Here is a 113,511-nt window from a genome sequence, read left to right on the forward strand (position 1 = left end):
TGTTGGAATAGACCATCTTTTCAGTGACTTCGCGGATCAAACCCATGTCGGCAAGACGACCTGCGAAGTGTTGTGTCAGCGCGTGGTTCTGCGGGCTGGAGGAGCGGCCGTAGTGGTCAAAGCTCAGGCGGAAGCCGTCGGCAATCCTGGCCTGAACCTCGTGCAGTTCGGCACAGTAATCGGCGACGTCTTTGCCGGCCTTTGCGGCGGCGAGTTCGGCAGGTGTGCCGTGCTCATCGGTGGCGCACAGGAACAAAACCTCATGGCCGCGCGCGCGCATGTAGCGGGCGAAAAGATCAGCGGGAAGCTGACTGCCGACAAGGTTTCCGAGGTGTTTGATGCCGTTGATGTAAGGCAATGCCGAGGTGATCAGGTGACGCGCCATGTGGGTATCCAAGCTATGTGTTGGCACTCGTCTAGCCCAAAGCGCGGGGCGGTTCCAGTGCCTGAAATCGCTGTCGGCATAACGTCGGTATTACGTCGGTTTTTCGTCGGTGTCGTTTTCCGCCTCTTCGACGCGGGTGGGTTTCTCCCGCTGGCGGCGGGTCAGACGGCCGATGGTGAAGGAGGTGCGCGGCGCATAGACATAGCGGGTGCGGTGTTCGACGGTTGGACGGGCAAGCATGCGTGAGAGACCGAACACGATCAACAGGGCGTGGCCGGTGGCGATCAGAACAAAGAGCGCAGCGGGGCCGAACGTTTCGATCAGGCGCGAGGCAAAGAGCGGCGCGCCGATGGCACCGACGGCGAAAAAGAACATGAGCGCGGCGGAGAGTTCGACGCGTTCCTCGGAGGTGGCAAAGTCGTTGGCGTGGGCGGCGGCGACGGAATAGATCGGGAAGGCGGTGAAGCCGAAGAAGGCGGCGTTGAGCATGATCATCGCGGTGGAGCCGCCACCAAGCATGACGGTGGTGGCGCAAGAGACAACGGCAGCGGCCGACAGCCAGATCAGAACCCAACGGCGGTCAAATTTGTCCGCCAGCCAGCCGACAGGATATTGCGCCAACGCGCCGCCAAGGACAAAGGCCGCAAGGAACCAAGCGATCTGGCTGGTGGCGAGGCCGACCTCAGAGCCGTAGACAGGCCCGACCATCCGAAAGCTGGCGGAGCTGAGCGCGGCGACAATCACGCCCGCCACCGCAAGAGGGGAGCGCGACCATGCCAGCGACGGGCGCAGGCGCGGGGCGTCGGGCGTTTTGGGTTGCTGCGAGGTGGTCAGCGTCAGGGGCAGAATGGCAGCGCAGCAGATCAGGGCGAGGATGTTGTAGGAGACATATTCGGCGGGAGACAGGACGGAGATCACCAACTGCGCGGCGAGCGAGGCGACCATATCGACCACGCGATAGGTGCCCATGGCGCGGCCACGGGTTTCGTTGGTGACCTTGGATTGCAGCCATGCCTCGACCACGGTGAAACAGCCCGCAACACAAAGGCCGGAGGCGATGCGCATTGCGGCCCATGCTGTCGGATCGACGATGATGAAGTGGCCGATGATGCCGATGGCGCCTGTGGCGGTGAACACGGCAAAGGCGCGGGAGTGGCCGACCGAGCCCATCAGGCGCGGCGCCCACCAGCAGCCGATGAAGAAGCCGAGGAAGTGGGCCGAGCCCAAGAGGCCGATCTGGCCGGTAGAAAAGCCAAGGGTGAGACCGGAGAGCGCGTCCATCGGCCCCAAGCCGCCAGAGCTGAGTTGCAGCAGGATGACGGAGAGAAAGAGGGCCGAGAAGGAAATGATCATGCGCATGGGAGCAGCATGGCGGATTTTTGGGCGGGTACTAGTGGGGAATCGACAAAGAGGGAGTCGTTTTTTTGGATTGGGGGCGGCTCGGGCGCTGCCAAATTGGAGATTTGACAATAGGAAGCTCTAGAATGATCTGGACGTATCGATTGTCAGCTGCGTGGAACGAACTTGCCGTAGGTGCAGATGCAACGAAAGGCCGCTTCGCTAAACTTTGTTTGAGTTTCTGAAAACAATGATGAAGCTCATCGGCAGGCCAATTCCAGAGTGTTCGACATTCCACCATGCGTGGGAGATATGTTTCGGCAGCTCCTCGAAGTATTCAAGTGTTAGACGAGCGTTGATGCCAGCCATTACAATGTCGGATGTCTTGTGGCTGAAAGAGACGTTTGGAGTGGCGTCATAATGTTCCCCGCCATAGTAATCCAAACCACCTTCATCAATGTAGGGTTCTTCTCGAAAATACGATAATTCCCAAATGAGAGGATCATCAGATTGCCCGGGCTCGAGCATCAATAGGATTGGGTGATGCTCGTAGATGAAGATCGATCCATCTGGCGTGAGCAGCTTTCCGATTGCTGAGAAAAACCTGTCAACGTCGGGCATCCAGCTCAACACGCCGATGGTGATCACGACAATGTCGAAACTCGCAAGGTACTCGCTTGGTATCGCATGCATTTCACAGCAGACGAATTCCACCTCTTGACCGGCAGACGTCGCCAATTCGACCCCTTGATCGACAAACCCTTGCGCACCATCAAATCCGACGCAACGGGCCGCTCCTAGCCTCTTGCAGGAAAGCAACTCGATACCATTGTTGCAGCAAACCTGAGCGACGCTTTTTCCTTCAACACCGAGCCGTTTCAGGTGCGTGGTCGCAGTGTCATCCAAACTGGAAAAACCAGGGTCAGAAACACGCTCCAGGAGACTTGCTTGATTGTGGCGTGCGTGGATCGGCGCGGCCTCGTTCCAGGCGGTCAGATTGGCCTGAATGTACGCTTCCTCGGATTGACGTTCTTTCATTGGAAATCTCCCGTCCAATTCAAGTCAATGTAACTCTGAGAAAAGCAAGTCTGCTAGGCCAAGTTTCGAAATATGCAGGCATCCCCAACAAAAAAAACGGCGCGAGGGGATCGCGCCGTTTTTTATTTTTGCATTGCCTTACAGGCCGCTGAGTGTGGTCAGGATGCCTTCTTCCCAGTTGAAGAACGAGGAGTAGGACCCGTAGTTGTCGTCCAGATTGGGCGTGCCTTGCAGGATGTAGACGTAGCCGTCGCCGGTTTCGGTATCAAAGTAGAGACCGGAGAGGAGGCCGTAGGCTTCGCCCGCGTGGCCCGACAAGCCACCGGTGTAGCCTTGCCATGTGATGTCAGAGCCTTCGTCGGTGGCGTTGCCCAGCAGGTTCTGCACCGAGAGGCCGTATTCCTGCATCAAGCCCCAATAGGTGTGGCCGTTGTTGCCATCAAAGGTCCAGACCGGCTTTTGCATCAGTTTGACGGTGTCGGGTTTTAGAAGGCGCACGCCGTCCAGTTCTCCGCCTTTGAGGAAGAATTGACCGATGCGGGCGAGGTCATGTGCAGAGATGCGCAGCCCACCTTGGGGAGAGAAGAGCGTGCCGTTGGTGCCGATTTCATAGGTCGACAGTGGGATTTCGGCGACGTCTTGTGTGTCGTCCCCGTCAGGGTTTTCCACGCGCAGCACGTCATCAGGGCGTTTGCCGATGTAGTCGTCCACCTGAGCCACCCAAGCGCCGTCAACGGGGCGATAGAGCGGCACGAGGTTTGCGAAGGCGTCGTCCGAGAGTGTGCGCGGGTTGTAGGAGGCGTCGATGCCCAGCGGCATCAGGACATTGTCACGCATGAAGTGGTCAAAACGCTCGCCGGTGATGCGTTCCACCACGGTCGCCAGAACGCCGAAGTTGAGGTTGGTGTATTTGAAGTAGTCACCGGGTTTCAGGCCGTGGGTTTCTTCAGGCGTGGCGAAATGCGCGCCGTCCTCATAAAAGGCGCCGCCTTCGGTGAAGAAGGCGTCGAGTTTGTGGGGGAGTGGAATGGAGTAGACCGAGCCATCACGGAGAGAAGATGTGTGCGCCAGAAGCATGCGCGCGGTGATCGGGGTTTCGGGGAAATGCGGATTGCGCAGGGAAAACCCGAGATAGTCCGAGACATCCGCGTCGAGGTCGAGCTTGCCGGATTCCACAAGGTCCATGACGCCGATGGCGAAGACCATCTTGGAGATCGATGCCACGCGGTAAAGCGCGTTTTCATCCGCTGCCACGACGCCATCGGGGGTCAGGCCGTCGAGGGTGCCGGAATGGTATTCATAGGCGATGTCGCCGTTCTTGATGCGGATGGCGGCGAGACCTGCAAGCGCTTTGTCGGGGTTGCCCCACCCGTTGACGATTTCGGTGAGTTTCGCGTCGGCCTGAGCCGGGGTCATCGCTGGCTCGGCGGCAAAGGTGCTGGTGCCGGAGAGGGCGACGCAGGAGGCTGCTGTCATGGCAAGCAGAGTGCGGCGGGTGAGAGATGGCAACATGGCAATGTTCCTGGAATTTCTGTCTGGGGATGGCGGACGCTCTGGAAGGCGGAGCCGCGTAGGCGATGTCGTAGGAACGGATTGCGGAAGGAGTGTGGGGGAATGGTTAAGGGTTTGCTAAGGAAGCGGATTTCGGCGGAAACTGGCCTGTGGCCGGAGCCGGTTGGGGGTCAGGCCAGCGCGGTTTCTGCGATGTCGCTGTGCAGGGCGGGGCTGTCGGGCAGGTTTGTGACCCGCCAGCTTGCAGGGGGCGCGTTGCGGGCGCGCAGGCGACTGAGGCGCCATGCGTCACCCTCGGGGGAATGCGCGGGGGCCATGTGCCAGCGGCTTTCGATGCCTTGAGCGCCGCCGTCACCGGGGGTGAGGATCAGGCCGAGGGGGCGTTGTCCGGTCTCGGATGCGCCGGTTTCGGCCGCCAGATGCAGGCGGCGCACGGGCGTCAGTCCGGGCAGGCCGGGGATGTCGGCGATCACAAGCGGCACGATGCCCGCGCGCAGCACTTCTTCCATGCACCACAAGAGTTCTTCGGGCCGACGCGGGGCAACAAAGGTGAAGCGGCCAGGATGCACAAAGGGCAACATGCCCTCGGGGTTCAAAGGTGCGGTGCCCCAATCAGGGGCGATCCAGAACACGGGCCCTTGGGTATGGCGCGCCAGCCAGAGCGCGAAGGTGTGACGCGCCGCGCCGCAGGCTTCGTGCAGGCGGCAATAGGTCAGGGAGACCTCGGGCACTGGCGAGAGCGCGGGGCGGGGACGTTCGGGGCGGCGGCCTAGCAGATGAGTCGACATGCGAGCAATGTAGTATGTTCTTGATTTGTTCTCAATATTGATGATGCACTTTACCGGCGCAGGGAATTCGGTCAGGGTCGGGGCAAACGTGGGAGAAAGACATGAGCGCACATGGCTATGAGAGCGGACGGTTGAACCTGCCGTTTGTGGGAATTTCGACCTTTGGCAAGAGGCCCTATGTCGAAGATTGGTCCGCCCTTGAGGCGGATGTGGCCGTGTTGGGCGCGCCGTTTGATTTTGGCACGCAATGGCGCAGCGGCGCGCGGTTCGGACCGCGGGCGGTGCGCGAGGCGAGCACGCTTTTCAGTTTTGGCCATGCGGGGGCGTATGATCACGAGGATGACGCAACCTATCTGCCGGCCAGTGTGCGGATCGTGGATATGGGCGATGCGGATATTGTTCACACCGACACGCTCAAGAGCCATGCCAACATCGAGGCAGGCGTGCGGGCGGCACTGGCGGCAGGCGCGATGCCGGTGACAATCGGTGGTGATCACTCGATCAATATTCCGGCAATCAATGCCTTTGAGGGGCAGGGGGACATTCACATCCTGCAAATCGATGCGCATCTGGATTTTGTCGACGAGCGCCACGGTGTGCGGTTCGGCCATGGCAACCCGATGCGGCGGGCGGCGGAGAAGGACTATGTCACCGGATTGACGCAGGTTGGCATTCGCAATGTGAGCTCGACCGCCAAGGAAGGCTATGCGGACGCGCGGGCGATGGGCAGCGAGATCCTGAGTGTGCGGCAGGCGCGCAAGCTGGGGCCAGAGGGCGTGATCGGACGTATTCCCGAGGGCGCGCGGGTGTATGTGACGATTGATATTGATGCGTTCTGCCCATCGATTGCGCCGGGCACGGGCACGCCGAGCCATGGCGGGTTTCTGTATTACGATGTGCTGGAGATGTTGCAGACGGTTGCCAAGCGGCATGAGGTTGTGGGCGTCGATCTGGTGGAGGTCGCGCCGGACTATGACCAGAGCGGGTCCACCGCCATTCTGGCAGCGCAGGTCTTGATGAACTTTGTCGGGTTTATTTTCCACGCACGGGGCTATCGCTGAGGGGCTTGCGCTTGCGCCCATCGCGTCAGTGCGTAAAGTCGCGCGCGACAACAGGAGCGCGATGATGAAAACCATTCCCCTCGGGCAAAGCGGCATTGACGTGCCGGAGTTTTGCCTTGGCACAATGACGTTTGGCACGCAGACCAGCGAGACCGAATCCCATAAGCAAATCGAGATGAGCATCGAGGCCGGTGTGAATTTCATTGATGCCGCCGAAATGTATCCGGTGAACCCGATCACGCCAGAAACACAGGGGCGTACCGAGGAAATCATCGGCAACTGGATCGAAAAGACAGGCCGGCGGGATGAGATCATCGTGGCGACCAAACATTCCGGCGCGGGGTTGAAACACATTCGCGACGGCGCACCGATCACCGGTGATCGGGTTGCCGAGGTGGTTGAAGGCAACCTGCGGCGGCTGAAAACCGATGTGATCGATCTGTATCAACTGCATTGGCCCAACCGCGGCAGCTATATGTTCCGGCAGAACTGGACCTATGATCCGTCCTCGCAGAACAAGGCCGAGACGCTGGCCAATATGGCAGAGGTGCTTGAGGCGCTTCAGGCGCAGGTCGCAAAAGGCAACATCCGTGCCTTTGGGCTGAGCAACGAAAGCGCGTGGGGCACGGCTCAGTGGTTGCGGGTGGCGGATGAGGTTGGCGGGCCAAGGGTGGCGTCGATCCAGAATGAGTATTCGCTGCTGTGCCGGATGTTTGACACCGATCTGGCGGAACTGTGCGTCAACGAAGATGTGACGCTGATGGCGTTCTCGCCGCTGGCGACGGGGTTGCTGACAGGCAAATACCAGGACGGTGCCGAGCCGGATGGATCACGCAAGGCGATCAACGGCAACCTTGGCGGGCGGGTCACGCCGCGGGTGTTTGATGCTGTGGACGCCTATCTGGCGATTGCTGAAAAGTACGGAGTTGATCCGGTGCATATGGCAATGGCCTTTACTGTGCAGCGGCCTTTCGGCTGTAGCTCGATTTTTGGCGCAACCACGGTGGCGCAGCTGGAGCATATTCTTGCGGGGCGCGATGTGCGTCTGGATGACGAGATGCTGGCGGATATAAACGAGGCGCATCGGGCGCATCCAATGCCATATTGATTTTGGGACGAACGCAATGACTGACAACAACGAAGTTCTAAGCACGGTGGCCGCTAGCGGCCCGCGGCGCTGGATGGGTGTGGGCACGATGGGGCTGCTGGGTGCGATCCTGATCTATGTGGCTTTCACCACGGCGCCGGCGCTGGGCTGGCAACTTTTTCTGGTGGTGACAGGGGTGGCGGCCTTGGTGCTGGCGGATGCCGCGCGGCGGGCGACGGCGCATGTGATCGAGCTGACGGAGACCGAACTGCGGGTGTCCAACGGCGAGGTGATCACCACGGTGGACAATATCGAGCTGGTGCGTCGGGCGATGTTTGACATGAAGCCGTCCAACGGATTTGCACTGAAGCTCAAGACCCCGCGCGCGCGTCGGTGGCAGCCCGGTCTGTGGTGGGCGCAGGGCCGGCGTGTGGGCATCGGTGGCGTGACACCGGGCGCGCAAGGCAAGGAAATGGCGCAGTTCATTGAAGCGCTGATGGCACAAAAACAAACAGGGCGCGATTAACGCGCCCTGTTTGTTTGTTTGGGGCGTGAGGGATTGGGTGTCAGGCGTCGTCCCACGCGAGTTGCGGTGCAAAACGCGGACGAGTGAAGACAAACGTACCCATCGAAATTGTGCCAACACCCACGTCGATCGGCGGGGTGTAGTCGCCAAAGGTTTCCACAACGATCAGCCGTTCTCCTTCGACCAAAATGGGCAGATGATCTTCGAGGGCGATCAGATCGGCGTCAGTCAGGCCGTGGTCTTGAAGGCCGGTCATATGCGACCAGTCCAGAAAATATGAGTTGTCGTCAGGGTCCATGGCGACCACCGACACGCGCAGTTCGCCGACGCTGTCCAGCGAGGACATGCTGTCATAAAGATCATGCGTCGAGTTCAGGTAGTCCATGTCGACCGCCGCGGTTTCGCGCGACAGAATGTCGGAGATGGTGAAAGCGGCTTTCTCTGTGGTGGAGCGGGCGCGGTACATGTCAAAGAAGACAGCCATCGCCATGAACGCCCAGAACAGAATGGGCATCATGATCACCGCCTCAACAGCAACCACGCCTCGGGTGTCGTCGCGGAACTTTTTGACGGTCGAGAAAAGTTTGTTCAATGCCATGGGGTTACCTCGGTTCCTGTACGAAGGCGTTCATAACGACCAGAGCAAAGTCGCCGGCGGCGTCGGTTTCGAATTGCGCGCCCAGACCGGTGGTTGGGAACAACGGAGTCACCTTGGCGCAGGCGCGCAGGATCATCAGCTGGTTTTCCTGACCGGTCACAAAGCTGGTGACGGGTTCAACCTCTTCGGATTGGTCCGTGCAAACAGTGTTTTGCGGGATGCCCGACCAGTTGCGCGGATCCAGCGTCACCATTTCCAGCATCAGGTTTTGTTCACAGCTCGGGATCATCGCCGCCGTGTCGCAAATGCGGGTCACAAGCTCGTCGTGATCCGGCGTGTAGCCGGTGGACAGGCGGATGTCGCGCACCACGATGTCCAGCGAACGTTCCAACATGGAATAGCGCAGGGTCATCACGCCAAGCTCAACCGCAGACACCAGAGAGACCAGCAACAGAGGCACCATGATGGCAAACTCGGTTGAGACATGGCCTTCGTCCTGCTTGCGGAAGCGGCGAAAGAGTGAGGTCATACGAGTGATCATTGGGTCAACCTCAGCTGGCGGATGGATGTCGCAATCGCTGCAAAGGCATCCTGGATTTCCAAGCCGTCCACATCGAAGTAGTGGCTGTCCGAGCTGGCGCAATCCTTCAGAACAACGCGGGCCGAGTCGGGTGCCTCAAAGCCGATGGCAAAGATGATGGTGCCTTCCAGCTTGGCGGCGTCACAGATTTGTTTGGTGCGGTCGTCTTTGTCGCCATAGCTCACTTCGTCGATGACGTCATAATACCAAGCGTCCATCGCGGTGTTGTATCCCAGAAGCGGCTCGAAGATTTCTTCGGCCACGTATTTGGGGGAGGTGTAAGCCCACAGGTCGGGGTAGGTCACTACCTCGGCAGAGCCAGGCTCGTCCACAGTCACTTCTACGGTTTGGGCAATCTTCTTATATTTCTTGCAGTTACCGTTTTTGCGGTAAGACGTACATTCCCATTCGTATGTTGTTTCAGTCGTCGTATAGACACCCTCACCATACGCGTGGTCGATGAACTCTTCTTCGCTGGGCCAGTAATAGATGGGTTCATCCGTGTCGCCGTCATTGTCATCATCGTCAACGTCCTGACCCAGATAGATCGAATAGAAGTCTTCTTGTTCGTTGTACCAGACGGGGCTGTCGCCGTCGCGGTTGCCGTCGGTGATGTGGTGCTGACGGGTGTTTTGACCGTCCGACATCACAACGATGATTTTCAGCGAGTCGTTGGTGCCATAGTCATACGGACGATCGGCAAAGACCTTTTTCACCATACCGCTGTCGGTGTTTTCGTCCTGATCAACCAGCTTTTCGATCACAGGGCGGAAGTCGGGGTCGATCAGCGCGGTGCCCCATTTCATGCCCATATCAATCGACGTGTTGCCCGAGGCGAACATGTCGTCGATGTAGTCTTTGAGCTCCTGCGTGTCGTTTTGCAGAATGGCGACTTCGCGGCTGCTTTCGGTGTAGCAATCCTGATAGCCGTCATCGACTTCTTCGCGGGGGTTGTTGTCGCGGTTGTCGTATTTTGAACTGGACCATGTGAAGTGCATGTTGCGGTCGTAAGACGTGGTGTGCGAAATGCCGGTGTCATCGAAGTCACTGGTGGAGAAGTTCAGACAGTTGGCAAAATCGTTGGTGCCTTGGACATTCATATGGTCAAACACACCGTCGGGCAGGGCCACCTGCGCGGAGTAGGGCACAATCGAGATCGACAAAGTGTCGTCTTCGGTGTTGTCGTCCATTGTTTGGACAAATTCTTTGGCGGCCACTTTGAGGTTGGACAGACGGCTGTTGCTGCCCATGGAGCCGGACACGTCGAGCACCAGAGAGATTTCCAGATTACCAATGCGCTCTTCGGCGGTGCCGGCGGCCGGAACTTCGAGCGTATCAACGCCCACCAGTCTCATGAAGGCAGTCGCGTGTGTCGTCGAGGCGGAGGCGGACACTTCGCGAAAGTTGAGACCCTGGTTCACGGTGACGTCGGCGAGATAGTCGGTCATCTGCGCCTTTTCGAAATAGTCGTTCACAACCGCCTGAGGGTCGCGGGTCTGGTCAAGGTCTGCGGCGGCCAGAATGGCGCGGTCAAGCGTGTGTTGAAGGCGGGTGCGTTTCATTTCCGAGTGCATGACGTCGACGCCGATGCCGCCGACCATAAGGATCATCAGGAACAGGAAAATACCGAAAGCCACAAGCGCTCCGTCTTCCTCGCGCGCGAATGCACGCGAAGCGTTCCGGACCTTTGCCAGAACAGAATTGGAAGCGTTCGCGGGCCGGTTGGCCTCGAACTGTGTCATCATAATTTACCTCGCCTCGGCGCGTGAAAATGTTCCCGTCTCAGGGCATAATGCGCCACGATCCTTATCCTTAATGAATGCGGCCAAATTGGGGCGCAAAGGGGGGTAAAATGCGACTTGAACTCACTTTTTTTCGTTTACTGTCAGAGTCTTGTGGACAATACCTGACGTAGTGGTCTTTTGTTTCCTGCTCCGGTTTTTGACACGGTGCGCAGAACAACCTTTGCAAAGGGCGCAATCATTGCTCGTATCCGACAGCAAAATGGTCCTAGTGTGGCGGCAGGCCTAGCTGCGGCGGTGAGTCGCAGCTGGTGAATGTGCGAGGAGCAAAGAAATGAGCGCAATCAAAGAGCCCAGTTTCAGAGAATCTGTTGACCTGATGTTCAATCGCGCGGTGGCGCTGATGGACCTGCCGCCCGGACTGGAAGAGAAAATCCGCGTGTGCAACGCGACCTATACGGTCCGGTTTGGTGTGCGCCTGCGTGGTGAGATCAAGACGTTCACCGGATACCGGTCGGTACATTCCGAACATATGGAGCCCGTGAAGGGCGGCATCCGGTTTGCGACCTCGGTCAATCAGGATGAGGTCGAAGCGCTGGCCGCTTTGATGACGTACAAATGCGCCTTGGTCGAAGCGCCGTTCGGGGGCTCCAAGGGCGGGTTGTGCATTGATCCGCGCGAATATGAAGAACACGAGTTGGAACGGGTGACGCGCCGCTTTGCCTATGAATTGGCCAAGCGCGACCTGATCCATCCCTCTCAGAACGTTCCGGCGCCTGATATGGGCACGGGAGAGCGCGAGATGGCGTGGATCGCGGACCAATACGCGCGGATGAACACCACTGACATCAACGCGCGGGCCTGTGTCACGGGCAAGCCGCTGAATGCGGGCGGGATTTCGGGGCGTGTGGAGGCCACCGGGCGCGGGGTGCAATATGCGCTGCGCGAGTTTTTCCGTGATCCCCGCGACGTGGAGAAGGCGGGCCTTACCGGTTCGTTGGACGGCAAGCGCGTGGTTGTGCAGGGGCTTGGCAACGTGGGGTATCACGCGGCCAAATTCCTCAGCAGCGAGGATGGCGCGGTGATCGTCGGGATCATCGAGCGGGACGGTGCGCTGGTCAATCCGGCGGGTCTGGATGTGGATGCCGTGCAGCAGTGGCTGTTTGCCAATGGCGGCGTCAAAGGTTTCCCTGATGGCACTTATATCGAGAACGGCGCTCTGGTGCTGGAAGAAGAGTGTGACATTCTGGTGCCTGCGGCGCTGGAAGGGGTGATCAATCTGGGCAATGCCGAGCGCGTAAAGGCGCCTTTGATCATCGAGGCCGCGAACGGGCCGATCACAGCGGGCGCGGACGAGATCCTGCGCAACAGGGGTACGGTGATCATTCCGGATATGTATGCCAACGCCGGTGGTGTGACGGTGTCCTATTTTGAATGGGTGAAGAACCTCAGCCACATTCGGTTTGGCCGGATGCAGCGGCGGCAGGAAGAAAGCCGACATCAGCTGGTGGTGGACGAGCTTGAGAAGATCAGCCAAGCGATGGGCAACCAGTACAGCCTGACCGAAAACTTCAAGCAGAGATACCTGCGTGGGGCGGACGAGTTGGAGCTTGTTCGGTCGGGGCTCGACGACACCATGCGCATTGCCTATCAGTCGATGCGGGACGTCTGGCATGAACGCGCGGACGTCGGGGATTTGCGAACCGCGGCCTATCTGGTGTCGATTGACAAGGTGGCGGCCAGCTACAGGGCGAAAGGGCTTTGATTTATGGCCGGAACAGATATTGCGATCGCTTGCCGCTGCGGTGAGTTTGGCGCGGTTCTGAAACATGCGAGCCCGAAAACGGGCTCGCATGTGCAATGTTATTGCAAGGATTGTCAGGCGGGAGCCAAGGCTTTGGGCGCGGAAGACACCCTTATGCCGCGCGGCGGTACGGATATTTTCCAGACGCTGCCGGCAAGTGTCGAGATCACCAAAGGGGAGGCGCATCTTGCCGCCTTGAGGTTGTCGCCGCGTGGCTTGATCCGCTGGTATGCCAGCTGTTGCGACACGCCGGTGTTCAACACGCTTGGCACGCAGAAGCTGTCCTTTGTCGGGTTGTTTGTGAACACGATGCAAGGGGATGCGGTCGACAAAACTGTTGGCAAGGTGATTGCCGTGAATTCAGCTGAAACCGCCGCGCCGGGCGTGGGGGTGCTGAAATCTTACGGGTTCAACAAGGCCGGTTTCCATGTTCTGGCGCGCCATTTCGGGGCGATGTTGCGAGGCGATGCCAAGACGGGGCCGTTTTTTGATGCCGAGGGCGCCCCGACAGTGACACCTCGGGTTTTGACCAAAGATGAGCGCCGCGTTGCCACTCCGTAGCGAACGTTAACGCTTTCGCTGTGGCATTCGGCTAAGATGCGGGACGTTCTTAAGTTAGCTTGGCGGTGGATTGATCTCGCGAAGGTCGAGGAAGGTGGACCGATGACGCTGAGATTGATTTGGTTTTTGGCCTGCGCCCTGACGGCGATGCCTCTTGCGGCGCAGGATGGAAAGCCACAGGTGCCGGAGTTGCGCCTGGATGACGTAGGGACGATGTCTCTCGGCCTTGATGCGTCGGCTTACGACGGCGGCTGGAGCGGATTTGACATGGGGTCGGGCGAGGACTGGCGCCTGCCGGTGGGGGTCAACCTGCGGTATGGCCTTGGACGCAACGGGCGGCTGACGTTTTTTGCCGGTGCCGATGTCGGGTCTTTTTTTGACGCGATGACGGACGGCACTGCGCGGAACGCTCTTGGAAGCGCTGAGCCCGATCCGATGGCCGGGGTGTCGTTCCGATTTGATTTCTGAACTGCCATTTGCACGGAGCGGTCGCAGGGCGCCTGATTGACGTCAGGTCGCGGGACTTATCTTGATCCCAAAGCAACTTCCGAGCGTATGGTCTTCAGGACCAGCACAAAAGGATGAGACCTTTGAACAAACTATTCTCGGCTGCCGTGGCGTCTATTGCCCTGTCATCGCCTGCTTTTGCCCAATCCGCCGCGCCGGATGGCTGGGTGTTTCGCTTTGAGGGCGCGTATTTCCATCAGCAAGACACGGATCTGAGCGCGGGTGGCAGTTTCGGTGTGGAGCGCACTTTTGGGCAGTTCACGGCTGTGAACCGCAATCCGGATGGCATCAGCGTCGGTGTTTCCGCGAGCCTGGGGCAGTCAGACTACGACTTTGTCGGAGGGGGGCCTTGGAACCGCGTGCAGGAACAGTCCGTGTCGGTGTCGTTTGGCGGACAATTTGGCAATGGCGGGCGCTGGTTTGTCGCGCCGTCGGTGCGCAGCCGGTATGACAGCGCGGCCTCCGCGAGTGACGGGCAAAGCGCCGGTTTGTTTGCGGGCGCAAGCTGGCAAGTGAACGAGTCCCTTGTGATCGGTCCGGCCTTTGGCGCATTTAGCGGGCTTGGCGCGGATGACTACGACATTTTTCCCGCGCTGTTGCTGGATTGGCAAATTTCAGACCGCTTGAGCCTATCCACGGGTCCGACGATCGGGGCGAGTCAGGGGCCGGGTCTGTCGCTGCGTTATGAAATGGCGGATTCCTGGGGGCTGACGTTGTCGGCACGCAGCGAAAAGACACGGTTTGCGTTGGCAGGCGGCGGCGTGGGGCAGGACAGCGCGATTCCTGTGGTACTGAGCCTGAGCTATGATCCTAACCCCGGTATGCGATTTGCCGTTTTTGCAGGGGCCGAGTTTGATGGCCTTCTGGAAGTGGAAAACGCAGCTGGAGTGACCACGGGCCGGACCCGATATGACACCGCGCCCCTGATGGGTTTGGCCTTCGCTCTCAGCTTCTAAGATTGCAAAAGATCCCTTCGCGACGCAGTCTGTCGCGGAGGGGCTATTCTTTGTCGAAAAACCGCAGAAATGCGCGACGGGATCGTCCTAGCTTTTTGGGAGGGCGGGGATGTTTCCCCGCGAGGAGCAAAGGATAGCAGATGCGGTTTTCCGGCCTGAAGGTTCTGGCGGAGGGGTTGACCGGCAATAAGGGATGGGGTGCGCATTGGCGCGACGCCCAACCCAAGCCGGAATACGATATGGTTATCATTGGCGGCGGCGGGCATGGGTTGTCCACGGCCTATTACCTCGCCAAGAACCACGGCATGACCAACATTGCGGTGCTGGAAAAAGGCTATCTGGGCGGCGGCAATGTGGGCCGAAACACAACGATTGTGCGGGCCAACTATTTCTTGCAGGGCAATTCGGAGTTCTATTCCCATTCGCTCAAGCTCTGGGAAGGGCTGGAAGAAGACCTGAACTATAACGTGATGCATTCCCAGCGCGGGTTGATCAATCTGTTCCATTCCGACGGGCAGCGTGATGCCTTTGCACGGCGCGGCAATATGATGATCAACCAAGGTGACGACGCGGTTTTGCTGGACCGTGAAGGGGTGCGCAAGCATTTGCCTTATCTTGATTTTGATCAGGTGCGGTTCCCGATTTACGGCGGGTTGCTGCACCCGCGTGGCGGTACAGCGCGTCATGATGCGGTGGCTTGGGGCTACGCGCGGGGCGCGTCGGATCGCGGGGTTGATCTGGTTCAGAATTGCGAGGTCACCGGCATCGACATCGAGGGCGGTGTTGTCAAAGGCGTGCAGACCTCGCGCGGGCCGATCAGGGCCAAGAAAGTGGCCATCATTGTCGCGGGTCGATCAGGGCAGGTTGCGGCGATGGCAGGGCGGCGGTTGCCGATTGAGAGCCATGTCTTGCAGGCCTTTGTCACCGAGGGCGTGAAGCCGGTGATTGATCATGTGATCAGTTTTGGCATGGGGCATTTTTATATCAGCCAGTCCGACAAGGGCGGTCTGGTCTTTGGCGGGGATCTCGATTTCTACGCTTCGTATGCGCAACGCGGCAACCTTCCGATGAAGGAGCACGTGATGGAGGCGGGCATGACGTTGATGCCGATGATTGGCAAAGCGAAGGTGCTGCGCTCTTGGGGCGGGATTATGGATATGACGCCAGACGGCTCGCCCATCATCGATAAGATGGAGGGCATCGACGGGCTTTATATCGACTGTGGCTGGAACTATGGCGGGTTCAAAGCCGTGCCAGCGTCGGGCTGGTGCATGGCGCATCTGATGGCGACCGATCAACACCATGAGGTGGCCGCGAAATATCGGCTGGACCGGTTCCGCACCGGAGTCGGGATCATGGATGAAGAGGGCACCGGCTCTCAACATAACCTGCATTGAGGGGCGTTGAGATGTTGGGATTTGAGTATTTTTGCAAGAGAGAAGCGCTGGTGGCGGTGGTCGCCACCGGTGTGGCGTTTGGCGCGGGAGTGGCTTTGGCGGAGGGGCCGCAGTATGGGTGTTACATGCGCGACTATTCCGAGGCGCATTTGGCCAAACACCCGACGCAGATTGTCGATTGGATGACGCTCTGGGTCTATGAGGATGAAAACCGCGACACCATGGCGAATATGACGGTGGGTTTCGCTCGTCAGGGCCATGTGCGTGGCACAGTATTTGCCGGAGAAACCGTGAGCCAGTCTCTCGTGTGTTTTGACATGGATGGCGTGCCGGGGTGCGGGGTGGAATGTGATGGTGGTTATTTCACAGTAGCGCGCGATCAAGCGGACAGCATGACCATTGAGACCCGCCATTTGCTGGTGGGGGACACCGACGGATGTGGTGGCGCTGTGGATCTGGCAGAGGTCGAGGGTCAGGCGGTGCGCTATAGGTTGAACCGTGTGGATAGCGGCCAGTGCGTGTCCGGTGAGGACAGTGCGGGTCTTGTGGGCGACGAGATGTCGGACGAGGGAGAGAGCTAATGAGGATCACTTGTCCGGTGTGCGGCGAACGGGATCGTCGCGAGTTTTATTATGTCGGGGATGCGGTGGCTTTGCAGCGCCCTGATCCTGATGCGAGTGATGTGGTTTGGGACGACTATGTCCACAACCGCGACAACCCAGCAGGTGTGACGCGGGATCTTTGGTATCACGAAGGCGGTTGCGGCGCATGGATTGTGGTGACCCGCAACACCATCACGCATGAGGTGTTGGGTACCGAATTGGCCTCTGATGTGAAGGAGGCAAGCGCATGAGAATTGATGGCAAGGGGCTTGTGGATCGCAGCAAGCGTGTGATCTTCAGCTTTGACGGGCAATCTGTGGAAGGGTTTGCGGGAGACACGGTGGCGTCGGCATTGCTGGCCAATGACGTGAAACTTGTGGCGCGGTCCTTCAAGTACCACCGCCCGCGGGGCGTTATGGGGGCCGGATCGGAAGAGGCCAACGCTTTGGTTACGGTGGGGCGCGGAGCGGCGCAGGATCCCAACGTGCGGGCGACCGTGCAGGAGGTTTTTGACGGGCTTGAGGTGCACAGCCAGAACCGCTGGCCGTCGCTTGAGTTTGATATACTGGCGGCAAACGATTTTGTGTCGCCGTTTTTGGGGGCGGGGTTTTACTACAAGACCTTCATGTGGCCCAAGGCGTTTTGGGAAAAGATATATGAGCCGGTGATCCGGCGGGCCGCAGGGCTTGGCGCGTTGAGCAAGCAGCACAATCCTGACAGTTATGAGAGGGCCTTTGCCTTTTGTGACCTGTTGGTGATTGGCGCGGGGCCGTCCGGCTTGATGGCGGCGCTGACCGCCGGACGTGCCGGCGCGGATGTGATTTTGGCCGATGAAGACGCGCTTATGGGCGGGCGGCTGAATGGCGATGGCGGTGAAGTTGACGGCATGAGCGGGGCCGCATGGGCCGCGCAGGCCGTGGCGGAGTTGGCGTCGTTGCCCAATGTGCGGCTGATGCCGCGCACGGCTGTGACGGGGGCCTATGATCAGGGCACATATGGCGCACTGGAGCGGGTGAGCCATCACCTTGGCAATGCTGGCGGTCGGCCGAAGGAATGTTTCTGGCGCATTGTGGCCAAGCGGTCGATCCTTTGTGCCGGTGCAATTGAACGCCCGATTGCGTTTGAGAACAACGACCGTCCGGGCATCATGACGGCGAGTGCGGTTCGGACCTATGTGAACCGCTATGGCGTGGCGCCAGGTAAGGCGGTCACGGTGTTCACCAACAACGACAGCGGACATCAGACGGCGCGCGAGTTGATTGCCGCCGGTGTGCATGTGGCGATGGTGGTAGACAGCCGTCGGGACGCGCCCGAGAGCGGGGATTACCCGTTGGTCAAAGGCGCGGAGGTTTGCAACGCCGGAGGGCGTAAAGCGCTGGAGAGCATCACCTATCGCGCGATGAGCGGCGAAGAGAAGGTGGCGACGGATTGTCTGGCGGTGTCCGGCGGGTGGAACCCCACGGTGCATCTGACCTGTCATATGAACGGGCGGCCGGTGTGGCGTGAGGACATCCAGAGCTTTGTGCCGGTGGCGGGGATGATCCCCGGCATGGATACCGCCGGGGCCTGTCAGGGCACTTTCTCGACCCATGGGGCGCTGAGCGAAGGTGCAGCCGCGGCCGGAACGGCGCTTGCTGCGCTGGGCTTGGCGGCGGGCGCTGCTGAGGTGCCTGTGGCCGAAGATACGCCGTATCGTCTGTCGCCCTTGTGGGCGGTGGGTGGTCATGGGCGTGCGTGGCTGGATTTTCAGAACGACGTGACCGTGAAGGATGTGAAGCAGGCGGCGAAGGAGAACTTCCGCTCTGTGGAGCACATGAAGCGCTATACCACGCAGGGTATGTCGCCGGATCAGGGCAAGAATTCCAACATTGGTGCTTTGGCTGTGCTCGCGGATGCGACGGGGCGGGGGATACCGGAGACCGGCACCACCACGTACCGCCCGCCGTTTGTGCCAGTGAGCATCGCGGCGATGGGGGCCGGTGCGCAGGGCGCGGGGTTCGCACCGCAGCGGTTCACCACGAGCCACACCGCCAGCGTCGCCGCAGGCGCGCCGATGATCGAAGCGGGACTTTGGTACCGGCCGAGCTATTTTCCGGCGGCGGGGGAAACCACCTGGCGTCAAAGCTGTGATCGTGAGGTCAATATGGTGCGGCAGGCGGTGGGGATTTGCGATGTCTCCACGCTGGGCAAGATTGACATTCAGGGCCCAGATGCGGCGGAATTTCTGGATTTTGTTTACACGAATATGTTCAGCACGCTGAAGGTCGGGCGGGTGCGCTATGGTTTGATGCTGCGCGAGGATGGCACGGTGATGGATGACGGCACCACAGCGCGCTGGGGGCAGGATCATTTTGTGATGACCACCACCACGGCTGCGGCAGGGCCGGTGATGCGGCATCTGGAGTATGTGGCGCAATGTCTGCGGCCCGAGCTGGATGTGTCGCTGATGTCGACAACCGAGCAATGGGCGCAGTTTGCGGTGACAGGGCCGAAATCGCGGGAGTTGCTGAACACGCTGGTAGATCAAGAGATTGATGGCGAGAGCTTTCCGTTCATGGCCTGTGGTGAGATTTCGGTGTCGGGCGTCAAAGGGCGCTTGTTCCGGATTTCCTTCTCGGGCGAGCATGCCTATGAGATTGCGGTGCCGGCCCGTTATGGCGAAAGCCTCTATCGTCAGATGGTGGCCAAGGCCGAAGCCCTGGGCGGCGGGGCCTACGGGATGGAAGCGCTGAACGTTTTGCGGATTGAGAAAGGGTTTATCACCCACTCCGAAATTCACGGACGCACCACGGCCTTTGACATTGGCATGGGCCGGATGGTGAGCGCGAAGAAAGATTGCGTGGGCAAGACCATGAGTGAGCGGCCCGGACTGAACGGCGATGAGCGCGAGCAGTTGGTCGGCCTGAAGCCGTTGGGGCCAGTGAAACAGCTGACGGCGGGGGCGCATTTGTTTGAAGCCGGCGCCGATCCAACGCGGGAAAACGCACAGGGCTACACGACCTCGGTGGGGTTCTCACCAACTTTGGAAAGCTTCCTTGGGCTGGCGTTTTTGCGCAATGGGCGCGCGCGCCATGGTGAGGAAGTGATGATGGTGGATCATCTGCGCGGCGTGAGTACGCGGTGCGAGGTATGCGATCCGGTGTTTTTTGATCCCGAAGGAGGGCGTGTGCGTGGCTGAGTTGAGTGCAAAAACCCCCTGCGCGGGGCTGTTGCCGGTGAGCGCTGGCGGCGTGACGCTGTCTGAAGTGGATGCCGGTGTGTTGACCTCTCTGTCGCCCCGTCGCGGACGGGCCGAGGCGCTGGGCAAAGCGCTTGATGCGTCGGTTGGGGCCAAACTGCCCGAGGTTAACCGTGCAACGGGCGAGGCGGGCAGCCGTGTGATCTGGTTCGGGCAGGGGCAATACCTTTTGATGGGGCCGGACCCTGCCGCCGCGCTGGGCGCGGAGGCAGCTGTGACCGACCAGAGCGATGCCTGGGCGGTGGTGCGGCTGGACGGGGTGGCCGCGGAAGATGTGTTGGCGCGGCTGGTGCCACTGGATTTGCGGGCGCAGTCATTTGCCGTGGGTCACACCGCGCGCTCGATGCTTGGGCATATGTCGGTTTCTATTACCCGAACGGACCCGGATACGTTCCAGATCATGGCGTTTCGGTCGATGGCCAAGACATTGGTTCACGAAATCGAGACTGCGATGAAAGGGGTTGCAGCGCGGGGCGCGGGCTGACATTTTTGCTGGTGAACTGACCTGAGAGGATCCCAATGACTGTTTCTGTTATTCTGCGTGGCATGGCTGCTTTGGCTTTGGGAGCGGGCATGGCGATGCCTGTTATGGCGGGCGAGAAAGAAGACACCTGTAAATTGCAGGGCGATATCATGGGCGCGGTGCAACAGGCGCGGCTTGATCGGGTGGGCAAAAACAAGGTGGTTGAAACCGTGATTGCTGCCAATCCCGAGTGGCCCGCTGGAATTGAGGGTGCGATGCCGCAGGTTGTGGATTTTGTTTACAGCCAGAAGCGCAAGGATCTGAAGAACGTTGATCTTGGGGAGTCCACAGAGGCGCAATGTCTTGAGAGCTGGGACCAGATCAAGAAGCTTCAGGGCGGCTGAGGCACAGCGAATTATCCACAGTTTTCTGAATTAAGACGCGGTCAGGTCGTATGGACTTTGGCCGCGTCGGCTATCTATACTGAGCGCCATGAGCCTGCCCCCCGGATTTCTTGATGAGCTTCGCAGCCGCACCAGCCTGACACAGGTGGTTGGGCGCAAGGTGATGTGGGATCAGCGGAAGTCCAATCAAGGCAAAGGCGACATGTGGTCTCCTTGCCCCTTTCATCATGAAAAAACGGCGTCTTTTCATGTGGATGACCGAAAGGGGTTTTATTATTGCTTTGGCTGTCACGCCAAGGGCGACGCGATTTCCTTTGTGAAGGAAACCGAGAACGTCGAGTTCATGGAAGCGGTGCGTATTCTGGCCGAGGAGGCGGGCATGCAGATGCCGGAGCGCGATCCGCGCGCCCAGCAGAAGGCCGACAAGCGCACTCAGCTGGCCGAGGTCATGGAAATGGCGGTGCAGCACTATCGCCTGATGCTGAACACGGGTGCAGGCGGCGCGGCGCGGGATTATCTGGACCGACGCGGCCTGAAACAGGAAACCCGTGAGCGGTTTGAGATCGGTTTTGCGCCCGATGGTTGGCAAGGGCTGTGGGATCATCTGACGGGCAAAGGTGTCGCCGAGGAATTGATCATCGGCGCGGGATTGGCAAAACCGTCAAGCAAAGGCGGCAAGCCCTATGACGTCTTTCGCAATCGCATTATGTTCCCGATCCGCGACGGGCGCGGCAAATGCGTGGCATTTGGCGGCCGTGCGATGGACCCCAACGACAATGCAAAATACCTGAACTCACCGGAAACCGAGCTGTTTGATAAGGGGCGCAACCTGTATCATCACGGGCCTGCACGCGAAGCGGCGGGCAAGGGGCAGCCGTTGATCGTGGCCGAGGGCTATATGGATGTGATCGCACTGGCAGAAGCGGGATTTGGCGCGTCAGTGGCCCCGCTGGGTACTGCGGTGACAGACAACCAGTTGCAGCTTTTGTGGCGCATTTCGGATGAGCCGATCATTGCGCTTGATGGAGACAAGGCCGGTATTCGCGCTGCGATGCGGGTGATTGATCTGGCCTTGCCCTTGATCGAGGCGGGAAAATCCCTGCGGTTTGCCGTGATGCCGGAAGGGCAGGACCCAGACGACTTGATCCGTGCCAAGGGGCCAAGCGCGGTGCAAACCGTGCTTGATCAGGCCATGCCGATGGTGAACCTGCTTTGGCAGCGCGAGATCGAGGGTAAGAATTTTGACAGCCCCGAGCGCAAAGCTGCCTTGGACAAGGCGTTGCGCGAGAAAATCAAGTTGATACAGGATCCGTCGATCCGGCAGCACTATGGCGACGCGATCAAGGATTTGCGGTGGCAGTTGTTTCGCGGCAACCGTGGCGGCACAGGCGGTGGGCGCACGTTCAAGCGCGATGGCGGGCGGTGGAAAACCGGCCCTGTTGTGCAGGCGCATACCAAGGCCTCGATGCTGGCAGGCGGGCAGGGTCCGGTTGAACACCGGGTGCGCGAAGCGGTGGTTTTGGCGGTGGCTTTGGTGACGCCCGAGGTGCTGGACGATTTTGATTATGCGATCGAAACCATGGAGTGCATGGACGACAGCAACGCGCGGTTGCGCGATGTTTTGATGCGCAATGCCAACACACCGGATCCAAGATCCGCAGTAGAGACCGCTTTGGGGCCAGAGGCTGTTGAAAACCTTCTGCGCCAACCCTATGTCGCGATTGCCCCGGCCGTGAGAAATCCCGGTGATATGGAGCTTGCGCGTCTAACGCTGACCGAGGAGTTGGCCAAGCTCAAGACCGAACGGGGCCTGACAGCGGAGATCGCGGAAGCCGAAGAAGATTTGCAAGGCGTGGCGGATGAGGCCACGACCTGGCGGTTGGGACAGGCGGCCGAGGCCCGCAACAACGCGTTGATCAGCCGTCAGGAAGAAGGCGGGGACTATGCGGTCGGGGCCAATGGCGCTCCGATAGATAAGGACGAACGCGCAGCGCTGGACGCGCTGCGGGACACCATTGATTTCTCTCGCGGTGGACGTCCGCGTCGCACATAAGCCGCACTGAGAGAGGCACATCAAACGACTCGGTTGAATCGGGGTTGCGAATCACCTCGGGGCGGGTTTGATTCGGTGCAAACGAATCATCTTCGCCCGATTGCTTAGGAGCACTACATGGCCGCCAAAGACACCGACGACCAGAAGCCTGCCGATCAGGACGCCGAAATCTCGCTCGATATGAGCCAGACCGCCGTCAAGAAAATGATCGCGGAGGCCCGGGAGAAGGGCTACATCACCTACGATCAGCTGAACCAGGTTCTGCCGCCCGATCAGGTGAGTTCCGAACAAATCGAAGACGTGATGTCGATGCTGTCGGAAATGGGCATCAACATCATCGAAGACGAAGAAGCCGAAGACGAAGAACAGAAATCCACCGCCGTTGTGGATACGTCCTCTGCGAACCGCGGTGTGGCGCTGTCGTCGGGTGGCGCGGAGAAACTGGATCGCACCGACGATCCGGTGCGCATGTACCTGCGCGAAATGGGCTCGGTTGAGCTGTTGTCGCGTGAAGGCGAGATCGCAATTGCGAAACGCATCGAAGCGGGCCGCAACACAATGATCGCCGGCCTGTGCGAAAGTCCTCTGACCTTCCAGGCGATCACGATCTGGCGCGACGAACTTCTTTCCGAGGAAATCCTTCTGCGCGATGTGATCGATCTTGAGACCACATTTGGCAACCAGATGGGGGACGACGAGGAAGAAACGGCAACACCGGTTGCAGAAGCGGCCAACGTGACCTCGGCGCCCAAGAAGGAAGAGGACGCTCAGGAACTCGACGCCGACGGCAATCCGATTGCCAAGGACGACGACGACGATGAAGACGAGCAGGCCAACATGTCGCTTGCGGCAATGGAAGCGGCCCTGAAGCCGCGAGTTCTTGAAACCCTCGACATCATCGCCCGCGACTTTGCCATGCTTAGCGATATGCAGGATGCCCGTATTTCTGCAACGCTGAATGAGGATGATAGCTTTTCTGATAAGGCCGAAGCGACCTATCAGAAGTTGCGCTCGGAGATCGTTGAACTGGTGAACGAGCTTCACCTGCACAACAACCGTATCGAAGCGCTGATTGATCAGCTTTATGGTATCAACCGCCGTGTGATGCAGATCGACAGCGCAATGGTGAAGCTGGCCGATCAGGCCCGCATCAACCGTCGCGAGTTCATTGAGGCCTATCGTGGCCGCGAACTGGATCCGACCTGGCTGGACGACATGAGCCAGAAATCCGGCCGTGGCTGGCAGATGTTCATGGAGCGCTCTGTCGAAAAAGTCGAAGAACTGCGCAACGACATGGCGCAAGTCGGTCAGTATGTGGGGCTGGATATTTCTGAATTCCGCCGCATCGTGCAGCAGGTTCAGAAGGGTGAGAAAGAAGCCCGTCAGGCCAAGAAAGAGATGGTTGAGGCCAACCTGCGCCTCGTGATCTCGATCGCCAAGAAATACACCAACCGCGGCCTGCAATTCCTTGATCTTATTCAGGAAGGCAACATCGGCCTGATGAAGGCGGTGGACAAATTCGAATACCGTCGCGGCTATAAGTTCTCGACCTATGCGACATGGTGGATCCGTCAGGCAATCACCCGCTCGATCGCCGATCAGGCGCGCACGATCCGTATTCCGGTTCACATGATCGAAACGATCAACAAGCTGGTGCGGACCGGTCGTCAGATGCTGCACGAGATTGGCCGCGAGCCGACACCTGAGGAACTTGCAGAAAAGCTGCAAATGCCTTTGGAGAAGGTGCGCAAGGTGATGAAAATCGCCAAGGAGCCGATCTCTCTGGAAACGCCGATTGGCGACGAGGAAGACAGCCAGCTGGGTGATTTCATCGAGGACAAGAATGCCGTGCTGCCTTTGGACAGCGCCATTCAGGAGAACCTCAAGGAAACCACAACCCGCGTATTGGCCAGCCTCACCCCGCGTGAAGAGCGTGTTCTGCGAATGCGTTTTGGCATCGGCATGAACACCGACCACACGCTTGAGGAAGTGGGGCAGCAGTTCAGCGTGACCCGCGAACGGATCCGTCAGATCGAAGCGAAAGCGCTGCGGAAACTGAAGCATCCGAGCCGGAGCCGTAAGCTGCGCAGCTTCCTTGACCAGTAAGCGGGCGACAAAGTGTTAAGGATCAGGGGGCTGCGGCCCCCTTTTTCGTGCGCGCGTCTTCGTCACAGTCACGGAATTCTGAAGCACGTCGCATGGTGAATGTGCCCATCGGCGCGTAGACTGGCTCTGATCACAGATTTGTGGGTCACACATCCGGCTGCGACGTCGGTGCGTAACCATTCAAAGGAGCACAGAAATGAATTTCGCGCGTTTGATTGTTTTGACAGCAGTGGTGGGCATGGCGTCTCCGGTTTTGGCGCAGCGCTCGACTAGCAAAAATCCGGTTGTTGATTTGTCCGGCAGCAATTTTGCCATCGTGAACAAATGGAACCAACGGGATGATGATATCTGGTGCGGGGCGGCCAAAGCGGCGCGTGATCGGGGGGCGGCGTGGACGGACCGTTTGTATATCATCGGCTATGAGGATGCGCAGGCCTCGCAATATGGGGCGGTGACGGTGTCATACACCTTCCGCCCGACGCAGGAACAGTTGGCTCAGGCAAAGTCGGGCCGTAGCTCCATTCGGGGCATTGGCAACAACATGACGATCAATTCCGCCAATCGCCGGTGTGTTCGAGAGTTGGACTTTTTCTGACTAGGTCTTTGAACAAAAAATATCTTTTTTGGAGGGTAGTGAAAATGTGGAAATCACTTGGTTGCGCCTTGACGCTGAGCATTGTGTGGGCTGGTCCATCTTTGGCCCAGCGATTGCAGGCCCAGAACAGTCCGACAGTGGACGTCGGGCAGGGGACGTTTGCGGTCATCAACAAATGGGCAGCCCGCGATGACGATATCTGGTGCGCGGCGGCGAAGGGCGCGTTGCGCCGGGGCGCGGAGTGGCGTGAACGGCTTTATGTTGTGGGCGTGACCGGCGCGCGGCAATCGCAATATGGCTCGGAGACCATCACTTTTACCTTCCGCCCATCGCAGGAGCAGTTGGCACAATCCAAAACCGGCAGCAGTTCAGTACGCGGGATTGGCAACAACCTGTCTTTGAATTCCGCCAATCGTCGGTGTCAGCGCGAGCCGGATTTCTATTGATGCGCCGGCTTTTGAATTCAGGCGCTTTTGAAATTTGACCAAGGCCTGTTCAGGGCCAGGAGGCATTGCGATGATACGAGAAATGGCAGCTGCGGCGGGAATGTTGGCGCTTTTGGGCGGACCAATAGCTGCGCAGCAAAACACCAGTAAACGCAATCCGGTGGCCGACGCAGGGTCGGCGACCTTTGAGGTTGTGAACAAATGGGGCTCGGGCGACCAGAGTATCTGGTGCGCGGCGGCGCAAGCTGCGTTGAGTCGGGGCGCCGCTTGGAAAGACCGCCTTTATGTGGTGGACGTTAAGAGTGCGGCGCAATCACCATATGGCGCGGAAACAATTACGTTCACCTTCCGGCCAACACAGGAACAGTTGGCTCAGGCGACGTCCGGCAGCAGTTCGACGCGCGGGATTGGCAACAACATTTCGGTGAATTCAGCGAACCGCCGATGCCAGCGGGATATGGGCGCCACCTAAAGTCATCTGTGTCTCTACGGCTTTCGTAATCGCTCAAAAGGAGTTGCTCATGAAGCTTATTTTGACATTCGCGACGGTGCTGGGTTTTGGCTCGGCGGCTTGGGGCAATACCAATGCGCTGAAAAACCCTGTGAACAGCCTGCCAGAGGCGGGCACCTTCGAAGTGGTCAATAAGTGGTCGCCCAAAGCCGACTATTTTTGGTGCGCGGCGTCGCAGGCGGCTTTGGCGCGGGGGGCGTCGCACCGTGACAGGCTTTACGTCAGTGCCGGTATGGGGCCAAGCCGGACGGTGTCAGGGGCGCAGGCCGTGGCCTTTACCTTTCGTCCCGGCCAGGAGTTGTTGGCGCGGGCGTCAAACGGCAGCGATCTGAGCCGCGTTGGCAGCAACATGTCTGTGCAGCAGGGCAAACGCCGTTGTGTGCGCGAACTTGACGGGTAACGGCGGGATGGTTGCGTAAATCCGAGTGGCGGATAATGTGCGCCTATGAAGACGGTTTTTGACATCCCAACCCGCGGTACGGGACTTTATGAATTCACCCCAGATGTCGCCCGCTGGCTTGCGGAAAGTGACGCGCAGGACGGGCTGTTGACGCTGTTTGTAAGGCACACCAGTTGTAGCCTTTTGATACAGGAAAACGCTGATCCTGACGTGCAGCGCGACCTGCGTGAATTTTTCCATCGGCTTGTGCCGCCAACCTCCGATCCTGCGATGTCCTATCTGGTGCATTCCTATGAAGGGCCGGATGACATGCCGGCGCATATCAAGGCTGCGATGATGCCCGTGAGCCTGTCGATCCCTGTGCAAGCGGGACGGATGATGTTAGGCACGTGGCAGGGGATATACCTATTTGAACACAGAACTGCGCCGCATGTTCGTCATGTGGTGGCTGCGATGACGGGGAGCGCTGGCTGAGATGAGCTTTTTGAAACGGTTGTTCGGGGGCGGGAGCGCGGAAGCGCCAACGCCCGAGGTGGAAAGCCTAGAATATGAGGGGTTTACGATCACACCAACGCCCATCAACGAAGGCGGTCAGTATCGCGTTTCGGCACGGATCGAGGCGATCGTGGATGGCGAGCCGAAGACACATGACTTGATCCGCGCGGATGTGATCCGTGACTTTGGCGAGGCCAGCGAGATGTCGGTGCGCAAAGCCAAGCAGTTGATCGACCAGATGGGGAAGGCGCTGTTCTGAACGCCTTTGCATTTTTACATCAAAAAACGCCGTCACATCGCGAATGTGACGGCGTTTTTGCATGAATTGGAGGCTTGGAAGGGCCTTTGATAAAGATATAGGGACGCATGTGAAAATTGTAACAGGGGAATAGGGCCCCAATTTTCCCCCTATTCAACTTAACTTGTCCTATATTGCGGTTCGTTTTTGCCTCTACCCAAAGAATTGTAGCTGCCCTATAGTGGCTGTGGATAACTTGGGGAAAAACCCAACTCAGGCGGTACTTGGCGGTATCAATAAAAAAGAGCAGACGAACGAAGGGAAGGCCCATGCGCTGTCCGTTTTGCGGAAATATAGACACACAGGTAAAAGACTCCCGTCCGGCAGAAGATCACGTGTCCATCAGGCGACGCCGGTTCTGTCCGGCCTGTGGCGGACGGTTTACAACCTATGAGCGGGTGCAGTTGCGCGATTTGGTCGTGGTGAAATCCAACGGACGTCGCGAAGATTTTGACCGTGACAAGCTGGAACGCTCGATCAGGATTTCTATGCAGAAACGTCCGGTTGAGCCGGAACGGATTGATCAGATGATCTCGGGTATTGTGCGCCGGCTGGAAAGCATGGGAGAAACGGATATCCAGTCCAGCAAGATCGGTGAGATCGTGATGGAAGCACTCGCGCGGATCGACACGGTGGCTTACGTGCGGTTTGCCAGCGTCTACAAGAACTTTCAGGCGGCGGATGATTTTGATAAATTCGTCTCGGAGTTGCGTCCGGAATCTGCGCCTGAGGAGTGATCTTGTCCGACAATCGTTTTATGGCGCTTGCGCTGTCCCTTGGGCGGCGCGGGCAGGGGAGTTGCTGGCCCAATCCGGCGGTTGGTTGTGTGATCGTCAAAGACGGGCGCGTGGTTGGCCGTGGCTGGACCCAACCGGGCGGACGACCCCATGCGGAGCCTGTGGCGCTGGCGCAGGCCGGTGAGGCGGCGCGCGGGGCGACGGCTTATGTGACATTGGAGCCTTGCGCCCATCACGGGCAGACGCCGCCCTGTGCCGAGGCGCTGATTGCGGCGCGGGTGGCGCGGGTTGTGGTGGCTGTGGAAGACAGTGATGCGCGGGTGTCGGGCCGTGGGCTGGCGATGCTGCGTGGCGCGGGCATCGACGTAGAAACCGGCGTACTCGCGGATGAGGCCGCGCGGGATTTGCAGGGGTTTTTCCTGAAGACCGATCTGGGACGGCCGTTTCTGACATTGAAACTGGCGAGCACGCTGGATGGCTGCATTGCCACGGCAACGGGCGAAAGCAAATGGATCACCGGCCCCGAGGCGCGTCGAGAGGTGCACGCGATGCGTATGCGCCACGATGCGGTGATGGTGGGCGGTGGCACCGCACGGGTGGATGATCCGTCATTGACGGTGCGCGATTTGGGCGTGGATCGGCAACCTGTGCGGGTTGTGGTGTCGCGCCGGCTTGATCTGCCGCTGATGAGTACGCTGGCGCGGACGGCCAAAGAGGTGCCGGTGTGGATTGCGCACGGCGCTGATGCCGATCCGAACCTTTTGAAAACATGGGAAGACCTCGGTGCGGAGCTGTTGCCGTGCGAGGCACATGGCACGCAGATTTCGCCGGTTTCCCTGATGCAGGCTTTGGGCGCGAAAGGGCTGACGCGGGTGTTTTGCGAAGGCGGAGGCGCACTGGCTGCGTCGTTGTTGTCTGCGGATATGGTCGACGAGTTGATCACGTTCAATGCAGGTCTGGTACTGGGGGCCGAAGGGTATCCGTCGATTGGCGCGATGGGCGTTGAGCGGCTTGGTGAGGCGCCGCGGTTTGATCTGGTGTCTCAGAGTGCCGTGGGGCGCGATGTCAAATGCGTCTGGCATCGCGTGGAGCCACACTAGCGACATGGACACCCTACGGGGGTTATCGCCAGACCCAGTTGTAGCTGGCCAATGCACCTTGCAGCTTTGACAGCATGCGGTTTGACCAATCGGGGTGCGGAATGTCGCCCGTGGCGAGGCGGTCAACGGCGATTTCAACAGGACAGGGCAGGCCGGTTACGGGATCGCGGTAACGCGGGTAGTCGATCAGTGTCGCATGCACCAGACCATGTAGTGATGGTTGCGCGCGGCGGCGGGCGGGAACGTCGCCAAGGTCCGTCGTAAGCCCCCAGCCCGCATAGAACGGTGCGCCAAGAGTGGTGACAGACTTGCCCCGCAACAAAGCCTCAAAGCCGGTCAGTGAGGTCATTGTCCAAACCTCGTCGATCTCTTCCAGCAGCGCAGCCATGTCGGCGTGCGGCAGGGTGAGGTCTGCGATGTCCTGATCAATCGCGCCCGCGCGCAATCCGGCCTCAACGTCGGGGTGGGGTTTGTAAAGGATCACGGCATCGGGGTTGGCCTCGCGTGTGGCCTGAAGCAGCGCGAGGTTGGTGGACACTGTGCCTGTGCCGGTCTTGATAGACGCGTCATCCTCAACCTGTCCGGGGACAAGGATGCGGCGGCCTTGGGGAAGGTCAAAGGCCGCGCCGCCGAGGTTATATTTGCTCAGGCCAAGGGTGCGCAGCGACTGGATCGTGCGATCGGCACGCAGATCCTGATCAGGACGCAAGGTGGCGCGCTCCGCAATCAGGCGCTCAAGGCGGCTTTCGTGGGTCGGGTCGTAGTAGATGCCGAGGTCATCACACACCAGCGACAAAGGCGGGACCAATTCCGCGCCAAGCCCACGCGAGCGCAGAAAGCCGTCCTCGACACGGGTCGCGCCTTCGGGGCCCTGTTTGCTGGCCCAGACCATCGCGGGGCGGTCGTCACGGGGACGGTCAAACATCAGAGGTTTTTCGACGCCAAAAAAGCCCTGCAGCGGTTTGCGTTTCCAAAGCCGCATGCCGTGGGCTGTCCAGCCGTGGCGATCTTCGCGCCATGCGCGGGTTCGGGCGGCGAGGTGTTCAATGACGTCTTCCAGCTCGCATAGCTGATCGCCAAAGGGGTCGTACCAAGTGGGGTAGAGGATCATCGCGGCGGCAAAAAGCTGCGCGCGGGTCAATTGGCGGTGGCGACGGGGGACGGGGTATTCGTCTGAGGTCAGCCCCCATCCGGCATAAAAGGGCTGTCCGAAAACGCGGGGCTTGTGGCCGGCATAGATGGCTTCGAACCCGAGTTGTGAGGAAAAAGTGTAGACGCCAACCGCGCCTTCAAAAAGCTGCCACGGGCTGATTGGCTCGGCATAGAGCGACACGCGGTCTGTTTCGTCGTCCTCCCCGAAATAACCGGCGCGGGTGCCGTGTTGGGTTTCGGGGTGCGTCTTGATCAGGACGCGACAGCCAGGGTGTTCTTCCTGCGCCATGATCAGCATCTCGCGGAAGCGGCTTTCAGCAATGCCCTCACCCGGTGCAGAGGCAAGAACAGAGGCGTCGTTTCGGGTCTGGTCGATGACAAGAACGTAGCCGGGTGCAGGCAGGTCACGGTCGGTTTCGACGGCGGTGTATTTGGTCAGATGGGCTTCTTTGATGCGCTCGATCGCGCCGCGTGCGCGGTTCAAAAGGGCGGTGTCATCAAGGGGATGTGTTGCCAGAAGTGTTTCCAGATCCGACGGCGTGGAGGGGTCAAAATGCGGAGCCTTGCTGTCGATCATCAACCCGACAGACGGCTCTTTGGCGACCCGTCCGGGATGCAAGGAGCGCAGCAGTGCGTCCTCAAAATAAAGGCAATCCGCGCCAGTATGTTCGGACACGGCAGCGCCGCGATGGCTGGTCGGGCTTTGACCCCAGATCGCGATCAGGTCGTCATCGTTGGGTTTGCCGAACTTGAGCTCATAGCCTACAAGCGCGATCATACGGCGCAGGCGTTGTTGCTGAAAAAAGCCGCCGTTGAATGCGAAAAGCCGCCGGGGGTCTGAGGCCCCGGCGGCTTTGATGTCGTCCGTTTTGCTCACGTCACAGCACGGCGCTTAGAGGCTGCCGAGCCCGCTGAGCGTGTCAGCCGAGGTGAGCGTGCCGGTGATCGCGGCGATGGTTTTGTTCCAAGTGGTGATCGGTGCTTCGGTCACATAAAGCGTGTCGCCGTCGCGGATCACAAAGTCGCGGGCCATGAACATGCCGTTGGGCTTGGTCAGGTCCAGCACATAGACCATGCGCTGTGCCCCTACGAGATCGCTGCGACCCAAAACCTGATTGGAGATCGCATCAGCCTCGTTGCGGAACACAAAGACTCCGGTGGGGTCGCCGGTGGTCGCCATCAGGCCGCCGACCTGCGCGATGGCTTCGATGGCCGACAGGTCTTTGGTGAAGAAATTCACGCGGCTTTGGGTGCCAGTGGCCCCAAGCGCGGTGAAGGCACGGGTGTCTTCTTCGACCAGAATGCGATCACCACCACGCAGCGCGATGTCAAGTTGCGGGTTCTCGTAAAGGTCCTGGAACCAGATTTTGCCGGAGGTGTTGCCGCGCAGAACGGTGATCTGGGCGATTTCAGGCACAATGGTCACGCCGCCTGCATTGGCCAGCATGGTTGAAAGCGTGCGGGTGGGGCGCTCGATCGGGTAAACACCCTGTGCGCCAACTGTACCGACAAGCGACACGGTGGCACCGTCGCCAGCAGCGCGGCGGACTTCGACCTGCGGGTCGGGGGTCTGCTCTTCGAGCTTGGCGGAAATGATGCGGCGAATGCCTTCGGGCGTGTTGCCAGCGGCACGGATGCGGCCTGCGTATGGCACGAAGATGAAGCCTGCGCCGTCGACCTGAACTTCTTCCAGAATCGCTGCGACCTGACCTTCGGGCCCCAAAAGCGGTTTGTCGACGTTTTCCCAGATCGTCAGTGAGAGAATGTCACCAGGACGAATGGTGTCCGACCCAAGTTCTCCGGCGTTTTTGAAGCTGTCCGAAAAGCCGAGCGCAGGCACAACGGCCGTGGTGCGCGTAACGCGATCGTTCACCGCCACAACAAAGGCGTCGCCTTCTTTCTGGACCGAACCCGCGTAGATTTCACGCTTGCTCGGACCCGGGCGCGGGATAATGGAACACGACGCGATCAAGGCGGTAAGCGCCAAAAGCGCGACGGACTTCGCCCATCGGGTTTCTAAGGATTTCACTGCTCGGTCTCCTCGACCTGTTATTATTCTGCCTCAGGTTTTGTCCGCAAGATAGCGGAATCCAAACCAAAAATCCAGCGCTAGACCTAGTGCCTGCTAAGTGACCAAACGCAACTGTTGCCTCGGAGCCGCTGTGCCGGCCTCGAGTGCTTCGTAGGGATCATGCGGCGAGAGCATCATGTCAACCACTTGCCGAAGCAGTTGGCGGCGTCCCGCGGATGAGTAAAAGCCGCCGGGCACCTGACTGGTTTCCAGCAGGTAGCGGCGGTAGATTTTGTAGGCCTGATTGTCGGGCCGTGTGGCGGCCGCAAAGAAATCAGGCAGAGATTGCGTGCTGACAAACTCGGGCTGATTGTAAACCGCGTCGCCAAAGACCTTGAGCGGGATGCCACGCCACAGCACCTGTTGCGCGGCTGTGGAATTCACGGTCACAGCAGAGCGCGCGTCATTCAGGAGTTGCGCAAGCTTGCCGCCACGCACCCAATGAACGCGGTGCTGAACGCCGTGTTCGCGGGCCAGCCGTTTGATTTCGCGGCGCAAAGGTGCGCGGCCATCTTCAAGCGGGTGGGCTTTGAAAACGAGGTGGTGATGCTTGGGCGCGCCGGTGGCAAAGTTCTCAACCAACAGGGCGAGGAACTCTGTCATGCTGTCAAAAGGGGAATGCTTTTGAAAGCTGCTGTCATGTTCAAGTTGAAGCAACGCGAGGTGATACGGGAACCCGCCAAAGCGGATCCGCAACGTCGCGATGCGCCGGTCGATCGCCTGAAACGGCATCAGGAGCAGGCGTTTGATATATAGTGTGAATTCCTCGGCCACCGACAGGGTGCGGTGGGGGCGGAAATTGCGGTAACGCCAATTCGCGAACATCACAAAGAAATGGTATGCGGCGCCGTAGAATACGTGCTGGCGCATGTCGCCCCAATGCGCCGGGGGCATCGGCGTGTCCAGATCAGCACCCTCAAGCGCCTGTTCCATTTGCGGCAAGGACATCGTCATCAGGCGGGAATGGCCATTTGAGCCGCCGCGTTCGTATGTCACCCAATAGGGACGCAGGTAGCCCTCTTCGAACACGTGGATGCGAAGACCCATGTCGCGGGCGGCCTCGATGGCTTGGGCGTGAATCGGACGCACGTCGCCATAGAGAACCAGATCAGTCACATGCCGTTCGGCAACCAGCTGGCGGAAGTAGGCCTGCCAGCCGTCCAGCGCACCGCGGTAGGCCACATAGGTCGCGCGGTTTGGCCAAAAAACACTGTCACCGGCGTTGAACCCGACGCGCAGCACGTCGGCACCGGAGCGTTGCAGCATGCGGGCCAGCCTGCGGAAAAAGGGCCCGTGCGGCCCCTGCAGGAAAAGAAAAACGCGTGTCTGGTCGATCTTGTTGTCCATTGTGTTGCTCTTATAGACCAAGAATTTGTCGGAAGTTACCAACAACAAACGTCAAAATTGAGGCTAAAGGATGCCAAAGGCCAATGCGGGGCCGGCGGGTTGTGTTGGCATCAGGCTGGGGGTAGGTCTTTGGCCCAGACAATTGCATCTCAGGAGCCTGCGGAATGTTCACGGGAATCATCACAGATATCGGCGAAGTGCGCGCGTTGGAAAAACGCGGGGATTTGCGGGCGCGGATCGGCACCAGCTATGACACCGCGGGCATTGACCTTGGCGCGTCGATCGCCAGCGAAGGCGTCTGTCTGACCGTCGTTGAGTTGGGGCCGGACTGGTATGACGTGGAAATCAGCGCGGAAACAGTATCCAAGACAAACCTTGGCGATTGGGTTGTGGGCAAACGGGTCAATCTGGAACGCGCCCTGAAGGTGGGCGACGAGCTGGGCGGGCATATCGTTTCAGGCCATGTCGACGGGGTGGCGGAACTTGTGGCGATGCGGGACGAGGGCGACAGCACACGCTTCACCTTCCGCGCACCCGAGGCGCTGGCGAAGTTCATCGCGCCCAAGGGATCGGTGGCGCTGAACGGCACGTCCTTGACCGTGAACGAGGTGGACGGCTGCGAGTTTGGCATCAATATCATCCCCCACACCAAGGACGTCACCACATGGGGGCAGGCCAAGGTGGGGGATGCGATCAATCTGGAGATCGATACGCTGGCACGCTATGTCGCGCGTCTGGCGGAGATGCAGCAGTAAGCGGGGGCGCTGCCCCTGTCGCAGCAACCAGCGACTTCCGGAGAATATTGGGCCAGCGGGAGTGCGCGCGTGCGCGGTCTCGTCGTGCGTGGGTGCAAAGTTTCCTTGCGTTTTTGAACCAAATGTCGTCGCGCACGCTCTGGCAATCGGTCTGGGCTTGCGATATCCCGACCGCAACAGACGGAGACTGCTATGTCCTTTGAAAATCCTGGCCCCGTAGAACAAAGCCTGCGCGACGCCATCAGCCCGATTGAAGACATCATTGCCGACGCCCGCGCGGGCAAGATGTACATCCTTGTGGATCACGAAGATCGCGAGAACGAAGGTGATCTGATCATTCCGGCAGAATTTGCCGATGCGGATGCGGTGAACTTTATGGCCACCCACGGGCGGGGGTTGATTTGTCTGCCAATGACGGCAGAGCGGATTGACCGTTTGGGGTTGCCGATGATGGCGGTGAACAACTCTTCGCGCCACGAGACCGCGTTTACCGTGTCGATCGAAGCGCGCGAAGGTGTCAGCACCGGCATTTCAGCGGGCGACCGTGCCTTGACGATTGCCACCGCAATCAACGAGCAAAACACCATGGCCGCAATCGCAACGCCGGGCCATGTGTTCCCGCTGCGCGCCAAGCGTGGTGGTGTTTTGGTGCGGGCAGGGCATACCGAGGCCTCCGTGGACATTTCCCGATTGGCGGGCTGTCATCCAAGTGCCGTGATCTGTGAAATCATGAACGAGGACGGCACCATGTCGCGCCTGCCGGAACTGGTGGAATTTGCCAAAAAGCATGACATGAAGATCGGCACGATCAGCGATCTGATTTCCTATCGCACACGCAATGACAACGAGGTTGTGCAGACCAAGCAAGAGACTGTGCAGTCCGAGTTTGGCGGCGAGTGGGACATGCGTATCTTTACCGACCAGATCCACGACATCGAACATATCGTGATGATCAAAGGCGACATCACCACCGATGAGCCGGTTCTGGTGCGGACCCACGCCTTGCATGAAGCCAGCGACATTCTGGGTCTTGGGCCGAAATCCGCGCAGGAACTTCCGGCGGCGATGGAGAAAATTGCCGCGGAAGGGCGCGGGGCCGTGTGTCTGTTCCGTGAGCCGCGTCACAGCCTTTATGCCGAGGATGACGAAGGTCCGCGCACCGTGAAACGCACCGGTCTGGGCGCGCAGATCCTGTCCAACCTTGGCTGTTCCGAGCTCGTTTTGTTGACTGACAGCCCGCAGACCAAATATCTGGGTCTGGACGCGTACGGGTTGTCAATTGTGGGCACGCGCCCGATTTTGTCGGAGGGATAAAAGATGGCTGGCTCTGAGAAACATTACATCATGCCGCGCGCGGAATTTGACAAGCCGGTCAAGCTGGCGATTGTCATGTCGCCTTACTACAAAGACATCGCCGACAACATGTTGGCCGGTGCCGTGGCCGAAATCGAGGCCTGCGGTGGCACCTATGAGGTGGTTGAGGTGCCAGGTGCGTTGGAGATTCCGACCGCGATCGGGATTGCGGAGCGCATGTCCAATTTTGACGGCTATGTCGCGCTTGGTTGTGTGATCCGTGGCGAGACCACGCACTACGAAACCGTCTGCAACGACAGCAGCCGCGCGATCCAGCTTTTGGGTTTGCAAGGGCTGTGCATCGGCAACGGGATTTTGACCGTTGAGAACCGCAAGCAGGCCGAAGTGCGCGCAGATCCTGCCGATCAGAACAAAGGCGGCGGTGCGGCTGCTGCGGCCTTGCATCTTATTGCATTGAGCCGTAAGTGGGGCGCTCAGCGCAAAGGCGTGGGGTTCGTGCCCGATGCCGAGGAATACAAACTCGCTGGTGAACGCAAGGACACTCCGACGGCATGACCCTATCCGGCAACCAGAAACGCAAGATGAAATCGGCCTCCCGCCTTTATGCGGTGCAGGCGTTGTTTCAGATGGAAACCACCGGCCAGACGGTTGATCAGGTGCGGGTGGAGTTTCTGGATTTCCGGTTTGGTGCCGAAGTAGATGATGGCACCGACATGATCGAGGGTGACACCGAGCTGTTTGCAAAAACGCTGGCTGATGCGGTTAACTATCAGGCGCCGATTGACCAGATGACCGACCGCGCGTTGGTGGCAAAATGGCCGATCGACCGCATTGATCCGACCCTGCGGGCGCTGTTCCGCGCGGCTGGCGCGGAGCTGCTGCAAAGCACGACGCCGCCGAAAGTGGTGATTTCCGAATATGTGGCGATCTCTGCGGCCTTCTTTCCCGAAGGCAAAGAGGGCAAGTTCGTGAACGCGGTGTTGGATCACATGGCCCGTGAGGCCAAGCCCGAAGCGTTCTAAGCCGCCGCGCGGCTTTGTCGCGGCGAAGTGATTTTCTCAAATTCGGCAATCGGCGTATCCTGTCCTTAGGGAAAAGGGGGCGTCGGTATGCCAAAACTCATTCGTCTGTACATCACTCAAGTTCTGATCGGCTTCGCGATCTCAGCGGTCTTTGTGGCGCTGCTGCTGTGGGCCAATGTTGCCAATCTTGCGCATCTCGTGACCCAGACCGACGGCGGTTTTATTGCCCTGTTTGCCCTGTGGTTTTTGAACGGCATTGTGTTTGCCGGTGTGCAATTCGGCATCTCGATCATGCGCATGGCGCAGGATGAGGATGGCGGGGGCGGTGGCAAACGTGACGCTCTGCCGATTTTGCCGAGCCAAGCCGTGCCGGTCAAAGTGGCCAACAAGGCGCGCTGATCATTCAAAAACGGTCAGGATGTCATCCAGCGGTTTCTTGATTTTGGCGACCGCAGGGATCGCCGCGTCTTTGCGCGCCTTTCCAACGGCGAGGATCATCATCGGTTTTTCGGAGACGGGCCGGTCGAGTGCAGCGTTGAGGAACTTCATCGGGTTTGGCGTGTGGGTGAGCAGGGACAGACCTGCATGATGCAGGGCGGCAATCAGAAATCCACAAGCAATGCCGGTGCTTTCAGGCACATAGTAGTTCTTGTAGCGCGTGCCGTCCTCGAATTCACCATAGCGTTGGGCAAACATCACAATCAGCCACGGCGCATCGGTCAGATGTGGTTTGTGATCGTTGGTGCCGATGGGCTCCAGTGCCTTGATCCATTCATCTCCCGCGCCTCCAGCGTAGAACCGGCGTTCTTCTTCTTCGGCTTCGGCGCGGATGCGCGCCTTGAGATCAGGATTGGAGATCGCCACAAAACTCCACGGCTGATGATTGGCCCCTGAGGGGGCGTTGCCTGCGGTTTTGATGCAGGTTTCAATCACGTCGCGCGGCACGGGAGCGGTGTCAAAATCGCGAACTGTGTGGCGCGTGGCCATGGCCGCCTCAAACGCCAGCGCGGCGGCGCGCATGTCGTCGTCCGAGCCCGCGATGTGGTCGGGCAGGGGAATGGGATCATAGCTGAGGTGGTCGCGGCTGAACATATGGGCTCCTGAGTTGTTAACGGCAGGTTAGGCGCCTCTTTCCCAAAAGAAAATGGCCGGCGTGGGGCCGGCCATCTGACATCGGTGGAAATGCGGGCCTAGCTCATGTCATGCAGATTGAGCAGGAAGCCGTGCCAGCCCTTATCGAGCGCCAACACCAGGCCATAGGCCTCGGCGTTGTTGGGCAGGCCACTGTGTTCCAACGTCAATTTGGTGCCGCCCGGGGCATCGGCAAGGCGCCATTCAACGGTTGTCATGACCCCTTCCATGGGGCCGACGGTGAAGCTCCATTTCATGTAGTCATGCGGTGACATTTCCTCGACGCGGCCCCAGCACATGCGGTCGCCATCTTTTTGCGAGGTCAGCAGATAGTCTTCCCCCTCGGCGAGATCTTCTTGGGCAGGGTGGAACCAGTTGCCCAGAAGGTCGGCCTTGGTGAGAAAATCCCACACGCGGGTCTTTGGGGCAGGCAGGTAGACGGATTTTTGAATAGCAGTGTCAGTCATTTGATTTTCCAGTGTCATATCCAGTGTCATATCCAGTGTCATTGGCAGCGTCCTTTTCAATTGCAGATTTCAAGGCGTCCAAGCGGGTGTCCCAGAACCGGTCAAATGTGCCGATCCAGTCAAACACCGGCCGCAGAGCGGCGGCGTTGAGCGTATTAACCGCCTCGCGCCCACGTTTTTCCACATGGATCAAACCACCGTCAGAAAGCACCACGAGGTGCTTTTTCACGGCGGCGCGGGTCATGTCGAAGTTGTCGGACACCTGCGCGATGGTCATCGGGGAGTCCCCCAACATGCGCAGGATGTCGCGACGGGTCGGATCGCCAAGGGCGCGGAAGACGGGTTGCAGATCGGTCATGGATGGGGCCTTGTGGTTAAAATGATACCGTTTGGTATTGCAAATCTATAGAGTACCATTTGGTATCATGTCAAGCGGTTTGGCTGCGGGTCGCGTCTTGCGATGGTCGTTTTTGGACGCTTGGGCAGGGGGTGCGCGCGGCTAAGCTGCTGAAAACGGGGAGAGATGAGATGGGCACACGCGGCCACTGCCTTTGCGGAAAAACCAGCTGGGAATACGAGGGCGAGACTACTTGGGAGTGCTATTGCCACTGTGACGATTGCCGCCGAAACTGCTCAGCCCCTGTGGTGGCCTGGCTTGGCGTCCCTCTCAGAAATTTCCGCTGGGCAGGGCAGGCGCCCAAAACGTTGGAAAGTTCGAAAGGTGTCTTCCGGCATTTCTGCTAGGACTGTGGTGCGCCGATGGGGTTTGAGGCCGATCACTATGCGGGTGGCATGCACCTTTATGCGGCGTCGCTGGAAGACCCGACCAAGTTCAATCCGACCTTCCATGTGAACTGGAAAGACAAGCTGCCTTGGTTGGCGATGGAGGATGATCTGACCAAGTACGACACGACGCTTCTGCACGCGCCGGAGGATTTGAGTGCGTATGAGTTAGGGGGCATTGGCGCGAATGCAGCGAAGGGCAGGAAAGAGGCCTGAGTGACGGATGCTGCGCGGGGCACGAACGGCAGCAATGCGCAGGGAGGGGATTTTGCAAAGTAGGGCCTTCAACCTACGAAGCCAGACAGGGAACGCTGCAGTGTGGCGTGAAAACCGGCCATTGGTGAAGGCCTACGCAAAAGTCAGGGGGATTGAGGTCGGCAGAGCGGGACTAAGCGGACCTTGAATTGTAACAGCATGCCGCGCCCGAACCGAGGGGTGGAAGCAAAGCGCCTGCCCCGTGGGGGCGGTTCGGGCGCTGCCAAATCTATGATTTGGCTTCGTTGAAAAGCTAGGCACGTTCAAAACGGGCTCCAAGCCGCCGTTCTCCGCACCAGCACACCAAATCGGTACTGAGGCAGGAGGTCAAGGTCGGCTGAGCGGACTAAACAGACATTGGCTCAAATTCGCATCAATCGGTCGAAGAGGCGATCAATCCAAAAAGACGACAGGAGGTAGGAACGAAAATTGTAAGAGCGAAAACGCCCCACCATTCAGTGCCATCCCTTAGCTGCGGGACCGCCTCAAGTAGTTCCTTCCTGTGCCAATTGTAGATTTTGACATCTTGGTTGGGGATCAGTTGGGAAGTGATCGCAATATACAGATTCTGTGTCACTGACCTCTCTGTTCGCAGACCATAAGGTGGATCGCAGAAGGCGTAGGCAAACCCCCCCGGTTGCCAAAGCTCCGGCCCGTTCGAAGAACGGAATGAATAATCGGCAATGTCAACAAAATAGGGGTCAACGGTCGAAATGCCAGCCTTTGTGGTTACTCGACCCTTGTTAACTAACAGCCCCTTCTCGCAATCGAACCACGGCCCATGAAACGTCTGAATATCAACTTCAAAGGGATCTAGTTTTTGCAGACGATCATGGTCGACATCGCCTACACAGTAATTCCGGATAGCGTGAGCAAGAACGGCTGTATGGTGGTCTATTGTGTCCTGACCATTCTCACCAATTGCTATTCCCACCTCTCCGCCTGCTTGGACAAAACTCTGATAGGAAGGGTCGTCTCAGTCGCGAATGGAAAAGTCGAGGTTGCTTAATGACATGACTCCAACCTAGCATCCAATCTGAAAAACACAACTGGCGGGAGGTTTGGGCTGGGAGCAGTCATTGAAGCCCTTACAGCAAACAGCAACTCCCTCCGCATAGCTGACGTTCCGATCGTTCTCACAGAGAAAAGTGGCGGGCCCGCAAACGCAGCCGTGGGGTTATCTCATTCCCGAGGACCTGTATATACAGGTGGGCGCCAGGTAATCAGGCCAGGACCAGAACAGAGCCAGCTCCCTCGGAATTGCTTAAGGCCACCGGAATGCAACCGTATCACGAGAAGGGCAGAACCCGCCACTGACTTACCTAAGCGCGATGGAGGCGGGGCACAAGGGGGCGCGGGAAATGTCGGGGCTTGCCTTTTGTTCATGGATTGTTCACGTTGGCAATATGGAAGATACATCGATCACACCTCTGCAACCCGGACAGTTGCTCGCGCGCGGCGTCAGCCGTCATTTGCGCAGCCATGGCTATGTATCCATCGAAGAGTTTGTTCCGACGCGTGGCCTGCGGGTGGATGTTATGGCACTCGGCCCCAAAGGCGAGCTTTGGGTGGTGGAATGCAAATCCAGCCGCGCGGATTTTCAGTCTGACAGCAAATGGCAGGGGTACCTGGAGTGGTGCGACCGTTATTTTTGGGCGGTGGACACGGATTTTCCAACCGATCTGCTGCCCGAAGGCACAGGGTTGATCATGGCGGATGCTTATGACGCGGAAATCATCCGAATGGGGCCAGAGGACAAACTGGCCCCTGCGCGCCGTAAGAAGATGATCCAGAAATTTGCCACCGACGCGGCCCGCCGGCTTCAGCGGTTTCGTGACCCGAAACTTGCCCCGATGCCAGATGAGGAGACCCACGCATGATGGTGAAGTTCAACTATCCCGACGGAGACTGGTGTTACCGCGCCATTCACACGGTGCACGCGGTTTTCCACAAAGACGGAAAACTGATCGCCCGCGCAGAACGGGGCGATCGGAACGGGTATTATGAATTCGAGATCGAGAGTTTTGAGCTCAAGGGACCAGGTGAAATCCTGACCTGAGCGGTCGCTTAGTCGACGTGTTTGGCCGTCGCAGCAGCGGCGCGAATTTCATCCGCGATTTCTTCGGCTTCTTCCGGAGAGAAATCCATTGGGATCTCAATGCCGTCCGCTTCGATAAAAATCCGCACGAATCCCTGATCGGTCGGGCCGATTTGCATGTTGGCTTCGATGTCGCGTTCGGTGTTGATGCCCATGACGGTTCTCCTGTGCTGGCAAATCGGGTAGCGTGATATCACGACGAAGGCAAGCCACGCGAGCGATGGAGGGCAAAGTGCGTGAGATTGACGGGATCAGTTTGCGTAGATTTGAAGCGCGGGACCTGGATTGGCTGGTGGAGGCTCATGCCGACCTTTATTCCAGAACCGAAGGGTTTGATGACAGCTTTGCCGTTCTGGTTACCGCGATTTTGACTGACTTTCTTGACCGCCATGATTCCATTTGGGAACGCGGCTGGGTTGCTGAACGCGGCCATTGGCGGCTGGGCAGTATTTTCTGTGTGAAATCCGAGCAGCCCGAGGTGGCAAAACTCCGCCTGTTTCTTGTACAGCCCGAGGCGCAGGGACTGGGGCTGGGGCGGCATTTGCTTGAGACCTGCCTAGGGTTTGCGCGCGACCGTGGGTATGTGGGAATGCAGCTTTGGACCCATGAAAGCCACGTCGCGGCCTGTGCTTTGTATCGGGCCTACGGGTTTGAAATGACCGATGCGCAACCGGTGACAAATTTCGGCGTTGATCTGGTCGAACAAACTTGGAAAATTTCATTTTAGGTGCTTGCATTCACCTGCACAGGGCGCTAAATCGCCCTTGCGTGCCGCCTTAGCTCAGTTGGTTAGAGCACTGGTTTGTGGAACCAGGGGTCCCCCGTTCGAGCCGGGGAGGCGGTACCATTTCCCCACAGTTTTCAACACTTATGACGCGTACGCCGCACTGCTGCCGGGAACTGTCCAGTCACAGTGCCGAAGCGTCATGGCAAAATCATCCACCAGATCGGGAAAACGGGTACGTTCGCTTATCAGCAACGATACGGTGCGCCGCTCACACAACCCGTGGATAGATTTGAAAGTCAATTCGGAGGGCAGGGCGCGGGCCACGCTTTGGGGAAGGATTGTCACCCATTCATGCGTCCGCACCATGGCGATCAGAGAATGCGTGTTGTGCACGGTTAGATTGGCGTTTTGAAGCGCGGCTTTGACGGCGTTGTGTTCGATATGGTCGCACAGATTGTTGCGGATGAAGTTGGCGCCAAAAACATCCTCGAAGGTCGGGTTTTCCTGTCCGGCCAAGGGGTGTTTCACGCCGCAAAGCAGACCAAAGGAATCCTCAAACAAAACCTCTTGCCGCGTGCCGGTCAGCGGCTGCCGGCGGGACGTGATGCCAAGGTCGGCCTGACCGTGCAACATTGCCTCGGCCACCATTTCGCTGTCCATGTCGCGCAGATCGACCTTTAGATGAGGGTGGGTCTGCATCAGAGCGGCTATGGCGTCCGGCAGGGCGAGGCTGGCGGCGGAAGGAATGGAGGCGATGCGCAAAAGCCCGCGCGGCGCATTGGAGGCGGCTTCGATCGCATGCACCGTATCGTCAAACTGGCGCAGCTGTTGTTGGGCCAAACGAAAGACCTCTTGCCCCAGTGGAGTCAGCTTGTTCTTGCGCTCGGTTTCAAAGAGCCGTGCGCCGAGGTGCTCTTCGAGTTGCTTCAGAGTCATCGACAATGCCGATTGCGTGCGACCTAGCCGCAGGGCTGCCTCTGACAAGGTGCCGAATTGCGCGACTGTGCTGAAGCAGCGGAGCATATCTATTTTGATCATGACTTCAGCAATCCTGAAATTTACTTAAGAAGTTTAAGTTTGACTGACATTGGGGGAAACGTCCACCATACGTGCCAAATAACCCCGCGCGGCGCGCGAAGTGAGGATTGTGATGTCTGAGACCAAGTTGAATTTGATTGCCGGTGAATGGGCGGCTGGTGAGTCTGAAATCGAGAACCGCAGCCCGTCTGATCTGACTGATTTGATTGGCGTTTTCACGCAGGCAAGCACCGCGCAGTTGCAAGACACCTTGGCGCAGGCGCGCCGTGCTCAGGCGGAATGGGCAGCCTATGGCATGGAACGCAAGCAGGCGGTGTTGATGGCGATCGGCACGGAAATGATGGCCCGCGCCGAAGAGCTTGGCAGATTGTTGAGCCGCGAAGAGGGCAAGCCGCTGGCGGAAGGCAAAGGCGAAGTTTATCGCGCTGGTCAGTTCTTTACCTACTATGCGGCGGAATGCCTGCGCCAGCTTGGCGAGAATGCAGACAGCGTGCGCCCCGGCATCGAAGTTGACGTGCGGCGCGAACCGGTCGGCGCAGTGGCGATCATTTCGCCGTGGAACTTCCCGACCGCCACCGCATCTTGGAAGATCGCGCCGGCTCTGTGTTATGGCAACGCCGTAGTGTGGAAGCCCGCAAATGTGACGCCTGCCTCTGCGGTGGCTCTGGCGGAGATCATCAACAAGCAGGACATTCCCAAGGGGTTGTTCTCTCTGGTGATGGGCGCCGGTGGGGCGATCGGGCAAGCGCTTGTTGAAAGCCCGATGGTGGATGCGATTTCCTTCACCGGCTCGGTGCCGGTGGGCAAGGGTATTGCCACGGCGGCCATTCAGAACCTGACCAAGGTTCAGATGGAGATGGGCTCCAAAAACGCGCTGGCGGTGATGGACGACGGCGATCTTGATCTTGCGGTTGCTGTGGCACTTGGCGGCGCGTTTGGCGGCACAGGGCAGAAATGCACCGCGTCCTCGCGCCTGATTGTGCATTCGGCAGTACATGACGCCTTTGTCGAGAAATTCGTTGCAGGCATGCAGGCAATGAAGGTTGGCCACGCGCTGGAAGACGGCACGCAGATTGGCCCTGTGGTCAGCGCGCAGCAATTGCAGGAAAACCTCGATTATGCCGCGCTCGGTGTGTCGGAGGGGGCAGAACTGGCCGCAGGTGGTCAACGGCTCGAGATGCCGCACGACGGATTTTATATGACTCCGGGCGTTTTCTTGAACACCACCAACGACATGCGCATCAACCGCGAAGAGATGTTCGCGCCGCTTGCCGCTGTGATCAAGGTCGACAGCTATGACGAAGCGCTGGCCACGGTGAACGACACCAACTTTGGCCTGACCTCTGGCATCGTCACCCGCGATCTGGCGCGCGCCACGCATTTCCGGCGCAATGCGCGCACCGGTGTTGTGACCGTGAATCTGCCGACAGCTGGCACCGACTATCACGTGCCCTTCGGTGGACGCGGCGACAGTTCCTATGGCCCGCGCGAACAAGGCAAGGCGGCTGCGGAATTCTACACCACCGTCAAAACGGCCTACATCAGCGCGGGAGAGCCAACCTGATGCGGATCGACGGGCTGCAATACGCGAACTGGTCGGAAAAGATTTTCCGGCAGATGCGCGAAGGGAACGTGGATGCGGTGCATGTGACCATCGCCTATCACGAGACCTTTCGCGAAACGGTGCTTAACTTTGAGCAATGGAACCGTTGGTTCGAGATGTATCCCGACCTGATCATGAAAGGCCAATGGGCCAGCGATATTGATGTGGCCCGCGAAACGGGCCGCACCGCGATCTTCTTTGGCTTTCAGAACCCCAGTCCGATCGAAGACGACATCGGCCTTGTGGAAATCCTGCACACATTGGGTGCGCGCTTCATGCAGCTGACGTACAACAACCAGTCGCTTCTGGCGACGGGGTGTTATGAGGCGGAGGACGCGGGCATCACCCGCATGGGTCGGCAGGTGATCAAGGAGATGAACCGCGTCGGTCTGGTGGTGGATATGAGCCATTCAGCGGATCGATCGACCATCGAGGCGGCAGAGATTTCCGAGCGTCCGATTGCCATCACACATGCCAATCCGCATGTCTGGCAGCCTGCACTGCGCAACAAGAAAGACGACGTGATCCGTGCGGTGACGGAAAACGGCGGTATGCTAGGGTTTTCGCTCTACCCCCATCATCTAAAAGGCAAATCTGACTGCTCTCTGACCGATTTTTGCCAGATGATCGCCGACACGGCGGATCGTTTTGGCGTGGCGCATCTGGGGATCGGGACCGACTTGTGTCAGGACCAGCCCGACAGCATTGTCGAATGGATGCGCACCGGCCGCTGGAGCAAGGAAATCGACTTTGGCGAAGGCTCCGCCGCCGCCCCCGGATTTCCGCCGATGCCGCCGTGGTTTCAGGACAATCGCCATTTCGGCAATATCGAGCAGGGCTTGCGTGAGGTCGGCATGAACGACGACGAGGTGGCGGCCATTATGGGCGGCAACTGGTATCGGTTCTTCTCTGAAAACTTCGGACCCTCCGCGCCATGACGGAGCCGCGCCAAATCGCCTTGCGCCCGCCGGAAACCGTGATGCGACTGTCGCGGTTGGGGTCTTTGCATCAGTGCCGCCTAAGTTTCATGCGCATCTTGCTGCGTCGGCTGGCGGGTGAGGCGTGGCGGTTTGAGCGGTCGGTGTTTGACATCGACGACAAGGGTGTCGGGCACGCGGTCTATACCGCGCACGGACCGGAGCGTAGTTATTCTCTGGTTGCCTTTGCCCATGACTTGCCCGCCGAACTGCGGTCAGATCGGGTGATTGCCGAGGCATGGGACGCGACGTTTGCGATGTTTGACGGGGTGCCAGACGCCGCTGATATCGAGCGGTTGTCGCAAAACGTGCCGCTGCAAGAGGCGGGGCGGGTGAGCGAAAAAGAACTGTCCTTGTCGCGCGCAAACCGGTCTGTGCGGCTTTGGGCCCATGTAACAGAGGCTTTGGCCGAAGGGCGGCAGCCTGATCGCGGTACGATGGATGACGTCGGATATCTGATGCGCACCACGGCGGTCTACGGTTCTGGCAAATTCGGGGCAGCCGATCGCGACAAGGTTGCGCAACGTCCAGAAGTGCATGCACCGTTTCAGGTCGAGATGATGTCAGTCTATTTGACCCGTTGGTTTGTGCGCGATTTGGTCGAGCATATGGCGCGATGCAAAGGCGGAGCCAAGGCGGTGGCGCTGGCACCGGACATCGCGCGCGGCCTTGGTATTGGCAATTCAACCGGTCTTGGCATGGCGCCGTTCCTGATCAACCATCCAGTGTTGGTCAACAATTGGATCACCGTGCGCGAAGAGGCCATCCGGCGCGTGCGCGCCATTTCAAACGCCACGCCGGAGGAGGTTTTAACCTTCAAAGACCGGCTGGCGCGCAGCGAGATTTCAGTGGCGCGCTGGCAATCCGCCCACGAGATTCAAAAGGCCAAACTGGCGGCTTTGCGGGCTGATCTGGATGACCTTAGCACCCATCTGGCGACGTTTGATTTTGACGTGACGCATCCGTGGGATGAACTGGCAGTTTGGGCGGAAGGTGGTTTGAGCGAAGAGGGGCAGGAGATGCTGCTCTCTTTGATACTGGAGCCCTACGGCGCCTTGGTGGATGGTCTGGCGTCATGTATGGCGGATGACAGCGGGCGCGAGGCCATTGACGGGGCGATGCCGGTGGCCGAAGTGTGCGCGCTTCTGGAACGTCAGTTTGCGTGGGCGCGGTCACTGGACTGGTCCGACAAAAAAACATGCGCTCGCGCTTGGTACGTGTCCGAGGAAAAGCTTGAACCGCGACTTGGGGAGCGGTTTGAAGAGCCGGTAGAAGACTATGAACAGCCATTGGCACCCGCGCGGGATGCGGTGGCCGCTCTGAGTGATCTGGAGGGTTGGGCCGACGAGGCCGCCGTGGCGGAGGTCTTGCTGAAGCATCCTGAGCATCGGCACACAGTGCGCCGCGCCCAGATCAGCGCCCGCGCACCTTACGGCGAAATTCGCGACAATACGATTTCAGACCAAGTGATGCCCATTGATATGCTCAGAGCCAAGCTCTCGTTCTTTGGGGCCACACATTTTGACCCGCGTTCGGACCGTTGGGTGCGCATTTGCATGTTTGCCGGCGCGCCGTATCCCACCGAGTTGTCTGCGGAAAATGTTGATGATTGGGTTTATCCGGGGGCGCCTGAGTGACGGTATCGTTCAACGAAGTTGAGGCCATGGCCAAAAAGGCGGCACGCGGGGCGGGTTATGCTTGGGGCATGGCTGAGGAGGCCGGTTGGGCGACCCGCTGGCTGTGCGCGCGGGATTTGGATGGGTGTGCGGCTTTGGCAATGGCATTGCAGGAAATCAACGGCACCAAAATTCGGCCGATCTCCTTTGAAAACGGCGAATTGCGCGTCGCTGAAGGGGCTGCCTGTCCCGTACATGCGGGGGCAGCCCTGAGTGATTTTGCGGCGGATCTTCGGCAGGGGCCGGTGCGCCTGTCTCATGTGGCTGTGCCTATGCTTTTGCTGCCGTTTGCCGCAAATGTCGCGCGCCGGATAGGCGAGCCTGTGACGGTGCGTGGCAACGCCTTTGAGGCCGTGGTTCAGGCGGACGCTGCCAGCGTGACCGGCGACATCGCCGTGGTCAGTGATAGTGTTGTTGTGACAAGCGGGGGCACTTTGGGCGATGCGGCCTCAGGCGCCGCTCGGGCCACGCCAACAAAGGCAGACTGGGCCACCTTGGGGGAGTTTGCACACCGCACCTATGCGCCGGCGACCGAGGCCTCGCGCCTTAAGGGCGCAGGGGCAGGGACCAATGACAATGATTGAGAAACGCAGCGCCGCCAAAACAGGTCTGGCGTCTGAGACATAAAGAGAGGGTTGCGTGAAAACGCGCGACCCAAGGGGAAAACGAAACAATAACCGGCTGAGCGACGCGGGAAGGACGTCATAGGGGCCGACACATTGGCATACTGGGAGGAATCGCATGTCAATTAAACCACCATTCACGGAAGTCGAGGTCAGCACCGCTGACACGGGTTTCTATAAAGGACACAGCGTCGAAATCGCGCTGTTTTCCAAAGCTATTCTGGTTGGCCTGGTCATCTGGGCTCTGGTTTGGCCCGCAAATGCCAACGGCGTTTTGGGCAGCCTGAACTGGACACTGCTTGAGAGCTTCAACAGCTTTTACATCGTCATTGTGGGCTTCTTCGCCTTCTTCCTTGTCGCGCTGGCGCTGATACCGCAGACCGGCAGCCGGATCATGGGGCGACCGGGAGAAGGCACGGAGTTTTCAAACTTTTCGTGGTTTTCCATGATGTTCGGCGCCGGTCTTGGCGTGGGCCTGATGGTGTTCGCCACCGCGGAGCCTTTGGGTTTGTGGGGATCAAACCCTGTGGTTGTAGCGGGTGACGTTACCGGCAACACCGAAGAGGCGTTGCAGTCAGCGTATCGGTATACCTTTGCTCACTATGGTTTTCATGCTTGGGCGATCTATGTGGTGACGGGTTTGTCGCTGGCTTACTACGCCTATACCCGTGGCATGCCTCTGACCATCCGCTCGGCGTTGACGCCGCTGTTTGGCAAGCTGATGAACGGCGTTTTGGGCCACGTGGTTGACGTGCTCGGCGTTGTTGCCACCATCCTTGGTGTCTCGGTCACGATTGGCTTTGGTGTGTCCCAGTTCATCGACGGTCTTTATGCCATCACCGGCATGGAGTGGATGATGGACATGACCGGTGATGCTCCGGCTCCGGGAACTGTGGGGCTGATTGTGGGTCTTGTGATCATCATGGGCCTGTCGATCCTGTCGGCGGTGTCTGGCGTTGGTCGCGGGGTGAAATATCTCTCCAACCTCAATCTTGTGCTGTCGTTGATCCTTTTGTTCACCTTTGTGTTCTTTGGCTCGTTCTTGTTTGCCATGACCACCTATGCCACCGCTTTGGTTGACTACATCCTGCATTTTGTCTCGCTGAGCTTTGGCGCGTTTGGCCCGCAATCCGCGGCTGAGTTTGCTGCGGCTTTGCCAGCAGAAGCCGCACCCTATGCGGATGCGTTGCGCGGCGGGGCGACCAACGCTTGGGGATCGTTTGACGGGTTCCGTACGGGGCTTGAAGGCGATGCCGCAGCGTTGTCTGACACGGTTTTGCAGGCGGCTTATGCCGCAGGTGAACCTGGTCGTCAGTTTGGCTGGCAAGCCGGTTGGACCACGTTCTATTGGGCTTGGTGGATTGCATTCTCACCCTTTGTTGGTCTGTTCCTTGCACGCATTTCACGCGGGCGTACCGTGCGCGAATTTATCTTCGGCTGCATGATTGCTCCGGCGTTGGTGTGTTTTGCATGGATGACCATTTTGGGTGGCACAGCAATTGACCTTGAACTGACCGGCGATGCGGAGGGGGCCATCATCGGTGCGTCCAACACCGCCAAGCTCTTTGTCACTCTGGGCCAGATGATGTCGGGCGGGCTATTGTCTGCGCTGACAATCATGTGCGTTGTGCTGATTATGACCTTCCTCGTGACCTCCGCAGACTCTGGTATTCTGGTGATGAACACCATCATGTCCGGCGGCGATCAGGAGGTTGGCAATAAGCACAAGATTGTCTGGGGTCTGATTTTGACCGCAGTGATCGGAACGCTGTTGATTGCTGGCAAGACCGGCGGCGGGGCAGACCCGATGGAATCGCTAAGAAGTGCGATGATCATTGGCGCCTTGCCGTTCACAATGGTGATGGGGCTGATGTGTATCTCGCTTGCCAAGGCGCTGTTCCGTGATGGGCTGCGCGACAAGGCGAATGGCGCTGACTAAGCTCTGAGAACAAAAGAAAAAGGGCGGCGCCGATTTACGGCGCCGCCCTTTTTTGTGGGGCTATTGGATGCGGATCAATCTCCGTCGGCAATGCCGGCTTGTCTGGCGCGGGCGCGCCGCGCACGATAGCTTGGCACGACCACCAACAGGATGGCCACAACCAGAAGACCAAGGGTCATAGGCCGGTCCAGAATGAAGCCGATGCCGTCATAAAGCTGCATAGAGCGGGCAAAGTTGTCCTCCAGCATGCGGCCCAGAATAAACCCGATCAGCAACGGAGCGAGCGGGTAATCCGCAAACCGCAGGATCGTGGCGCAGACGCCCATTCCGACAAGAAGCAAAAGCTCTGTCGCGTTGTTCTGACCGATATAGCTGCCCATCAACGTGAAGAACAAAATGAACGGGATCAGATAGTTGCGCGGGATCGAGAGCACTTTGGCGATATAGGGGATCAGCGGCAGGTTCAGAACCAAGAGCACAAGGTTGCCCACATACATCGAAATGATCACAGCCCAGAAAATCTGTGGCTCATCAATCATCAGACGCGGCCCCGGTGTGACGTTGAGCGCAATCAGCGCGCCCAGCAGGATTGCCGTGGTGCCCGACCCCGGAATGCCCAGCGTCAACAGAGGCACAAAGGAGCCTGTGCAGGCCGCGTTGTTGGCAGATTCCGGCGCAGCGAGCCCCTTGATGGATCCCTTGCCAAACTCTTCTTGCTCTTCCTTGCTGGCGATGTTGCGTTCAACTGCATAGCCGAGGAAGGATGCGATTGTCGCCCCAGCTCCGGGCAAAACACCGATGAAGAACCCTTGCAACGACTGGCGGCCGATCACCGGCGCGATCTTGCGGCCCTCCTCGCGGGTGATGCGCAGGTTGTCGATTTTGCCGCCGTCGCCGCCCTGTACCGAGCGCGCGGGATTGAGCACGAGGAAAATCGCCTCGGGCAAGGCAAACATCGCCATCGCCAGAGTGATAAAGCTGAAACCTGATTGCAGGTCCATCAGCCCCATTGTGAAACGCGGCATGTTGAAAAGCGCGCCTTCGCCAACGGTGGCCATGAGCAGCCCCAAAAGCGTCATCAGGATCGCCTTGGCCACATTGCCGGTTCCGGCAAATGCGGCGATGGCCGAGAGCCCGACGACCATCAGAGCGAAATATTCGGCGGAATGAAACAGCAGAGCCACAGTCGACAGCATCGGCGCAAAGATCATCAACAGGATGGCGCCAATGGTGCCGCCACCGAACGACGCAATCGCGGCGATGGTCAGGGCCTTGCCCGCCTGACCTTTGCGGGCCATCGGGTAGCCGTCAAAGCTGGTGGCGACGGTGCCCGCGACCCCCGGCGCATTGAGCAGGATGGACGAGGTAGAGCCGCCAAAGATGGCACCATAATAGACGCCCGCAAGTAGGATCAGTGCCGCAGACGGATCGCCGATTGTGATCGCCACAGGAATCATAATGGCAATGATGGACATCGGCCCCAAACCCGGCAGCATGCCGATGAATGTGCCAATCAGACAGCCTGCAATCACCATCAACAGGTTTTGCAGGGAAAACGCGGCGCTGAGGCCGATCAGAAGACCTTCGATCATTGTCTCAACTCCTTAGATAAAGAACGGCCACGGGCGCAGGAAAATCCCCAGCACCTGATCCACCAGATACCAGACCGCAAAGCTTGCGGCAGCGGCGACAGGCAAAAGGATGTGGAACTTGCGCTCCCCAAGAACAAACGCGCCCGCGCTCAGGAAGGCGAAGGTGGACAACAGAAACCCCGCTGGGCGCAACAGCAGCGCATAGGCCACCATCAGCCCAAGCAACAACAAAGCCTGCGTCAGATTGTATTGGCCAAGACGGCGATAATCGATGTCGCCGATGTTGTCGGGATCATCCGATTTTTCCAATCCCAGCAGGATCACCAAACAGGTGAGAACAGTCAGAACCGACAGGATCTTGGGAAAGGTGCTCGGCCAGATCGGGTTGCGTTGCATGAAGGGCGGCAAGAGCCCGTCCATGGTGAAAAAGGCGGCATAGCCATAGGCCAGGGCCACACAAAGAATGACAAAGGCTATCCAGCGATCAAGCGCCATTGGTCTCTCCAGATATTGGGGGTGTCGGGGAGGGGGCTTTGCCCCCGTCGCAGCAGAGCTGCGCCTCCCCCAAGGTATTTCGGGCAATAGGAAAGGTTTTGTTAACCTTAAAGCCGCAATCTGAGTCTGCGGTACAGGCTGAGGAGCCGATGGCCGTGCAATGGGAAGGGGCCCTTCTCGGAGGAGGGCGCGGCGCGTCCTCTTCTTCCCATTGCGCAAAATACCTCGGGGAGTATGAGGGGCAGAGCCCCTCACACCCGAAGGGTTTAAAGGAATCCCAGCTTTTTCATCAGATCGCCGATGACTTTTTCCTGATCTTCAAGGAAGCTGCGGAAATCGTCGCCGGAGTTGTGGATGTTGACCCAGCCGTTGCGCGCACGCACTTCTTCCCACTGAGGGGTGTCATACATCTTGGCAATCGCATCCTGATACATGGCGAGCTTGTCTTCAGGCAGGCCTGGAGCCGCGAAGAAACCACGCCAGTTCACGAAGGTTGTGTCGATGCCCTGTTCCATCATGGTTGGTGCGTCACCGTAGGCATCCACGCGCGCATCAGAGGTCACGCCGAGGATTTTGACTTCGCCCGCCTGTGCCAGCGCCACCGCTTCGGAGAATCCCGTGGAGAGCGCCTTGATTTCGCCCGACAAAAGCGCTGCCATGGCTTTACCGCCCGCGTCATAGGGGATGTATTTTACGTTGAGGGCATCCTTGCCGGCGGCTTCCATCACCATGGCCGCCACGAGGTGGTCCATGCCGCCTGGAACCGAGCCGCCACCGATCGCGGTGCTCGAAGGATCGGCGTCATAAGCTGCCATCAGATCGTCCATGGAGTTCAGCGGGCTGTCTTTGCCAACCACCAAAGCGGCGTAATCCCCGATGGTGCCCGACACCAGCGTCAGGTCACGGAAGTTGTGCGGGAACACGCCGGTCAGCGAGCGGATCACGATGGGTGTGGAATTCACCATCAATGTGCCGTGGTTGCTGTCTGCGTTTTCAATCAGATACCCGATGGCTTTGCCGCCACCGCCACCGGACATGTTTTCGTAGGATGCGGTGCCCACGAGGCCCGCTTTGGTCAGCGCCTCACCGGTGCCGCGTGCGGTGCCGTCCCATCCGCCACCGGCGCCGCCGGGGATGAGGAAGTGAATGCTGTCCGCAACCTTGTGGCCATCCGCCATGGCAGAGCCGGTGAGGGTGAATGCTGCCGCGGCAGCGAGCAAGGCGCGACGGCCCAGGTGGAATGTCATGTGTGTGTCCTCCCATTTGACATCTGCGGATTGCTCCGCGCATGACTGAGGAGACTGAAGATGAAACCTGACATGAGCCTGACACGGCGCGAGAAAGGGTGGATGGAGGGCTCCGAGGAATGCGGTTTCTGCTGATTGAGGATACGGTTGATTTGGCGAAGGCGGTTGTCGACCGCCTGTCGCTGGACGGGCATGTGGTGGACCATGCCGCCGATCTGGGTACCGCTTGGGATTACGTAGCAACGACGTCTTATGATCTGATTTTGTTGGATATTATGTTGCCGGACGGGGATGGTCGCGAGTTTTTGAGCCGACACCGGACAGCGCAGGAACGCACGCCGGTGATTGTGTTGACCGCGCGCTCTGAGGTGTCGGATCGGGTGGGCATTCTGGATTTGGGCGCGGATGACTATATGGTCAAACCCATCGACTTTTCCGAGCTTGAAGCGCGATGTCGCGCGGTGCTCAGGCGCCGGGGAGGAGAGGCGCGCAACCTGATTCATTACGGGGATCTTGATTTTGATTCGGGGGCCGGCGTCGTGCGAGTCGCGGGGCAGGAGGTGCAATTGCGCACTCGGGAACTGCGCCTTTTTGAGGTGCTGATCCACGCGCCCGGACAGATTTTTTCCAAGGCCTCTCTTGTGGATCGGCTGTTCAGCTATGACGAGGAGGGCTCGGAAAACGCCATTGAGGTCTATGTCGCGCGACTGCGGCGTCACCTGCTGCCGTCCACGGTCAGGATCACAACAGTGCGCGGTCTGGGCTATAAGCTGGAGGTCGGATGAACGCGCCAAACCAGCAAGGATCTATCCGGCGCAGGTTGCTTCTGTCTTTGATGGTGGCCGCCGGCGTGTTGGCTGTTGTGGTCTATTTTGTCGTGCAATCCGTTGCGCGGCAGGTGGCGCAGGAAAGTCAGGACAACGTTCTCGCGGCCTCTGCGCGCTCCATCCTCGACAGCGCGCGCGTGGCGGGCGGGCAGGTCAGCGTGGATTTCCCTTACTCCGCGTTGTCGATGCTCGACAGTGTCTCGGATGAACGGGTGTTTTACAAAATCCAGCTACAGGATAGTTTTTTGAGCGGCTATGAGGGGTTGCCCGACGCGGCAGAGCGTCTGGCCGAAACTCCGACTTATGTGTCGACAGAGTTTCTGGGAGAAGAGGTGCGTATTGCGACGGTTCGGCGGTCGGTTTCGATGGATGTGGGGCAAAGCTATTTGCAGGTTTCGGTCGCCCAGACCCTTTCGGGACAGAAACAGACGTTGGCGCGCATTTCGCGGACGGCCCTTGTGATCGGGCTCGGGTTCTTTGTGTTGTCGGCCTTTTTGGCGGTTGTGGTGGCGCAATCCGCCATTCGCCCTCTGGATCGTTTGACAGCGTCGGTGTCGAGGCGGGGGCCAAAAGATTTGCGGCCCGTTGCTGCTCCGGTGCCGTCGGAAATGGTGCCTTTGGTGGCATCGCTGAATTCGCTTATGGAACGGCTGCAGCGCTCATTGACGCGCTCTGAGGACTTTATTGCCGAGGCCGCGCATCGCGTGCGCACCCCGCTTGCGATTGTGCGTACCAAAGCCGAAATCATCGGGCGGCGCAGTCAGGACAACGAAACCCAGATCGCCTTGTCGGAAATGATCCATGCCATTGATGACAGTTCGCGCACCGCAGGGCAGTTGCTGGATCATGCGATGGTCACGTTCCGGCTGGATGACCCATTGAGCGAAGAGATCGAGCTTGCGCAGCTTGTCACCGACACAGTTGAACGTCTTCGCCCGATCGCGGATCTCAAGGAGATTGATTTGCATCTGGACAGGCTTACCGCAGGCACGCTGCGTGGGGACCGGATTTTGCTGCAAAACGCGTTTCACAATGTTTTGGACAACGCCTTGAAATACTCCCCCGCCGGCAGCGATGTGCGGGTGCAATGCCGCGCGGATGATGCGGAACTGAGCGTTGTTTTTCAGGACACCGGCCCCGGGTTTCCCGCCGAGGACATGCCGGCGCTGACGGATCGCTTTGTGCGAGGCGACAACGCGCAGGGAATTGTCGGTTCAGGCCTTGGCCTGACCATTGTCAAAGAGGTGGTGGAGGCCCACGGCGGAACCATCTCGATCACCAACTCAAAAGGCGGCGGCGGATGCGTAACCTTGTCCTTTCCCTCTGTTTGATCTGCTGCGCCGGTTTCGCGGCCGCGCTGGAGATTGAAGACAATCAACGCTTTGGACCGGAAACGGCCGCCGTTGAACTGCGCCTTCTGTCCACGGCGGATACGCGGTTTTTTGCGCCTATGATTGTCTCTTTCCTTGAAGATAATCCCGACGTGGCGATCGACTATACCGTTGCCAGTTCTGCCGAGGTCATGGCCGCCATTCAAAGCGGTGATCACGCCTTTGATCTGGCGATATCCAGCGCCATGGATTTGCAGACAAAACTGGCCAATGACGGGCTCGCGCAGCGACACATATCGGACGCTACCGAGGCGTTGCCGGATTGGGCGATCTGGAACGACATGCTTTTTGCCTTCACTCAGGAGCCCGCGACCATCGTCGTGTCCAAACGCGCGTTTGACGAAAAAAGCATCCCGCAAAACCGGCAGGATTTGATTTCCTTGCTGCGTCAGTCTCCGGAGCGGTTTCGTGGCCGCATTGGCACGTATGATGTGAGGGGCTCTGGGCTTGGGTATCTTTTTGCCACGCAGGACACCCGCGCCTCTGAAACCTATTGGCGGTTGACCGAGGTGCTCGGGAGCCTTGACGCAAAGCTGTACTGTTGTTCCTCGGACATGATTGAGGCTGTAAAGACGGGAGAGTTGCTGATCGCCTATAATGTGCTGGGCAGCTATGTGGTGAACCGCGAGGACGCCGAGGAGTTTGCGATTGTTCTTCCGGATGATTTCACCACGGTGATGCTGCGCACTGCTCTGATCCCAAAAGGGGCCAGCCGCCCTGAAATGGCTGGGACGTTTGTGGACCACATGATGCGGCGGGCTCATGGCAGTGGCGGGGCGCGGCTGACGCATCCGGACCTGTCGCTTGATACACGGGTGACGGCGCTGAATCGTATTCGCATCGGGCCTGGGCTTTTGGTGTTTCTCGATCAACTCAAACGCCAAGCGTTTCTGACCGAATGGGAAAGCGCGATCTTGCAAGAATAGGCATGCGGTCTGCCGCAGCACTAACGGCAAAACGGAACGCGCTTAGGGTTCCCCGCCAGTGAAGCGTGCTGTCTCTGGGCCAAAGGGTCAAAATGCAGGGGCGGTAAGTTTGTTTCCAGATGCGAAACAAACGGTGAAAAATCGGGGGATTTGCGCCGGTTTCGCCGTGAGAGATGCGACCAAATGGTCAAAACCCTTGCGTTGGGCCTTAAAAACAGGGACCTTTGTTGCGTTAACTATTTTAGCACTACGCATTTCGATCCATTGGGGGCTGCCATGTTCGTCCCGACAAAAACTCGAAATATGCGTGCCGGACTATTGGGGGCGTTGTGCCTGTTGTTGGCCTTTGGCGGCAACAGTGGGAGCGTTCGTCTGTCTGCCGAAGTGGACCCCCTGACCGCGCCTTACGCTTTGGTGCCGTTTTCCGGCGATGACACGCTGCGCGATTTCACAGCCCGCCACCTCAAAGACCCTGACCTTTGGCCGACGGTTTTGCGCATCAATGATATGGCGTCGGTGGCTGAGCTGAATCCGGGTGATGTGCTGCAAATGCCGGTTGTTCAGGTGGCGCTTGCGGATGAAGCTCTGGCGATGTCGTTGCTGGCGATCCAGAAAGCCACGGCAGAGGGCGCACGCCTGTTTGCGCCTTCCCAGATCGGAGCGGCAATTGCCGACCGTGACACCGCCGTTGAAAGTCGCGGCGAGGGACAGTGGCGTGATGTGGTGACGTATGCCGACTCAAGCACGGTTCACGCGGTTGAGGCCTTTGAAATCGCGGTCGCTCAGCGCGATCGCGCGGCGGAGGCGCTGATCACCGATATCCATGGGCGGGTAGAGGGGCGCGACCCGACAGAGGCGGCGTGGTCGAACCGCGCGCTTGATGACATTCTGGTCGAGTTTGAGCGTGTCAGAACGCTGACCAATTCGACCACGCAGGTGACGTTCCGCGATCTCAGCCGGTTGCGGCTCAACCCCAATTCCAACGCGACCATTCAGCGGATGCGCTCTGATCCGTTGACAGGCAAGGAAGTGACCAAAGTCAGCCTACAAAGCGGTGACTTTTATGCGCTGCTCAATCAACTCAGCGATCAGGATAGCTTTGAAATCGATGTTCCCGGCATCCAGACCTCCACCGAAAGTGCGGATTTCTGGATCAAAAAGGCCGACGACAGCGCCTTGTTCGTGAACTACGACACGGCGGCTCTGGACATTCAAAGCGGGGCGGCGACAGTCTCGCTCGGACAGGACGAGGGGGTGGTGATCACCGACGCCGGCGTTGCCGCGCGGGCCGAGGTGTTGGAGCGCACGCTGTTGTCGTTGCCGCCAGATAAGGCAGAGGTTTTTGGCACCGGAGTCGATTTGGCGTGGCAGGATTTTCCTGAGGCCAGCGGCTATTGGTTCGAGGTTGCGGGCGATCCGGGGTTCAACCGCATGATCACGTCTGAATGGGGCGTCAAGGACGTCGGCTTTCGCGTCGACGGGCTGACGCCGGGGCTGCACTACTGGCGCGTGTCGGCGCTCGATACATTGGGGTTGCCTGGAAAATGGTCCGAAACCCGCGCTTTTGATTTGCGAATTGACGATACAGCGCCGTTTCTGATGGTGCTGGAACCTGCCGAGGCGACCTTGGTGGAGACTGCCACGCTGACATTTATTGGGGCCACGGAGGCCGGTGTGAGCCTGACCCTGAACGGGGCAGGGATTGATGTGTCAAACGACGGTAGCTTTGCTGCTCAAGTATCTCTTAAGGCAGGAGAAAACTCGGTTGAGCTGGTCGCGAAAGATGCGGCTGGAAACCTCTCATCCAAGCGTCGGATTGTAACCTATGTGCCGCGTGAGCAGGTGGAGATGACTCTTGACGACGGCCTCGCCCGTCAGGGTGATGTTCTGGTGAGCCGCACGGATCAGATGACTGTTACGGCAACGACCACGGCACAGACCGGACAAGAGGCGGTGTTGCGGGACGAGGCCGGCAACGACATCGGCCGTACGCGCATCGGGGCGTCAGGACGGCTGGCCATGACCGTGCCCGCGGAGCCGGATGTGCGGCCCTATCGCATCGAGGTTCTTTCGCTGGGCGGCACGCCTGTGGGCAGTTTGGCGTTCTCTGTAGCATTGGACAATGAGGCGCCCCAGATCGTTCTGGATGTGCCGCCGCCGCGCGCCACGTCGGACTCGACGTTGGATTTGACCGGCGTTTTCGGGGATGCGATTCACCTGAGCCTCGATGGGCAGGATATTGAATTATTTGATGATTTCTTTGCGACGCAAGTGACTCTCTTACCAGGGCGCAACAGCTTTGAGCTTAGAGCAGAAGATGCGGCTGGGAATGTCGGTGTTTTGGCGATCGAGACCTTGTTTGACCTTGAGGCGCCCAACATTGAGCAGGCCGAGTTGCTGCGCCCAGAGGGTGAGGACGGCCCGATTGAGTTGATTGTGACGGCGTCAGACGCGGGCGGGTTGCGTCAGGCGGCGCCATATCTGGTTGAGGTCGGTGATCGGGAATTTGAGGGATACATGCGGTGTGACAACCGTGCAGGGCTGTGCCGCGCAAATCTGCCGGCCACGGCTGGAGACATGCGTCTGATCGAGGTGGTTGTGCTGGATTACGCCGGCAACGAGGCCTTCCGTTGAAAGGGGCAAGTGTGGGGATGGTGACAATGAAAAAGCACGCTTTAAGATGGGCGGTAATGCTTGGACTGGCGGTGGCTTCTTTGCCGGCAAAAGCACAGGACACCGCGCCGCCTGCGGACCAGGGATTGCTCGTTGTCTATGGCATTTTGGCACCGACCCGTGAGGGGGATATCGATCATAAAGAGCAGATATTTTTTAGCATTCCCAAAGATTTGAGAGACAGAGTTTATGTCCGGATTTTTGATCCGGAGATGAGCGGCGATCATGATTTCCGCTATGGGCGCTATGGTGCCAGCCAAACGATTTACCGCGTGGTCGGCGGCGATGGATCACGCACAGGCCCCCCGCGACCCGAGCCAGTCAAAACCGGCGCACGTCCACAAAAAGCAAAGCGCGCCGAGGTGTTGGCGGAGCGTCCCGGAGACGTCCTGCGCGAAGAGGTTTTTGGCACCGATAGCAAAACCGACGGTCACTGGGTGTCTCTGGGCTCGGTGCGGGCGAGACAGGGCGAGATCATTGGCGATCGGGCTTGGTTTCGAATTGATGTGATTGGCGCGGACGGCAATGACGGTAACGGGTTTAACGTTGATGTAAGCCTTGCGCGCGATGTGCACCGACGGCCCAGTGGGCTGGAAATGGAGGCCTTCCAGCCGACGATCCGCTGGCCCGGCGGCACCGTTGGCACCCGCGTGGAGCTACGCAACCCGTCGAGCGGGCCACTGTCGGTGCAAAACTTTGATGGCGCTGCGGGGGATTTGCGTCTGAACCGCATGTATTCGGACATCAGGTTGCAAGCCTCGGGCCAAAATCTCTGGGTCTCCGAGCAAGTGTCTCCTGACGAAGACTTGCTTGCGATCACCCTGCGGGGTGGGTTTGAGACCCCAAATGACGTCACTCTGTCGGTGTTTGATCAGACCGGACAGGCGCTGCCGATCCTGATGCCGCCCCGACAGGCGCCGCAACCCGAGCGCCCCGAGGCGTTGCCGCAGGCACGAGAACTGGCCGATTGCCGGTCCGTCGCCTTTGATGGCAGCTATGACGGCGCGGACCCGTTGCTCGCCTATATGTGGGATTATGGCGACGGGGCCAGCGGCGATGAACCCGTCAGCGCCTACAGCTATGCCACGGCCGGAAAATTTGATGCCCGCCTTCGGGTTTTGCTGCCTGGGACACGCGCGGCCCGCGGATGGGAAGCCTCCGTGCCGGTCCATATCCGCAATGCGCCAGTTGCGGTGGCAGGGGAGGACATCACCGTGGCGCCTGGGGATGTGGTGGCCTTTGACGGGGCAAATTCCGTGGCCAGCGACAGCCCGATCAGCCGCTATTTCTGGAGCTTTGGCGACGGCGTGGCAGTGGAAGGCATGACCGCAGACCACGTTTATGGACAGGCCGGTTCCTACCGGTCGGTTTTGCGGGTGTCCGACACCAGCAGCCACCCCTGCAATTTTGGCGTTGCGACGCGACTGGTCACAGTGAACTCTGCACCGGTGGCGGAAGCCGGAACGGATCAAAGCACCATCGTCGGCCGAGCCGTGACGCTGGACGGCGCGGCAAGCTATGACGTGGATGGCACCATTGGCGCGCATGTCTGGGATATGGGGGATGGCAACACGCTGACGGGCGCGCGTGTCACCCATGTTTATACCGAGCCGGGCGTTTACACGGTTGCCTTGTCGGTGACCGATGACAGTGGCGTCAGCAACGCGACCTCGCACGATCGCCTGACAATCCGCGTGAATGCGCCGCCGCAACCGGTGATCGAAGGCCCGTCCGAGCCCGTCGCGGTGGGAGAGGCGGTTGTGCTGGATGGCAGCAAATCAACGGACATGGATGGCGTGATCCTCAGCCACCTCTGGGATTTTGGTGACGGCTCGATCGGCGAAGGGTCTTTGGCGCAATATGCTTGGGCCAAGCCCGGCGTTTACCGCGTGGTGCTGAGCGTGACCGACAATTCCGGCACCACAAGCGCAACACAACAGATCGCCTATGAGGTGATCGTCAACACCCGTCCCGTCGCCAATGCGGGCCCCGATCAGCTTGTGACCGCGTCGGAAGTGCAATTTGACGGATCCGCGTCGCGCGACATAGACGGTGAGATTTCGCACTATCTCTGGGACTTCGGAGATGGCGCAACAGGTCAGGGGCCGCGCCCGGTGCATGCCTTTGCACGGTCAGGCACTTATGAGGTGGCGCTGACGGTCAAGGACGACAGTGGCGCGCCGCAATCCACCCACCGAGATACAATGCGCGTGGTGGTGAATGCCGCGCCGATTGCGGATGCGGGGCCTGCTTTGACCGTGGCACCTGATGAGGTCTTTGTTTTGGATGCTGGCGCGTCGGTCGACCCTGACGGGCGGGTGACGGAGCACCTTTGGACCTTTGCGGATGGCGGTTCAAAATCCGGCGTTCGGACCGAGCACAGTTTCCCGACCGCAGGGTTGTATCGCGTGCGTCTGACTGTGACCGATGATTTCGCAGGTGGCGGGGCACAGGATGAAAGCGAGGTTCTGATCACCGTTAACGATCAGCCCGTGGCCAAGGCCGGACCGGACATCCGTATCGCACCGGATGAAAGCGTGATGTTTGATGCCAAGGGCTCGTTTGACCGCGACGGACAGCTGACCGGATTCAGCTGGGAGTTTGACGATTTGCAGACGCCGCTTGAGGCGGCAGCAGTAGAACGCGCGTGGCCGACCGCAGGCGTTTACAATGCCCGCCTTGTGGTCCGTGATGATGCAGGGGTGGCGAATTCCACAGCGCAAGACAGTGTTGTGATCCATGTGAACCACCGCCCCGAGGCCGAGGCGGGACCCGCAATCGACACCGACCGCTTGTTGGTGACGCTGGATGCGGGGGGCTCAGGCGATGCGGATGGCGATAATCTCGTTTACATGTGGGATCTTGGCGACGGCTCGGAGCCGGTCTTTGGCCGTGAAATCGCGCATGTTTTTCCGCGCGCGGGCCGCTTTCCTGTGACGCTGAAGGTGGACGACGGGTCGGGCCTTTCCAACGCCAGCGACATTGACGCCACAACTGTGATCATCAACGCAAAACCCGTGGCTGATGCCGGCGGCAACCGCGATGTCTGTTCGGGAGAGTCGATCCTGTTTGACGCCTCCGGCAGCACCGACGCTGATGGCGACCTGTTGCGGTACTCATGGGATTTCGGCGATGGCAGGCAAAGTGACATCATCAACCCGACACACACTTACGAAAGACCCGGAACTTATCCGGTAACGCTTTCGGTGGCGGATGAAAGCGGGTCGCAACGCGGCATCGACCGAGACAGGATCGCGGTGATTGTTCAGGAAGGCCCGATTGCAGATGCGGGGGCTGACAGAACAGTCTGCGTCAATCAGGAGGTGCGCATGGACGGCAGCGCGTCGACTGACAAGGATGGATCGGTGAACGCCTTTGAGTGGACCTTTGGTGATGGCAGCCGGGCCAGTGGCGCGACCCCGATCAAAAGCTTTGAACGGGCGGGCACGTATTCGGTGACGCTGACCATCACCGGCGATGCGGTCGGGCAATGCAGCCCGCTTGATACCGACACCGTGACCGTCGAAGTTCTGCCCGCCAAATCGCAGGACATCCTCGCAGTTGAGCGCGCGCCGGTCGGGGACAGCGTGTCCTTCGTCGCGCAATTGGGTGAGGAAGCGGGCACCGGAGATCCAGTCTCGTTTGACTGGCGTTTCTCGGACGGGGGCGAGGCCACAGGTCAGGACGTGAGCTATGCATTTGCCCAGCCCGGAGAGTACCTTGTCACACTGACCACAACGCTTGCGGGCGGCACGCAGGATTGCGGCGAATTGGTCAGCCAACACAAGATCACAGTGAACGCCGCGCCTGAGCCGGTGATCGACGGGCCGGACACAGCAGCCGTTGGTGCATTGGTCAGCTTTGACGCCAGCATGTCGCTGGATCAGGACGGGGTGATCACCCGCCACCTCTGGGACTTCGGGGATGGCACAACCTCAACAGGCGTCGCCGGACATCACCGCTATCAGAAGGCCGGCACCTATGATGTCACGCTGACCGTAACCGACGACGCCGGAGTGGCCAATTCCGAAACCACCACCAGCCGCCAGATCGCCGTGAATCCCGTGCCGATCGCCGGGCTGCAAACGCCGCCCGCGCTTTGCGTAGACACACCACGCGAGTGGCAAGTCAACGCAGCCGAAGGGGTGGATGTAGTCTGGGCCTTTGGCGATGGAGAGACTGCCAATGGGCCCAGCGTCGCGCATAGTTTTGCACGTCCGGGGCTTTATCCGGTGGCAGTCTCAACCGACGATGGCCGTGGGCTGGCAAATTCGACCCACCGCGAAGAGGTCTACGCCCGCGTGAACGCCGTGCCCGTCGCAGATGCCGGACCTGACCGTGTGGTCTGCCCGGGCGAGGAGATTGCCTTTCGCGCCGGTGCTTATGATGCGGATGGCGTCGTGACGGATGTGCTTTGGTCGTTTTCTGACGGCGTGGATCTGCGCGGAGCCGAGGTTAAGCGCAGCTTTGACAGCTCGGGCCCTGTGGATGTGACCCTCAGCGTGGTCGACGACAGTGGCGCAACCTGCAACACTGGTCTGGATACCGCACGGGTGCTGGTCAATACACCGCCCGTGGTGGATGCGGGCGCAGACCGTAGCACACCCGTTGGCGCAGCCCATGACGTGTTGCGCTTTGATGCGAGCGAGGCCAGCGATCCGGACGGGCAGGGTGTGTTGGTCACATGGGACTTTGGCGATGGCACCGGCGTCAACGGGGCCGTGGCGCGGCACCGCTACGCAAGCGCAGGCGCATTTACCGTGACCGTCACTGCCCGCGACACCAGCGGTCTTGCCTGTGGCGTGACCACCGACACCGCCCGCGTCACAGCGACCGCGCGCGAAGGCAACAACTGATGCGCTTCCCTCTGCCGCTCAAGTTTTTCCTCTTTGCGGCGCTGGTGGCGGTGGTGCCTTTGGCGCTGGTTGGTGAAAATCTGGTTCGGATCGCCCGCGACGAGCTCAAGAGCGCTGTGAACGAGGATCTTACCGGCGTCGCAGCACAGGTCCGCAGCGAGTTTGACAGCATGTATCAGGGCCGCTGGCTGGCGCCGCTGATGGTGATCCGCTCGGGGGTCGATAATCCGGAACTGGACGTGGCGCAAAAGGTGTCGCTGCTGACACAGGGCATGGAGCAACTCGAAGACGTGGTGGCTCTGCAATTGAGCGTGGCAGGGTCTGACATTCCCGTACTCGTCAGCGATCAGCAATTTGGCGACGCTTTGATGGCTGCTGGGGTGGACCCGCTGTCGGCCCTGACCGCCAGCCCCGAGTTGATTGCCAACATCAAAGGCACCGGACAATTCGGGCGTCCGCTCATTCAGCAGATCCCGGAAACCGGTGACTGGCTGGCCACTTTGGCGTTGCCGATGGAAAGCACGATCGCCGGTCGCGAGCTGACCTTGGCCGCGCGCATCAACCTTGGCTCCCTGCGTCGCACTGTGTCGCGCCACCCGTTCAACCAGCGCGGAGAAATCACCATTGTCGATCACGCCGGCCGCACGGCTCTTGTGGACACGCCCGAGGTGATCAATCGGCGCGCAATTGTCGCCGCAGCCATGCCTCTGATCGTCGCCGGTGCGCGCGCCGATGCCTTGCAGGCCTACACGCGCCCTGACGGCACTGAAATGTTGGCGGCCTATGCCTTTCCGGACTGGTTTCCCTGGGCGGTGATCACCGAACTGAGCGAAGAAAGCGCCTATGCGGTGGTCGCCGAGATGATGCGCCGCATCGTGATGGTTGGCGCATTGGGCTTTGCGGCGGCCTCTGTGGCGGCGCTGATTTTCTCCAAAGGCCTGACCGGTCCGATCCTGAAAATCGGCCGCGTGGCAGATGCCATCGGCGAGGGCAACTATGGCGCGCGGGTGGAAAAGGTCCGCAGTCGCGACGAAATCGGCGATCTTGCAGGGCGGATCAATGTCATGGCCGGCCAGCTTAGCGAACGCATGGAGTTGATGAAATTTGTGAGCCACGAGACCATGAGCGCCATTCAGGCGCGTGACGGCGAAGGCATGCGGCGCGGCGGTGAGCGGCGCGACGTCACCATGCTGTTCTCTGACATCCGAGGCTACACCGCTTTTTCGGAGACGGTTACGCCCGAAGAGGTGATCGAGGTGCTCAACCGGTACTTTGAAATCCAGTCCGCCATTGTCGAACGCCACGGCGGCGACATCGACAAATTTGTCGGGGATGAGCTTATGGCGATGTTCGTGGGCGAAGACAAAGAGGACCGCGCTGTGCGCTGTGGTGTGGAAATCAAAGACGCTCTGGCCGAAAGTTTTGGCGCGCAGACCGGCCGTGAACTGGCGGTTGGTATTGGCGTCGCCTCGGGCGCTGTCGTCCTTGGCGCCATGGGCGCGCGTGACCGCATGGATTACACGGTGCTTGGCTCAACGGTGAACCTCGCAGCACGGCTCTGTTCTAAGGCAGGCCCGTGGGAGGTGCTGGTGGACAGCGACACAACTGATTTGGTTGATGTTGGCATTGATCTTGAGGCTCGTCCCGCGGTGCGCCTCAAGGGCTACGCCGCGCCTGTGCCGGTTTTCCGCGCCACCTTCAGCGAGGATGAGACACTGGCTTTGTGAGGCTTGATCGCGTCTTTCTGGCCCAAATACCTTGGGGTTAGCCCGCAGGGAGAGGGGCAACGCCGCTGCAAAGACCTCAGTCCAGCACCACTTCCTGACGCAGCGCGCCGGTGATGCGGTCATAAATCAGGATGCGGTCGTCTTTGGTCACAAGCGCATACCAGCCATCGCCCGTGGTCACGGCCTGCACCGCGACGCCATCGGGCAAAACGATCTCTTCCGGCAAGATCGGGCCGTCATCACGGAAGCGCATGACAATCAGCGCAACCACCGTTACAAGCCCGACAATCATCACCGTCGTCAAACCTGTGACCAGCAGCCGCAAGAACTTGAGGTTGGCGGGTTCAATCGGGTCCGGAGCATCTGTCATGGCTGAAGCCCTTGTTACTTTTGTGATCGCGGAAAATCCGCCCAAGCGTCTTGATAAGGCGCTTTCGCTCAATGTGCCAGTGGAGGCCGCGCTGTCGCGCACCCGATTGGCAAAATTGCTCGCCGAAGGTGCGGTCAAGGTGAACGGGGTGGTTGTGTCTGATCCCAAAGCCAAGATCGCCGAGGGCGCAGAGGTGGAAATTGCGGTGCCGCAGGCCGAAGAAAGCCATATCGGGCCCGAAGACATTCCGCTTGATGTGATCTGGGAAGATGACGATCTGATCGTGATCAACAAACCTGCGGGCATGGTGGTTCACCCCGCACCGGGTACGCCGAACGGCACGCTAGTCAATGCGCTTCTGCATCATTGCGGCGACACGCTGTCCGGTGTCGGTGGCATGAAGCGCCCCGGCATCGTTCACAGAATCGATAAGGAAACCAGTGGCTTGTTGGTCGTTGCTAAATCGGATGCGGCGCATCAGGGGTTGGCCGATCAATTCGCGGCTCATACGGTCGAGCGCTACTATCGCGCGGTTTGTTATGGTGTGCCGGACGCCAATGATCCGCGTTTGCGCGGGGTTAAGGGCGTGAATTTTGAGTCCGGCAACATCATGAAAATCACCACCCATCTGGCGCGGCACAAGACCGACAGACAGCGTCAGGCGGTGTTGTTTGAGGGCGGCCGCCACGCCGTGACACGCGTACGGATTGTCGAACCCTTCGGCACGCCTGCGGTGGCCGCGCTTGTGGAATGCTGGCTGGAAACCGGTCGCACGCACCAGATTCGCGTGCACATGGCCCATGCAGGCCACGGGCTTATTGGTGATCCGGTCTATGGGGGGCGGCGCAAGCTGGCGGAAAAAGCCATCGGGGCCAATGGAATCGCGGCGGCCAAATCCTTCCCGCGTCAGGCGCTTCATGCGGCGGTTTTGGGGTTTGAGCATCCGATCAGTGGTGAAACTCTGCGGTTTGAGGCGGCGATTCCGGAGGACATGGCCGCCTTGATCAACGCGCTTTCTGTGAAAACGGGCTGAACCGGCAATAAACAGCACATGCGCGTGAAGGCGCAGAAATCGCTGTGGTGCCTGTCAGCAAAAAATCTTAATCTTTTGGAGAGAAAGTGCCGGAGAGGGCATTGAAAAGCCGTTAGCGCTCACTAAATGGATGTTAACGATATAAACATTGACGACGGAGGGAGAACAATAATGGCCAACTACGCCAATCTGCCAGCACCCACACCGGAAGGCGGCCTGAACCGCTATATGCAGGAGATCCGCAAGTTCCCCCTTCTTGAGCCTGAAGAAGAATACATGCTCGCCAAACGGTGGGTGGAGGAGCAAGACGCTGAATCCGCTCATAAAATGGTGACGTCCCACCTTCGCCTCGCGGCCAAGATCGCCATGGGCTATCGCGGCTATGGATTGCCACAAGCTGAGGTGATTTCTGAAGCCAACGTGGGCTTGATGCAGGCGGTCAAACGGTTTGATCCGGAAAAAGGGTTCCGTCTGGCGACCTATGCGATGTGGTGGATTCGCGCCAGCATTCAGGAATACGTTCTGCGCAGCTGGTCGATGGTCAAACTCGGCACCACCTCGGCGCAAAAGAAACTGTTTTTCAATCTGCGCAAGGCCAAGGCCCGCATCGGCGCGCTGGAGGAGGGCGATCTGCGCCCCGAAAACGTCGCGCGTATCGCCAATGATCTTGGTGTGACCGAGGACGAAGTTGTGTCGATGAACCGGCGTATGTCGGGCGGCGACGCGTCGTTGAACGCGCAAGTCGGCTCCGAGGGCGAAGGCACAATGGAGTGGCAGGACTGGCTTGAGGACGAAGACGCCAATCAAGCCGCTGACTATGAGGCCAAAGACGAACTTGATGCGCGACGCGAACTGCTTGCCGAAGCGATGACTGTGCTCAATGACCGTGAAAAAGACATCCTGACCCAGCGCCGCTTGGCAGATCAGGTGGTCACGCTCGAAGATCTCAGCGGGCAGTATGACGTCAGCCGCGAACGCATTCGCCAGATTGAAGTGCGCGCCTTTGAAAAACTGCAAAAGCGGATGCGCGAATTGGCGTCATCCAAAGGAATGTTGTCGTCCCACTAAGCGCAAGCTCTTGGCGAAACGCAGCAAACACATTAACCTCTTCCGTGCGAACGGGAGAGGCTTTTTTATGGGCAAACGACATGGCTGATCGGGGTGTTGTGCTGCATCTGCCAGAAAGCTGGCTGGCACCGGACAGCGAGGCAATGCTGCCTTTTTACCAAAAACTGACAGCCGGTTTTGATGAAATCGGCGTCGCATGGCGCTTGCAGCCCATGGACCGCGCCAAAGCCGCCCAGCAAATCGAAGATGACGCGTGGTTCCACATCTTTAACCATGGCGAGGTGACACATGCGCGGGCGATGAACGCGGCCATCGCCTATGTTTATCCGTTTTGGCACCTAGATCCACAGGGCATCCGAGCGCGCTCTTCTGTGTCGGACATGACGTTTCGGGCGGGACAGATTGATACCGAGAAATCCCGCAAGTTTTTTGGCAAGCTGCGCCGCCGCTTGGTGGATGCGCGCACTTCGCGCTATGCCCAGCCACAAGAGCACATCTCCATGCCCGAGGATGCGGTTGCGGTGTTTTTTCAGGATGAAGAGCACCGCGTCACCGGCGAATCCGCCTATATGGATCGCTGGACCATGCTGGAAACTGTGCTGAAAAACTGGGACGGGTCGGTGGTGGTCAAACCCCACCCAAAAGACAGCGACCCGATGGTCGGGGACCGGCTTGAAGCGATGCAGAAGGTCTATCCTGATTTGCATGTCTCCACCGGCAACATCCACGATATTCTGGCGCAATGCCAACGGGTTGTGACGATCAACTCCGCCGTTGGCATAGAGGCGTATCTGCACCGAAAACCTGTGATCCTGTGTGGTCAGGCCGATTTTCATCACGTGGCGGATGTCGCCAAAACACCGGAGAAACTGGCTATTCTTCTGGAACAGGAGCCACGGGGGCGGGTCTATGCCAAATACCTGTATTGGTATTTCAGGCTGCAATGCCTGGACGCGAGCCGCCGTGAAAAAGTGATCGCGCGCCAAGTTGTGCGGCGAATGGCGGCACAGGGATATGACGTAAAGGGCGGCAAAAAGCTCGCCGCAGAGTAGGGACATACTGTGGATGTAGTCAGATGGGGTATTCTTGGCGCCTCAAATTTTGCCTTGGACAAAATGGGGCCGGCCATTCATGCCGCCAAAGACGCGACGCTGGCTGCTCTGGCGACATCAAGCCCAGAGAAAGCCGTTCCGTTTCAGTCGTTTGCACCTGACATTCGGGTGCATGACAGCTACGAGGCGCTTCTTGCGGATCCCGAAATCGACGCGGTGTACGTTCCGCTGCCCAATCATATGCATGTGGAGTGGTCCATCAAAGCGCTGAGCGCCGGCAAGGCGGTCCTGTGCGAAAAGCCGGTGGGCATGGATGTTGCGGAAATTGATCGGTTGATCGCTGCGCGAAACGCGTCCGGCCTGCTTTGTGCCGAAGCCTTTATGATCGTGCATCATCCCCAATGGCAACGCGCCAAAGCCCTGTTGGCGGACGGGGCGATCGGAACTCTGCGCCACGTAAACGCGGCGTTTTCCTTTTTTAACGATGACGCTGGCAATATCCGCAATCAGGCCTCCGCAGGTGGCGGTGGGCTGCGTGATATCGGCGTTTATGTGATGGGAGGCGCGCGCTACGCCACGGGACAAAACCCAGTGCGGCTGGATTATGCCCGTGCCGAGATACGTGACGGGATCGACCTTTTTGCAGACATGGGTTTTGCCTTTGAGGACTTCACCTTTCAGGCCTACACCTCGATCCGGATGGCCCCACGGCAAGAGGTGCATTTCCATGGCGAAAAGGCGGTGATGAGCCTGACTTGTCCCTTCAATGCCGGCATCTTTGATCAGGCCGAAATCCGCATCAGCGGCCCCGACAACACCGTCACAATCGAGCGGTTTCCGCGTGTGAACCAATATGTGACTCAGGTCGAGGCCTTTGGCCGGTCCTTGCGAGAGGGCACGCCGTTTGCGTGGACCCTCGAAGACGCGCGGGGCACCCAGAGCATGATGGATCAGGTGTTCGCGGCGGTCTAAACCGACGCTCACCTCGCCTAGTTCAACCGTGCGCGCAGCACGCGGATCATGTTGTCGCCCATGACCTTGCGAATTTGCACATCCGTCAAATCCTGCGCCATCAGCGCCTGCGTGAGCGCCGCCAGTTCCGCCGTGTCAAACCCCGTGGCAACCGACCCGTCGAAATCCGAGCCAAGTGACACATGGTCTTCGCCGACCACGTCAACCGCCGCACGGATGGTTTTGGCCACGCCCAGCGGGCTGTCATCACAGGTCACATCGGCCCAGTACCCGATGCCGATCACCCCGCCGGTGGCCGCAATCTCGCGCATCAAATCGTCTTGGAAATTGCGTTTTACAGGGCAATTTGAGTGGATACCGGTGTGGCTGACAATGAAGGGCATGTCGGTCATCGCCAACACATCGCGCACGACTTGCGGGCTGGAATGGGCCACATCAAGCACGAGGTTGCGCTCTTGAATGGCGGCCACGACCTCTCGGCCAAAGTCCGTCAAACCCTTGTTTCCAGAGCCGTGGAGCGACCCGCCCAAGGCATTGTCAAAGAAGTGCTGAAGCCCGATCACGCGATACCCCGCGTCCTGCAGGCCTTGCAGTTTGTCAAAATCGCCTTCCAGCGGATGCGCGCCTTCCACACCTAACAAGCCGCCGATCACCTGCTGGCCCGCCGCACGATCGTCAAGCAATTGATCCAACTCGGCGCGGGAGGTGACAACCCGCAACTGCCCGTCAGATTCCGCTGCGGCGTCATGCAGGCGCTGCGCCTGAAACAAAGCCCGCTCATAAAGCGATTCCCATGTGGCGACAGGCCAAAGCTGCCCAATAGCCAGCAGGGTGATGTTGTCCTGCGCGTCGGCCGAGTTTTCCTCGTAGTTCTGCCCCGCAGGTGATTTTGTGACCGCAGTGAAAACCTGTACCGCGACATTTCCATCCTGAAGGCGCGGCAGATCAACCTGACCGCGGCTTGCCCGCTTTAACGGATCGCGTTTCCACAACAAAGTGTCGGCATGCCAGTCGCCGACGATCAGGCTGTCGTGCAGGCTCTGGGCTTCGGGCCCGACCACAAAGGGATCATGGTCTGCCACCGCGTTGCGCGATTTTTCAACGTAGCCCGGTGCGAAAATGAAAAAGGCCGCCATCGCCAATACCAACAGCAGCAAAAGCCGCCCCATCCATTTGCCCAAAGTTCTCATGGTGTGTCCCTGCTTGTCCCGTTTTGGTTGTGCCAAACGGTAGGCGTACGGCGCGGTAAATCAAGGAAAACGTGGTGGACATTGAGTTCTGAGTGCGATGGTGCTTAGCTGGAAACCTGTCACAAGGAGGAGCGCCATGGCAGGCGGTTGGGCGCGCGACGGCGCGGTGAGCGAACAGATCGAAGCCAGCATCAATGACGAGTTGGCCCGCATGAAAGCACAAAAACAGCCCGTGGGCGAAAGTCTGAGGTTTTGCGCGGAATGTGAGGAAGAAATTCCCGAGGCACGGCGTCTGGCGCGTCCGGGTGTAAAGCTCTGCATCGACTGCCAGCAGGAGCGTGACGGCGCATTCAAGGCCCGCGCGGGCTTCAACCGGCGCGGCAGCAAGGACAGTCAGCTGAAATGAGCCTTTTGATCGTGTGGCATTCCCGCACCGGCGGCAGCCGCCAGATGGCGCAGGCCGCCTATGACGGTGCGGCTGGCGAAGGGCCGGTTGTGATGCTTTCGGCCGAGGAAGCGCGGCCGGAGGACTTGCTATCTGCGAGCGGCTATCTCTTTGTTGCGCCAGAGAATTTGGCATCGCTCTCGGGCATGATGAAGGAGTTCTTTGACCGGTGCTACTATCCGGTCCTTGGACAGCTCAATGGCCGCCCGTATGCGCAGATGATCTGCGCCGGATCGGACGGGTCCGGTGCCGTACGGCAGGTAGAACGGATTGCGACCGGCTGGCGCTTGAAAGAGGTCCATCCGCCAATCATCGTGAACACCCGAGCGCAGACCGAGAAACAGATTTTGGCTGCGAAATCCTTACGGGAGAGAGATCTGAAACCTTGCCGCGAACTCGGCGCCGCACTGGGGGCCGGGCTGGCGATGGGGATGTTTTAGCGGAGTTATTTTCACGTCTCCCTGACCTAAATGCCGTTTCTAAAAGCGGCTCAAAAGTACTGCTTAAACCGCGTTCTTGGCTGCCGATTTTGGAATTGGATTGTTCTGTGTAAGAGTGTTGCTCATCCATAAAGTGCATTCGGGAGGAATAACTTGTGGGCAAACTATTTCAAACTTTGGCCGCCGTCGCCGCGCTTCTTTTCGTGGGAGGCGTGTCCAGCGATGTCTACGCCAAGGATAAAGTCGGTAAAGGCGGCGGTGCAAAGGTTCAGGTCGATAAGAGCAAGGCCAAAAAGATCCCTCCTGGCCAAATCAAAAGATACACGCGAGGGGCGAAACTGCCCACGGATCTCAAGTGGAATGACATTGGCGATTTGTCAGGATGGAAGTTGAAACCTCCAGGTAAGGGCAATCGCTATATTCGCGTTGGAGACGATATTTTGGAAGTTTCCGACGACCTCACGACTGTGATTGACGCGGTAGGAATTGTCGGCGATCTCCAGAAATAGAAAAAGACGCCACCTGTCTTGAGGTGGCGCCTTTTTTCATGACTTGCGGCGGACCTTTTGTCGCCGAAAAGGGCAGTAGAGCCGCCCGGCTATTTTAGGCGGCTCACTCCATCGCTTCCAACTCGTCGATCATATCAGAAATCATCGACAAACCCTTGTCCCAGAATTTCGGGTCAGACGCGTCCAAGCCAAACGGTGCCAGCAACTCGGAATGGTGTTTCGACCCGCCCGCCTTGAGCATGTCGAAATACTTGTCCTCAAAGCCTTCGCCGCCTTCGGCATAGACCGCATAAAGCGCGTTCACCAAGCCGTCGCCAAAGGCATAGGCATAGACGTAGAACGGCGAATGCACGAAGTGCGGGATATAAGCCCAGAAGGTCTCATAGCCCTCCATATATTCAAACGCCTCACCAAGGCTTTCGGCCTGCACCGACATCCAAAGCGCGTTGATGTCCTCAGGCGTCAGCTCGCTTTCGCGCCGCGCGGCGTGCAGTTTGCATTCAAAGTCATAGAACGCGATCTGGCGCACAACCGTGTTGATCATGTCCTCAACCTTGCCCGCCAGCAGGATCTTGCGCTGCTCTTGGGTTTCGGCCTTGTCCAGCATCGCGCGGAAGGTCAGCATCTCGCCAAACACCGACGCCGTTTCCGCCAGTGTCAGCGGAGTGGACGAGAGCATCTCGCCCTGTTCTGCCGCTAAAACCTGATGCACGCCGTGGCCCAATTCATGCGCCAGCGTCATCACGTCACGCGGTTTGCCAAGATAGTTCAGCATCACATAGGGGTGCACATTGGTCACCGTCGGGTGCGCAAAAGCGCCCGGCGCCTTGCCCGGTTTCACACCCGCATCAATCCAGCCTTTGGTGAAAAACGGCTCGGCAATCTCGCCCATGCGTGGATCAAAGGCGTTGTAGGCGTCCATCACGGTCGCGCGCGCGGTCTCCCAGTCCACGGTGGTCGGGTCTTCCATTGGCAGCGGCGCGTTGCGGTCCCAGACCTGCATCACGTCCAGCCCCAGCCATTTGCGTTTCAGCTCGTAATAGCGGTGGCTCAGTTTCGGGTAAGCCGCAACCACAGCATCGCGCAGCGCTTCGACCACTTCGGGCTCCACATCGTTGGACAGGTGGCGACCGGCCTGTGCGCTTGGCATGTTGCGCCAGCGGTCGATCACCTCTTTCTCCTTGGCCGCGGTGTTGTGCACCCGGCTGAAAATCTTGACGTTCTCGCCCAGCACCCGCGCCACTTCACGCGCGGCGGCCTCACGTTTGCTGCGGTCCGGATCGGTCAGGAAGTTCAGCGTGCCTTCGATGTTAAGTTCCTCACCGTCGATATCAAAGGTCAGGCCGGCAATGGTCTCGTCAAACAGCCGCTCCCACGCGTCGCCCACAACGCCAAGGTCATGCAGAAACTTCTCCAACTCATCCGAAAGCTGATGCGGTTTCATTGCACGAATGCGGCGGAACACCGGCTCATACCGTGCCAGATCGGCGTTTTCTGCAAAGGCTGTGGTCAGCGCATCGTCTTCCAGACGGTTCAGCTCCAGCGTGAAAAAGACCAGAGGCGTGGAGAAATTTGTCAGCTTTTCCTGCATGTTGGCCATGAACTGCGCGCGCTCGGCGTCCGTGGTCAGCTGATAATACCGCAGACCTGCATAGGACATGATGCGTCCCGACACCTGCGAAATCTTCTCGTTGCGCTGCACGCATTCCAGCAAACCTGCAGCGTCCAGATCGGCGAGCTTGCCTTCATAGTCGCTGGCAAAAGCTGCACATTCGCCTTCAAGCCACTCAAGATCCTTCAGCAACTCGGGCGCATCGTCCCCGGCATAGAGATCGGACAGATCCCATTCGGGCAGATCACCAAATGCGCCTGAGGCGCCGCTGGCATTGGCATCAAAAACGGGGAAGGGCAGATTGAACATCGGACGTCCTTTGAAGGGGAAACTCATTTTCCAACAGATAGGCAGAGAGGGCAGGGAGCTTCAAGGGGCGGTTGCACCTCCCGTGTCAGTGGGTAGCATGGGGGCAAGAGAAAGAGAGGGATCATGCGGTATCTGAGATATGGCGATTTGGGGGCGGAAAAGCCTGGTGTTTTGGACAGTGAGGGCCGCATTCGTGACCTGAGCGGTGTGGTGGATGACCTGGCGGGTAACGTGCTGGCAAACCTGCCAAAGGTTGATCCCGAGACATTGCCGCTGGTGGACGATCACCCCCGTATCGGGGCGCCGGTGGGGCAGGTCGGCAAGCTGCTGTGTATCGGGCTGAACTACAGCGATCACGCCGAAGAGGCGGGTATGCCGATCCCCGAAGAGCCGATCCTTTTTATGAAGGCCACCAGCGCCATCGTCGGCCCCGACGATCCGGTGATCCTGCCGCGCGGCTCTGAGAAATCCGACTGGGAGGTCGAACTCGGTGTGGTGATCGGCAAGTCGGCCAAATACGTCGCTGAGGCAGACGCGCTTGATCATGTAGCGGGCTACTGTGTGGCCAACGACGTGTCCGAGCGCGCCTATCAGATTGAACGCGGCGGACAATGGACCAAAGGCAAGAGCTGTGACACGTTCGGCCCGCTTGGCCCATGGCTGGTAACACCGGATGAGGTGGCTGATCCACAAGACCTTGGGCTGCATCTCGACCTCAACGGAGAGCGGATGCAGACAGGTAGCACATCCTCGATGATCTTTGGTGTGGCCCATGTGATCAGCTACCTCAGCCATATGATGACCCTGCATCCCGGTGATGTGATTATCACTGGAACACCGCCGGGCGTGGGCATGGGCATGACGCCTCAGCGCTTTCTCAAAGCAGGCGATGTGATGGAATTGGGCATCGTTGGGCTGGGCAAACAACGCCAGCGCGTGATGCAGGACGGCTGATCCAAGTCACTGGGAAACAACAGGAAACGCGCAGGTTTGCCTGCGCGTTTCCTGTTTCTGCGTTTCTGCGGACCCCGCGTCAAAGCAAAACAGCTTGATCGAAAATCCGACTCGCTCTAATTATATGAACAACTGTTCAATAACCGGAGGAGCGGACAGATGTTCATGCACTCGATGAATTTCGACCTGGGCGAAGATATCAACGCGCTGCGCGAGATGGTGCACCGCTTTGCACAAGAGCGCATCAAACCGATGGCCGCTGAGATCGACCAGACAAACGAATTCCCGAACGAGCTTTGGAAAGAGTTCGGCGAGTTGGGCCTTTTGGGCGTGACCGTGCCCGAGGAATTCGGCGGCGCGGATATGTCTTATCTGGCGCATGTGATCGTCTGCGAAGAAATCGCGCGGGCGTCGGCCTCTGTGGCTCTGTCCTACGGCGCGCATTCCAACCTCTGCGTCAACCAGATCAAACTGAACGGCAATCAGGCGCAGAAAGAGAAATACCTGCCGCGCCTTTTGTCCGGTGAACATGTCGGCGCTCTGGCGATGTCCGAGCCCTCTGCCGGCTCCGACGTTGTGTCGATGAAACTGCGGGCCGAAAAGAAAAACGACCGCTTTGTTTTGAACGGCAACAAATACTGGATCACCAACGGCCCTGATGCGGACACTCTGGTGGTGTACGCCAAAACCGATATGGACGCAGGCTCCCGTGGCATCACCGCCTTCCTCATCGAAAAAGAGATGAAGGGCTTCTCCACCAGCCCCCACTTTGACAAGCTGGGCATGCGCGGTTCCAACACTGCCGAACTGATCTTTGAAGACGTCGAAGTGCCGTTTGAGAACATCCTTGGCGAAGAGGGCAACGGCGTCGCCGTTCTCATGTCCGGTCTGGACTATGAGCGTGTGGTTCTGGCGGGTCTCGGCACTGGGATCATGGCCGCCTGTCTGGATGAGGTCATGCCCTACATGGTGGAGCGCAAGCAGTTCGGCCAGCCAATCGGAAACTTCCAACTGATGCAGGCGAAGATCGCCGACATGTACACCGCAATGAACTCTGCGCGTGCCTATGTCTATGAATGCGCCAAGGCTTGTGACAACGGTCAGATCACCCGTCAGGACGCCGCTGCCTGCTGTCTTTATGCATCCGAGGTCGCCATGACCCAGGCCCATCAGGCGGTGCAGGCATTCGGTGGCGCGGGCTATCTGTCGGACAACCCTGTTGGCCGTATCTTCCGCGATGCCAAGCTGATGGAAATCGGCGCAGGCACCTCAGAAATCCGTCGTATGCTGATCGGTCGTGAACTGATGGGCGCGCAAAGCTGAGGATGAATTGGTTTTGAGGGTAGGGGCGCGCGCTCCGCGCCGCTAAGCTGCCCTCAAAATCGATTTGGAGACTTTGGTATGTGGAAATTTTTGACAGCATCGGTGTTTGCAGCGGTAGGGGCGACAGCCTCGGCGCAAGAGGTGACGTTCTCGATGGACGCCACGCTGAATTGCCTGTCCACACTGTCCGAAAACCAAAGTCCGCGCAGTTGTATCAGCCATTCTGCCAACGCCTGCATGGAAGACACGCCAGGCGGCTGGTCAACGGTCGGCATGGGGGCTTGCCTGAACAAGGAATACGAATACTGGGATGCTCGGCTGAACACCGCCTACATCCATGTGCGCGACATGCGCCGCAAAACGGACAAGGAACTGGCTGACATCGGCTCTTCTGCGCCCAAACAGGCCGATGCTTTATTGGCTATGCAACGTGCGTGGATCGCTTACCGCGATGCCTCTTGCGCCTATGAACGCTCTCACTGGGGCGGCGGAACCGGCGGCGGTCCGGCGACGCTCAGTTGTTTGGTTTATCTGACCGCAGAACAAGCGCTATACCTCGAAGCTGACTCAATTGTGGAGTAAACTGATGCGCCTTTTTGCCTTTCTTCCAGCCCTCGTTCTGAGCACCGCCGCTTTTGCGCAGGACAATTTTTCTCCCGCCGAAACCGAGGCCTGTCTTGCCGGTGTTGATCGGAAAACCGACAAACGCGTCTGCGTTGGAGCCTCCGCCCGCGCTTGTGCGCAAGACAGCGAAGAGGCCACCTGCATGGCTTCTGAGATCGCCTATTGGGACACGCGGTTGACGGTGGCTTTTGCGCTGGTGCTTGATCGGGCCAAGGGCAAAGACGACGACGCGGTTCACATGAGCATGCAGCCCCGCGATCAGGCCGGTGCGCTATTGAAAGCGCAGGACAGCTGGAAGCAGTACCGCGCCGACACCTGTGCCTTTGAGCAAACCCTTTGGGTCACAGGCCAACCCGATGCACCCGAAGTGCAATCCTGTCACCTCTATCTGACCGCAGAACAGGTCTTTTACCTCGAAGCTGTGGCTTTGATTGAATAAGAAACGGAACCTACGATGAGCAAACTTCAGTCCAAGGTCATGACCGGCTCTGATGATTTCGCCGCCAACCGTGCGGCGCATCTGGAGATGATCGAGACCGTGCGCGAGGCCGCACAAAGCGCGGCACAAGGCGGCGGGGAGAAATCCCGCGCCCGCCACCTCAGCCGGGGCAAAATGTTGCCGCGCGATCGTGTGGCTGGTTTGCTTGATCCGGGATCACCCTTTCTCGAAGTGGGCTCCACGGCCGCGCACGGCATGTACGACGGAGCCGCCCCTTGTGCGGGGGCAGTGGCCGGCATCGGTCAGGTTCATGGCCAAGAGGTCATGGTGGTTTGCAACGACGCCACCGTTAAAGGCGGCACCTACTATCCAATGACGGTGAAAAAGCACCTGCGCGCACAGGAGATCGCCGAGCAGAACAATCTGCCGTGTGTCTACCTTGTGGACAGCGGTGGCGCGAACCTGCCGCAGCAGGACGAGGTTTTTCCGGATCGCGACCACTTTGGCCGCATCTTCTTTAACCAGGCCAACATGTCCGCCAAAGGCATCCCGCAGATCGCCGTGGTCATGGGATCCTGTACCGCCGGCGGCGCCTATGTACCTGCCATGTCAGACGTGACCATCATCGTCAAAGAACAGGGCACCATTTTCCTTGCGGGTCCACCTCTGGTGAAAGCCGCGACCGGTGAAGTTGTGTCAGCCGAAGACCTCGGCGGCGGCGACGTCCACACGCGCCTCTCCGGCGTGGCCGACTATCTGGCCGATGATGACGCCCATGCGCTCGCTTTGGCCCGCGACGCACTGCGCCACCTGAACCGCACCAAACCCACAACGGTTGACTGGCAAACGCCTGAAGAGCCTGCCTACGATCCCGAAGAAATCCTCGGCGTGGTCCCCGGCGGCCTGCGCACGCCTTATGACATTCGCGAGGTCATCGCGCGTGTTGTGGACGGCTCACGCTTTGACGAGTTTAAGAAACGCTTCGGCGAAACGCTGGTCTGTGGCTTTGCCCACGTCAAAGGCTGCCCCGTCGGCATCATCGCCAACAACGGCGTGCTCTATTCCGAAAGCGCTGCCAAAGGCGCGCATTTTGTTGAGCTTTGCTCGCAACGCGGCATCCCGCTGGTGTTCCTGCAAAACATCACCGGCTTTATGGTCGGCCGCAAATACGAGGCCGAAGGCATCGCGCGCCACGGCGCCAAGATGGTTACCGCCGTGGCAACCACCAAAGTGCCAAAAATCACCATGCTGGTCGGCGGCTCCTTTGGCGCTGGCAACTACGGCATGGCCGGTCGCGCCTACAGCCCGCGTTTCTTGTGGACGTGGCCCAACTCCCGCATCTCGGTGATGGGCGGCGAACAGGCGGCAGGCGTTCTCGCCACCGTGAAACGCGACTCTATTGAGCGCCAAGGCGGGGAATGGTCGGCTGATGAAGAGGCCGCCTTCAAACAGCCCACGCTTGATATGTTCGAGGAACAAAGCCACCCGCTTTATGCCTCCGCCCGCCTGTGGGATGACGGCATTGTCGATCCGCGCAAAACCCGCGACGTGCTGCACCTGAGCCTGTCGGCAAGTCTCAACGCACCAATCGAGGAGACCAAATTCGGCGTGTTCCGGATGTGATCTTCTTTCTTGCAAAAATACTCCCGGGGGTCCGGGGGCAGGCAGCCCCCGCACCGACGCTTCAACAAAAGGACGCACCCGATGTTTGAAAAAATCCTAATCGCCAACCGCGGTGAAATTGCCTGTCGCGTGATCGAAAGCGCCCGCGAGATGGGTGTCAAAACCGTCGCGGTTTACTCCGACGCAGACGCGACCGCCAAACACGTGGCTCTGGCCGATCAGGCCGTGCACATCGGTGGCGCGGCACCTGCGGACAGTTACCTCAAAGGCGACGTGATCATCCGGGCCGCGCTGGACACCGGCGCGCAGGGTATCCATCCGGGTTACGGCTTCCTGTCGGAAAACCCCGAGTTTGTTGAGGCTGTCGAGGCCGCAGGTTTGACCTTCATCGGCCCCTCCGCCAAAGCCATTCGCGCCATGGGGCTCAAGGACGCGGCCAAGGTCCTGATGGAAGAGGCCAATGTGCCGGTCGTGCCAGGCTATCACGGCGAAAACCAAGACGGCGCGTTCCTCGCAGAGCAGGCCGAGAAAATCGGCTATCCCGTGCTGATCAAAGCCGTTGCAGGTGGTGGCGGCAAAGGCATGCGCCTTGTTGAAGCCCCTGCGGATTTCGACGATGCACTTGCCAGCGCTCAGGGCGAGGCGACCACAGCTTTTGGCAACCCTGATGTTCTGATCGAGAAATACGTCACCAGCCCGCGCCATATCGAGGTTCAGGTCTTTGGCGACGGCACCAACGCCGTGCATCTGTTTGAGCGCGACTGCTCCCTGCAACGTCGCCACCAGAAGGTCATCGAAGAAGCGCCAGCCCCCGGCATGACCGCCGAGATGCGCGCCGCCATGGGCGACGCCGCGGTGCGTGCAGCGGAGGCGATCAACTACAAAGGTGCAGGCACCATCGAATTCATCGTGGACGGCTCCGACGGGCTGCGCACTGATGGGTTCTGGTTCATGGAAATGAACACCCGCCTGCAGGTGGAGCATCCCGTGACCGAAGCCATCACCGGCGTTGATCTGGTTGAATGGCAACTGCGCGTGGCCTCCGGTGAAACCCTGCCCAAACAGCAGGACGAGTTGACCATCACCGGCCACGCCTTTGAGGCGCGTATCTATGCCGAAGACGTGCCCAAAGGCTTCCTGCCTGCCACCGGTACGCTTTCGCATCTCGAATTTCCCGCTCAGGCCCGCATCGACAGCGGCGTCCGTGACGGGGACACGATCAGCCCCTGGTACGACCCTATGATTGCCAAGCTGATCGTGCACGGACCCACCCGCGAGGTGGCGCTCAAGCAACTGGAGCGCGCCCTTCGGTTTACCGATATCGGCGGCACCGTGACCAACGTGAGCTTCCTCGCGCTGCTGGCCGCTCAACCAGACTTCGTCGCAGGTGATGTGGACACCGGCCTGATTGAACGCCACATCGACGCGCTCGCCGCACAGCCCGTGGCCTGCACCAAGGCACGCTCGGTGGCGGCGCTGACCGCGATGGGCCTGATGGAGATGGTCAACGGCGCGCCCAAGCCCATTCTGGTGCTCTGGTCGCCGATGACCCATGTGATCGACCTCACGCACAATGAGGAGGCCATCACCGCACGCGTCACCGTACATGACACCGCCGATTTCACCGTCGATCTTGGTGAGGCGCAGCATCACGTCACCTACAAGGGCGGCGCATGGTGGGTCGACACCACCAAAGTGCTCGCCCGCACCGCCCGCAACGGCGATGAGCTGACCGTGTTCTGGGGCAACGGCTACCGCTTCCATGTGGTTGACCCGCTGGTGCGTGAAGACGCCGAAGGGGCAGGCGGCAACGTGATCGCGGCCCCCATGCCGGGGCTGGTGAAGGCCGTCTTTGCCGAAGCGGGCCAAGTGGTGTCCAAAGGCGACCGCCTTGCCATTCTGGAGGCCATGAAAATGGAGCATTCTCTGTTGGCGCCGCGTGACGGTGTGGTGGCAGAGGTGCTGACATCCGAGGCGGCACAGGTCGAAGACGGCGCGGCCCTGATCCGCCTTGAGGACGAGGAGGAGGCCTGATGGCCACTCTTCATTCCATCGCAGGCAGCCGGTCCTTTCGGGTGAACTGGCTGCTGCATGAACTTGGGGTGCCGGTGGGAATCGTGCCATACGCGATCACCGACGGCTCTTTGCAAAGTCCTGAATTCAAGACCAAAAGCCCCGCTCGCCGCGTGCCCGCGCTCGAAATTGACGGGCGTGTGCTCTATGAGAGCGGCGCGATTGTGCAATACCTGTGCGAAACCCGCTCCGGCCACACGTTGATGCCCGCGATCGACAGCGCCGAGCGTGCCGACTGGCTGCAATGGCTGCATTATGCGGAAACGCTTGGGGCAGGAATTCAGAACCTCAACATGCAGCACCTTTTTCTGCCGAAGGACTGGATGAAATCGCCGACCGTGATGGGGATCGAAACCAAACGTCTGGCGATTGCCCTCAAGGCTGTCGAGGCGGCGTTGCAAGACGGACGCGACCATCTTCTCACCAGCGGGTTTTCGGCCGCAGACGTCATGATGGGCTTCACGCTCGAAAGCGCATCGCGCTATGTGCGGTTTGATGGCTTCCCCATGACCGCAGCCTATCTTGCTCGTCTGAAGGCCCGCGAGGCCTATCAGGCCGCAGAAGCCGCCGAAGGTCCGCAGCAATTTTACACCCAAGACTTTTACGACCTGCCGGAGGGCTGAGCATGTCCGAATATGTCGAAATCTTCGAGATGGGCCCGCGCGACGGGCTGCAAAACGAAAAACGCCAGATCCCCACAGCCGAGAAAATCGGGCTTGTGGATTGCCTGAGCCAGGCCGGTTTTAAACGCATCGAGGTCGCCAGTTTCGTCAGCCCCAAATGGGTGCCGCAAATGGCCGACAGCGGCGACGTGCTGGCGGGCATCACCCGCGCCAACGGCGTCAGCTATGCCGCCCTGACCCCCAACATGCGCGGCTTTGACGGGGCGGTGGCGGCCAAGGCCGACGAGATCGCGATTTTCGGCTCAGCCAGCGAAGGGTTTTCCAAAGCCAATATCAACGCCACGATTGCAGAAAGCCTTGAGCGTTTTGTGCCAATCATGGAGGCGGCCAAATCCATCAGCCTGCCGGTGCGCGGCTATGTCAGCTGCGTCACGGACTGTCCCTACGACGGACCAACTCCGCCCGAAAAAGTCGCCGAGGTCGCCAAACATCTGTTCGACGCCGGCTGCTATGAAATCAGTCTTGGCGACACCATCGGGCAGGGGACGCCGGAAACCATCACCGCGATGCTTAGGGCGGTGTTGGATGTGGTGCCTGCCGACAAGCTCGCAGGCCACTATCACGACACCGCTGGCCGGGCTTTGGCGAACATCGAAGCCTCGCTCGCCCTTGGCGTGCGGGTGTTTGACGCCGCTGTTGGCGGCCTTGGCGGCTGCCCCTATGCACCGGGGGCCAAAGGCAACGTCGCGACCGAAGCAGTGAACGCGCGGCTGGTTGAACTGGGCTATGACACTGGCCTGAACACAGAAATTCTGACGCAGGCCGCAGAGATGGCGCGATCCATGCGCGTAGAAGGATAAGACCATGTTTGAAGCCCTGAGCATTGATACAGACGCGCGCGGCGTGGCGACCCTGACGCTGAACCGTCCGGAAAAACACAACGCCATGTCCGGCGCGATGATTGCCGAACTCAAGCAGGCTGCCGAACAACTGGGCATGGACGAAACCGTACGCGTTGTGGTGCTGACGGGCGCTGGCAAAAGCTTTTGCGCGGGCGGCGATCTTGGCTGGATGCAGGCCCAGATGGCGGCCGATAGCGAAACCCGCTTTGTGGAGGCCCGCAAACTGGCCGAAGCGCTTCAGGCGCTCAACACAATGCCCAAGCCGCTGATCGGCAAATTGCAGGGCAACGCTTTTGGTGGCGGTGTTGGCATGGCGTCCGTATGCGATGTGGCCATAGGCGTCGACACCCTGACCATGGGCCTCACCGAGACCAAACTCGGCCTGATCCCCGCCACCATCGGCCCTTATGTGCTGTCGCGTATGGGGGAGGCCATGGCGCGGCGCGTCTTTATGTCGGCGCGCCTGTTCAAGGCGCCCGAGGCGGTGACACTGGGCCTACTGGCCAAGGCTGTGCCTGCTGAGGACCTCGACGCGGCGGTCGAAGCGGAAGTCATGCCTTACCTCGCCTGCGCACCGCAAGCCGTGGCGCGGGCCAAGGCACTGACCCGCGCGCTGGGTCCGATCATCGACGACGCCGTCATCGACCACACCATTGGCGAACTGGTCGCTTGCTGGGAAGGGCAGGAAGCCAAAGACGGCATCGGTGCTTTCTTTGCCAAAGAAAAGGCCCCATGGGTCAAAGGCTAAGCCAGCCAATCGCGCTTCGGAAAGCGGGTCGGGCCAAGAGGTCTGGCCCGTTTTTGCGCGGCACGCACGGCTCCGGTCGGAACAGCGGGCGGGATAACTGATGGAATCTCTTGGGAAAGCCAACTGTGGAATCAATGGACACATTGACCCGGCTTCAAGAGACACGCACAAAAAAAACCGACAAAAGGCGTGGTACACATTCATATACAATGAGCCAAAACACCTGAAAAATAAGCAAAAACGCCGGTTTCGCAGGCAAAGCTGCGACACCCGTACTTATTGACCCCGACAAGGCCCGCAGGTAAACCGCTCAAAGACCTACTACAGCCAGCTGACTGCCCCGACTTGCGGGTGCATGAAAGGAGCTACCATTGGAAGAGATGCTTCGGGAGTACTTCCCCATTATCATCTTCTTGGCCGTCGCAATCGCACTAGGCCTTGTTTTCATCCTCGCCGCAGTTGTTTTGGCCGTACGCAATCCCGATCCTGAAAAGGTGAGTGCGTACGAATGTGGTTTCAATGCTTTTGACGATGCGCGGATGAAATTTGACGTCAGGTTCTACCTCGTCTCCATCCTGTTCATCATTTTCGACCTCGAAATTGCCTTCCTGTTCCCATGGGCCGTAGGGTTCAAGGACATTTCCATGGTAGGCTTTTGGTCGATGATGGTCTTCCTCGCGGTTCTGACCATCGGCTTTGCCTATGAATGGAAGAAGGGAGCTCTGGAATGGGAGTGATGACAGGCGCGAACACCGCAGGTGTTGATCGTGAAGTGGTCACTCAGGCCATCAATACAGAGCTTCAGGACAAAGGCTTTCTGCTGACCAATGCAGAAGACCTGATCAATTGGGGCCGCACCGGCTCGCTGCACTGGATGACCTTTGGTCTGGCCTGCTGCGCGGTTGAGATGATGCACACCTCCATGCCGCGCTATGACGCCGAGCGTTTCGGTATTGCCCCGCGCGCTTCCCCGCGTCAGTCCGACGTGATGATCGTGGCCGGCACCCTGACCAACAAAATGGCGCCTGCGCTGCGCAAAGTTTATGACCAGATGCCCGAGCCGCGTTATGTGATCTCCATGGGGTCCTGCGCCAACGGCGGTGGTTACTACCACTACAGCTACTCCGTGGTGCGCGGCTGTGACCGCATCGTGCCTGTCGACATCTACGTGCCAGGCTGCCCTCCGACGGCTGAGGCGCTGCTTTACGGTCTGTTGCAGTTGCAGCGCAAAATCCGCCGCACCGGCACCATTGAACGCTAACGGGGGCGATTGAGACATGAGTGACGCACTGAACGAACTCGGCGCCCATATCGAACTTAAGCGCCCGGACTGTGTTTTGTCGTGGGATGTGGCCTTTGGCGAGCTGAACATCGACGTGACGCCCGCCAATATCGCGGGCTTCATCGAGTTTCTGAAATCGGACGCCAACTGCCGTTTCTCCACGCTGGTGGATGTGACGGCGGTGGACTACCCCGAGCGCGCGAAACGCTTTGACGTGGTTTATCACCTGCTCAGCATGTACCAAAACCAGCGCGTGCGCCTGCGTGTGGCTGTGCGCGAGGACGAGATGGTCCCGTCGATCACCGAGGTTCACCCCTCTGCCAACTGGTTTGAGCGCGAAGTTTTCGACATGTTCGGCATTATCTTCTCCGACCATCCGGATCTGCGCCGCTTGCTGACGGACTATGGCTTCCGCGGCCACCCGCTGCGCAAGGATTTCCCGACAACGGGTTACACCGAAGTGCGTTATGATGAGGCGCAGAAGCGCGTGGTTTATGAACCTGTGCAACTGACGCAGGACTACCGCCAGTTTGATTTCATGTCGCCTTGGGAGGGTGCCAACTACATCCTGCCCGGGGATGAAAAGTCAGGGGACGGCAATGCCTGACACCCCGACTTGGTTCTTCTGCATTGGGGCGCAAAAAGCCGGGACAACCTGGCTTTATGACTACTGTGCAAAACATCCAGAAATTCATGTGCCCTCTGTGAAAGAGGTGCACTATTTCAACGTTTTGCACGACCCGAAACAGACCGGATTTGCCAAGAACCGCCGGCGGTCTCTGGACGCCGCGGAATCCCGCCCTCTGGGTGCGCTGATGGCCAATACGTTTCGAACCAAGCAACCCGGAGATGACGGGTCCAAAAAAGCGCTGCGCGCACTGGTGGCCATGCACGAGGACTCCTCGCAAAACCACTCCGCCTATCAGCAGCTTGTCACCGCAGGTCGCAAGGACGAGCCCGTGGTTGCCGATATCACCCCGTGCTACAGCGTGCTGAAACAAGCGGCTTTTGCCGATATGGCGTCTTTGCCTGGCAAGCCGAAGTTCCTGTTTATCATGCGCGATCCGATCGAACGAACATGGTCTGCGATCAAAATGCACCGCCAGTTCCTCAAGTCGCAAAAACAGATCGAGCGTACTGAGATGGAACTGGTTGATCTGTTGGTTGACGGGCGTCAAAGCCACATTATGCAGCGCTCGATGTATCAACGAACCCTGCACAATCTGCGGTGTGCCGTGCCCGACGATCAGGTTCTTGTCCTGTTTTACGAAGATCTGTTCACCGACGCCTCTATGAAGCGTCTATGTGATTTTCTCGGGGTGTCGTTTGTGTCTGGCGACTACGCTGCGCGCATCCGCAAGGGCAAGGCCGAGACCATCCCGACCGAAGCCTTTGACAAACTCGCCACTCTCTTCCGCAAGGTCTATGAGAAGGTTGCGGAAAACTATAGGGACCGTTTGCCAGCCAACTGGCACACGGATCTGGTACTTGAACAACAATCGCTGAGGGCTGTGTCATGATCAAAGCCAAGCGAAGACTGACGGTCGCTGCCGCACATGGCGTGCAAGCACCCGCAACGGAAATGAGGAAACGATAAATGGACGGTTCCAAATTTGATGACGGCAGCGTGGATGCGCTGAGCGGCGAACAGAAAATCCGCAACTTTAACATCAACTTCGGCCCACAGCACCCTGCGGCCCACGGCGTTCTGCGTCTGGTTCTCGAACTCGACGGCGAGATCGTCGAACGCTGCGACCCGCACGTCGGCTTGCTGCACCGTGGCACCGAAAAGCTGATGGAAAGCCGCACATACCTGCAAAACCTGCCGTATCTGGACCGCCTTGATTATGTGGCGCCGATGAATCAGGAGCACGCATGGTGTCTTGCGATTGAAAAGCTGACCGGCACCGAGGTGCCGCGCCGCGCGCAGTTGATCCGTGTATTGTTCTGCGAAATCGGCCGCATCCTGAACCACCTGATGAACGTCACCACACAGGCGATGGACGTTGGCGCGCTGACCCCGCCGCTTTGGGGCTTTGAAGAGCGCGAAAAGCTGATGATCTTCTATGAACGGGCCTGTGGCGCGCGTTTGCACGCGAACTACTTCCGCCCCGGCGGTGTGCATCAGGATCTGCCCGATGAATTGGTTGACGACATCGAAGAGTGGGCCATCGGGTTCCCCGAGGTTCTTCAGGACATCGACGATCTGCTGACCGAAAACCGCATCTTCAAACAGCGCAACGTCGATATCGGCGTTGTGACCGAGGATGATGTTCTGCAATACGGCATGTCCGGCGTCATGGCGCGCTCGGCGGGCCTCGCATGGGACCTGCGCCGCGCGCAGCCATACGAATGCTATGACGAGTTCGAGTTCCAGATCCCGGTTGGCAAAAACGGCGACTGTTATGACCGGTACCTGATGCGGATGGAAGAGATGCGCCAGTCGCTCTCGATCATGCGTCAGGCGATCCACAAACTGCGCGAGGCCACCGGCGACGTGCTGTCGCGTGGCAAGCTGACTCCGCCCAAACGCGGCGACATGAAAACCTCGATGGAAAGCCTGATCCACCACTTCAAGCTCTATACCGAAGGCTTCCACGTGCCCGAAGGCGAGGTCTACGCCGCCGTCGAAGCGCCAAAAGGCGAATTTGGCGTCTACATGGTGGCGGACGGCTCCAACAAACCTTACCGCGCCAAACTGCGCGCACCGGGCTATCTGCACCTTCAGGCGATGGATCACATCGCAACCGGCCACCAACTCGCTGACGTGGCGGCCATCATCGGCACCATGGACATCGTGTTCGGGGAGATCGACCGCTGATGGATATGGGCACGCTGACAATTCTGCTTTGCCTCGGGGGCGCTGTGGTGACAGGCATTCTGGCCTTTACCTTTTGGCGTGACCCTGTTGCCGGCATGAAGTCCGCGACCCATCGCTCCGAACAATTGCCGCAGGTCATGACAGACCGCTATGTGTCCTTTGTCTTTCTGTCGCTCGCCGCTGCTTGGCACGGCGACGCGGGCGTTATCGCCGTGCTATTCGTGGCGTTTTCCTTCATGGGATTTGCCGACGGGGTGATCTATGCCCGTGCGGGCCATCCTCACATCAAACACACCGCTGCCGGTGTGGCTGCCGCTCTTGTGGCCGCCGTTGCAGCGTGGACCGAACTAAGTAACGGAGCCGCCTGAGATGCTACGCCGTCTGTATCATGAACAGCCAGAAAGCTTTGCTTTCACCGCCGCGAACCAGACATGGGCGGAAGGGCAGATCACCAAATACCCCGAAGGCCGTCAGGCCTCGGCTGTGATCCCGCTTTTGTGGCGCGCACAGGAACAGGAAGGCTGGTTGTCCAAACCCGCAATCGAAGCGGTCGCCGACATGCTGGGCATGGCCTATATCCGTGTCCTCGAAGTGGCGTCATTCTACTTCATGTTCCAACTGCAACCGGTTGGGTCTGTTGCGCATATCCAGATTTGTGGCACCACGTCCTGCATGATCTGCGGCGCGGAAGACCTGATTGCAGTCTGCCGCGAAAAGATCGCCGACAAGCCGCACACCCTGTCTGCGGATGGCAAGTTCTCTTGGGAAGAGGTCGAATGCCTCGGTGCCTGCACCAACGCGCCCATGGCGCAGATCGGCAAGGACTACTTTGAGGATCTGACCGCCGAAGGTTTTGGCAAGATGCTCGATGACATGGCCGCAGGCAAGGTGCCGCTGCCCGGTCCGCAAAATGGCCGCTATGCGTCTGAGCCCCTGTCGGGGCTGACCACGCTCAAGGATTTCGACAGCGGTCACACGCAATACAACGCCTCCGCGCAACTGGCGGCGGATCTGGGTGACTCCATCAAGCGTATCGACGGCACCGAAGTTCCGATCCTGACCCCGTGGGTGGGCAAGGACGGCAAAGTCGCGGGCCGCGAAGCTGCCGCCAATCCGCCAGCGCCCGCACCGGCCCCGAAACCGGCTGTGAAACAGGCGGACGAGGCGAAGAAAACCAAGGCAGACGAGAAGCCAAAGAAAGCCGCCAAGAAGGCAGAGGCGAAAGCCGAGAAGCCGAAGGCGGAGACAAAAGCTCCCGCCAAAAAGGCCGCACCCAAGAAGGCAGCCAAAGCCAAAGCCGGCGCAGACGATCTCAAATTACTCAAGGGCGTTGGGCCCGCGCTTGAGAAGAAGTTGCACGACAACGGTGTGACCAGCTTTGCCCAGATTGCAGCCTGGAACGCAGAAGACATCGCGGACATGGACGACAAACTGTCGTTCAAGGGCCGCATCGAACGAGACAATTGGGTCGAACAGTCAAAACTGTTGGCCGAAGGCGGAGACACAGAATTCTCCAAGCGCGCAAAGGACGCTGAATAAACAAGTAAGATCAACGGAGGGAAAGACGGAAAATGGCCACGGAAAACAAGAATACAACCTGCACGCTTGTGTGTTGGGTGATCGCCGCGATTGTCGGCTTGATCGCGTTTATGGTGCTCAAAGGGATCCTTTGGGGCGTCCTCGCGTTGATTTTCGCCGTTGTTGTGGTTGTTCTTCTGGGCATGTGGATGGTGAAAACCTTCTGCGCCGTGGCCGAAGCGCCCGCGTCCATTCCCGCCTCCGCACCTGCCAGCGCGCCAACGCCTGCCGCTGAGCCCGCAGCACCGGCCGCCGAGGCGCAAGCCGAAGCTGAAGCTGCCGCAGACGAGGCCGCTGCCGACGCCAACGCGGCAATGGCAGCTGATGCGCCGACCGAGCGGGCAGAGCCAATTATCAAACCCTCCACCGAATTGCCGGGTCAAAAAGAACTGGCTGAACGCAAAGGCGCGTGGAAGTACGAAAAACCGGCTGACGAGGCCGCGCCCGCGAAGGCCAAAGCCGCAGCACAAGCGCCCGCCTCATCCGGTGGCGCGGATGACCTTAAGCTACTCAAAGGCGTTGGCCCCGCGTTGGAAAAGAAATTGCACGCTGCCGGTGTGACCACTTTTGCGCAGATCGCCGCATGGGGTTCGCAAGACATTGCGGATATGGATGACAAGCTGTCATTCAAAGGCCGCATTGAACGTGACGGTTGGGTGGAACAAGCCAAAAAGCTCGCATCGGGCTGAGGGCTGAGGAATGAGTGGAGGGACGAAGGATCAGGAACTGGCTCGTAGGGGCCGAACGGTGTCGCTGGTAATTGCCGGCACCATCCTGATCTGGCTGGCTCTCAATGTAATAGGAAGGGCGGCAGGATTGCCGGGGCGCTTTGCGCTCTTGTTCGATTTTGCCGCTCTGGCCGCGCTGATTTGGGCGATGGTCAATATTTATCAGATCTGGCGCGCGCGCCGGACAGACGAAGGGTAACGAAGAATGAACAACATTGGTCTTCCAGGGTTGATCCTAATTTTGGTCTACGTAGCAGTTTTGGTTATCCCGTTTTGGAAGCTTTGGAAGCGGACCGGTCATTCTCCTTGGCTGTCACTTCTCATGTTGGTTCCTCTGGTAAACTTTATTTCGCTGTACGTACTGGCCTTCAAAGCGTGGCCGACAGAAAACAAAGGGTAACGGGATGCTCAAAGATCAGGACCGTATCTTTACCAACCTCTACGGCATGCACGACCGCACGCTGGCAGGGGCCAAAGCACGCGGCCACTGGGACGGCACAGCCAAGCTGATCCAGATGGGGCGGGACTCGATTATCGAGAACATGAAGGCGTCAGGCCTGCGTGGTCGCGGTGGTGCGGGCTTCCCGACGGGTCTCAAGTGGTCCTTCATGCCCAAAGAAAGCGACGGGCGCCCCGCCTACCTCGTGATCAACGCCGATGAATCCGAGCCCGGCACCTGTAAAGACCGCGAGATCATGCGCCATGATCCGCACACCCTGATCGAGGGTGCGCTGATCGCCTCTTTCGCGATGAACGCACACACCTCTTACATCTACATCCGCGGCGAATACATCCGCGAGCGTGAAGCTCTGCAGGCCGCGATCGACGAATGTTACGACGCTGGTCTTCTGGGCAAAAACGCCGCTGGCTCCGGCTGGGACTTTGACCTCTTCCTGCACCATGGGGCAGGGGCCTACATCTGCGGCGAGGAAACCGCGCTGATCGAAAGCCTTGAGGGCAAAAAAGGCATGCCGCGCATGAAGCCACCGTTTCCGGCGGGCGCAGGTCTTTATGGCTGCCCGACCACCGTGAACAACGTGGAATCCATTGCCGTTGTGCCAACCATCCTGCGCCGCGGCCCCGAATGGTTCGCCGGTTTTGGCCGCCCGAACAATGCGGGCACCAAGATCTTTGGCATCTCGGGACATGTGAACAACCCCTGCGTGGTCGAAGAAGAAATGTCGATCTCCTTTGAAGAGCTGATCGAAAAACACTGCGGTGGCATTCGTGGCGGTTGGGACAACCTTCTTGCTGTCATCCCGGGCGGGTCTTCCGTGCCTTGCGTGCGCGGCGAGAACATGCGCGATGCCGTGATGGATTTTGACGCCCTGCGCGATGTGGGCTCGTCCCTTGGCACCGCCGCCGTGATCGTCATGGACAAGCAAACCGACATCATCAAAGCAATCTGGCGCCTGTCCAAATTCTACAAACATGAAAGCTGCGGCCAGTGTACTCCCTGTCGCGAAGGCACCGGCTGGATGATGCGCGTCATGGACCGTCTGGTGCGCGGCGAGGCAGAGATCGAAGAGATCGACATGCTGTTTGATGTCACCAAACAGGTCGAAGGCCACACCATCTGTGCCCTTGGCGACGCGTCCGCATGGCCGATCCAAGGTTTGATCAAGAACTTCCGTGAAGAAATCGAAGACCGGATCAAAGCCAACAAAACCGGGCGCATGGGCGCCATGGCGGCGGAGTGATCTGACATGATGGCTCGCACCCTCATTCTTGTGACTTGTGCCGGATTGGCGCTGACGGCCTGTACCAACCGCAACAAGGACGACCAGTTCGCCTTTAATGGTATCCACTTTCAGTCCAAGTCCGACGAAGTGTCTAAAGACGCGCGTGATCGTTTCTTCGTGAACGTGAAAGGCGCCAATCAGGATCTGGCCGCCGCCCGTGAAGCAGGCCGGTACGAAGGCACACGATATTGTATCGCGGAATACGGCACCTCTCGGATTGAGTGGGTTGTCGGCCCGGAGAATGAAGCCACGGTGCCGGTTGACGACGTGCTCCGGCTGGAAGGGATCTGCCGTCCGCTATGATCAGCTGCGTCGCATATCCGGGCTGTTATTGCCTATCAGGTGGTCTTGAGGCCTCCCTTTGCCATGCGGGCATGTCGCCCGCACGCGCGAAAGGAGTGATCGCATGAAACATCTGACGAAAACGGCTTTGATCCTGACCCTGACGGCTGGCGCTGCATTGGCCAAACCGCCTCTGCGCGAGGTCAAGGAAATCGACGATCAGATTTTCTGGGGCGTTGTGGCCTATGAGGTCTCCGAACAATGTCCGACCATTGACGCCCGCACACTCAAAGCGGTGTCCGACTTGTGGTCGCTTGGTCGCAAGGCCCAAAAAATGGGCTACTCCCGCGACGAGATCAAAACCTACATCCGCTCTGACGAAGAAAAGGCCCGCATGAGGAAACGCGGCGAGGCCCTTCTTAAGAGCAACGGGGTCTCTTACGACGACCCGCAATCCTTCTGCACCTTCGGGACTGCAGAAATCGAACGAAACAGCGCGATCGGCGTGTATTTGAGGGCGAAATAGTCAATGTCTGACCTACGCAAGATCATCATCGACGAGACAGAGGTCGAAGTAGAGGGCGCAATGACCCTCATTCAGGCCTGTGAAGAAGCGGGCGTGGAAATTCCGCGCTTCTGCTATCACGAGCGTCTGTCGATTGCCGGCAACTGCCGCATGTGCCTTGTCGAAGTGGTTGGCGGCCCGCCCAAACCGGCGGCCTCCTGTGCCATGCAGGTGCGCGATCTGCGCCCCGGTCCCGAAGGCCAGCCTCCGGTTGTGAAAACCACATCGCCGATGGTCAAAAAGGCCCGTGAAGGTGTGATGGAGTTCATGCTCATCAACCACCCGCTGGATTGTCCGATCTGCGATCAGGGCGGCGAATGTGATCTTCAGGATCAGGCGGTTGCTTACGGCATCTCTGAAAACCGCTTCAACGAAGCCAAGCGCGCCGTGGATGATCTGGATCTCGGCCCGCTTGTCGGCACCGCCATGACCCGCTGCATCTCCTGCACCCGCTGTGTGCGTTTCACGTCCGAGGTCGCAGGCATCACCCAGATGGGCCAGACAGGTCGCGGCGAAGATGCGGAGATCACCAGCTATCTGAATGAAACGCTGGACAGCAACCTTCAGGGCAACATCATCGATTTGTGCCCCGTTGGTGCTCTGACATCCAAACCCTACAGCTTCACTGCCCGTCCGTGGGAATTGACCAAAACCGAAACCATCGACGTGATGGATGCCTTGGGGTCGAACATTCGCGTGGACACCAAAGGCCGCGAAGTCATGCGCATTATGCCGCGCAACCATGACGGTGTGAACGAAGAGTGGATTTCCGACAAAACCCGTTTTGTCTGGGACGGCCTGCGCCGCCAACGTCTGGACACGCCTTATGTGCGTGTTGACGGCAAGCTCAAGCCCGCCACATGGGGCGAAGCTCTGGCCGCCGCAGCGGGCGCGATGAAAGGTAAGAAGGTTGCCGCACTTGTGGGCGATCTGGCCCCGACCGAAGCTGTCTTTGCGCTCAAGCAGATTGTTGAAGGGCTTGACGGCACCATCGAATGCCGCACCAACGGCGCGGTCCTGCCCGCTGGCAACCGTTCTGCCTATGTCGGCAATGCGGCCATCGAAGATATTGATACTGCAAAAGAAATCTATTTGATCGGCACCAACCCGCGCCAAGAGGCGCCGGTTCTGAATGCCCGCATCCGCAAAGCATGGGCCAATGGCGCGAATGTGACCGTTGCCGGGCCCAAGAACATGGACCTGACCTATGACTACCGCTTTATGGGGCCGGGTCGGCTTATGTTGAACAAAGCGGTTGAGGATGCGCAGCCAACCGACGGCGCGTTGGTGATCGTGGGGCAGGGCGCCATCTCCGAGGGTGACGGCATCGCGGTTCTTGGCCAAGCCATGGCGCTGGCTGAAAAGCTGGGCGGCAAGATGCTGGTTCTGCATACCGCCGCAAGCCGTGTGGGTGCGATGGATGTGGGTGCTGTGACCGAAGGTGGTCTGGATGTGGCCACCGAAGGGGCAGAGGTCATCTTCAACCTTGGCGCGGACGAAGTCGAAATTGCTGACGGGCCGTTTGTGATCTATCAGGGCAGCCACGGCGACCGCGGCGCGATGCGCGCCGACGTGATCCTGCCGGCCGCCGCCTACACCGAGGAAAACGGCCTCTTCGTAAACACCGAAGGCCGTCCGCAGCTGGCAATGCGCGCCGGCTTTGCTCCGGGGGAGGCCAAGGAAAACTGGGCCATTCTGCGGGCGCTGTCCGCTGAGCTGGATGCCACGTTGGCCTACGACAGCCTCGCGCAACTGCGTCAGGCACTGGTGGCTGAAGTGCCGCATCTCGCCAAGGTGGATCAGGTGATCGACAATGGCTGGGAGCCGCTGGAGGTCAAAGACCTCGGCAAGGGGGCATTCGGCAACGCCGTCAGAGATTTCTATCTGACCAATCCGATCGCCCGCGCAAGCGAGTTGATGGCGCAGCTTTCGGCCAATGCCAAAGATCGCAACAGCAAAAAGATCGCAGCGGAGTAAGTCTGAGTGAGCAAACGTCCACATATCCTCGCTCTTGGCCTGGCGCTTGTCGCCGGACTGGCGGCGTGTACACCGCAGACCGACGAGTCTGTGGCGCGTCAGGATGTGGTGTTTGCGCCGACCTACAAAGGTGTGAAAACCGACCTGCTCGAAGGTGATCTGGTGAATTTCCACGTCGCCATGTCCGGCGCACGCGACGAAACTGATGTGCACCGCTATGCGGAATGTGCTGCGGCGCAATACGCTTTGATCCGTGGCTTCGGCTTTGCCCGCCACGTGCGCACAACAACCGACAAATCCGACGAGATCTGGAGCGGCGATGCCGTCTACGTGATCTCCGCCGCTCTTCCTGAAGGGCTCAAAACAATCGACGCAGAGGTCATCGTGGCCGATTGCGAAGACAACTCCATACCGACGGTGTGAGGCAACATGACTGAATTCTTTACCAACACAAACCTCGGGATTTTGCTGACAGTGGTCGGGCAGGTTCTGCTGGTCGTTGTTCCGCTGCTGGTGGCATTGGCCTTCCTGCTTTACGCGGACCGCAAGATCTGGGCGGCAGTGCAGCTGCGCCGCGGCCCCAACGTGGTGGGCGTCTTCGGTCTGCTGCAAAGCTTCGCGGACTTCATCAAATACGCGGTGAAGGAAATCGTCTATCCGGCAGGCGCGGACAAAGTGGTCTTCCTGCTGGCCCCGATGATCACCCTCTGCATGGCGCTGATCGCTTGGGCGGTGATCCCGTTTGGCGACGGTCTGGTGGTTTCCAACCTTAACGTCGCGATCCTTTATGTCTTCGCGGTCTCTTCGCTTGAAGTCTACGGCGTGATCATGGGCGGTTGGGCATCGAACTCCAAATACCCGTTCCTCGGCTCGTTGCGCTCGGCGGCACAGATGATCTCCTATGAGGTCTCCATCGGCCTAATCATTGTCGGCATCATCATCTCCACGGGGTCGATGAACTTCGGCGACATCGTGAACGCACAAGACGGCAAATACGGCATCTTCAGCTGGTATTGGGTGGCGCACTTCCCGATGCTCTTCCTGTTCCTGATCTCCGCACTTGCGGAAACCAACCGCCCGCCGTTTGACCTGCCCGAAGCGGAATCCGAGCTGGTTGCCGGTTATCAGGTGGAATACAGCTCGACACCGTTCCTTCTGTTTATGATCGGCGAGTATGTGGCCATCGTTCTGATGTGCGCCCTGACCTCGCTTCTGTTCCTTGGTGGCTGGCTCTCGCCGATTCCAGGCTTGCCTGACGGCATCATCTGGATGCTGCTGAAAATCTGCTTCGTCTTCTTCATCTTCTCGATGGTGAAGGCAATCACCCCGCGCTACCGCTACGACCAGCTGATGCGCATCGGTTGGAAAGTCTTCCTGCCGCTGTCGCTGTTCTGGGTTGTTCTGGTGGCCTTCCTTGCAAAATTCGAACTCTTCGGCGGTGCCTATGCCCGCTGGGCCATCGGAGGCTGATATGACGGCTATCGACTACAAACGCGCCGCCGGCTACTTCCTGCTCAAAGACGTCTTTGGCGGCTTCAAGCTGGGCATGAAGTATTTCTTCAAGCCCAAGGCCACGGTGAACTATCCACACGAAAAAGGCCCGCTCTCCCCGCGCTTCCGCGGCGAGCACGCCCTGCGCCGCTATCCTAACGGCGAGGAGCGTTGTATTGCCTGTAAACTGTGTGAAGCGATCTGTCCCGCACAGGCGATCACGATTGACGCCGAACCCCGCGAAGACGGCTCTCGCCGCACCACGCGCTATGACATCGACATGACCAAATGCATCTACTGCGGCTTCTGCCAAGAAGCCTGCCCGGTGGATGCGATTGTCGAAGGCCCGAATTTCGAATTCGCCACCGAAACCCGTGAAGAGCTGTTCTACGACAAGGCAAAACTGCTCGAGAACGGCGAACGCTGGGAGGCCGAGATCGCCAAAAACCTCGAACTGGATGCGCCGTACAGATGACCGATCCCAAGAACCCATATGAGGCGATGTTCGCCCAGTATCAGGATATGGCCAAAGCCTTCAATCCGGCGCTGGAGTCGTTCACCCCCAAGGGGTTTGAGGCGCTCTGGCCCACCATGCCCAAAGACGTCATGGAGATGTTCTTTGGCAACACGATGAACAAGGGCGGCCTTGATGCCAAGACCCGCCTTCTGCTGACCCTTGGCGCGCTCACCATGCTGGGGGCTCAGGCAGACGCACAAATCCGGCTCACTGTCCGCCATTTGTTGGAAACAGGGGCCACGAAACAGGAAATTGTGGAGACCATCGGCCAGATGTCGATGTTCGCCGGTATTCCCGCAACCACCCGCGCCATGGATCTGGTGCAAGAGGTGCTGGCGGAACAAGAAGGAAATGACACATGACCGTCGCGGCATTTGCATTCTGGCTTTTTGCGATCTGCGTGATCGCCGGCGGGTTGTTCACCGTCATCAGCCGCAACCCAGTGCATTCGGTACTCTGGCTCATTCTGGCCTTCCTCAGCTCGGCAGGTCTGTTTGTCCTGCTCGGCGCGGAGTTCGTAGCGATGCTTTTGATCATCGTTTACGTGGGCGCGGTTGCCGTGCTCTTCCTATTTGTGGTGATGATGCTGGATGTGGACTTTGCCGAACTCAAGGCGGGCATGGCGCAATACATGCCGCTGGCTTTGCTGATCGGTGTGGTGCTTCTGATGCAACTGGGCATGGCCTTTGGCGTCTGGCACTTCGCTGACTCAGCCGAAGCCGCCCGCGCGGCCGTGACCCCCGCAACAGACGATCTGCACAACACCGCAGCGCTGGGTGTCATTCTCTATGACCAATACTTCCTGCTCTTCCAGCTCGCGGGTCTGATCCTGCTGGTCGCCATGATCGGCGCCATCGTTCTGACCCTGCGCCACCGCAAAGACATCAAACGCCAGAACGTTCTGGAACAGATGTGGCGTGATCCGGCGGATGCCATGGAACTCAAAGACGTAAAACCGGGGCAGGGGCTTTAAGCCCGCCGGATAAGAATAAAGAACCGAGGGACCACACATGATTGGTTTGGAACATTACCTAGGCGTAGCGGCGACGCTTTTCGTCATCGGCATCTTCGGCCTCTTCCTGAACCGGAAGAACATCATCATCCTGTTGATGTCGATCGAATTGATCTTGCTGTCGGTCAACATCAACCTGGTGGCTTTCTCAAGCTTCCTTGGCGATCTCGTCGGGCAGGTCTTCACGCTTTTCGTGCTGACCGTGGCTGCTGCCGAGGCCGCCATCGGACTTGCGATCCTCGTCTCCTTCTTCCGCAACCGTGGCTCGATCGCGGTGGAAGATGTCAACGTGATGAAAGGCTGATCAGATGATCTACAAGACTATCCTGTTTGCGCCTTTGATCGGCGCCATCATCGCTGGCTTCGGCTGGCGCATGATCGGCGAAAAGTCGGCGCAGGTTCTGACCACCTCGCTTCTGTTCCTTGCCTGTCTGCTCAGCTGGATTGTGTTCCTGCAAGGCGCGCAGGAAGACGAAGCTGTGCATATCATGACCTTCATCCAATCGGGCCTTCTGGACACCAGCTGGTCGATCCGCGTGGACCGATTGACCACGACCATGCTGATTGTTGTGACCTCGGTGTCGGCGCTCGTGCATCTCTACAGCTTTGGCTACATGGCGCATGACGAGAATTGGAGCGAAGGCGAGCATTACAAGGCACGCTTCTTCGCCTACCTGTCGTTCTTCACCTTTGCCATGCTGATGCTGGTGACATCCGACAACCTCGTTCAGATGTTCTTCGGCTGGGAAGGCGTGGGCGTAGCGTCTTATCTGCTGATCGGCTTTTACTACAAGAAACCTTCGGCCAACGCCGCCGCGATCAAGGCCTTTGTGGTCAACCGTGTGGGCGACTTCGGTTTTGCGCTGGGGATCTTCGCGCTCTTTATGCTGACCGAAAGCATCCAGTTTGACACCATCTTTGCCGCAGCCCCTGCGTTGGCAGAAACCAACCTGACCTTCCTGTGGCGCGACTGGAACGCGGCCAACCTGATTGCCTTCCTGCTGTTTGTCGGCGCGATGGGCAAATCGGCGCAATTGTTCCTGCACACATGGCTTCCCGACGCGATGGAAGGCCCGACCCCTGTGTCCGCGCTGATCCACGCCGCAACCATGGTGACCGCGGGTGTGTTCCTTGTCTGCCGCATGTCGCCGCTGATGGAATACGCGCCCGAAGCCATGTCGTTTGTGGTCTTCATCGGTGCCTCGACCGCCTTTGTCGCGGCCACCATCGGCCTCGTGCAAAACGACATCAAACGCGTGATTGCCTACTCAACCATGTCCCAGCTGGGCTACATGTTTGTCGCTGCTGGTGTGGGTGTCTACTCGGCGGCCATGTTCCACCTTTTCACGCACGCCTTCTTCAAAGCGATGCTCTTCCTTGGTGCGGGCTCCGTAATCCACGCGATGCACCACGAACAGGACATGCGCAACTACGGCGGCCTGCGTAAGAAAATCCCCTATACCTTCTGGGCGATGATGATCGGCACGCTTGCCATCACCGGCGTCGGCATCCCGCTCACGCACTTCGGCTTCGCAGGCTTCCTCTCCAAGGACGCCATCATCGAAAGCGCATGGGCCGGCACTATGGGGGGCTACGGCTTCTGGATGCTGGTTGTCGCGGCTCTGTTCACCAGCTTCTACAGCTGGCGCCTGATGTTCCTGACATTCTATGGCGCACCGCGCGGCAACAAACACACGCATGACCACGCGCATGAAAGCCCGACCATCATGCTGTTCCCGCTGGGCGCACTGGCGCTGGGGGCGATCTTCTCAGGTATGATCTGGTACAACGGCTTCTTTGGCGATCATGCCAGCGTCAACAAGTTCTTCGGCATTCCCGATCACCACGCCGAGGCCAGCGAAGGCCACGGTGACGATCACGCCACGGACGATCACGCAGATGATCACGCGAAAGCGGATGATCATGCGCATGACGACAGCCACGATCACGCGGCCAAGCACGACGATGCGGATCACGCTGTGACCGCAGCGATCCACCACGGTGAGGCCCCTGAAGGCGCGATCTTCATGCATCCCGACAACCACGTGCTCGACGAGGCGCACCATGCCCCCAAATGGGTCAAGGTCAGCCCCTTTGTCGCGATGGTTATTGGTCTCTTCACGGCTCTCTGGTTCTACATCTGGAACCCGTCACTGCCGGCGAAAGTGGCCGAAAGCCTGTGGCCCATTCACCGGTTCCTGTTGAACAAATGGTATTTCGACGAGCTTTACGACGCGATCTTCGTAAAGCCAGCCAAAGCCATTGGCCGCTTCCTGTGGAAGAAGGGCGACGGCAAGGTCATTGACGGGACACTGAACGGCATCGCGATGGGCTTTATCCCTTGGATGACCCGCCTCGCAGGCCGCGCCCAGTCCGGCTACATCTTCACTTACGCACTAGCCATGGTGCTTGGCATTGTGGTCCTGATCACTTGGATGACGCTCAGCGGAGGGGCGCACTAATGAACGACAGTCTGCTCTCCCTTGTGACCTTTATCCCCGCGCTGGCGGCGGCGATCCTCGCCATCTTCCTGCGCGGCGAAGAGGCTGCGGCACAGCGCAACGCCAAATGGGTGGCGCTTGTGGCGACCGTGATCACCTTCCTTGTGTCTCTCTTTATTCTGGCCGAATTCGATCCGTCCAACACTGAGATGCAGTTCGTGGAAGAACGCGCTTGGCTGATGGGCCTGAAATACAAGATGGGTGTCGACGGCATCTCTATCCTGTTTGTCATGCTCACCACCTTTATGATGCCTCTGGTGATCTGGTCGTCGTGGGATGTGAAAACCCGCGTCAAGGAATACATGATCGCCTTCCTGCTCTTGGAAACGCTGATGCTCGGCGTGTTCATGGCGCTGGATCTGGTGCTGTTTTATGTCTTCTTCGAAGCAGGCCTTATCCCGATGTTCCTGATCATCGGCATCTGGGGCGGTGCCAACCGCATCTATGCGAGCTTCAAGTTCTTCCTCTACACCTTCCTCGGCTCGGTTCTGATGCTGGTGGCGATGGTCGGCATGTACAGCCAAGCCGGCACCACCGACATCGTGGCGCTGCAAAGCTTTGAGTTCGGCTCCGAGACCTTCTCGATCCTCGGCATCTCCATTGTCGGCGGCATGCAGACTCTGATGTTCCTCGCCTTCTTCGCCTCCTTTGCGGTGAAAATGCCCATGTGGCCGGTGCACACCTGGTTGCCCGACGCCCACGTTCAGGCGCCGACCGCAGGCTCCGTGGTACTGGCGGCAATCCTGCTTAAAATGGGTGGCTACGGCTTCCTGCGCTTCAGCTTGCCAATGTTCCCGATCGGGGCAGAGGTGATGACCCCGCTGGTTCTGTGGATGTCGGCAATCGCCATCGTCTACACCTCGCTGGTCGCGCTGGTGCAGGAAGACATGAAGAAGCTGATTGCCTATTCATCTGTCGCGCATATGGGCTACGTCACCATGGGGATTTTTGCCGCCAACCAGCAAGGCATCGACGGCGCGATCTTCCAGATGATTTCCCACGGGTTCATCTCTGGCGCGCTCTTCCTTTGCGTGGGCGTGATCTATGATCGCATGCACACCCGCGAAATCGACGCTTATGGCGGGCTTGTGAACCGCATGCCGGCCTACGCGCTGATCTTCATGTTCTTCACAATGGCCAACGTGGGCCTTCCGGGCACCTCGGGCTTTGTCGGTGAATTCCTGACACTGATGGGCATCTTCAAGGTCAACACTTGGGTGGCGCTGGTTGCGACCTCCGGTGTGATCCTGTCGGCGGCCTACGCGCTTTGGCTCTACCGCCGCGTCGTGCTGGGCGACCTGATCAAGGAAAGCCTCAAGACCATCAGCGACATGACCAAACGCGAAAAGTGGATCTTTGCACCGCTCGTGGCCATGACACTGATCCTTGGTGTGGCGCCGTGGTTGGTGCTCGACATCATCGGGCCCTCGGTTGAGAACCTCGTTTCAAACTATCAATCCGCACTGGGTGCAGCCGCTGACGCGGCTGGCCAGTCGGCATCGCATTAAGGGGGCTTGAGACATGATCCAAGCTGATCTGAACATTATCCTGCCGGAGATCCTGCTGTCGGTTTATGCGATGGTGGCACTTGTGGCCGCTGTTTACACCGGCAAGGACAAGCTGGCACCGATGCTGACATGGGCGACAGCGGGCGTGTTCCTGTTGGTGGGCGCGTGGATCGGCATGAACGGCGAAGGCAGCAACGTGGCCTTCAACGGCATGTTTGTTGACGACGCCTTCTCGCGCTTTGCCAAGGTTGCGATCCTGCTGTCTGCTGCCGCCGTTCTGGTGATGGGGCAGGAATACATGCAGCGTCGCGGCATGCTGCGTTTTGAATATCCGATCCTTGTGGCGTTGGCCGCTGTGGGCATGATGACCATGGTCTCCGCGGGCGATCTGATGGCGCTTTACATGGGACTCGAGCTGCAATCGCTCTCGCTCTATGTCGTCGCGTCCATGCGCCGCGACAGTGTGAAATCCACCGAAGCGGGCATGAAGTACTTTGTCCTCGGTGCACTCAGCTCCGGCTTGCTGCTTTATGGCTCATCGCTGGTCTACGGCTTCGCCGGAACCACAACCTTCTCCGGCATCATCACCGCTGTTGGTGACGAGCACACGCCGATCGGCCTGCTCTTTGGTCTGACCTTTGTGACCGCTGGACTGGCGTTCAAAGTGTCTGCCGTGCCGTTCCACATGTGGACACCTGACGTCTATGAAGGCGCGCCAACCCCGATCACCGCGTTCTTTGCCACCGCACCCAAGATCGCAGCGATGGGCCTGTTTGCCCGCGTACTGCATGACGCCTTTGGCGGCGTCGTGGGAGACTGGCAACAGATCGTGGCACTGCTGTCGGTTCTGTCGATGTTCCTTGGCGCCATTGCCGCCATCGGCCAGACCAACATCAAACGCCTGATGGCCTATTCCTCGATCGCGCATATGGGCTACGCCCTGATGGGCCTCGCCTCGGGTACCGCCTATGGTGTTGAGGCGATGTTGGTCTACATGGCGATCTATGTGACCATGAACATCGGCACCTTTGCCTTTATCCTGTCGATGGAGAAAGACGGCCAGCCGGTTGTGGACATTGCATCGCTCAACATGTTCTCCAAACGCGACTCGCTTAAGGCGCTGGCTGTGCTTCTGCTGATGTTCTCATTGGCCGGCGTGCCGCCGCTGGTGGGATTCTTTGGCAAGTTCTACGTGCTGCGCGCGGCCTATGACGCGGGTCTTGCATGGCTGGCGATCATGGGTGTGATCGCATCAGTGATTGGTGCCTTCTATTACCTGCGCATTGTCTACTACATGTACTTTGGCGAAGAGACCGATGCCCTAGACAAAAACCGCGCTCCGGTGCTGCAAGTGTTTATCGTGGTCGCGGCCGCGGCCATGCTGCTGGGTATCGTGAACCTCTTTGGTGTGGACGGCGCGGCTCAGGCCGCTTCGGCGGCGCTGGTCAACTAGACCCTCCACTGACAGATGAAATGCCTCAACGGCGCGCCCCGCAACGGGCGCGCCGTTTACGTTTGTGCGAACCGGGAAACGCACCGACCAAATACCGACGTTTTACCGACGTGATGCAGACAGTAAAAATCTCTGCAAATGCTGGCGGTTAACGCCTGTGGTGACTAAAAGGAAGGAACCCCGAATATCCCAAGGATGCCCCAAATGATCACCTGGCCCCAAGGATACGGCCGGCGAGTGTTGGCCGAGGTCGACAGCACCAACGCCGAAGCCGCCCGCATCGCCCCTGAACTGGCCGGTCCCGAATGGATTTTGGGTTTGCGTCAAACCTCCGGCCGTGGCCGAAGGGGCCGGCCTTGGGCTGACCCCACCGGCAATTTCGCAGCCACCCTGATCATGCGGCCCGCCGAGACTCCGGACCAGGTGGCCTTGCGGTCTTTTGTGGCCTCTTTGGCGCTGCATGAGGCTTTCGTGAATGCCACAGGTCGCAGCGAAGCGTTTGCTCTGAAATGGCCCAACGACGTGCTGCTATACGGCGGCAAGGTGGCGGGTATCCTGTTGGAAAGCGCCGGTTTTTCAGGCGGCTCCGTCAGCCACATCGCCATCGGGATCGGCGTGAACCTGATCCACGCGCCGGATGCTGCAAACGTAGAGCAGGGCGCTACGCGTCCCGTGTCGCTGCTGTCCGAGACCGGTGCCGAGGTGGATCCCGAGACCTTCCTCGACCTGCTGGCCGCAGCCTATGCACATTGGGAAACCCTGTTCACCACCTATGGGTTTGAACCGATCCGCACCGCATGGCTGGCCCGAGCGGCGCGGTTGGGCGAGGTCATCACCGCCCGCACAACCCGTGACGAAACGACAGGAACGTTCGAGACAGTGGACTCGCAGGGCAATCTGGTGTTGAACACCGCCAAAGGCCGCGTGGCGATCCCCGCAGCCGACATTTTTTTCTGACCCTCACAAGGGGAACCTAGGCACATGCTTCTGGCAATTGATTGCGGCAATACCAACACCGTCTTCTCGATTTGGGACGGCGAGAAATTTCTTTGCACCCTAAGGACTTCCACGCACCACGCGCGCACGGCGGATGCGTATTTCACGTGGTATTCCACGCTGATCAACCACTACGGAATAAGGGCCCAGATCACGGACGTGATCATCTCCTCCACGGTGCCCCGTGTGGTCTGGAACCTACGCGTCTTTGCGGACCGTTTCTTTGACTGCCGCCCGCTGGTTGTGGGCAAACCCGGATGTGGCCTGCCGGTCACTCCGCGCGTCGATCAAGGCACCCAACCCGGCCCCGACCGTCTGGCAAATGCTGTTGCGGCCTTTGACCGTCATGGCGGCAATGTGGTGGTTGTGGATTTTGGCACCGCCACCAACTTTGACGTTGTGGCCGAGGACGGCGCCTATGTCGGTGGCGTGATTGCGCCGGGGGTGAACCTTTCTCTGGAAGCCTTGCACTCCGGTGCCGCGGCCCTGCCGCATGTCGACATCAGCCAACCGGACAAGGTCATTGGCACAAATACGGTGGGCTGTATTCAATCTGGTGTCTTTTGGGGCTATACCGGCCTGATCGAAGGCATTATCTCGCGCATCAAAGCCGAGTATGGCGCCCCAATGAAAGTGGTCGGCACAGGGGGCCTCGCGCCGCTTTTTGAACAGGGCGACCACCTGTTTGACACCATCGAAGACGATCTCACGATGCACGGCCTGACCGTGATCCACGATTACAACAAGGAGCAGGGCGCATGAGCGACCGCTTGATCTATTTGCCGCTTGGCGGCTCCGGCGAAATTGGCATGAACGCCTATGTCTATGGCTATGGGCAGCAAGACAAAGAACGCCTGATCCTCGTCGATATCGGCGTGGCGTTCTCCGACATGGAAACCAGCCCCGGCGTTGACCTGATCTTCGCCGACATTCGCTGGCTTGAGGAAAACAAGAACCGCCTTGAGGCCGTCTTTATCACCCACGGTCACGAGGACCACATCGGCGCTGTTGGCCACTATTGGGCAAAACTCGGTGTGCCGGTTTACGCCCGTACTTTCACCGCCAATCTGGCCCGCCACAAAATGGCCGACCGCGGCCAGCCCGAAGAGGTCATTCGCACAGTATCCGCATGGCCTGAAGTGACCGAAGCAGGCCCCTTCAAGGTTGGTTTCCTGCCCGTCAGCCACTCCATCCCCGAAAGCGCGGCTCTGGTGATCGACAGCCCCGCTGGCCGCGTCATCCACTCCGGCGATTTCAAACTGGACGAAACCCCGCTTGTGGGCGAACCCTTTGATCCCGAACTCTGGAAAGACGTTTCAAGAGAAGGCGTTAAGGCGCTGATCTGTGACAGCACAAATGTATTCTCCCCCCACGAAGGTCGCTCGGAGGCCGCTGTTGGACCGGAAATCGAAGCGTTGGTGAAGGGCGCGCCAAATATGGTTGTCGCGACCACTTTTGCCTCCAACGTCGCCCGCGTGAAAACGCTGGCAGAGGCGGGGCAAAGGGCAGGGCGCTCAATCTGCCTGATGGGCCGCGCGATGCGTCGCATGATCGAGGCTGCGATCACCACGGGCGTTCTCAAGGACTTTCCCAAGGTGATCAGTCCCGAAGATGCCGCCAGCATTCCCCGCGAAAACCTGATGCTTCTGGTGACAGGCTCCCAAGGCGAACATCGCGCCGCCAGCGCCCAGTTGGCGCGCGGTAAATACAACGGCATCACGCTCAAGGAAGGCGACCTGTTCCTTTTCAGCTCAAAAACCATTCCGGGCAATGAAAAGGGCGTTATCCGCATCATCAACCAGCTCTCCGAAATAGGGGTGGATGTGGTTGATGACAGTTCGGGCAAATACCACGTTTCTGGCCACGCTAACCGCCCCGATCTGCTGCGTCTGCATGACATAGTGAACCCGCAAATGGTGATCCCGAACCACGGCGAACACCGCCATTTGCGTGAACATGCCAAGCTGGCAAATGAAGCAGGCCGCGCGTCTATCGTTGCGGTCAACGGCACCATGCTGGACCTGACTGGGGATGCTCCCAAAGTCACAGGCTTTGTTGAAACCGGCCGTGTTTATTTGGATGGCGGGGTGCAAATCGGTTCGATGGACGGCATCGTACGCGACCGCCTTCGCATGGCGATGAACGGCCATGTGACGGTCAACGTGCTGCTTGATGAAGACGATGAACCGCTTGGCGAAGCTTGGGTTGAACTCAAAGGCTTGCCCGAGATGGGGCGCTCTGATGCACCGCTTATGGATGTGCTCGAAGAAGATCTGACCCAGTTCCTCGGACGGGCCGGTGCCAAAACGTTGCGCGACGATGACAAGCTTGAAGGTGAATTGCGCCGTATAGCACGCAACACATCGCGCGATGAGATAGGGAAAAAGCCTGAGGTCACGGTTATTGTCTCACGCCTAAGCTGATCTGCGCGGACAAAGATTGGACAAAAATGAGAAAGGGGACCGCGTTGCGATCCCCTTTTTTGATGTCTGTCGGAGCGCGTTAGCCCGCTCTGCGCTCGTCAAAGCTCAGCGCGATAAAGCTCGGCAGGTGATCCCCCATGCCGACAACCTTGTTGTTGTCATCGCGACGGTCATTTCGGCCACGCCCGCCACGAGACCGCGACGGCGATTTGCTGCGGCTTTCTTCTTTGGGCTGTTCGGGGGCCTTCGGCGCTTCGGTCTTGGTCTCTTTGACCACTTCCGGCGCGTCTTCTTTTACCTTGGCACGCGATTTGCGCGGCTCGCTTTTGACAGGGTTCTCAAGGCGGTTGATCTCTTTCTGGATCAGCGCCTCAACCGCATCAAATTGCTTCTCGTCACGCGGGCTGCAAATGGTGATTGCCTTGCCTTCGCGACCAGCGCGGCCGGTGCGGCCGATACGGTGTACGTAGTCCTCGGCATGGCCTGGGACATCAAAATTGAACACATGGCTTACGCTTGGCACATCAAGGCCGCGGGCGGCCACATCAGACGCCACCAGAATACGCAGCTCGCCATTGCGGAAACTTTCCAGCGTGCGGGTACGCTGCGACTGATCAAGATCGCCATGGATAGCTGCGGCGTCATAGCCGTATTTCTTGAGCGATTTCGCGCAGATATCTACATCGGTCTTGCGGTTGCAGAAGATAATTGCGTTGGTGCAGCCTTCGCCCTCACCATCAATCAACGCGCGCAGAACCTTACGTTTTTCGCTGCCTTCGCGGTCGCGGCGGCTGGCCTTGAACATAACCACGCCCTGTTCAATCGTTTCCGACGCGGTGGCCTGACGGGCCACTTCGATGCGTTCGGGATTGGACAGAAAGGTGTTGGTGATACGCTCGATTTCCGCCGCCATAGTGGCGGAGAAGAAGAGGGTCTGGCGGGTAAAGGGCGTGAGGCCAAAAATGCGTTCGATATCAGGGATAAAGCCCATATCCAGCATTCGGTCGGCTTCGTCGACAACCATAACTTTCACGTCCGACAAGATCAGCTTGCCGCGTTCAAAATGGTCCAGCAAACGGCCCGGTGTGGCAATCAGAACGTCGACACCTTTGTCGATGATGGCTTCCTGCTCCTTAAAGCTCACGCCACCGATCAGCAGCGCTTTGGTCAGCTTGAGGTACTTGGAATAGGCGTCAAAGTTCTCGGCCACCTGTGCGGCCAATTCTCGTGTCGGGCAAAGCACAAGGCTGCGCGGCATGCGAGCGCGGGCGCGGCCACGCGCCAGAAGCGAAAGCATCGGAAGGGTGAAACTGGCGGTTTTGCCGGTGCCAGTTTGGGCGATGCCAAGGACGTCACGGCCTTCAAGTGCAGGGGGAATCGCGCCGGCCTGGATCGGGGTTGGCGTTTCATAGCCCGCGTCGCTGATAGCTTTCAGCACCTTCGGGTTGAGGTTCAGATCAGAAAATTTTGTCATGTGTATCCGTGCTTTACGGACACGTCTGGCCCGTAGCGGCTGTGTTGGATCAGGCCCGGATGGCCCCGCGCACTTGCGCCGAATTGATCCTTGGCGCCTTGTATATCAGGAGGCCGGACGGGTCAATAAAGCGGGAGTTTGTTGTGCCACATGTTGCCAATTGGTACACAATTCACTCGAAATCAGGGAACTGTCTCTTTCGCTTAGTCTCAAGGTCGAGGTGGTACGTGCGTAGCAGGCCGTAGGCCTCCAGCTTATGACGCAAATCCTCCCGCGCCAGACACATCTCTTCAAAGAAGTCACGCAGCGCCTGCTTTCCTCCGGTTTCCTGAAGAAAGCTGAACATCTCGTACAATGACATGCCACCTGCGTCGGATTTTCGGCTTGGCTTTAGTTCCGCGCGGTATGACCCTTTGTCCATTCTGAACTCCAAGGTCCGTTGCAGGTGCCGCCAGCTCATGATGTGGCGATGACAGATCGGCATTTCCGGACTGACCTTGATTGGGGCAATTTCTTCGCCCTCAAGAAAGCCGCGATGAATGCGGAAAGACACGTCCCCAAGGCCTGTGCGCAAAAACAATTTGCCAACGTGGTGACTGACAAACCCTCCGCGCAGATAGCCACCAAATTTTGGGTACAGATCCATTTCCACTGCGCGCCTGTCATACCCCGCGCCGTTTTCCATCCACGCCTTGCAATAGGTCGCAGACGGGTCGAGGTCCTCCTGTCCGTCACTGGCCAGCGCCTCCGCAGGGCGTAGTCTCAGGCCAGGATGCGCATGTGGTGTTGCTTCAAGTGCGGCCTCTACTGAATTGTCGGGACACAGAAATTCGTCCACATCAATATGGCAAATCCAGTCCAGCCCCATCTCGGTCGCCAAGCGATAGGCGTGGGTGGCATTGACAGTTTGACGCCCTTGATGTTTTGGCGGCTTGCGGCCGTGGAGCGTCCTCCAATAGGCGCCATCCGTGTGTCGGATCGTGACTTTGGGGTGATGGCGCAAAATCTCTTGGGCCCGCGGCGTTCTTTGATCAAGGTAAACAAAGATATGCGCGGCGCCTTGTTCAAGGTGGTAGGCCACAAAATTCAACACGTCGACCGGTCGCGCCTTAATCGTCGCAACCACACCCCATTGGGTCATTTCCGCGTCTCCTGCCTAAGCCGTTTCTGTCGCATAATGTCGATGCGACGGAACACGCCGCCGCTCTCTCGATTGAGCTCGGACATGAGTGCATCCGCCAGCGGCGCCATAACAGGATCCGAGACCGCCAATTCCCAGACCGGTGCCAATAGGTTGATGTCCAAGCCACCGCTTTTTAGAGAGAAAGGCTCCATGTCCAACGGCAGCCGAACGCGTTTGCGTTTGCCAAACCCAAAGTCCTGTTTCGGGCCCAGCCCGCTAAAGGTGCGCTCAAACTCATAGAGTTTCATCACGCCAAACAACATGCGGAACGCATGGCCGGCTTCCCTTTGGGCGGGGGTGTCTCCATGCTCCGCGAAGGTTTGAATGGAGCTTACTTGCCAGCGCAAGGAGAGATGCTCCAGCAAATGGGCGCTCTCTTCGGCCCAAAGGCGGCGGAACAGGGCGGGGGCGATGTCCGGATAGCTGCGTTTGCGCAGGTTGGAAATCAATTGCGCGTTCAAAAAGCAGAGCTGAGAATTGCCTACGAATTCCTCGGCAATTTGCCGACGTTTACGGGCCCAACTGGTGTTTGGCGCATCCGGTTGTCGGACAGTCGCGCTTTCGGGCACCACTTGCGAGCGCATTGCGTCAAGGTCGGTGTCTAAGGATGGAAGGCTTTCAGGGCCAAAATCAAAAGGATCGCGACGTCCTTCATAGCGGTCCATCATGGCCGACAGGCCGCCGGAATACGTTAGGCGCTCTTCATTCATGCCACGCAGTTTGCACGGGCCAAGCGGCCCGCGCAATTGCTGATTGGATCAAACCATCATTTCCTTGGTGGCCGTCAAAGTGACGTCAGGAAAATCACGGGCAACCCGGTCGATGTCCCACTGCAGTCGCGTCAGAAAAACAACGTCGCCGTCGTGGTCGTAGCTGATGTGCTGTTTGTTGACATCTGCAAATTTTTCAACGGCTTGACGTTCGCCGTTTACCCACCTCGCTGAGGTGAACTGGCTTTGTTCAAAACGAACAGGAAGGCCGTATTCCATCTCGATCCTGCTGGCCAGAACTTCAAACTGCAACTGGCCGACCACACCAACAATAAAGCCCGAGCCGATCATCGGCTTAAAGACCTTTGCGGCACCTTCCTCGGCAAACTGCATCAACGCTTTTTCAAGGTGCTTGGCCTTCAGAGGGTCGCCCGCGCGAATGCCCTGAAGCAATTCCGGCGCAAAGCTGGGAATCCCCGTCACCCGCAGAGCTTCGCCCTCGGTAAGAGTGTCGCCAATGCGCAATTGGCCGTGGTTCGGGATACCAATGATGTCACCGGCCCATGCCTCTTCCGCCAGTTCCCGATCAGATGCGAGGAACAACACAGGGTTGGAAATCGCCATCGGTTTTTTGGTGCGCACATGAGTCAGCTTCATGCCGCGTTTAAAGTGGCCTGACGCCATACGCACAAAGGCCACTCGGTCTCTGTGTTTGGGGTCCATGTTGGCTTGCACCTTGAACACAAAGCCTGCGACCTTTTTCTCTTCAGGTGCGATTTTGCGCGGCTGCGCCATCTGTACCTGTGGCTCGGGTCCGTAGGCGCCGATGCCATCCATCAGTTCCTTGACTCCAAAGGAGTTGATCGCAGATCCAAACCAGATCGGCGTCATATGTCCTTCGAGCACGGCTTGCGGATCCAGTTGCGGCAACAGCTCTTTGGCCATTTCCACTTCTTCGCGCAGCTTCTCCAGCAGGTCGGCGGGGATCAGGTCATCAAGCCGTGCGTCGTCCAGCCCATCAATCTGTACACTTTCCGCCACCACGTTGCGGTCCGCGCGGTCCATCAACTCGAGCCGGTCGTTGAGCATGTCATAGCAGCCCATGAACTCGCGACCAACACCGATCGGCCAGCTGGCAGGGGTCACATCAATGGCTAGGTTCTCTTGAATCTCATCAATGATATCAAACGTGTCGCGGCTTTCGCGGTCCATCTTGTTACAGAAGGTGAGGATCGGCAGATCCCGTAGACGACAAACCTCAAACAATTTCTGCGTCTGGCTTTCAACACCCTTGGCCCCGTCAACCACCATCACAGCCGCATCCACTGCGGTCAGCGTGCGATAGGTGTCTTCCGAGAAATCGCTGTGGCCGGGAGTGTCCACAAGATTGAAACGGAAGTTGTTGAAATCAAAAGACATCGCCGATGCGGAGACCGAGATGCCGCGATCTTTTTCCATCTGCATGAAGTCCGAGCGGGTGCGGCGCGCTTCACCTTTGGCGCGCACCTGACCAGCCATCTGAATGGCGCCCCCATAGAGGAGGAACTTTTCTGTCAGCGTCGTTTTACCGGCGTCGGGATGCGAGATGATCGCAAAGGTCCGGCGACGGGAAATCTCGGGCGGCAGGTCGGGGCGATTAGAAGTGTCCAACATGCCAGCGCGTATAGGTCGGGCGGGCGTGGGGCGCAAGAAAAAGCAACGTTATTTTGTGGAAGCCCGCTTGAGCAATGCAGCGGCATCCGGCCGTTTGAGCAGGTTCTCGTGCACTTCAAACTTGGCAGCGGATTGACGGCTTTCGCCACCGGCTTCCCGGATCTGTTTTTTTACATCCTCGGGCAGTACAGATTGCGTCCGCGTGTCGATTTGCATGGTCTCCGCCGAAATACCTTCGGCAAAGATAATCTGATGATCGTCAAACATGATCTGATAGTAATCGACAAACCCACCTTCCTGTACATGAACAGTGGTGTCGTTCACCAGGTGACGTGCCTTAATCAAAAGCTCGGAGCGTCCCACGCCGAGGCGGTCTTCACGCTGATAGATGAACAGCCGATGGTCGGGGCTGACACGCAGATCGTTGGAATTGTTGAGAGTACCGGCGGTGATTACAATCGGAGCGAATTCGCCTGTGGCGCGATGGACCGTGTGTCCTATCCAGCGCACGGGTTGCGGGCCGTCATCACGGGTCAAGACACGATCCCCGACCTGCATCTTTTCGATTGGCCTCTGCTCTCCGGTGGCCAATGTAATATGCGTGCCCTTGGTGAAGCTCACGCAAGCCAACTGCGCAAGTCTTACCGCCGCGGATTCACGGTCAAAGCCGACAAGAACATAGGCTGTCTTTGGTGTCAGAGGTGCCAGTGGCGCGCCGTAAATGGCAACGACGCCACCGTCACTGTCCACCTCGACAAGCACCAGAACTTCGATGGTGTCCCCGCTTGGCGGCATGAAGGTTGCAACGCAATCAAGAAACACCCGCGCGTCCAATTCACCCAGATTACTGTCATCTGCCACAAAATGAGTCCCGTCGGAGTCGGTACGCAACGACAGGCTTTCTTCTTCCGCAAAGGCTGAGAGGGTGTAAATGTCGGCCGGAATCAGCTCTTCGGAAAACGAAAGCGTATCCCCAAGGTTGGCGCCATCCGTCACCACCATTGCCTCGGCACGGTAAACCGGCAGGCGCTGTGAGGGCAGAGCGTTCTCATAGGGTGATTTGGTCATGTTTCGTACCTTACTGGATGGCTGCGTCGCACGCTACAGCCTCATATTTGAAGTAAGGTTAACAAACAATTGTGGCCGCACGACGCCAGCGTCTCGGCAATATACTGGCGTCTTGCACGAAATGGGTATTTCCTGTGCGAAATTTCTAGGGGAGAATCAAATGGATCTGGGTTTGAAAGGCAAACGTGCCTTGGTTTG

Annotated in this window: 114 protein-coding genes and 1 tRNA gene (2 of these 115 running past the window's edge); 87 read left to right on the top strand and 28 right to left on the bottom strand. The window is 59.0% G+C overall.

The features are described 5' to 3' along the window. The 5 genes from metG to BM069_RS01090 form a co-directional block, all read right to left on the bottom strand. A protein-coding gene (gene metG / locus BM069_RS01070; protein WP_093319201.1) for a methionine--tRNA ligase crosses the window boundary here: on the bottom strand, nt 1-385 show its 5' end (the start). It extends 1,331 nt beyond the left edge of the window; 385 of the gene's 1,716 nt are visible here — the first part of the coding sequence; it begins with the start codon at nt 383-385; its stop codon lies off the left edge, out of view. A gap of 90 nt (nt 386-475) precedes the next feature. Beyond that, nucleotides 476-1,744: an MFS transporter gene (locus tag BM069_RS01075; protein ID WP_093319204.1), complete on the bottom strand. Its 1,269-nt coding sequence runs from the start codon at nt 1,742-1,744 to the stop codon at nt 476-478. 201 nt (nt 1,745-1,945) lie between these two features. Further along, nucleotides 1,946-2,761, bottom strand: a complete 816-nt coding sequence (locus BM069_RS01080) for a class I SAM-dependent methyltransferase (protein ID WP_093319206.1) — start codon at nt 2,759-2,761, stop codon at nt 1,946-1,948. Between the two features lie 138 nt (nt 2,762-2,899). Then, complete coding sequence (locus tag BM069_RS01085) at nt 2,900-4,273, bottom strand: serine hydrolase domain-containing protein (RefSeq protein WP_093319209.1); 1,374 nt, start codon at nt 4,271-4,273, stop codon at nt 2,900-2,902. Between the two features lie 170 nt (nt 4,274-4,443). Continuing rightward, nucleotides 4,444-5,061: an ImuA family protein gene (locus BM069_RS01090; protein ID WP_093319211.1), complete on the bottom strand. Its 618-nt coding sequence runs from the start codon at nt 5,059-5,061 to the stop codon at nt 4,444-4,446. 101 nt (nt 5,062-5,162) lie between these two features. Here BM069_RS01090 and speB point away from each other — a divergent pair, with 101 nt between their 5' ends. The 3 genes from speB to BM069_RS01105 all read left to right on the top strand — a co-directional run bounded on the left by speB (nt 5,163) and on the right by BM069_RS01105 (nt 7,735). Beyond that, entirely contained in the window at nt 5,163-6,122 is a 960-nt protein-coding gene (speB, locus tag BM069_RS01095) for an agmatinase (protein ID WP_093319214.1), read from the top strand. A gap of 64 nt (nt 6,123-6,186) precedes the next feature. Then, nucleotides 6,187-7,230 (top strand): aldo/keto reductase, encoded by a 1,044-nt coding sequence (locus tag BM069_RS01100; RefSeq protein ID WP_093319216.1) that lies wholly within the window; start codon nt 6,187-6,189, stop codon nt 7,228-7,230. 16 nt (nt 7,231-7,246) lie between these two features. Further along, nucleotides 7,247-7,735, top strand: a complete 489-nt coding sequence (locus tag BM069_RS01105) for a hypothetical protein (RefSeq protein ID WP_093319219.1) — start codon at nt 7,247-7,249, stop codon at nt 7,733-7,735. Nucleotides 7,736-7,775: 40 nt separating this feature from the next. On the opposite strand, the gene BM069_RS01110 is transcribed toward BM069_RS01105, so the two are convergent. Genes BM069_RS01110 through BM069_RS01120 form a run of 3 tightly spaced genes read right to left on the bottom strand, consistent with a single transcriptional unit; the run spans nt 7,776 to nt 10,658 of the window. Then, nucleotides 7,776-8,333 carry a TadE/TadG family type IV pilus assembly protein gene (locus BM069_RS01110; protein ID WP_093319221.1) on the bottom strand — a complete coding sequence of 186 codons (558 nt, stop codon included), beginning with the start codon at nt 8,331-8,333 and terminating at the stop codon, nt 7,776-7,778. Between the two features lie 4 nt (nt 8,334-8,337). Then, the gene (locus tag BM069_RS01115; protein ID WP_093319224.1) at nt 8,338-8,874 is read right to left on the bottom strand and encodes a TadE/TadG family type IV pilus assembly protein; all 537 of its coding nucleotides are present in this window, start codon (nt 8,872-8,874) and stop codon (nt 8,338-8,340) included. After that, entirely contained in the window at nt 8,871-10,658 is a 1,788-nt protein-coding gene (locus BM069_RS01120) for a TadE/TadG family type IV pilus assembly protein (protein WP_093319227.1), read from the bottom strand. The genes BM069_RS01115 and BM069_RS01120 overlap by 4 nt, the downstream gene beginning before the upstream one ends. Before the next feature lie 331 nt (nt 10,659-10,989). Between BM069_RS01120 and BM069_RS01125 the strand changes: the two genes are divergently transcribed. The 20 genes from BM069_RS01125 to ribD all read left to right on the top strand — a co-directional run bounded on the left by BM069_RS01125 (nt 10,990) and on the right by ribD (nt 29,328). Further along, nucleotides 10,990-12,420 carry a Glu/Leu/Phe/Val family dehydrogenase gene (locus BM069_RS01125; protein WP_093319229.1) on the top strand — a complete coding sequence of 477 codons (1,431 nt, stop codon included), beginning with the start codon at nt 10,990-10,992 and terminating at the stop codon, nt 12,418-12,420. A gap of 3 nt (nt 12,421-12,423) precedes the next feature. Next, a complete protein-coding gene (locus BM069_RS01130; protein WP_093319232.1) occupies nt 12,424-13,020 on the top strand; it encodes a DUF6151 family protein in 597 nt (198 codons plus the stop codon). A gap of 102 nt (nt 13,021-13,122) precedes the next feature. Beyond that, on the top strand, nt 13,123-13,488 hold the full coding sequence (locus tag BM069_RS01135; protein ID WP_093319233.1) for a hypothetical protein: 366 nt from the start codon (nt 13,123-13,125) through the stop codon (nt 13,486-13,488). A gap of 122 nt (nt 13,489-13,610) precedes the next feature. Beyond that, the gene (locus tag BM069_RS01140) at nt 13,611-14,483 is read left to right on the top strand and encodes a hypothetical protein (protein ID WP_139216112.1); all 873 of its coding nucleotides are present in this window, start codon (nt 13,611-13,613) and stop codon (nt 14,481-14,483) included. A gap of 140 nt (nt 14,484-14,623) precedes the next feature. After that, nucleotides 14,624-15,880 carry a sarcosine oxidase subunit beta family protein gene (locus BM069_RS01145; protein WP_093319238.1) on the top strand — a complete coding sequence of 419 codons (1,257 nt, stop codon included), beginning with the start codon at nt 14,624-14,626 and terminating at the stop codon, nt 15,878-15,880. An 11-nt stretch (nt 15,881-15,891) separates the two neighbouring features. After that, complete coding sequence (locus BM069_RS01150; protein ID WP_093319241.1) at nt 15,892-16,461, top strand: hypothetical protein; 570 nt, start codon at nt 15,892-15,894, stop codon at nt 16,459-16,461. Next, entirely contained in the window at nt 16,461-16,733 is a 273-nt protein-coding gene (locus BM069_RS01155) for a sarcosine oxidase subunit delta (RefSeq protein ID WP_093319243.1), read from the top strand. Before BM069_RS01150 ends, BM069_RS01155 begins: the two co-directional genes overlap by 1 nt. Beyond that, entirely contained in the window at nt 16,730-19,660 is a 2,931-nt protein-coding gene (locus BM069_RS01160; RefSeq protein ID WP_093319245.1) for a sarcosine oxidase subunit alpha family protein, read from the top strand. Before BM069_RS01155 ends, BM069_RS01160 begins: the two co-directional genes overlap by 4 nt. Next, complete coding sequence (locus tag BM069_RS01165; protein WP_093319248.1) at nt 19,653-20,204, top strand: sarcosine oxidase subunit gamma; 552 nt, start codon at nt 19,653-19,655, stop codon at nt 20,202-20,204. Before BM069_RS01160 ends, BM069_RS01165 begins: the two co-directional genes overlap by 8 nt. Nucleotides 20,205-20,239: 35 nt before the next feature. Further along, complete coding sequence (locus BM069_RS01170; protein WP_244503492.1) at nt 20,240-20,587, top strand: hypothetical protein; 348 nt, start codon at nt 20,240-20,242, stop codon at nt 20,585-20,587. A gap of 88 nt (nt 20,588-20,675) precedes the next feature. Then, complete coding sequence (gene dnaG, locus BM069_RS01175) at nt 20,676-22,640, top strand: DNA primase (protein ID WP_093319250.1); 1,965 nt, start codon at nt 20,676-20,678, stop codon at nt 22,638-22,640. A gap of 117 nt (nt 22,641-22,757) precedes the next feature. Continuing rightward, entirely contained in the window at nt 22,758-24,746 is a 1,989-nt protein-coding gene (gene rpoD / locus BM069_RS01180) for an RNA polymerase sigma factor RpoD (RefSeq protein WP_093319252.1), read from the top strand. 196 nt (nt 24,747-24,942) lie between these two features. Continuing rightward, nucleotides 24,943-25,341 (top strand): hypothetical protein, encoded by a 399-nt coding sequence (locus BM069_RS01185; RefSeq protein ID WP_093319254.1) that lies wholly within the window; start codon nt 24,943-24,945, stop codon nt 25,339-25,341. A gap of 44 nt (nt 25,342-25,385) precedes the next feature. Beyond that, on the top strand, nt 25,386-25,787 hold the full coding sequence (locus BM069_RS01190; RefSeq protein WP_093319255.1) for a hypothetical protein: 402 nt from the start codon (nt 25,386-25,388) through the stop codon (nt 25,785-25,787). 70 nt (nt 25,788-25,857) lie between these two features. Further along, nucleotides 25,858-26,259: a hypothetical protein gene (locus BM069_RS01195; RefSeq protein WP_139216113.1), complete on the top strand. Its 402-nt coding sequence runs from the start codon at nt 25,858-25,860 to the stop codon at nt 26,257-26,259. A 49-nt stretch (nt 26,260-26,308) separates the two neighbouring features. Then, a complete protein-coding gene (locus BM069_RS01200; RefSeq protein WP_093319261.1) occupies nt 26,309-26,698 on the top strand; it encodes a hypothetical protein in 390 nt (129 codons plus the stop codon). A gap of 45 nt (nt 26,699-26,743) precedes the next feature. Then, nucleotides 26,744-27,172, top strand: coding sequence for a secondary thiamine-phosphate synthase enzyme YjbQ (locus tag BM069_RS01205; protein ID WP_093319263.1), 429 nt, complete (start codon nt 26,744-26,746; stop codon nt 27,170-27,172). Between the two features lies 1 nt (nt 27,173). Next, nucleotides 27,174-27,452, top strand: coding sequence for an HlyU family transcriptional regulator (locus BM069_RS01210; RefSeq protein WP_093319266.1), 279 nt, complete (start codon nt 27,174-27,176; stop codon nt 27,450-27,452). A gap of 308 nt (nt 27,453-27,760) precedes the next feature. After that, the gene (gene nrdR / locus BM069_RS01215; protein ID WP_093319268.1) at nt 27,761-28,228 is read left to right on the top strand and encodes a transcriptional regulator NrdR; all 468 of its coding nucleotides are present in this window, start codon (nt 27,761-27,763) and stop codon (nt 28,226-28,228) included. 20 nt (nt 28,229-28,248) lie between these two features. Continuing rightward, the gene (gene ribD / locus BM069_RS01220; protein WP_093321176.1) at nt 28,249-29,328 is read left to right on the top strand and encodes a bifunctional diaminohydroxyphosphoribosylaminopyrimidine deaminase/5-amino-6-(5-phosphoribosylamino)uracil reductase RibD; all 1,080 of its coding nucleotides are present in this window, start codon (nt 28,249-28,251) and stop codon (nt 29,326-29,328) included. 22 nt (nt 29,329-29,350) lie between these two features. Here ribD and BM069_RS01225 read toward each other — a convergent pair whose 3' ends face one another. The 3 genes from BM069_RS01225 to BM069_RS01235 form a co-directional block, all read right to left on the bottom strand. Continuing rightward, nucleotides 29,351-31,357: a capsular polysaccharide biosynthesis protein gene (locus BM069_RS01225; RefSeq protein ID WP_244503493.1), complete on the bottom strand. Its 2,007-nt coding sequence runs from the start codon at nt 31,355-31,357 to the stop codon at nt 29,351-29,353. 15 nt (nt 31,358-31,372) lie between these two features. Further along, complete coding sequence (locus BM069_RS01230) at nt 31,373-32,509, bottom strand: polysaccharide biosynthesis/export family protein (protein ID WP_093319271.1); 1,137 nt, start codon at nt 32,507-32,509, stop codon at nt 31,373-31,375. Nucleotides 32,510-32,605: 96 nt separating this feature from the next. Beyond that, nucleotides 32,606-33,898: a capsule biosynthesis protein gene (locus BM069_RS01235; RefSeq protein WP_093319273.1), complete on the bottom strand. Its 1,293-nt coding sequence runs from the start codon at nt 33,896-33,898 to the stop codon at nt 32,606-32,608. A 164-nt stretch (nt 33,899-34,062) separates the two neighbouring features. Between BM069_RS01235 and BM069_RS01240 the strand changes: the two genes are divergently transcribed. From BM069_RS01240 to BM069_RS01260, 5 genes are all read left to right on the top strand, one after another. Beyond that, on the top strand, nt 34,063-34,653 hold the full coding sequence (locus BM069_RS01240; protein ID WP_093319276.1) for a riboflavin synthase: 591 nt from the start codon (nt 34,063-34,065) through the stop codon (nt 34,651-34,653). A gap of 192 nt (nt 34,654-34,845) precedes the next feature. Then, the gene (gene ribB / locus BM069_RS01245; RefSeq protein ID WP_093319279.1) at nt 34,846-35,967 is read left to right on the top strand and encodes a 3,4-dihydroxy-2-butanone-4-phosphate synthase; all 1,122 of its coding nucleotides are present in this window, start codon (nt 34,846-34,848) and stop codon (nt 35,965-35,967) included. Between the two features lie 3 nt (nt 35,968-35,970). Beyond that, the gene (locus BM069_RS01250) at nt 35,971-36,522 is read left to right on the top strand and encodes a 6,7-dimethyl-8-ribityllumazine synthase (protein ID WP_093319281.1); all 552 of its coding nucleotides are present in this window, start codon (nt 35,971-35,973) and stop codon (nt 36,520-36,522) included. After that, complete coding sequence (nusB, locus tag BM069_RS01255; protein ID WP_093319283.1) at nt 36,519-36,989, top strand: transcription antitermination factor NusB; 471 nt, start codon at nt 36,519-36,521, stop codon at nt 36,987-36,989. Before BM069_RS01250 ends, nusB begins: the two co-directional genes overlap by 4 nt. Nucleotides 36,990-37,076: 87 nt before the next feature. Continuing rightward, a complete protein-coding gene (locus tag BM069_RS01260) occupies nt 37,077-37,388 on the top strand; it encodes a hypothetical protein (RefSeq protein ID WP_093319286.1) in 312 nt (103 codons plus the stop codon). On the opposite strand, the gene BM069_RS01265 is transcribed toward BM069_RS01260, so the two are convergent. The 3 genes from BM069_RS01265 to BM069_RS01275 form a co-directional block, all read right to left on the bottom strand. After that, on the bottom strand, nt 37,389-38,081 hold the full coding sequence (locus BM069_RS01265; protein WP_093319288.1) for a nitroreductase family protein: 693 nt from the start codon (nt 38,079-38,081) through the stop codon (nt 37,389-37,391). Nucleotides 38,082-38,179: 98 nt separating this feature from the next. Beyond that, nucleotides 38,180-38,629, bottom strand: coding sequence for an SRPBCC family protein (locus BM069_RS01270; RefSeq protein ID WP_093319291.1), 450 nt, complete (start codon nt 38,627-38,629; stop codon nt 38,180-38,182). Beyond that, the gene (locus BM069_RS01275; RefSeq protein WP_093319293.1) at nt 38,580-38,945 is read right to left on the bottom strand and encodes an ArsR/SmtB family transcription factor; all 366 of its coding nucleotides are present in this window, start codon (nt 38,943-38,945) and stop codon (nt 38,580-38,582) included. The genes BM069_RS01270 and BM069_RS01275 overlap by 50 nt, the downstream gene beginning before the upstream one ends. A gap of 170 nt (nt 38,946-39,115) precedes the next feature. On the opposite strand from BM069_RS01275, the gene BM069_RS20225 reads away from it, so the two are divergent. Both BM069_RS20225 and BM069_RS01285 read left to right on the top strand, forming a co-directional pair. Continuing rightward, nucleotides 39,116-39,331, top strand: a complete 216-nt coding sequence (locus tag BM069_RS20225) for a GFA family protein (protein ID WP_093319296.1) — start codon at nt 39,116-39,118, stop codon at nt 39,329-39,331. Between the two features lie 15 nt (nt 39,332-39,346). Continuing rightward, entirely contained in the window at nt 39,347-39,586 is a 240-nt protein-coding gene (locus BM069_RS01285; RefSeq protein ID WP_093319298.1) for a hypothetical protein, read from the top strand. Between the two features lie 412 nt (nt 39,587-39,998). Here the strand turns inward: BM069_RS01285 and BM069_RS01290 are convergent, their stop codons facing one another. Then, nucleotides 39,999-40,559, bottom strand: a complete 561-nt coding sequence (locus tag BM069_RS01290; protein WP_093319301.1) for a hypothetical protein — start codon at nt 40,557-40,559, stop codon at nt 39,999-40,001. Nucleotides 40,560-41,031: 472 nt separating this feature from the next. On the opposite strand from BM069_RS01290, the gene BM069_RS01295 reads away from it, so the two are divergent. Together BM069_RS01295 and BM069_RS01300 are read left to right on the top strand one after the other, a co-directional pair. Next, the gene (locus BM069_RS01295) at nt 41,032-41,505 is read left to right on the top strand and encodes an MmcB family DNA repair protein (RefSeq protein ID WP_093321183.1); all 474 of its coding nucleotides are present in this window, start codon (nt 41,032-41,034) and stop codon (nt 41,503-41,505) included. Further along, complete coding sequence (locus BM069_RS01300) at nt 41,502-41,684, top strand: hypothetical protein (RefSeq protein ID WP_093319304.1); 183 nt, start codon at nt 41,502-41,504, stop codon at nt 41,682-41,684. Before BM069_RS01295 ends, BM069_RS01300 begins: the two co-directional genes overlap by 4 nt. Before the next feature lie 8 nt (nt 41,685-41,692). Here the strand turns inward: BM069_RS01300 and BM069_RS01305 are convergent, their stop codons facing one another. Then, complete coding sequence (locus tag BM069_RS01305; RefSeq protein ID WP_093319306.1) at nt 41,693-41,878, bottom strand: DUF6324 family protein; 186 nt, start codon at nt 41,876-41,878, stop codon at nt 41,693-41,695. A 77-nt stretch (nt 41,879-41,955) separates the two neighbouring features. Here BM069_RS01305 and BM069_RS01310 point away from each other — a divergent pair, with 77 nt between their 5' ends. After that, nucleotides 41,956-42,450: a GNAT family N-acetyltransferase gene (locus tag BM069_RS01310; RefSeq protein ID WP_342028830.1), complete on the top strand. Its 495-nt coding sequence runs from the start codon at nt 41,956-41,958 to the stop codon at nt 42,448-42,450. Between the two features lie 43 nt (nt 42,451-42,493). Continuing rightward, a tRNA-His gene (locus BM069_RS01315) sits at nt 42,494-42,570 on the top strand. Between the two features lie 21 nt (nt 42,571-42,591). Here the strand turns inward: BM069_RS01315 and BM069_RS01320 are convergent. Then, nucleotides 42,592-43,488, bottom strand: coding sequence for a LysR family transcriptional regulator (locus BM069_RS01320; protein WP_093319309.1), 897 nt, complete (start codon nt 43,486-43,488; stop codon nt 42,592-42,594). A 112-nt stretch (nt 43,489-43,600) separates the two neighbouring features. Between BM069_RS01320 and BM069_RS01325 the strand changes: the two genes are divergently transcribed. From BM069_RS01325 to BM069_RS01345, 5 genes are all read left to right on the top strand, one after another. Next, entirely contained in the window at nt 43,601-45,052 is a 1,452-nt protein-coding gene (locus BM069_RS01325; protein ID WP_093319311.1) for an aldehyde dehydrogenase family protein, read from the top strand. Continuing rightward, nucleotides 45,052-46,029 (top strand): membrane dipeptidase, encoded by a 978-nt coding sequence (locus BM069_RS01330; protein WP_093319314.1) that lies wholly within the window; start codon nt 45,052-45,054, stop codon nt 46,027-46,029. The genes BM069_RS01325 and BM069_RS01330 overlap by 1 nt, the downstream gene beginning before the upstream one ends. Then, nucleotides 46,026-47,705 carry a hypothetical protein gene (locus tag BM069_RS01335; protein WP_093319317.1) on the top strand — a complete coding sequence of 560 codons (1,680 nt, stop codon included), beginning with the start codon at nt 46,026-46,028 and terminating at the stop codon, nt 47,703-47,705. The genes BM069_RS01330 and BM069_RS01335 overlap by 4 nt, the downstream gene beginning before the upstream one ends. Beyond that, nucleotides 47,702-48,328 (top strand): DUF3726 domain-containing protein, encoded by a 627-nt coding sequence (locus BM069_RS01340; protein ID WP_093319319.1) that lies wholly within the window; start codon nt 47,702-47,704, stop codon nt 48,326-48,328. The genes BM069_RS01335 and BM069_RS01340 overlap by 4 nt, the downstream gene beginning before the upstream one ends. Nucleotides 48,329-48,485: 157 nt before the next feature. Then, the gene (locus BM069_RS01345) at nt 48,486-50,306 is read left to right on the top strand and encodes a BCCT family transporter (RefSeq protein WP_093319322.1); all 1,821 of its coding nucleotides are present in this window, start codon (nt 48,486-48,488) and stop codon (nt 50,304-50,306) included. Between the two features lie 74 nt (nt 50,307-50,380). Here the strand turns inward: BM069_RS01345 and BM069_RS01350 are convergent, their stop codons facing one another. From BM069_RS01350 to BM069_RS01360, 3 genes are all read right to left on the bottom strand, one after another. Continuing rightward, nucleotides 50,381-51,898, bottom strand: a complete 1,518-nt coding sequence (locus tag BM069_RS01350) for a tripartite tricarboxylate transporter permease (RefSeq protein ID WP_093319325.1) — start codon at nt 51,896-51,898, stop codon at nt 50,381-50,383. Nucleotides 51,899-51,910: 12 nt separating this feature from the next. Then, nucleotides 51,911-52,393, bottom strand: a complete 483-nt coding sequence (locus BM069_RS01355) for a tripartite tricarboxylate transporter TctB family protein (protein ID WP_093319328.1) — start codon at nt 52,391-52,393, stop codon at nt 51,911-51,913. A 266-nt stretch (nt 52,394-52,659) separates the two neighbouring features. Beyond that, nucleotides 52,660-53,640, bottom strand: a complete 981-nt coding sequence (locus tag BM069_RS01360) for a Bug family tripartite tricarboxylate transporter substrate binding protein (RefSeq protein WP_093319330.1) — start codon at nt 53,638-53,640, stop codon at nt 52,660-52,662. A gap of 119 nt (nt 53,641-53,759) precedes the next feature. On the opposite strand from BM069_RS01360, the gene BM069_RS01365 reads away from it, so the two are divergent. The 6 genes from BM069_RS01365 to BM069_RS01390 all read left to right on the top strand — a co-directional run bounded on the left by BM069_RS01365 (nt 53,760) and on the right by BM069_RS01390 (nt 66,040). After that, on the top strand, nt 53,760-54,425 hold the full coding sequence (locus BM069_RS01365) for a response regulator transcription factor (protein ID WP_093319332.1): 666 nt from the start codon (nt 53,760-53,762) through the stop codon (nt 54,423-54,425). Further along, a complete protein-coding gene (locus BM069_RS01370) occupies nt 54,422-55,798 on the top strand; it encodes a sensor histidine kinase (RefSeq protein ID WP_170846642.1) in 1,377 nt (458 codons plus the stop codon). The genes BM069_RS01365 and BM069_RS01370 overlap by 4 nt, the downstream gene beginning before the upstream one ends. Next, nucleotides 55,768-56,784 carry an ABC transporter substrate-binding protein gene (locus tag BM069_RS01375; protein WP_093319334.1) on the top strand — a complete coding sequence of 339 codons (1,017 nt, stop codon included), beginning with the start codon at nt 55,768-55,770 and terminating at the stop codon, nt 56,782-56,784. Before BM069_RS01370 ends, BM069_RS01375 begins: the two co-directional genes overlap by 31 nt. A 276-nt stretch (nt 56,785-57,060) precedes the next feature. After that, nucleotides 57,061-59,418 carry a FecR domain-containing protein gene (locus BM069_RS01380; protein WP_170846643.1) on the top strand — a complete coding sequence of 786 codons (2,358 nt, stop codon included), beginning with the start codon at nt 57,061-57,063 and terminating at the stop codon, nt 59,416-59,418. A gap of 26 nt (nt 59,419-59,444) precedes the next feature. Beyond that, on the top strand, nt 59,445-64,313 hold the full coding sequence (locus BM069_RS01385; RefSeq protein ID WP_170846644.1) for a PKD domain-containing protein: 4,869 nt from the start codon (nt 59,445-59,447) through the stop codon (nt 64,311-64,313). Next, complete coding sequence (locus BM069_RS01390) at nt 64,313-66,040, top strand: adenylate/guanylate cyclase domain-containing protein (RefSeq protein WP_170846645.1); 1,728 nt, start codon at nt 64,313-64,315, stop codon at nt 66,038-66,040. The genes BM069_RS01385 and BM069_RS01390 overlap by 1 nt, the downstream gene beginning before the upstream one ends. Nucleotides 66,041-66,116: 76 nt before the next feature. Here BM069_RS01390 and BM069_RS01395 read toward each other — a convergent pair whose 3' ends face one another. Then, the gene (locus BM069_RS01395; protein WP_093319341.1) at nt 66,117-66,410 is read right to left on the bottom strand and encodes a DUF6476 family protein; all 294 of its coding nucleotides are present in this window, start codon (nt 66,408-66,410) and stop codon (nt 66,117-66,119) included. On the opposite strand from BM069_RS01395, the gene BM069_RS01400 reads away from it, so the two are divergent. From BM069_RS01400 to BM069_RS01415, 4 genes are all read left to right on the top strand, one after another. Then, nucleotides 66,409-67,443, top strand: a complete 1,035-nt coding sequence (locus BM069_RS01400; RefSeq protein WP_093319343.1) for an RluA family pseudouridine synthase — start codon at nt 66,409-66,411, stop codon at nt 67,441-67,443. The genes BM069_RS01395 and BM069_RS01400 overlap by 2 nt on opposite strands. A 171-nt stretch (nt 67,444-67,614) precedes the next feature. Next, nucleotides 67,615-68,511, top strand: a complete 897-nt coding sequence (gene rpoH / locus BM069_RS01405; RefSeq protein WP_093319346.1) for an RNA polymerase sigma factor RpoH — start codon at nt 67,615-67,617, stop codon at nt 68,509-68,511. A gap of 80 nt (nt 68,512-68,591) precedes the next feature. After that, a complete protein-coding gene (locus BM069_RS01410; protein ID WP_093319348.1) occupies nt 68,592-69,563 on the top strand; it encodes a capsular polysaccharide export protein, LipB/KpsS family in 972 nt (323 codons plus the stop codon). Between the two features lie 9 nt (nt 69,564-69,572). Continuing rightward, the gene (locus BM069_RS01415; RefSeq protein WP_093319351.1) at nt 69,573-70,535 is read left to right on the top strand and encodes a Gfo/Idh/MocA family protein; all 963 of its coding nucleotides are present in this window, start codon (nt 69,573-69,575) and stop codon (nt 70,533-70,535) included. Nucleotides 70,536-70,552: 17 nt separating this feature from the next. Here the strand turns inward: BM069_RS01415 and BM069_RS01420 are convergent, their stop codons facing one another. Beyond that, nucleotides 70,553-71,725, bottom strand: a complete 1,173-nt coding sequence (locus tag BM069_RS01420; RefSeq protein WP_093319352.1) for a dipeptidase — start codon at nt 71,723-71,725, stop codon at nt 70,553-70,555. 136 nt (nt 71,726-71,861) lie between these two features. On the opposite strand from BM069_RS01420, the gene BM069_RS01425 reads away from it, so the two are divergent. The 3 genes from BM069_RS01425 to BM069_RS01435 all read left to right on the top strand — a co-directional run bounded on the left by BM069_RS01425 (nt 71,862) and on the right by BM069_RS01435 (nt 73,119). Continuing rightward, nucleotides 71,862-72,131: a DksA/TraR family C4-type zinc finger protein gene (locus BM069_RS01425; RefSeq protein WP_093319355.1), complete on the top strand. Its 270-nt coding sequence runs from the start codon at nt 71,862-71,864 to the stop codon at nt 72,129-72,131. Beyond that, on the top strand, nt 72,128-72,610 hold the full coding sequence (locus tag BM069_RS01430) for a flavodoxin family protein (RefSeq protein ID WP_093319357.1): 483 nt from the start codon (nt 72,128-72,130) through the stop codon (nt 72,608-72,610). Before BM069_RS01425 ends, BM069_RS01430 begins: the two co-directional genes overlap by 4 nt. Nucleotides 72,611-72,765: 155 nt before the next feature. Next, entirely contained in the window at nt 72,766-73,119 is a 354-nt protein-coding gene (locus tag BM069_RS01435) for a hypothetical protein (protein WP_093319360.1), read from the top strand. Between the two features lie 103 nt (nt 73,120-73,222). On the opposite strand, the gene BM069_RS01440 is transcribed toward BM069_RS01435, so the two are convergent. After that, on the bottom strand, nt 73,223-75,040 hold the full coding sequence (locus BM069_RS01440; RefSeq protein ID WP_093319362.1) for a M3 family oligoendopeptidase: 1,818 nt from the start codon (nt 75,038-75,040) through the stop codon (nt 73,223-73,225). A gap of 123 nt (nt 75,041-75,163) precedes the next feature. On the opposite strand from BM069_RS01440, the gene BM069_RS01445 reads away from it, so the two are divergent. From BM069_RS01445 to BM069_RS01615, 34 genes are all read left to right on the top strand, one after another. Next, entirely contained in the window at nt 75,164-75,994 is an 831-nt protein-coding gene (locus BM069_RS01445) for a fumarylacetoacetate hydrolase family protein (RefSeq protein ID WP_093319365.1), read from the top strand. 159 nt (nt 75,995-76,153) lie between these two features. Further along, nucleotides 76,154-77,317, top strand: coding sequence for an isovaleryl-CoA dehydrogenase (locus BM069_RS01450; protein ID WP_093319367.1), 1,164 nt, complete (start codon nt 76,154-76,156; stop codon nt 77,315-77,317). A gap of 78 nt (nt 77,318-77,395) precedes the next feature. Next, nucleotides 77,396-77,899: a lysozyme inhibitor LprI family protein gene (locus tag BM069_RS01455; protein ID WP_093319370.1), complete on the top strand. Its 504-nt coding sequence runs from the start codon at nt 77,396-77,398 to the stop codon at nt 77,897-77,899. Nucleotides 77,900-77,903: 4 nt separating this feature from the next. Beyond that, entirely contained in the window at nt 77,904-78,380 is a 477-nt protein-coding gene (locus BM069_RS01460) for a lysozyme inhibitor LprI family protein (RefSeq protein WP_093319372.1), read from the top strand. Nucleotides 78,381-78,395: 15 nt separating this feature from the next. After that, entirely contained in the window at nt 78,396-80,003 is a 1,608-nt protein-coding gene (locus BM069_RS01465; RefSeq protein ID WP_212611502.1) for a carboxyl transferase domain-containing protein, read from the top strand. An 81-nt stretch (nt 80,004-80,084) separates the two neighbouring features. Beyond that, nucleotides 80,085-82,037 (top strand): acetyl/propionyl/methylcrotonyl-CoA carboxylase subunit alpha, encoded by a 1,953-nt coding sequence (locus BM069_RS01470; RefSeq protein ID WP_093319375.1) that lies wholly within the window; start codon nt 80,085-80,087, stop codon nt 82,035-82,037. Next, the gene (locus BM069_RS01475; protein ID WP_093319377.1) at nt 82,037-82,699 is read left to right on the top strand and encodes a glutathione S-transferase family protein; all 663 of its coding nucleotides are present in this window, start codon (nt 82,037-82,039) and stop codon (nt 82,697-82,699) included. Before BM069_RS01470 ends, BM069_RS01475 begins: the two co-directional genes overlap by 1 nt. Nucleotides 82,700-82,701: 2 nt before the next feature. Further along, nucleotides 82,702-83,559 (top strand): hydroxymethylglutaryl-CoA lyase, encoded by an 858-nt coding sequence (locus tag BM069_RS01480; protein WP_093319380.1) that lies wholly within the window; start codon nt 82,702-82,704, stop codon nt 83,557-83,559. A gap of 4 nt (nt 83,560-83,563) precedes the next feature. Further along, nucleotides 83,564-84,349 carry a crotonase/enoyl-CoA hydratase family protein gene (locus BM069_RS01485; RefSeq protein ID WP_093319382.1) on the top strand — a complete coding sequence of 262 codons (786 nt, stop codon included), beginning with the start codon at nt 83,564-83,566 and terminating at the stop codon, nt 84,347-84,349. Between the two features lie 371 nt (nt 84,350-84,720). Next, nucleotides 84,721-85,086, top strand: a complete 366-nt coding sequence (locus BM069_RS01490) for an NADH-quinone oxidoreductase subunit A (RefSeq protein ID WP_093319385.1) — start codon at nt 84,721-84,723, stop codon at nt 85,084-85,086. Beyond that, nucleotides 85,077-85,610: a NuoB/complex I 20 kDa subunit family protein gene (locus BM069_RS01495; RefSeq protein ID WP_170846646.1), complete on the top strand. Its 534-nt coding sequence runs from the start codon at nt 85,077-85,079 to the stop codon at nt 85,608-85,610. The genes BM069_RS01490 and BM069_RS01495 overlap by 10 nt, the downstream gene beginning before the upstream one ends. A 16-nt stretch (nt 85,611-85,626) precedes the next feature. Further along, nucleotides 85,627-86,238: an NADH-quinone oxidoreductase subunit C gene (locus tag BM069_RS01500; protein WP_093319387.1), complete on the top strand. Its 612-nt coding sequence runs from the start codon at nt 85,627-85,629 to the stop codon at nt 86,236-86,238. After that, entirely contained in the window at nt 86,231-87,151 is a 921-nt protein-coding gene (locus BM069_RS01505) for a sulfotransferase family protein (protein WP_170846647.1), read from the top strand. The genes BM069_RS01500 and BM069_RS01505 overlap by 8 nt, the downstream gene beginning before the upstream one ends. A 77-nt stretch (nt 87,152-87,228) precedes the next feature. Next, nucleotides 87,229-88,452, top strand: coding sequence for an NADH-quinone oxidoreductase subunit D (locus tag BM069_RS01510; protein WP_093319392.1), 1,224 nt, complete (start codon nt 87,229-87,231; stop codon nt 88,450-88,452). Beyond that, nucleotides 88,452-88,820: a hypothetical protein gene (locus tag BM069_RS01515; RefSeq protein WP_093319394.1), complete on the top strand. Its 369-nt coding sequence runs from the start codon at nt 88,452-88,454 to the stop codon at nt 88,818-88,820. Before BM069_RS01510 ends, BM069_RS01515 begins: the two co-directional genes overlap by 1 nt. A gap of 1 nt (nt 88,821) precedes the next feature. After that, nucleotides 88,822-89,991: an NADH-quinone oxidoreductase subunit E gene (locus BM069_RS01520; RefSeq protein ID WP_093319396.1), complete on the top strand. Its 1,170-nt coding sequence runs from the start codon at nt 88,822-88,824 to the stop codon at nt 89,989-89,991. Between the two features lie 32 nt (nt 89,992-90,023). Then, nucleotides 90,024-90,719: an endonuclease gene (locus BM069_RS19965; RefSeq protein WP_244503494.1), complete on the top strand. Its 696-nt coding sequence runs from the start codon at nt 90,024-90,026 to the stop codon at nt 90,717-90,719. Nucleotides 90,720-90,729: 10 nt separating this feature from the next. Beyond that, nucleotides 90,730-90,957 (top strand): DUF5337 domain-containing protein, encoded by a 228-nt coding sequence (locus tag BM069_RS01530; protein WP_093319398.1) that lies wholly within the window; start codon nt 90,730-90,732, stop codon nt 90,955-90,957. A 205-nt stretch (nt 90,958-91,162) separates the two neighbouring features. Next, nucleotides 91,163-92,458: an NADH-quinone oxidoreductase subunit NuoF gene (gene nuoF / locus BM069_RS01540; protein ID WP_093319403.1), complete on the top strand. Its 1,296-nt coding sequence runs from the start codon at nt 91,163-91,165 to the stop codon at nt 92,456-92,458. Between the two features lie 6 nt (nt 92,459-92,464). After that, nucleotides 92,465-92,803 carry a hypothetical protein gene (locus tag BM069_RS01545; protein WP_093319406.1) on the top strand — a complete coding sequence of 113 codons (339 nt, stop codon included), beginning with the start codon at nt 92,465-92,467 and terminating at the stop codon, nt 92,801-92,803. 103 nt (nt 92,804-92,906) lie between these two features. Then, nucleotides 92,907-93,308, top strand: a complete 402-nt coding sequence (locus tag BM069_RS01550) for a DUF5333 domain-containing protein (protein WP_093319408.1) — start codon at nt 92,907-92,909, stop codon at nt 93,306-93,308. 3 nt (nt 93,309-93,311) lie between these two features. Beyond that, the gene (nuoG, locus tag BM069_RS01555; protein ID WP_093319411.1) at nt 93,312-95,324 is read left to right on the top strand and encodes an NADH-quinone oxidoreductase subunit NuoG; all 2,013 of its coding nucleotides are present in this window, start codon (nt 93,312-93,314) and stop codon (nt 95,322-95,324) included. Nucleotides 95,325-95,330: 6 nt separating this feature from the next. Then, nucleotides 95,331-95,747 (top strand): hypothetical protein, encoded by a 417-nt coding sequence (locus BM069_RS01560; RefSeq protein WP_093319413.1) that lies wholly within the window; start codon nt 95,331-95,333, stop codon nt 95,745-95,747. 6 nt (nt 95,748-95,753) lie between these two features. Further along, nucleotides 95,754-96,794, top strand: coding sequence for an NADH-quinone oxidoreductase subunit NuoH (gene nuoH / locus BM069_RS01565; protein ID WP_093319416.1), 1,041 nt, complete (start codon nt 95,754-95,756; stop codon nt 96,792-96,794). 1 nt (nt 96,795) lies between these two features. Beyond that, on the top strand, nt 96,796-97,290 hold the full coding sequence (gene nuoI, locus BM069_RS01570; RefSeq protein WP_093319418.1) for an NADH-quinone oxidoreductase subunit NuoI: 495 nt from the start codon (nt 96,796-96,798) through the stop codon (nt 97,288-97,290). Beyond that, nucleotides 97,287-97,694, top strand: coding sequence for a carboxymuconolactone decarboxylase family protein (locus tag BM069_RS01575; protein ID WP_093319421.1), 408 nt, complete (start codon nt 97,287-97,289; stop codon nt 97,692-97,694). The genes nuoI and BM069_RS01575 overlap by 4 nt, the downstream gene beginning before the upstream one ends. Further along, nucleotides 97,691-98,305, top strand: coding sequence for an NADH-quinone oxidoreductase subunit J (locus BM069_RS01580; RefSeq protein WP_093319423.1), 615 nt, complete (start codon nt 97,691-97,693; stop codon nt 98,303-98,305). The genes BM069_RS01575 and BM069_RS01580 overlap by 4 nt, the downstream gene beginning before the upstream one ends. Nucleotides 98,306-98,342: 37 nt before the next feature. Further along, the gene (nuoK, locus tag BM069_RS01585; protein ID WP_054001749.1) at nt 98,343-98,648 is read left to right on the top strand and encodes an NADH-quinone oxidoreductase subunit NuoK; all 306 of its coding nucleotides are present in this window, start codon (nt 98,343-98,345) and stop codon (nt 98,646-98,648) included. 7 nt (nt 98,649-98,655) lie between these two features. Then, nucleotides 98,656-100,806 carry an NADH-quinone oxidoreductase subunit L gene (gene nuoL, locus BM069_RS01590; protein WP_093321195.1) on the top strand — a complete coding sequence of 717 codons (2,151 nt, stop codon included), beginning with the start codon at nt 98,656-98,658 and terminating at the stop codon, nt 100,804-100,806. Beyond that, nucleotides 100,806-102,353 carry an NADH-quinone oxidoreductase subunit M gene (locus BM069_RS01595; RefSeq protein WP_093319426.1) on the top strand — a complete coding sequence of 516 codons (1,548 nt, stop codon included), beginning with the start codon at nt 100,806-100,808 and terminating at the stop codon, nt 102,351-102,353. Before nuoL ends, BM069_RS01595 begins: the two co-directional genes overlap by 1 nt. Before the next feature lie 13 nt (nt 102,354-102,366). After that, nucleotides 102,367-103,806 carry an NADH-quinone oxidoreductase subunit NuoN gene (gene nuoN, locus BM069_RS01600; RefSeq protein WP_170846648.1) on the top strand — a complete coding sequence of 480 codons (1,440 nt, stop codon included), beginning with the start codon at nt 102,367-102,369 and terminating at the stop codon, nt 103,804-103,806. A gap of 204 nt (nt 103,807-104,010) precedes the next feature. Continuing rightward, a complete protein-coding gene (locus tag BM069_RS01605) occupies nt 104,011-104,763 on the top strand; it encodes a biotin--[acetyl-CoA-carboxylase] ligase (protein WP_093319429.1) in 753 nt (250 codons plus the stop codon). Nucleotides 104,764-104,787: 24 nt separating this feature from the next. Continuing rightward, the gene (locus BM069_RS01610) at nt 104,788-105,564 is read left to right on the top strand and encodes a type III pantothenate kinase (RefSeq protein WP_093319431.1); all 777 of its coding nucleotides are present in this window, start codon (nt 104,788-104,790) and stop codon (nt 105,562-105,564) included. Beyond that, complete coding sequence (locus tag BM069_RS01615) at nt 105,561-107,225, top strand: ribonuclease J (RefSeq protein WP_093319433.1); 1,665 nt, start codon at nt 105,561-105,563, stop codon at nt 107,223-107,225. Before BM069_RS01610 ends, BM069_RS01615 begins: the two co-directional genes overlap by 4 nt. Nucleotides 107,226-107,304: 79 nt before the next feature. Here BM069_RS01615 and BM069_RS01620 read toward each other — a convergent pair whose 3' ends face one another. The 5 genes from BM069_RS01620 to BM069_RS01640 form a co-directional block, all read right to left on the bottom strand. Further along, nucleotides 107,305-108,699, bottom strand: coding sequence for a DEAD/DEAH box helicase (locus BM069_RS01620; RefSeq protein ID WP_093319436.1), 1,395 nt, complete (start codon nt 108,697-108,699; stop codon nt 107,305-107,307). Between the two features lie 172 nt (nt 108,700-108,871). After that, entirely contained in the window at nt 108,872-109,840 is a 969-nt protein-coding gene (locus BM069_RS01625) for a glycosyltransferase family 2 protein (protein WP_093319439.1), read from the bottom strand. Beyond that, nucleotides 109,837-110,592, bottom strand: a complete 756-nt coding sequence (locus tag BM069_RS01630) for a hypothetical protein (protein ID WP_093319441.1) — start codon at nt 110,590-110,592, stop codon at nt 109,837-109,839. The genes BM069_RS01625 and BM069_RS01630 overlap by 4 nt, the downstream gene beginning before the upstream one ends. A 48-nt stretch (nt 110,593-110,640) precedes the next feature. Further along, on the bottom strand, nt 110,641-112,245 hold the full coding sequence (locus BM069_RS01635; RefSeq protein ID WP_093319444.1) for a peptide chain release factor 3: 1,605 nt from the start codon (nt 112,243-112,245) through the stop codon (nt 110,641-110,643). A gap of 48 nt (nt 112,246-112,293) precedes the next feature. Next, a complete protein-coding gene (locus BM069_RS01640) occupies nt 112,294-113,313 on the bottom strand; it encodes a Hint domain-containing protein (protein WP_093319446.1) in 1,020 nt (339 codons plus the stop codon). Nucleotides 113,314-113,473: 160 nt separating this feature from the next. Between BM069_RS01640 and BM069_RS01645 the strand changes: the two genes are divergently transcribed. Then, nucleotides 113,474-113,511: the start of an SDR family oxidoreductase gene (locus BM069_RS01645; RefSeq protein WP_093319449.1), read on the top strand. Its footprint extends 742 nt past the window's final position; the window shows 38 of its 780 coding nt (coding positions 1-38); its start codon is at nt 113,474-113,476; its stop codon lies beyond the right edge, outside the window.

Origin of the sequence: Shimia haliotis (genome assembly GCF_900114415.1) — a bacterium.
Classification (GTDB): domain Bacteria; phylum Pseudomonadota; class Alphaproteobacteria; order Rhodobacterales; family Rhodobacteraceae; genus Shimia; species Shimia haliotis.

Bases quoted from the DNA above. Each gene is read 5' to 3' on its own strand.
- BM069_RS01075 (WP_093319204.1), bottom strand. From the start codon at position 1,744: ATGCGCATGATCATTTCCTTCTCGGCCCTCTTTCTCTCCGTCATCCTG.
- BM069_RS01080 (WP_093319206.1), bottom strand. From the start codon at position 2,761: ATGAAAGAACGTCAATCCGAGGAAGCGTACATTCAGGCCAATCTGACC.
- BM069_RS01085 (WP_093319209.1), bottom strand. From the start codon at position 4,273: ATGTTGCCATCTCTCACCCGCCGCACTCTGCTTGCCATGACAGCAGCC.
- BM069_RS01090 (WP_093319211.1), bottom strand. From the start codon at position 5,061: ATGTCGACTCATCTGCTAGGCCGCCGCCCCGAACGTCCCCGCCCCGCG.
- speB (WP_093319214.1), top strand. From the start codon at position 5,163: ATGAGCGCACATGGCTATGAGAGCGGACGGTTGAACCTGCCGTTTGTG.
- BM069_RS01100 (WP_093319216.1), top strand. From the start codon at position 6,187: ATGAAAACCATTCCCCTCGGGCAAAGCGGCATTGACGTGCCGGAGTTT.
- BM069_RS01105 (WP_093319219.1), top strand. From the start codon at position 7,247: ATGACTGACAACAACGAAGTTCTAAGCACGGTGGCCGCTAGCGGCCCG.
- BM069_RS01110 (WP_093319221.1), bottom strand. From the start codon at position 8,333: ATGGCATTGAACAAACTTTTCTCGACCGTCAAAAAGTTCCGCGACGAC.
- BM069_RS01115 (WP_093319224.1), bottom strand. From the start codon at position 8,874: ATGATCACTCGTATGACCTCACTCTTTCGCCGCTTCCGCAAGCAGGAC.
- BM069_RS01120 (WP_093319227.1), bottom strand. From the start codon at position 10,658: ATGATGACACAGTTCGAGGCCAACCGGCCCGCGAACGCTTCCAATTCT.
- BM069_RS01125 (WP_093319229.1), top strand. From the start codon at position 10,990: ATGAGCGCAATCAAAGAGCCCAGTTTCAGAGAATCTGTTGACCTGATG.
- BM069_RS01130 (WP_093319232.1), top strand. From the start codon at position 12,424: ATGGCCGGAACAGATATTGCGATCGCTTGCCGCTGCGGTGAGTTTGGC.
- BM069_RS01135 (WP_093319233.1), top strand. From the start codon at position 13,123: ATGACGCTGAGATTGATTTGGTTTTTGGCCTGCGCCCTGACGGCGATG.
- BM069_RS01145 (WP_093319238.1), top strand. From the start codon at position 14,624: ATGCGGTTTTCCGGCCTGAAGGTTCTGGCGGAGGGGTTGACCGGCAAT.
- BM069_RS01150 (WP_093319241.1), top strand. From the start codon at position 15,892: ATGTTGGGATTTGAGTATTTTTGCAAGAGAGAAGCGCTGGTGGCGGTG.
- BM069_RS01155 (WP_093319243.1), top strand. From the start codon at position 16,461: ATGAGGATCACTTGTCCGGTGTGCGGCGAACGGGATCGTCGCGAGTTT.
- BM069_RS01160 (WP_093319245.1), top strand. From the start codon at position 16,730: ATGAGAATTGATGGCAAGGGGCTTGTGGATCGCAGCAAGCGTGTGATC.
- BM069_RS01170 (WP_244503492.1), top strand. From the start codon at position 20,240: ATGACTGTTTCTGTTATTCTGCGTGGCATGGCTGCTTTGGCTTTGGGA.
- dnaG (WP_093319250.1), top strand. From the start codon at position 20,676: ATGAGCCTGCCCCCCGGATTTCTTGATGAGCTTCGCAGCCGCACCAGC.
- rpoD (WP_093319252.1), top strand. From the start codon at position 22,758: ATGGCCGCCAAAGACACCGACGACCAGAAGCCTGCCGATCAGGACGCC.
- BM069_RS01185 (WP_093319254.1), top strand. From the start codon at position 24,943: ATGAATTTCGCGCGTTTGATTGTTTTGACAGCAGTGGTGGGCATGGCG.
- BM069_RS01190 (WP_093319255.1), top strand. From the start codon at position 25,386: ATGTGGAAATCACTTGGTTGCGCCTTGACGCTGAGCATTGTGTGGGCT.
- BM069_RS01195 (WP_139216113.1), top strand. From the start codon at position 25,858: ATGATACGAGAAATGGCAGCTGCGGCGGGAATGTTGGCGCTTTTGGGC.
- BM069_RS01200 (WP_093319261.1), top strand. From the start codon at position 26,309: ATGAAGCTTATTTTGACATTCGCGACGGTGCTGGGTTTTGGCTCGGCG.
- BM069_RS01205 (WP_093319263.1), top strand. From the start codon at position 26,744: ATGAAGACGGTTTTTGACATCCCAACCCGCGGTACGGGACTTTATGAA.
- BM069_RS01210 (WP_093319266.1), top strand. From the start codon at position 27,174: ATGAGCTTTTTGAAACGGTTGTTCGGGGGCGGGAGCGCGGAAGCGCCA.
- nrdR (WP_093319268.1), top strand. From the start codon at position 27,761: ATGCGCTGTCCGTTTTGCGGAAATATAGACACACAGGTAAAAGACTCC.
- ribD (WP_093321176.1), top strand. From the start codon at position 28,249: ATGGCGCTTGCGCTGTCCCTTGGGCGGCGCGGGCAGGGGAGTTGCTGG.
- BM069_RS01235 (WP_093319273.1), bottom strand. From the start codon at position 33,898: ATGGACAACAAGATCGACCAGACACGCGTTTTTCTTTTCCTGCAGGGG.
- BM069_RS01240 (WP_093319276.1), top strand. From the start codon at position 34,063: ATGTTCACGGGAATCATCACAGATATCGGCGAAGTGCGCGCGTTGGAA.
- ribB (WP_093319279.1), top strand. From the start codon at position 34,846: ATGTCCTTTGAAAATCCTGGCCCCGTAGAACAAAGCCTGCGCGACGCC.
- BM069_RS01250 (WP_093319281.1), top strand. From the start codon at position 35,971: ATGGCTGGCTCTGAGAAACATTACATCATGCCGCGCGCGGAATTTGAC.
- nusB (WP_093319283.1), top strand. From the start codon at position 36,519: ATGACCCTATCCGGCAACCAGAAACGCAAGATGAAATCGGCCTCCCGC.
- BM069_RS01260 (WP_093319286.1), top strand. From the start codon at position 37,077: ATGCCAAAACTCATTCGTCTGTACATCACTCAAGTTCTGATCGGCTTC.
- BM069_RS01265 (WP_093319288.1), bottom strand. From the start codon at position 38,081: ATGTTCAGCCGCGACCACCTCAGCTATGATCCCATTCCCCTGCCCGAC.
- BM069_RS01270 (WP_093319291.1), bottom strand. From the start codon at position 38,629: ATGACACTGGATATGACACTGGATATGACACTGGAAAATCAAATGACT.
- BM069_RS01275 (WP_093319293.1), bottom strand. From the start codon at position 38,945: ATGACCGATCTGCAACCCGTCTTCCGCGCCCTTGGCGATCCGACCCGT.
- BM069_RS20225 (WP_093319296.1), top strand. From the start codon at position 39,116: ATGGGCACACGCGGCCACTGCCTTTGCGGAAAAACCAGCTGGGAATAC.
- BM069_RS01285 (WP_093319298.1), top strand. From the start codon at position 39,347: ATGGGGTTTGAGGCCGATCACTATGCGGGTGGCATGCACCTTTATGCG.
- BM069_RS01295 (WP_093321183.1), top strand. From the start codon at position 41,032: ATGGAAGATACATCGATCACACCTCTGCAACCCGGACAGTTGCTCGCG.
- BM069_RS01300 (WP_093319304.1), top strand. From the start codon at position 41,502: ATGATGGTGAAGTTCAACTATCCCGACGGAGACTGGTGTTACCGCGCC.
- BM069_RS01305 (WP_093319306.1), bottom strand. From the start codon at position 41,878: ATGGGCATCAACACCGAACGCGACATCGAAGCCAACATGCAAATCGGC.
- BM069_RS01320 (WP_093319309.1), bottom strand. From the start codon at position 43,488: ATGATCAAAATAGATATGCTCCGCTGCTTCAGCACAGTCGCGCAATTC.
- BM069_RS01325 (WP_093319311.1), top strand. From the start codon at position 43,601: ATGTCTGAGACCAAGTTGAATTTGATTGCCGGTGAATGGGCGGCTGGT.
- BM069_RS01330 (WP_093319314.1), top strand. From the start codon at position 45,052: ATGCGGATCGACGGGCTGCAATACGCGAACTGGTCGGAAAAGATTTTC.
- BM069_RS01335 (WP_093319317.1), top strand. From the start codon at position 46,026: ATGACGGAGCCGCGCCAAATCGCCTTGCGCCCGCCGGAAACCGTGATG.
- BM069_RS01345 (WP_093319322.1), top strand. From the start codon at position 48,486: ATGTCAATTAAACCACCATTCACGGAAGTCGAGGTCAGCACCGCTGAC.
- BM069_RS01350 (WP_093319325.1), bottom strand. From the start codon at position 51,898: ATGATCGAAGGTCTTCTGATCGGCCTCAGCGCCGCGTTTTCCCTGCAA.
- BM069_RS01355 (WP_093319328.1), bottom strand. From the start codon at position 52,393: ATGGCGCTTGATCGCTGGATAGCCTTTGTCATTCTTTGTGTGGCCCTG.
- BM069_RS01360 (WP_093319330.1), bottom strand. From the start codon at position 53,640: ATGACATTCCACCTGGGCCGTCGCGCCTTGCTCGCTGCCGCGGCAGCA.
- BM069_RS01365 (WP_093319332.1), top strand. From the start codon at position 53,760: ATGCGGTTTCTGCTGATTGAGGATACGGTTGATTTGGCGAAGGCGGTT.
- BM069_RS01370 (WP_170846642.1), top strand. From the start codon at position 54,422: ATGAACGCGCCAAACCAGCAAGGATCTATCCGGCGCAGGTTGCTTCTG.
- BM069_RS01375 (WP_093319334.1), top strand. From the start codon at position 55,768: ATGCGTAACCTTGTCCTTTCCCTCTGTTTGATCTGCTGCGCCGGTTTC.
- BM069_RS01380 (WP_170846643.1), top strand. From the start codon at position 57,061: ATGTTCGTCCCGACAAAAACTCGAAATATGCGTGCCGGACTATTGGGG.
- BM069_RS01385 (WP_170846644.1), top strand. From the start codon at position 59,445: ATGAAAAAGCACGCTTTAAGATGGGCGGTAATGCTTGGACTGGCGGTG.
- BM069_RS01390 (WP_170846645.1), top strand. From the start codon at position 64,313: ATGCGCTTCCCTCTGCCGCTCAAGTTTTTCCTCTTTGCGGCGCTGGTG.
- BM069_RS01400 (WP_093319343.1), top strand. From the start codon at position 66,409: ATGGCTGAAGCCCTTGTTACTTTTGTGATCGCGGAAAATCCGCCCAAG.
- BM069_RS01395 (WP_093319341.1), bottom strand. From the start codon at position 66,410: ATGACAGATGCTCCGGACCCGATTGAACCCGCCAACCTCAAGTTCTTG.
- rpoH (WP_093319346.1), top strand. From the start codon at position 67,615: ATGGCCAACTACGCCAATCTGCCAGCACCCACACCGGAAGGCGGCCTG.
- BM069_RS01410 (WP_093319348.1), top strand. From the start codon at position 68,592: ATGGCTGATCGGGGTGTTGTGCTGCATCTGCCAGAAAGCTGGCTGGCA.
- BM069_RS01420 (WP_093319352.1), bottom strand. From the start codon at position 71,725: ATGAGAACTTTGGGCAAATGGATGGGGCGGCTTTTGCTGCTGTTGGTA.
- BM069_RS01425 (WP_093319355.1), top strand. From the start codon at position 71,862: ATGGCAGGCGGTTGGGCGCGCGACGGCGCGGTGAGCGAACAGATCGAA.
- BM069_RS01430 (WP_093319357.1), top strand. From the start codon at position 72,128: ATGAGCCTTTTGATCGTGTGGCATTCCCGCACCGGCGGCAGCCGCCAG.
- BM069_RS01440 (WP_093319362.1), bottom strand. From the start codon at position 75,040: ATGTTCAATCTGCCCTTCCCCGTTTTTGATGCCAATGCCAGCGGCGCC.
- BM069_RS01445 (WP_093319365.1), top strand. From the start codon at position 75,164: ATGCGGTATCTGAGATATGGCGATTTGGGGGCGGAAAAGCCTGGTGTT.
- BM069_RS01450 (WP_093319367.1), top strand. From the start codon at position 76,154: ATGTTCATGCACTCGATGAATTTCGACCTGGGCGAAGATATCAACGCG.
- BM069_RS01455 (WP_093319370.1), top strand. From the start codon at position 77,396: ATGTGGAAATTTTTGACAGCATCGGTGTTTGCAGCGGTAGGGGCGACA.
- BM069_RS01460 (WP_093319372.1), top strand. From the start codon at position 77,904: ATGCGCCTTTTTGCCTTTCTTCCAGCCCTCGTTCTGAGCACCGCCGCT.
- BM069_RS01465 (WP_212611502.1), top strand. From the start codon at position 78,396: ATGAGCAAACTTCAGTCCAAGGTCATGACCGGCTCTGATGATTTCGCC.
- BM069_RS01470 (WP_093319375.1), top strand. From the start codon at position 80,085: ATGTTTGAAAAAATCCTAATCGCCAACCGCGGTGAAATTGCCTGTCGC.
- BM069_RS01475 (WP_093319377.1), top strand. From the start codon at position 82,037: ATGGCCACTCTTCATTCCATCGCAGGCAGCCGGTCCTTTCGGGTGAAC.
- BM069_RS01480 (WP_093319380.1), top strand. From the start codon at position 82,702: ATGTCCGAATATGTCGAAATCTTCGAGATGGGCCCGCGCGACGGGCTG.
- BM069_RS01485 (WP_093319382.1), top strand. From the start codon at position 83,564: ATGTTTGAAGCCCTGAGCATTGATACAGACGCGCGCGGCGTGGCGACC.
- BM069_RS01495 (WP_170846646.1), top strand. From the start codon at position 85,077: ATGGGAGTGATGACAGGCGCGAACACCGCAGGTGTTGATCGTGAAGTG.
- BM069_RS01500 (WP_093319387.1), top strand. From the start codon at position 85,627: ATGAGTGACGCACTGAACGAACTCGGCGCCCATATCGAACTTAAGCGC.
- BM069_RS01505 (WP_170846647.1), top strand. From the start codon at position 86,231: ATGCCTGACACCCCGACTTGGTTCTTCTGCATTGGGGCGCAAAAAGCC.
- BM069_RS01510 (WP_093319392.1), top strand. From the start codon at position 87,229: ATGGACGGTTCCAAATTTGATGACGGCAGCGTGGATGCGCTGAGCGGC.
- BM069_RS01515 (WP_093319394.1), top strand. From the start codon at position 88,452: ATGGATATGGGCACGCTGACAATTCTGCTTTGCCTCGGGGGCGCTGTG.
- BM069_RS01520 (WP_093319396.1), top strand. From the start codon at position 88,822: ATGCTACGCCGTCTGTATCATGAACAGCCAGAAAGCTTTGCTTTCACC.
- BM069_RS19965 (WP_244503494.1), top strand. From the start codon at position 90,024: ATGGCCACGGAAAACAAGAATACAACCTGCACGCTTGTGTGTTGGGTG.
- BM069_RS01530 (WP_093319398.1), top strand. From the start codon at position 90,730: ATGAGTGGAGGGACGAAGGATCAGGAACTGGCTCGTAGGGGCCGAACG.
- nuoF (WP_093319403.1), top strand. From the start codon at position 91,163: ATGCTCAAAGATCAGGACCGTATCTTTACCAACCTCTACGGCATGCAC.
- BM069_RS01545 (WP_093319406.1), top strand. From the start codon at position 92,465: ATGATGGCTCGCACCCTCATTCTTGTGACTTGTGCCGGATTGGCGCTG.
- BM069_RS01550 (WP_093319408.1), top strand. From the start codon at position 92,907: ATGAAACATCTGACGAAAACGGCTTTGATCCTGACCCTGACGGCTGGC.
- nuoG (WP_093319411.1), top strand. From the start codon at position 93,312: ATGTCTGACCTACGCAAGATCATCATCGACGAGACAGAGGTCGAAGTA.
- nuoH (WP_093319416.1), top strand. From the start codon at position 95,754: ATGACTGAATTCTTTACCAACACAAACCTCGGGATTTTGCTGACAGTG.
- nuoI (WP_093319418.1), top strand. From the start codon at position 96,796: ATGACGGCTATCGACTACAAACGCGCCGCCGGCTACTTCCTGCTCAAA.
- BM069_RS01575 (WP_093319421.1), top strand. From the start codon at position 97,287: ATGACCGATCCCAAGAACCCATATGAGGCGATGTTCGCCCAGTATCAG.
- BM069_RS01580 (WP_093319423.1), top strand. From the start codon at position 97,691: ATGACCGTCGCGGCATTTGCATTCTGGCTTTTTGCGATCTGCGTGATC.
- nuoK (WP_054001749.1), top strand. From the start codon at position 98,343: ATGATTGGTTTGGAACATTACCTAGGCGTAGCGGCGACGCTTTTCGTC.
- BM069_RS01595 (WP_093319426.1), top strand. From the start codon at position 100,806: ATGAACGACAGTCTGCTCTCCCTTGTGACCTTTATCCCCGCGCTGGCG.
- nuoN (WP_170846648.1), top strand. From the start codon at position 102,367: ATGATCCAAGCTGATCTGAACATTATCCTGCCGGAGATCCTGCTGTCG.
- BM069_RS01605 (WP_093319429.1), top strand. From the start codon at position 104,011: ATGATCACCTGGCCCCAAGGATACGGCCGGCGAGTGTTGGCCGAGGTC.
- BM069_RS01610 (WP_093319431.1), top strand. From the start codon at position 104,788: ATGCTTCTGGCAATTGATTGCGGCAATACCAACACCGTCTTCTCGATT.
- BM069_RS01615 (WP_093319433.1), top strand. From the start codon at position 105,561: ATGAGCGACCGCTTGATCTATTTGCCGCTTGGCGGCTCCGGCGAAATT.
- BM069_RS01620 (WP_093319436.1), bottom strand. From the start codon at position 108,699: ATGACAAAATTTTCTGATCTGAACCTCAACCCGAAGGTGCTGAAAGCT.
- BM069_RS01625 (WP_093319439.1), bottom strand. From the start codon at position 109,840: ATGACCCAATGGGGTGTGGTTGCGACGATTAAGGCGCGACCGGTCGAC.
- BM069_RS01630 (WP_093319441.1), bottom strand. From the start codon at position 110,592: ATGAATGAAGAGCGCCTAACGTATTCCGGCGGCCTGTCGGCCATGATG.
- BM069_RS01635 (WP_093319444.1), bottom strand. From the start codon at position 112,245: ATGTTGGACACTTCTAATCGCCCCGACCTGCCGCCCGAGATTTCCCGT.
- BM069_RS01640 (WP_093319446.1), bottom strand. From the start codon at position 113,313: ATGACCAAATCACCCTATGAGAACGCTCTGCCCTCACAGCGCCTGCCG.